The organism is Methylobacterium sp. J-078, from assembly GCF_022829285.1.
Taxonomy (GTDB): Bacteria; Pseudomonadota; Alphaproteobacteria; order Rhizobiales; family Beijerinckiaceae; genus Methylobacterium.
The window spans coordinates 1-92508 of record NZ_JAKSYI010000025.1; the positions used below are offsets into that span (position 1 = coordinate 1).

Below are 92508 nucleotides of genomic sequence, written 5' to 3' on the forward strand. Positions count from 1 at the left end.
ACGATGGCAACCGCCACGCCGTGCAGGTGGTCGGCTACGGCAAGGCCGGGATCATCACGGAAGCGAGCATCGACGGCGGCACGGGTCAGTACCGGGGGTACAGGCTTGATGCCATCGCGAACTCGGTGCTGAAGCCCTACGAACCCTCTCCCGTAGGGGGGAGAGGGATTGTTTGCGTCGCGGATTTTTCGAAGGGGAGCAAACCATGATCGGACGCCTGAATCACGTCGCCATCGCGGTCCGCGATCTCGACGCCGCCTGCGCCATCTACCGGGACACCCTCGGGGCCACGGTCACCGAGCCGCTGCCGCAGCCCGAGCATGGGGTCACGGTGGTCTTCGTGAACCTGCCCAACAGCAAGGTCGAACTGATGTCGCCGCTGGGCGAGGGCTCGCCGATCGAGAGCTTCGTCGAGCGCAACCCCAATGGCGGCGTCCACCACGTCTGCTACGAGGTCGACGACATCATCGTGGCCCGCGACAAGCTCAAGGCCCAGGGCGCCCGCGTCCTCGGCACCGGCGAGCCGAAGATCGGCGCCCACGGCAAGCCCGTGCTGTTCCTCCATCCGAAGGACTTTCTCGGCACCCTGGTCGAGCTGGAGCAGGTCTGAGCCGGATGGGTCCCGTCCTCCAGGCCCTGGCCGCCACCACCCTGCGCACCCTCGCGGTGATCGCCCTGGTGCTGGCCGCCGTCGTCGCGCTGGCCGTGAGCCTGTTCAAGCTCACGGTGTTCGGCGCCATGGCGCTCTATTTCGTGGTCTGGTGGACGCTGCTCTTCGTCATCCTGCCCCTGCGCAATCAGGTCGAGGACGACCCGGCGCGCATCGTGCCGGGACAGGACCCGGGCGCGCCGGCTGCCCCACGCCTGCGCGAGAAGGCCATCCTCACCACGCTCCTGTCGAGCGTGGTCTTCCTGCTGGCGATCCAGGTATTCGAACTGGCCGGACTCTGACGCAGACATCCCGGGGCGACGTCGACTTCTATGAACGCGCGTCCGTGAAAGGCTTGCTCGCTGATCGGACATAAAAAAAGCAAGGCCTAAGCCTTGCTTTATGAAGATGGTAACTGGCTCAGCCTCGATTGTCTCACGCATTGCTTACGGCGTGGCGGCTGAAATTCCTCCCGAGACTCGGACCGTGCGGCGCCGCTGCTTGGCGGCGCGTCCATCACGGAGGCGCTTATAGGAACAACAATTCTCATTGTCACCTCCCCTGTGAGATATTCCTGCGCTTTTCTACCGGAACGGCGGAAGGGGCTCGCGCGGGCCCCGGTGGGACGATGTCCAAAAGCCACGCCCGCTTCCCGTATCGTCCAGCCACGCTTGTCTTTTCCCGGTGCAATGTGTTGTGTGCCCCAGCGTGCCGCCGACCCGCTGGCGCGCTGTTTCCAGGGCCTCCCATGCGTCTCTCCCGCTACTTCCTGCCGACCTTGCGCGAGACGCCCAAGGAGGCCGAGATCGTCTCCCACCGCCTCATGCTGCGCGCGGGGCTCGTGCGTCAGGAAGCCGCCGGCATCTACGCGTGGCTGCCGCTGGGTCTGCGGGTCCTGAACAAGGTCTGCGCGGTCATTCGCGAGGAGCAGGACCGGGCGGGCGCCATCGAGATCCTGATGCCGACCATCCAGTCGGCCGAGCTCTGGCGGGAATCCGGCCGCTACGAGGCCTACGGCAAGGAGATGCTCCGCATCGCCGACCGCCACGACCGCGAGATGCTGTTCGGGCCCACCGCCGAGGAGGTCGTCACCGAGATTTTTCGCGGTAGCGTGCGGTCCTACAAGGACCTGCCCAAGAACCTCTATCAGATCTCCTGGAAGTTCCGCGACGAGGTCCGGCCGCGCTTCGGCACCATGCGCTCGCGCGAGTTCCTGATGAAGGACGCCTATTCCTTCGACATCGACCAGGCCGCCGCCCGCCACGCCTACAACCGGATGTTCGTGGCCTACCTGCGCACCTTCGCGGGCCTCGGCCTCAAGGCGATCCCCATGCGGGCCGATACGGGCCCGATCGGTGGCGATCTCAGCCACGAGTTCATCATCCTGGCCCAGACCGGCGAGAGCGAAGTCTACTGCGACAGCCAGTACCTCGACTTCGAGATTCCGCCCGTCACCACCGATTTCGAGGACGTCGCCGGGCTCCAGGGCACCGTCGACCGCTGGACGTCGCTCTACGCCGCCACCTCCGAGATGCACGAGCCGGCGGCCTTCGCCGAGGTGCAGGCCGACAAGCAGATGGCCGCGCGCGGCATCGAGGTCGGGCACATCTTCTACTTCGGCACCAAGTATTCCGAGCCGATGGGCGCCAAGGTCACCGGCCCCGACGGCGTCGAGCGCCCGGTCCACATGGGCTCCTACGGCATCGGCCCGAGCCGGCTGGTGGCGGCGATCATCGAGGCCTCCCACGACGAGGCCGGCATCGTCTGGCCCGACGCGGTGGCGCCCTTCGACGTCGCGCTGATCAACCTGAAGACCGGCGACGCCGCCACCGATGCCGCCTGCGCGGAGATCCAGACGACGCTCGAGGCCGCCGGCCTCAGCGTGCTCTACGACGACCGCGACGAGCGCCCGGGCGCCAAGTTCGCCACCGCCGACCTCATCGGCCTGCCCTGGCAGGTCATCGTCGGGCCGCGCGGCCTCGCCGAGGGCAAGGTCGAGCTCAAGCGCCGGGCCGGGGGTGAGCGCGAGACCATCGCGCCGATCGACCTCCTCTCCCGCCTGAAGCGGATCTGAGGCGCATCATGGCGGGGGCCCTGACGGACAGGCTGGCGGGACTCCGCGCCCGGTTCAGGCGTGGGAGCACGCCGCCCTTCGCCGGTTTCGAGTGGATCATCGCGGGGCGCTATCTGCGGGCGCGGCGGCGCGGCGGCGGCGTCTCCGTGGTGGCGTTCTTCTCGCTGCTGGGCATCACCCTCGGGGTGGCCACGCTGATCATCGTGCTCTCGGTGATGAACGGGTTTCGGACCGAGCTCCTGTCGAAGATCGTGGGCATCAACGGCCACGTCTTCGTCTCGCCGATCGACAAGCTCTTCACGGATTACGCCGACCTCTCCGAGCGCCTGTCCAAGGTCGCCGGGGTTCGCGCGGCGATTCCCCTGGTCGAGGGGCAGGCCTTCGCCTCCTCGCCCTTCGGCGGGGCGGGCAGCGGCGTGCTGGTCCGGGGCATCCGGGGCGAGGACCTGACGAAGATCGGCGCCATCGCGGACAACATCAAGGGCGGCACCCTGGAGGGCTTCGACGACGGGTCGGGCGTCGCCCTGGGCCGGCGGCTCGCCGAATCCCTCGGCGTCCAGGCCGGCGACCAGCTCAACCTGCTCACCCCGAAGGGCGCCTCGACCCCCTTCGGCACCGCGCCGCGCACCAAGGGCTACACCGTCAAGGCGATCTTCGAGATCGGCATGACCGAGTTCGACTCGACCTTCGTGTTCATGCCGCTCTCGGAGGCGCAGGCCTTCTTCAACCGGGACGCCGATGTCAGCCTGATCGAGATCTATCTGGACAACGCCGAGACCGTGGCGGCCATGCGGCCCGACCTCGAGATGGCCGCCGAGCGCCCGGTGCTCCTCACCGACTGGCGTCAGCGCAACCGGACCTTCTTCGGCGCCCTGGAGGTGGAGCGGAACGTGATGTTCCTCATCCTCAGCCTGATCGTCGTTGTGGCGACCCTGAACATCATCTCGGGGCTGATCCTGCTGGTGCGCGACAAGTCGAGCGACATCGCCATCCTGCGGACCATGGGGGCGACGCCCGGCACCATCATGCGGGTGTTCCTCATCAACGGCGCGCTGATCGGCGTCGTCGGCACCCTGAGCGGTCTGGCCCTGGGCGTCCTGATCACGATGAACATCAAGGGCATCCAGCGGGTGCTGTTCCCCTCCGCCTGGGATCCGACCGTGCGCTTCCTCGCCGAGATCCCGGCCGAGATGAACGCCAACGAGATCACCGTGGTGGTCGTCACCTCCATCGCCCTGTCGCTGATCGCGACGCTGTACCCCTCATGGCGCGCCGCCCGGCTCGATCCGGTGCAGGCCCTGCGCTACGGCTGACGCCATCGCCCCGGATCGCTCAGGGTCCGGAGCGGCGGGTCCGGAATCATGAGCCCGACACGAGGACACCCATGACCACGAATGCCGAGGCGCCCGGCGCGCAGCCGGTCCCGGCCCTGTTCTTCGCCAAGGTGGAGCGCCGCTACGCGCAAGGGGCCGGCGCCCTTGAGATCCTGCGCGGCGCCGACCTCGCGATCTGGCCCGGCGAGCTCGTCGCCCTGGTGGCCCCCTCGGGGGCGGGCAAGAGCACGCTCCTGCACCTCGCCGGCCTGCTGGAACGTCCGGATGGCGGAGAGGTCTATATCGGCGGCATGCCGACCGCCGCCCTGGCGGATGGCGAGCGCACCCGCCTGCGCCGCGAGGAGATGGGCTTCGTCTACCAGTTCCATCACCTGCTGCCCGAGTTCTCGGCCCTCGAGAACGTGGTCATGCCCCAGCTCATCCGGGGCCTCTCGAACCGCGAGGCCAGGCTGAGGGCGACGGAGCTCCTCAGCTTCCTCGGCCTGAAGGAGCGCCTCGTACACCGGCCGGCCGAACTGTCCGGCGGCGAGCAGCAGCGGGTCGCCATCGCCCGCGCCGTCGCCAACGGTCCGCGCCTGCTGCTCGCCGACGAGCCCACCGGCAACCTCGACCCGCACACCGCTGCCCACGTCTTCGGCATCCTGGTTTCGCTGGTGCGCGCCTCCGGCCTCGCGGCGCTGATCGCCACGCACAACATGGAGCTCGCCGCCCGCATGGACCGGCGCGTGACCATCCGCGACGGCCTGATCGAGCAATTGCCCTGATCCCGTAAGGCGGCCGCGTCAGCCGGTGAGCATCGCCTCGATGCGGTCGCAGGCGGAGGACACGCCGTCCTCCCCCGCCATGCGCTCGCGGACCTGGCGGCAGCGCCGGGCGACCTCCGGCGAGGCGAGCAGGCTGTCGAGCCGCCGCGCCGCGCGCGCCGGTGTGAAGCGGCGCCGGCTCAGGCTCGCGCCGAGCCCCAGGCGCCGGACCCGCTCCGCCTCGTCGAAGTGATCGAAGGCCACGGGCACGATGAGCTGGGGCGTGCCCGCCGCCAGGGCCTGCGCCACGGTGCCGATGCCGCCGTGATGGATCAGGGCGGCGCTGCGCGGCAGGAGCGCGCTCAAGGGCGCGTAGGGCACGTGGATCACGCCCGCGGGAAGGTCGGGCGGCACCTGCCCGTCCTGCGGCGAGAGCAGGATGCCGCGCCGGCCCATGTGCTCGCACAGGGCGACCGCGGTCGAGAAGAAGCGCTGCGCCTTCCGCATGGCCGAGCCGTAGGTGAAGACCAGGGGCGGTGATCCCTCGGCCAGGACGGATTCCAGCTCCGGGCTCAGGGTCTGCGCGTCGCCGAGCCGGTCCACGATCGGAAAGCCGGTCTGCACCGCCTGGGGCAGCCAATCCGGCTGGGGCGCCGCGAACCAGTCCGGGAACATCAGCAGCACCCGGGAGGGGCTGTTCCACCAATAGCGGAGCCGACGCACCGGACCGAGGTCGAGGCGTGCGCGCAGGGCGTTCAGGGGCGGCAGGGCGGCCGGGCCGATGAGGTAGCGGTCCGCTCCCCGCCCGAGCCAGTGGCGCACCCGGGAGGGCATCAGCCCGGCGAGCCCGAGGCCCGGCAGGAGCGGTGCGGCGTGCCGGCTCTCCACCAGGAGCGGCATGGCGTGGACGGTGATGAGGTTCAGGCCGAGTTTCTCCTGCGCGATCCGCGCACCGAGGCTGAGGCTGGAGGCCACCACGAGGCTCCCGCGCAGGCGTCGATGCTGTTGCGCCAGCCAATGGTAGGTCTGCTCGGTGAGGTCCGACAAGCCGCCGAACAGAGTGCCGACCCCACGGCGTGGGTGCCAGAGGTCCGGCTCCCGCATCGCCCGCTCGTAGGCGGCGCGCGTACCGAGCCCGTGGAACGGTACGCCGGCGCGGCGGGCCAGCCCTTCGAAGGGAGCGGGAGCGGCGAGGACGACGCCGTGCCCGCGGCGAATCAGTTCCACGCCGAGGGCGAGGATGGGTAGGACGTCTCCGTGTGAACCGACGGCCACGAGGTGGATCTGCATCTGGAGCGGTCCGTGCGGGTACTCCCCGGCTCGGATGTAATATACTTCTCTGAGGCGAATTTTCAATCAAAATGCAGTGAATGACTCACCTATTCGTGATATATAACAATTGATAAGAGAATAGTGCATCATTCAACCAGTTTGCGCGGGAGCGTCGGCCACCACGCGCCGCCCGCGTAAACCCTTAACCATGCGACGGAGGACGCTCGTTATAGGCTTTACATAGAACAAAACAGGAACAAAGATCGGCACGTCAACGGGAGGCGAGGCCGATGTTCAAGCGAATGATCCTGACGGGCGCGGTCGAGTTCATGGCCTTTGGATTGCTGGCGGTATCGATCGCCGCCTGGGCCATCGCCCTGTCGCCCTTGCGGTAGCGTTGCGCCAGGGGCACAGGATGCGGCCAGTCCACAGCCGAAGGCATCCGCGCTCCGGTTTCTCATGGATTGGAAACCACGACTCGGGCTGTTGAGGTCCCATGGCACGCATCCTCAAAGACCCCGGCTACGTCCACCTTCACGCCCATTCCTCCTATTCCCTGCTCGAGGGCGCCCTGAAGGTCGGCGATCTCGTGAAGGCCGCGGCGGCCGACCAGCAGCCGGCGCTGGCGCTCACCGACACCAACAACCTGTTCGGGGCCCTGGAATTCTCCGAGAAGGCCGCGGGCGCCGGCATCCAGCCCATCGCGGGCATCCAGCTCACCGTCGCCTTCGAGGCGCCCGACCCCATGGCCCGCGTGGCCCAGGCGCAGGCCGGCAACGCCAACATCGTGCTGCTGGCCCAGGACGAGGCCGGCTATGGCAATCTGCTGCGGCTGGCGAGCCGCGCCTATTTCGATGGCGCGCTCGGCGATTCGCCCCGCGTCGACGTCGCGGCCCTGGCCGAATCGAGCCGGGGCCTGATCGCGCTCACGGGCGGCTCCACCGGGCCCCTCGACTGTGCTCTGCGCATGGGTCGGGCCGAGTTGGCCGCAAAGCGCCTGGCGCAGCTCAAGGCCGCCTTCGGCGAGGACAGCCTCTACGTCGAGATCCTGCGCCACGGCCTGCCCGACGAGCGCATGGTGGAGCGGGAATTGCTCCGTCTTGCCGAGTCCAACGGTCTTTCGGTGGTGGCGGCCAACGAGCCGTTCTTCGCCAAGACGGGCGATTACGACGCCCACGACGCCCTGCTGGCCATCGCGGATGGACGCCTCGTCTCGGACGAACGCCGCCGCAAGCTGACCCCGCGCCACGGCTTCACCTCGCGGGCGGAGATGGCCAAGCTCTTCGCCGATCTGCCGGACGCGCTCCAGGCCACCGTCGAGATCGCCATGCGCTGCGCCTATCGCGTGCGCACCCGCAAGCCGATCCTGCCCAATTTCGGCGTCGTGGCCGCCCTCGACGCGGCCGCCCCCGAGATCGAGGCCGCTCCGCCCCTCGACGAGCCGGCGGAACTGCGACGGCAGGCGCAAGCCGGCCTCGAACTGCGTCTGACCCAGCACGGCACCGCGCCGGGGATGACCGAACAGGTCTACCGCGACCGGCTCGCCTTCGAGCTCGACGTCATCGTTGGCATGAAGTTTCCCGGCTACTTCCTCATCGTGTCGGACTTCATCAAGTGGGCCAAGGACCACGACATCCCGGTGGGGCCGGGGCGCGGCTCGGGCGCCGGCTCCCTGGTGGCGTGGTCGCTCCTCATCACCGATCTCGACCCGCTCCGCTTCGGGCTGCTGTTCGAGCGCTTCCTGAACCCCGAGCGCGTCTCGATGCCGGATTTCGACATCGATTTCTGCGTCGAGGGCCGCGAGCGCGTCATCCAATACGTGCAGCAGCGCTACGGCGAGCGGCAGGTGGCGCAGATCATCACCTTCGGTACGCTGCTCGCCCGCGGCGTGCTGCGCGACGTCGGCCGCGTCCTGGAGATGCCCTATGGGCAGGTCGACAAGCTGACCAAGCTCGTGCCCCAGAACCCGGCCAACCCCGTCACCCTGGTCCAGGCCATCGAGGGCGAGCCGAAGCTCCAGCAGGCCATCGAGGAGGAGCCCATCGTCGCCCGCCTCATGGAGATCTCGAAGAAGCTCGAGGGCCTGCACCGGCACGCCTCGACCCACGCCGCCGGCGTGGTCATCGGCGACCGGCCCCTGGAAGAACTGGTGCCCCTCTACCGCGACCCGAAGACGGGCATGCGGGTGACCCAGTTCAACATGAAGTGGGTCGAGAACGCGGGCCTCGTGAAGTTCGACTTCCTGGGCCTGAAGACCCTGACGCTCCTGCGCTGCTGCACGGACTTCCTGGCCAAGCGCGGCATCATCGTCGATCTCGCCTCGCTGCCCCTCGACAACGAGGCCACGTACTTGCCGATGAAGCGCGGCGAGACGGTCGGTGTGTTCCAGGTGGAATCGGCGGGCATGCGCAAGGCGCTGGTCGAGATGCAGGCCGACCGTTTCGAGGACATCATCGCCCTCGTGGCCCTCTACCGCCCGGGCCCGATGGCCAACATCCCGGTCTACTGCGAGCGCAAGCTCGGGCGCGACGCCGGCAACGAGGCGAGCTGGTACCCGCACGAGAAGCTGGAGCCGATCCTGCGCGAGACCTTCGGCATCATCGTCTACCAGGAACAGGTGATGGAGGTGGCCAAGGTCCTGGCCGGCTACTCGCTCGGCGAGGCCGACATGCTCCGCCGCGCCATGGGCAAGAAGATCAAGGCCGAGATGGACGCGCAGCGCGACCGCTTCGTGAAGGGTTGCATCGAGCGCGATCTCACCAAGGCCAAGGCCGACGAGATCTTCGACCTGCTCGCCAAGTTCGCCGATTACGGCTTCAACAAGTCACACGCCGCCGCCTACGCCCTGCTGACCTACCAGACCGCCTATCTCAAGGCGAACCATCCGGTGGAGTTCCTGGCCGCCGCGATGCAGCTCGACATCGACGTCACCGACAAGCTCGCCGAGTTCCGCCAGGACGCCCAGCGCCTCGGAATCGCCGTGGAGCCCCCCTCCATCAACACCTCCGGTGTTGGCTTCGAGGTGCGCGAGGGCCGCATCCACTACGCGCTGGCGGCGATCAAGGGCGTCGGGCGCGGCGCCGTCGAGGCCCTGATCGAGGCGCGGGGCGACCGGCCGTTCAAGGACCTCGCCTGCCTCGCGCGCCGGCTCAACCCGCGCATGCTCAACAAGCGCACCCTGGAGAACCTCGTGGCGGCCGGCGCCATGGACACGATCGAGCCGGATCGCGCCCGGGCCTGTGCGGCCATCGAGCCGATGATGAAGCTCGCGCAAGGGGCGGCGGAGGCGGCCAGTACCGGCATCGAGGACATGTTCGGGGGCATCACCGCCGCCGACGTGACCCTGCGGGTGCCGCCCCACGATCCCTGGCCCATGGCCGACAAGCTGAAGAAGGAATACGAGGCGATCGGCTTCTTCCTGTCGGGCCATCCGCTGGACGAGTACGGCGACCTCCTGGGCAAGCTCAGGGTCCAGACCTGGGCCGAGTTCTGCCGGGCGGTGCGCGCGGGCACCACCAGCGTGGGGCGGGTGGCCGCCTCCGTCCTCGACCGCTCCGAGCGCCGGACCAAGACCGGCAACAAGCTCGGCATCGTCATCCTGTCGGACCAGACCGGGCATTTCGAGGCGATCATCTTCTCGGAAGGCCTCGGCCAGTACCGCGAGATCCTGGAGCCGGGCCGCCCCCTGGTGCTCCAGCTCCAGGCCAACCTGGAGGGCGAGGACGTGCGCGCCCGCATCATGACCGCCGAGCCCCTCGACGTGGCGGTGGCCCGCCACCAGAAAGGGATGCGCGTCTACCTGAAGGACGAGCGCCCGATCCCGAGCGTCCAGCAGCGCCTTCAGGTTCGCGGCGAGGGCGAGGTCTCGCTGATCCTCCTCCTCGACGGCGACCGCGAGGTCGAGGTCAAGCTGCCGGGCAAGTACCAGGCCACCCCGCAGATCGCGGGCGCCATCCGGGCGGTCCCGGGGGTGGTGCAGGTGGACGTGAACTGAGGGCCGGTAGCCTCCCTGCGCGGCTCGCCCGGGTTGCTAAACCCGAGCGAGCCGCCGCGAACGTCAGGCCGCCCGGATCGCGGCGAGGAAGTCCTCAACCTCGGACCGCACGTTCACCGATTGGGTCGCGAGTTCGCCGGCCGCCGCGAGCACCTGCTGGGCGGCGGAGCCCGTCTCAGCGGAGGAGGCGAGGACGCGGGTGACGTTCACCGAGACCTCCTGAGTGCCGCGGGCGGCCTCGGCCGCATTGCGCGAGATCTCGCTCGTGGCCGCCGTCTGCTGCTCCACCGTGTCGGCGATGCTTCCGGTGATGGAATTGACCGACACGATGGTCTGCCCGATCTGCCGGATCGCCGCGACGGATTGGGCGGTGGCCTGCTGGATGGCGGTGATCTGACCGGCGATCTGATCGGTCGCCCGCGCGGTCTGGCCCGCGAGCTCCTTCACTTCGGCGGCGACCACCGCGAAGCCCCGACCCGCCTCGCCGGCCCGCGCCGCCTCGATGGTGGCGTTGAGCGCCAGGAGATTGGTCTGGCTGGCGATGCTGGAGATGAGCGTCACCGCCTCTCCGATCTTCTCGGCCGCGTGGGTCAGGCTCGCCATCGAGGCGTTCGTTGCCTCCGCCTCGCGGGCGGCGGCACCGGCGGCGCTGCTGGATTGCTGCACCTGACGCTCGATCTCGTGAAGCGAGGCCACCATCTCCTCGGCGGCCGCCGCCACGGTCTGCACGTTCGCGGAGGTCTCCTCGGCAGCGGCGCTCGACGCGATCGCCTGGCCGTTGGTGCTGTCGGCCACCTGGGTCATGGAACGGGCCGTGGCGTCGAGTTCGGTCGCCGCCGCGGTGACGATGCCGATGGCACCCGCAATGTTCTCTTCGAAGCCGCGCACGAGCTGATCAACGCGGTCGGCGCGGCGCTGCCGGGCGGATTGCTCCGAGACCTGCTGCGCCTCGAGTTCGATGCGCGCGATCGCGTTCTGCCGGAACACGTCGACGGCCCCCGCCATTCGGCCCATCTCGTCCACCGCGTCCTGCGAGGGAACCGTGATCTGGGTCTCGCCGGCGGCGAGCCGGCTCATCGCCCGGGTCATGCCGGAGATCGGGCCGATGATGCTGCGTGCGATCAGCACGGCGAGGGCGCCGCCCAGCGCGAGGGCCAGGGCGATCAGGGTCATCTGGATCACGCGGGCCCGGCTCACGCTCGCCTCGGTGGTGGCCGCGATCTCGGCCACGGCCGCCTCGATCTTGCTGCGCACCGCGAGCCCCGCCTGCTCGACCGACGCCATGTGCGGCTTGATGGTGTCGTCGTAGGCCACGCGCGTCGCCTCGATGGCGGCGACCGCACCGTTGAAGGCGCCGATGTAGGACGCGACGGTCTCCTGCAGCAGCCGGGTCGCCGAACCGAACTCGCCGCTCGCGTCGAGGTCCCGCAGGGCCTTGAGGGCGGCCTCGACCTTGACGCTCTGGGCCGCGAAGGTCGCGGGTCCCTGCGGGTCGCGGGTAGCCAGGAAGCGCCAGTTGGCGACCCGCATCAGGAGCACGGCGCTCTCGATGTTCGCAGCCTGGGCGACCTGCGCGGCGTTCCCCTTGTGGCGCACCTCCGACAGCAGCGTGGTGCTCGCACGCGTCAGCGCATCGCCGATCTTGAACAGCTTGTCCTTGCTCTCGGCCAGCATCTGGCCGGCCCGACCCAGGCGTTGGATGTCGTCCTGGATGGCCCGCGTCTGGTCGCGCATGCTGGCATAGGTCGCGCGCCGCTCGTCCGACAGGGCGATCTCGACCTGCCGCTGCAGCAGATCGGTCATGGCCTGGCGCGCCTGCTCCATCTGCCCGAGGCGGGCGGGGGCCTGCGTCGCCTGGAAATCCAGTGCCAGCCCTGACAGGCGTTCACCGAGGCCATTGACCGAGAAGACGTTACGCGCGCCTTCGTCCAGAACCGCGCGGCGCGTGTAATCGTCGACGACGGATGACAGCTGATACTGGGCGAAGAGCCCGAGGCCGCCGGTAATCAACATCAGACTACCGAAGCCTGCATAGAGGCGAGACCTGATGCCGAATTTCATCGACTGTGTTCCTATTTATTTGTATTCTGAGCGTCTACTCTCCCATAAAGGCACTAATTAAGGGTTATGTGACGGAACGGTCACGGACGATTGCCTCGGATGGTGCATCATGCGGCGACAGGCGGGCGCGCAGGCGCTCGGCGACCAGTGCCTGGACGCCCAGCAGGTGCGGGCAGTGGATGCCCTCCTGCAGACAGGCGGCCACCGTGCGCAGCAGGTACTCGGCACTGGGCCCCAGATGCCCGGCGCCGGTGGCGATCACGTCGGCGATCGCCGCCTCGGAGAGGGAGCCGGTGTAGCGGTCGCTCTCCGGGTTCACCAGGAAGGTGAGGGCCTGGACCGTGCCGGCCGCCGTCTCCACCGGCACCCAGCGCCCGAGATAGCCGTTGCCGCGCATCTCGCGGCGCCAGACCGGCATCAGGGTCTCGGCGGCCTCCGGCCCGGTGAGCCGGAAGGCGACGCCCTCGCACGAGCCGCCCGCATCCAGCGCCAGGACCAGGCCGGGCCGCTCGACGCTGCCGCGGAACCGCCGCTGCAGGAGGCAGAACCGCCGGTGATAGCCGTGGACCGTCCCGACGCGGCGCTCCGAATAGGCGAATTCCGGCCGCCAGATCAGTGAGCCGTAGCCGAACACCCAGAGCCCTTCGGCGGGCATCGGGCGGGCCGCCAGGGCGGCGGCGAGACCGGGACGAAGTTCGGCGTCGCTGAGCAGGGCCAGCGCCGTGGCGTCGTCGGCCACCGGGCTCGGATGCGCGCGGGCGATGAGGTCGAGGCTGAGGTCGAGAACGGGGGCCGGCATGGCTCCAACGAACCATCGCGAACGCCGTCGTGCAAGCGGCCGGCGCCCGTCGCGTTCCCGGGTCGAACGGCGCCGCCCCGCCGAGGGGCGTCCGGCCGTCTCCGGCGGCCTCAGTTCCTGGCGTTCGCCAGCGTCTCGAGTTCCGGCAGCGGATCGGTGCGGTGGCCCTCGCAGACTTCGGTGTCATCGTCCACGATCGCGAGGATGCCGGCCTTGTCCTGGATCACCACCTTGGGCCGCTCGGCCTTGCCGAAGGTGCGCCCCTTCATCCGGCTCGACACGCAGTAGAGCGTGCGCCCCTCGTCGGCGAACGGCTTCGAGACCCGGCTGTGCTCGAACCGCACCGGGATCAGCGAGACGGCGCCGAACGCGGTCTGCCGCAGGGCCAGGGCGGCGAGGCGCTCGTTCAGGGACGCGGTGGGGGAGGGGGCGGTAAGCCCCGCGCGGGGGCCGCAACCGGCGAGGCCGGAGGCGAGCATGACCGCAAGAAGCGCCGGGCGCAGGCCGCGCCCGCAGCGGAGAGAAAATGACACAGGCGGCCGACCTCGATTCGCAAGTCCGGCAAGCCTAGCCGTATTCCCGCCCTGCGCGAGTCTTTTCCCGGCTGCAATCGGCGCTGTCCCGCCACGTTTGCAACCTGCCGGCGGCGCCCTAAGACAGGCCGATGCAATGGACCGACGAAGGCTTGGTGCTCGGCCTGCGCCGGCAGGGCGAGACCAGCGTCATCCTCGAACTCATGACCCGGGACCATGGCCGGCATCTCGGCCTCGTGCATGGCGGCCGCTCGCGCCGGATGCAGCCGGTGCTCCAGGCGGGCAACCGGGTCCAGGCCACCTGGAGGGCCCGCCTCGACGAGAGTCTCGGCGCCTTCGCGGTCGAGCCCGTCGAATCCGCCGCCGCCCGGCTGATGGGCTCCGGCCTTGCCCTCTACGGCATGAGCCACCTCGCCGGGCTGCTGCGCCTGCTGCCCGAGCGCGATCCCCATCCCGAACTCTTCGCGGCGGCGGGCCTCCTCGTCACCCATCTGCACGATGCCGACATCGCCCCGCCCCTGATGGTGCGGTTCGAACTCGCGATCCTGGCCGAACTCGGCTTCGGGCTCGACCTCTCGGCCTGCGCGGCCACGGGGGGCAACGACGCGCTGATCTACGTCTCGCCCCGCAGCGGCCGGGCGGTGAGCGCCTCGGCCGGCGAGCCCTATCGCGACAAACTCCTGGCCCTACCCGAGTTTCTCCGCGCCCGCGAGCCCGGCGCGCTTCTGCCGATGACACCGGACGCCCGGGCCGTTACCGAGGGGTTTACCTTGACGGGGTATTTCCTCGACCAGCACATCTGGGGGCCGCGCGCGATTCCGGCCTCGGCCGAGCGCGCGCGCTTCGTTGCATTGGGCACGCGGACCGCCTAAATCTCGTTCGTGTTTTGTTCTGATTTGGGTCCCCTGCGGCCCGGGAGTTCGCCATGGGCCAGCCCTTCGAGCCGCCATCGAGTCCCGACGGCATCGAGAGCGTCGAGCTGAAGACCGCGCTGGAGGATCGCTACCTCGCCTACGCGCTCTCGACGATCATGCACCGGGCGCTGCCGGATGCCCGCGACGGGCTCAAGCCCGTGCACCGCCGCATCCTGTTCGCCATGCGGCTCCTGAAGCTCGACCCGACCTCGGCCTTCAAGAAATGCGCCCGCATCGTCGGCGACGTCATCGGCAAGTATCACCCCCACGGCGACACGGCGGCCTACGACGCCCTGGTGCGCATGGCGCAGGACTTCGCGCAGCGCTACCCGCTCGTCGACGGGCAGGGCAATTTCGGCAACATCGACGGCGATAACGCCGCCGCCCAGCGCTACACCGAGGCCCGGATGACGGAGGTGGCGCGCCTCCTCCTCGAAGGCCTCGACGACGATTCGGTGGATTTCCGCCCGAACTACGACGGGCAGGAGGAGGAGCCGGTGGTGCTCCCCGCCGCCTTCCCGAACCTGCTCGCCAACGGCAGCCAGGGCATCGCGGTCGGCATGGCGACCTCGATCCCGCCCCACAACGCGGCCGAGCTCTGCGACGCGGCCCTCTACCTCATCACCCATCCGGAGGCGACCTCGGCCCAGCTCCTCACCTTCGTGAAGGGGCCGGACTTTCCCACCGGCGGCATCCTCATCGACAGCGCCGAATCGATCACCGAGGCCTACCGCACCGGGCGCGGCGGCTTTCGGGTGCGCGCCCGCTGGGCGAAGGAGGATCTGGGGCGCGGCACCTGGACCATCGTAGTCACGGAGATCCCCTACGGGGTCCAGAAGGCCCGCCTGATCGAGAAGCTCGCCGAGCTGCTGCAGGAGCGCAAGCTCCCGCTGCTCGCCGACGTGCGCGACGAATCGGCGGAGGACGTGCGCATCGTGCTGGAGCCGCGCGCCCGCAACGTCGACCCCGTCATCCTGATGGAATCGCTGTTCCGGCTCACCGAGCTCGAATCGCGCATCTCGCTCAACATGAACGTGCTGGTGGGCGGGCTCGTGCCCCGCGTCATCGGCCTCGCCGAGGCTCTGCGCGAGTGGCTCGACCACCGCCGCGTCGTGCTCCAGCGCCGCTCGCGCCACCGTCTCGGCCAGATCGATCGGCGCCTGGAGATCCTGGGCGGCCTGCTCATCGTCTATCTCGACCTCGACGAGGTGATCCGCATCATCCGCGAGGAGGACGAGCCGAAGCCCGCCCTGATGAAGCGCTTCGAGCTCACCGAAGTGCAGGCCAACGCCATCCTCGACACCCGCCTGCGCTCCTTGCGCAAGCTCGAGGAGATGGAGATGAAGCGCGAGCTCGACGCGCTGACGTTGGAGAAGGACGGGATCGAAGGCCTGCTCGGCTCCGACAAGCTGCAATGGGCCGACATCACCAAACAGATCCGCGCGGTGAAGAAGACCTTCGGCCCCGAGACCAAGATCGGCGCCCGGCGCACCACCCTGGAGAACCCGCCCGACACCGCCGGCATCGATTTTGCCGCCGCCATGGTGGAGCGCGAGCCCATTACGGTGATCGTCTCCAACAAGGGCTGGATCCGCGCCCTCAAGGGCCACGTCGCCGACCTCTCCGGCGTCGCCTTCAAGGGGGACGATGGGTTGAAGCTCGCCTTCCCGAGCGAGACCACGGCCAAGCTCCTGGTGCTCGCCTCGAACGGCAAGGTGTTCACCCTGGAGGCCGCCAAGTTGCCCGGCGGGCGCGGCTTCGGCGACCCGATCCGCCTCATGGTGGATTTCGACGACGGCACCGAGATCGTCGCCGCCATCCCCTATCAGCCGGGCGCGAAGGTCCTGGTCGCGGCCACCGACGGGCGCGGCTTCCTGGCGCCGGCCGATGCGCTGGTCGCCAACACCCGCAAGGGCAAGGGCATCATGGGCCTCGACGCGCCGGCGACGGCCGCCGTGCTGGTGCCGGCGGCCGGCGACCACGTGGCCGTGTGCAGCGCCGACCGGCTGATGCTGGTGTTCCCTTTAAGCGAACTGCCCGAGATGGTGCGCGGCAAGGGCGTACGCCTGCAGCGCTGCCGCCAGACCACGCTCACCGACGCCCACGTCTTCACCCTCGCCGAGGGCCTGCCCTGGCGCGAGGCCGGCGGCGAGGCGCGCCTCGCCAACGCGAGCATCCTGGAGAAGTGGATGGGTCACCGGGCCGAGGCCGGCACGCTGATGACCCGCAGCTTCCCGAAATTCGAGCGGTTCGGGAAGTAGGAGGGGTCGGTGAGGCCGGACGCGATGCCTCCCGCTTGATCCGACCAGCCCGGGCGCCGATATTCGAAGCTTGTTCCGACGCGACGAGAGACGACGTCCATGGCCGATGCCGCGACACCGCTGACGCCCGATCTCGAGGAGCAACTCGGGCGTATTCGGCGCGCGCGTGAGGAAAGTGAAAAATTCGTTGCCGAGCAGAGGAAGCTCATGGCTGAAGCCATGAAGCTTGAGCGTGACCGGATGCTGGCGCCGTGGCAGATCGCGTTGTCAGGAATGGCGGCCGGGGCTGCGCTGTTCGGCGCGGGCGCGGCCTTCATCAAGATCCTCGGACCTTGAAAAGATTGCCCAGCCCAATGCGACGAGGGCCAGGACCATTCAGGCTCACGTGAGCGATGCCTGATGAACGCCTCCCCGGGCGGAGAGGCATCCCCATATCACGAAACGATCAGCGGCGGCGGAACTGGCCGCGCATGGGCGGGCGGGGACCCGAGGAACGCTCGTCCTTGTGCCGGAACACGAGGCGGCCCTTTTCCAGGTCGTAGGGCGACATCTCGACGGTGACGCGGTCGCCGGCCAGAGTCTTGATGCGGTTCTTCTTCATCTTGCCGGCCGTGTAGGCCACGATCTCGTGGCCCTGATCGAGCTGCACGCGGTAACGCGCGTCCGGCAGGATCTCGATCACGAGACCATCGAACTGCATCAACTCTTCTTTGGCCATCCACACTCTCCAGCCGGACGGCCTGAAAAGGGGCGACCCGGGACACAAAACGAAGCCGTTCGGCAAAACGCGGCGGGCGGCGGGTCCGATCCCATCGGATGCGCAACACCGGCGAGCGTTGCCCCGACATAATGTCCGCGCGGTCCGGAAGCAAGCATTTCCCGAGTCCGACCCTTCCCGATGGTGGCGCGCCCGCGGTCCCGCCGGGGATGGGCTCCCCCGGGTCTCACGGCGCGTCGGCGTCGTTCCCCGCGTAATCGATGCGTCCGTCCGGCGTCCGCCGCCAGACCTGCAGGCCGAAGGCGGGGCGGCGCGGATCGACCCTGAGGTCGCCCTTGCCGTCGAAGGCGACCTCGCCGAGGAGCGTCCGGACCGTTCCGCCCTGGCGCAGGTAGGCGGCGACCGCCCGGGCCTCGGGGGTCCGCGCACCCTCCACGCCCTGGCGCAGCACCTCGACCGCGGCATACGCCCTTGCCGCCACCGCATCGGCCTCGGGCGTCCGGGGGACCCGGGCGCCCTTCGGGTCCGGCAGCTTCCGGGGCTCCGGCGACAGGGTCATCACCGTGCCCTCCGCCGCCGGTCCGGCCGCCTGCGGGAAGGCCGGGTCGGCGAGCCCGTCGCTGCCCACCAGGGGGACGTTCAGCCCGGCCTCCCGCAGGCCGCGCAGGAGCAGGGCCGCCTCGGCCCCGAGGCCGCCGAAATAGACCGCCTCGACCCGCGCCCGCTTCAGCCGCGCGACGAGGGCGCCGGCGTCCCGCTCGCCGCGCGGCAGGGTCTCGAAGGCGACCTCGGGCTGGCCCTGGGCCTTCAGGAGGCGGGCGACTTCCTCGGCGAGGCCGCGTCCGAACGGGCTCTTGTCGTGAACGAGGCCGATGCGCTGCCCGGGATGGCGCCGGAGGAGGTAGGCGGCGGCCGCCGCGGCCTGCTCGCCGTCGTTCGGCACGGTGCGGAAGACGTTCCAGAGGCCCTTGGCCGTCAGCCCCGGAAAGCCGCTCCCCGGCAGGATCGCGACGATACCCGCATCGGCGTAGGCGGGCAGCGCCAGACCGGCGGCCCCGGCATTGAAGGGGCCGACGACGAGACCGACCCGCTCGGTCGCGAAGCGCTGGGCCACCGCGAGGCCCTGCTTGCCGTCGCCCGCATCGTCCGCCACCACGAGGACGAGGCGCTGCCCGTTGACGCCGCCCGCCCGGTTGAGATCCGCCACCGCCTGCTCCGCCCCGAGGCGCAGACCCTGTCCGAAGGCCGCGTCCGGGCCGGTGAGCGGCGCCGACAGCCCGATCCGCACCTGCGCCTCGGCGTGGCCGCAGGCGAGGCAGGCCGCGAGGGCGAGGATCGCGGCGCGTGAGGCGGACGGGAGGGCTGGCATCGGCGCGGTGGGTCCGGTTCTCGGGGCGAAGGCACTGGGAACGAGATCGGACCCAGGCTGATCCGGCGCCCAGGATAAGCCCGCTCCGTCGGTGCGGGAAGTCACGCCGCGTGCCCGCTCGCCGCACCGCCGCATTGCCACGGCGGCGCGGGAGCTTACCTCAGCGAGACGTGTTTTAAAGTTCGCGGGCTCGACCCGCGCGCGGCGGCGACGCATCGCCCGCTCCCGGAGTTCGCCAGCCCATGCTGTCCAACGAGACCGACATCCTGGCCGCCGCCGAGGCCTGGCGCCGCGAGGGGCGCGGGGTGGCGCTCGCCACCGTGATCGAGACCTGGGGCTCGGCGCCGCGTCCGGTGGGAAGCCACCTCGTCGTGGACGACGCGGGCAACTTCCTCGGCTCGGTCTCCGGCGGCTGCGTCGAGGGGGCGGTCATCACCGAGAGCCTCGATGCGATCGCCGACGGGTGCGCCCGGACGATCGCGTTCGGCGTCGCCGACGAGACGGCATGGCAGGTCGGCCTGTCCTGCGGCGGGCGCATCCGCGTCTTTGTCGAACCCGTGGCCTGAGGCGCCGGCATGCGACTCGACACCCTCGCCACCCTCAACGCGGAGCGCGCCGCGCGCCGGGCCGCGATCCTGGTGACCGACCTCGACGGCGGCGCCCAGCGCGTGGTGCGCGAGGCCGAGATCGCCGCCGATCCCCTCGCCGACCTCCTGGCGCGGCACCTCGCCTCGGGCCGGAGCGGCCTCGTGGAGGCCGGGGGGCGCACGCTGTTCCTCACCGTGCAGGCTCCGCCCGTGCGCCTCGTCGTGATCGGCGCCGTGCATATCAGCCAGGCCCTGTGCCCGATGGCGCGCGCCCTCGACCTCGCGGTCACCGTCATCGATCCGCGCACGGCCTTCGCGACGCCCGAGCGCTTTCCGGGGATCGACCTCGTGACGCACTGGCCCGACGATGCCTTCGCGGGACCGGTCGCGCCCCTCGACCGCTACTGCGCCGTGGCGGCCCTGACCCACGACCCCAAGATCGACGACCCCGCCCTCGCCGCCGCGCTCAGGGCGGAGTGCTTCTACGTGGGCGCCCTCGGCTCGCGCAAAACCCACGCGGCCCGCGTCGCCCGGCTGGTCGGGGCCGGGTTCAGTGAGGCCGCGATCGGCCGGATCGCGGCGCCGATCGGCCTCGATATCGGCGCCGTCAGCCCGGCCGAGATCGCGGTCTCGATCCTGGCCCAGGTCGTCGCCGCGCAGCGCGCCCCGCGCACCGGGGCACCTGCGTGAAGTTCGGGACGGTGCCGACCCGCGAGGCCGGCGGCCTCATCGCCGCCCATACGGTGCGGGCGCACGACGTCACCCTGCGCAAGGGCCTGGTCATCCCCGCCGAGGATGCGGCGCGCCTCGCGGCGGGGGGCCTGTCCGAACTCGTCGCCGTCACCCTCGAGCCCGGGGACGTGGGGGAGGATGCGGCGGCCGAGCGCCTCGCCGCGCACCTGGCCGGCCCGCACCTCACCCGCGAGCCGCCGTTCACCGGGCGCTGCAACCTGCACGCCGCCACGGCCGGGCTGCTGCGGATCGACCGCGCGGCCATCGACGCGGTCAACGGCATCGACGAGGCGATCACGGTGGCGACGCTGCCCGCCCACAAGCCGGTGGTGACCGGCGAGATGGTGGCCACGATCAAGATCATTCCGTACGCGGTCTCGGGCGAGGCCCTGGGTCGCGCCTGCCGCGCCGCGCCCGAGGGGGTCCTCGGCGTCGCGCCCTATCGTCTGCGCCGGATCGGGGTCGTCTCCACGCTCCTGCCCGGGCTCAAGCCGGCGACCATCGACAAGACCCTGGCCAATTTGCGCCGCCGCCTCGCCCCGACCGGGGCCGAACTCGTCACCGATGCCCGCGTTCCGCACCGCGCGGAAAGCCTGGCCGGGGCGATCGGCGCGGCGATCCGGGAAGACCGGGCCGAACTCGTCGTGGTGTTCGGCGCCTCGGCCATCGCCGACCGCCGCGACGTGATCCCCAGCGCCATCGAGGCGGCCGGCGGGCGTGTGGAGCATCTCGGCATGCCGGTGGACCCCGGCAATCTCCTCCTCGTGGGCGGGGTCGGCGACGTGCCGGTGATCGGCGCGCCCGGCTGCGCCCGCTCGCCCAAGGAGAACGGGTTCGACTGGGTGCTGCACCGGCTGCTCGCCGGCCTCGCGGTCACCCGGGCGGATATCGTCGCCCTCGGCGTCGGCGGCCTCCTGATGGAGATCGTCTCGCGGCCCCAGCCCCGCTCCGGCGGCGACCCGGCCCAGGATACCGAGGGCGAGGACGATGCCTGACCTCGGCCTCATCCTCCTCGCCGCCGGGCGCGGCACCCGCTTCGGGGCGGACCCCAAGCTCCTGCAGCCCCTCGCGGGGCGACCCCTCGTGCGCCATGCCGCCGAAGCCGCCATCGGCGCGGGCCTCGGCCCGGTCGTGGCGGTGCTGGGGGCCCATGCCGACCGGGTCGGGATGGCCCTCGACGGGCTCGACCTCGTGCGCGTGCCGAACCCGGCCCACGCGGAGGGTCTCTCGACCTCGCTCCGGGCGGGCCTCGCGGCCCTCCCGGCCGATCTCGCGGTGGTCCTCGTGCTCCTCGGCGACATGCCGCGCGTGACCACCCGCCACCTGACCGCCCTCGCGGAGGCGTTCCGCCGCGCGGACCCGGTCCCGTCCGCCGTGGTGCCGGTCCATGCCGGACAGCGCGGCAACCCGGTTCTGCTCAACCGCCAGCGCCTGGGTCCCGCCCTCGCGCGCCTCACCGGCGACCAGGGAGCGGGGCGCCTGCTCGCGGGCCGCGACGACGTGCTCGAACTCGCGATGGATGCGGGCGTGACCCTCGACGTCGATACCCCGGCGGCCCTGGCCGCCCTCGGGTGAGCGTTCAGCCCCGCGCCGCGCCGCCTTTGGCGCCGGATTTGGAATCGGACCGGCACCGGTCCGAGCAGTAGCGGACCTCGTCCCAGACCCGCTCCCACTTCTTGCGCCACGCGAAGGGCTTGCCGCACTGGGCGCAGATCTTGGTGGGCAGGTCGCCCTTCTTGCGCATCCGCGCCATGGTTTGTCGCCCGATCGCATTCGGAAACGAAGAGGGGGGCTACCGCCCCAGATGCCCGGCCTCCGTGGCGGGGACCGGGCTCCAGCGGTTGAGCTGGATGTAGCCATCGCGGGCCGCCACGACGATGTGGCGCCGGTAGCGGTGCACGACGCTGCCGGGCGTGTGCCGGTGCGCCTCGCGCCAGCCCTCGGCTTCCGCCACGTAGACCCGCGTCTCGCCCACCCGGGCCAGGGTCTCGATGGTGCCGAAGGCCCGCACCCGGCGCAGGATGGCCTCGACCTCGGCCCGGAAATCCAGGGTGCGGTCCGCATCCGTCACCCGCGGCCAGTAGGACCCCGCGCCCTGCGGCACGGGGGTCTTCCAGAGGGCCGGCAGATCGCGGGCGATGGGCCCGGCGGCGATGCGGCGCGCGGCCATCTGGCACTTCGCCAGCAGGGATTCGTGGGTCTCCCGCTCACTCAGCGGGAAGCGCTCCTGGGCCAGGATGTCGCCGGTGTCGAAGCCGTCCTCGGCCAGGACGTGGGCGGTGACGCCCCATTCGGGCTGCCCGTCGCTGATCGCCTTGAACAGGGGGTAGGGCCCGCGGCCCATGGGAAGCGGCGAGGGATGGAAGTTCAACCCGTAGGCCGCAGCATCGCGCCAGCCGCGCACGAGCCAGGGATAGCCGGCCACGACCAGCGCCCAGTCCCGCCCGTGCGCCTCCGCCAGGGCGGCGAGATCCTCCGGCTTCATCCGCGAGATCTGCATCGGCACGCGATGGCGGCGCGCGCTCGCCACCACGGCCTCGTTGTGGTCGTAGATCCCGTCGCAGGGCCGGGTGAACAGCTTGATCGGCGGCCAGCCCGCCCCGACCAGGGCCTCGAACACGCCGCCGAGGAAATCGATGCCGGCAAAGGCGAACTTCATGCGGCTCCCAACATTCCTGCGACGTCACGGATCGGCCGATCCCGCGCGCCGCCGGCTCCCCGCCAGCGGCTTACGCCATACCTAAGGGATCGGCAGCGGATTGGGAGCCGAAATGGCGCGGGACATCGCCGAGATCGAAACGGACGGGCACCGACTCGCCCGAAGCACCGGACCTCTCGGCCGCTCCCGGCGGGAGGCGTGAGTCCCATCCGCACGCTCCGCTTCCTCCTCGGCGACCAGCTCACCCGCCGCATCGTCACCCTCACGGACCTCGACCCGGACCACGACGTGGTGCTGCTGGTCGAGGTCCGGGCGGAGGCGACCTACGTGCGCCACCACAAGCAGAAGATCGCCTTCCTGTTCTCGGCCATGCGGCATTTCGCGGCCGAGCTGGAGGCCGAGGGCGTGCGGGTGGATTACGTCCGCCTCGACGATCCCGCCAACACCGGCAGCTTCACCGGGGAGCTCATGCGCGCCATCGCCCGCCACGAGCCCGACCGGGTCGTGGTCACGGAGCCTGGCGAGTGGCGGGTCTGGGAGATGATGCAGGCCTGGCGCGACGATGCCGGAGTGCCGGTGCAGATCCGCGACGACAACCGCTTCCTCTGTCCCCGCGCCGATTTCGCCGCCTGGGCCGGGGACCGTCGGAGCCTGCGCATGGAGACGTTCTATCGCGGCATGCGCCGGCGCACCGGGCTGCTCATGGACGGGGGAGAGCCGACCGGCGGCCGTTGGAACTTCGACGCCGAGAACCGCAAGGGCCTGCCGAAAGGGCACGCGCTCCCCGAGCGGGTCGGCTTCCCGCCGGACGCCATCACCCGGGACGTCATCGCCCTCGTGGAGGCCGAGTTCGCCGACCATTTCGGCGCGACCGAGGCCTTCGCCTGGCCGGTGACCCGCGCCGACGCGCTCGCGGCCTTCCGGCACTTCCTCGCGGTCGGCCTGCCGCTCTTCGGCGACTACCAGGACGCCATGCGGACGGGGGCCCCGTTCCTGTACCACGCGCTCATTTCTCCGGCGCTGAATGCCGGGCTCCTCACGCCCGAGGAGGTCTGCCGGGCGGCGGAGCGGGCCTACCGCGAGGGGGCCGCCCCCCTCCACTGCGTCGAGGGCTTCATCCGGCAGATCCTGGGCTGGCGCGAATACGTGCGCGGGCTCTACTGGGCGCGGATGCCGGACTACGCGGGCTCGAACGCCCTGGAGGCCACCCGCGATCTGCCGTGGTTCTACTGGTCGGGCGAGACCGAGATGAACTGCCTGGCGCAGAGCATCGCCGACACGCGCGCGCATGCCTACGCCCACCACATCCAGCGCCTGATGGTGACGGGCAACTTCGCGCTGCTCGCCGGCATCGCGCCGGCCCAGGTGGAGGAATGGTACCTCGTCGTCTACGCCGATGCCTACGAATGGGTGGAACTGCCCAACGTCCACGGGATGGTGCTCTGGGCCGATGGCGGCGTGATGGGCTCGAAGCCCTACGCGGCCTCCGGCGCCTACATCAACCGCATGTCGGATTACTGCCGGGGTTGCGCCTACGACGTGGCGAAGCGGACCGGTCCCACGGCCTGCCCGTTCAACGCGCTCTACTGGAACTTCCTGATCACGCATGCGGACCGGCTCTCCGGCAATCCCCGCCTCGCGATGCCCTACCGGAACCTCGCGCGCCTCGACCCGAGCGTGCGGGCCGAAATCCAGGCGCGGGCGGCCCGCTTCCTCGACGGGCTCGCGGCGCCGAGCCCGCCGGTGCAGGGCGCCCTCGATCTCGCGCCGCCGCCGCCACGTCGCGCGCCCGGCCGGCGCAAGGCCCCTGGGGCTACCAAGGTCCCCAGGGCTACCAAGGCGTCCAGGCCGTGAGGCCCACATAGGCGGCGGTGTCCCGCCGGGCGCTGGCCATCTGCAGGCCGGCGGCGAGCCGCAGGTTGAACCGGCCGAGGGCGAAATCCGTCGCGTGCAGTCCGACATTCCATTTCGCGTAGCCGGTCTCGTCGCGGTAATGCGCGAGTTCGGGCCCGAGATAGGCGCCCCAGAACCGGTACCCCCAGGAGAGCCGGCCCCAGGCGCTCATGCGGGTGCTGCCGAGGATGAGCGTGGCCGTGAGCAGCGTGTCGTCGCTCGGCCGGGCCCAGACCTCGCCGTGGAGGCGCAGGCCGAAGCGGGCAGGGAGTGCCTGGACGCAGCCGCAACCCGACAGGACGTCCATCGTGCCCTCGGGCCCCGCATAGGCCGCGACCACCCCCCATTCCGGGAACCACTGGTATCCGAACACCACGGCGCCGACGATGCTGTCCCGGGTCAGCGCGCCCTCCCGCCGGCGCCCGGCGCCGAGGTTCGCGAGGGCGACGAAGCCTTGCCCGTCGACCCGGTCGAGCGCCACCTTCGCGCCACCGCTGACGAAGACCGAGGGGCTCGCCTCCAGGCTGCCGAACAGGAGCAGCGAGGCCGGGGACGTCGCCTCCGCGCCCGCGACGGCCACCGAGGCGACGAGCCAGCCGAGGCATCCCACGAGGCGCACCCACCGGAGCGGGCCGCGAAGACATCCTCCTCTGGGTCGCACGGTCCGCCCGGTCTCACAGCGACGCGAGGGACAATCTTCAACGGTCTGCGCGCGCAATCAACGCTGGGTTGAAAGACCGAATGCTTTTTCGATCGATCTCTCAACAGCCTTGCTCAAATAGACAGGCGACCGAGACCGATGCGATATCTCAGAGAATTCACTTTCGAGAATTTAAACTTGAGGTTGTCACTCCCGCGCGCTGTGTCATCGCGCACGCGGTGGATCGGACAGGTCGTCGGAAGCCCCGATTCGCCGTGCGGTCAGGGGCGTTCGCTTGGCGTTGTGGCCCAACTCGGCTACAGCCCGCCTCAGGACAGTCGCCAACGGCCGAGCTTTCTTGTCACCTGCTGCCAGAACTTCCGAGGTTCTCACCGTGCTCGCCGAGCAGGAGGGAGACCGCCTGACCGTCGGGGACATCGTCGCCGTCCTGAAGGATCGCGCCTTCGCGCTCCTCATCGTGATCCTCGGCTTGCCGAACTGCCTGCCGATGCCGCCGCCGATTCCCCTGGTCTGCGGCCTGCTGCTGCTGCTGGTTGCGGTTCAGATCACGGCCGGCATGGCGTCGCCCTGGCTGCCGCGCGCGCTCCTGCGGCGCTCCGTGGCCCGCAAGGACGTGGAGCGCGCCGCCGGACGCGCCGTGCCGCTGCTGCGCCGCCTCGAGCACTGGTCGCGTCCCCGCATGAGCCTGTTCGAGACCGGCCTCGGCATGCGCGGCGTCGGGCTGCTGCTGCTCACCCTGTCGCTGGCCCTGATCGTGGCCGCGCCCATCGTCGGCCAGATCCCCCTGGGGCTGGCGATCTGCCTCCTCGGTCTCGGCCTGGTGGAGCGCGACGGGATCGTGGTCCTGGGCGGCGTCGCCATCGGCGCCCTCGGCGTCCTGCTGAACGCCGGCTTCGTCTACGCGATCGTCTCGGGCATCATGGGCCTGTTCAACCTCTGAACGACCCCGCCTTGAGTTTCCTCGCCGCAGCCCCCGCGGTCGACGCCCGCCGGCCTCAGGCTTCGAGGTGGCGCCCGCGGAACAGGCGATAGACCAGGCCGCCGCGACGCCCGACCAGCATCGAGGCGAGGTAGAGGCCGCCGGCCGCCAGCACGATGGCGGGCCCAGTCGGCACGTCGGCCTGGTACGAGACGCTGAGGCCGATCACGCTCGACAGCATCGCGATCAGGACGGAGACCGGGATCATCCCCGACAGGTCGGCGGCCCAGAACCGCGCCGCGATGGCCGGGAGCAGCATCAGCCCCACGGCCAGCAGGGTGCCGAGTGCCTGGAAGCCGCCCACGAGGTTCATCACCACGAGGCCCAGGAAGGCGTAGTGCACCGGACCGCCGGCCCGGCTGACCGTGCGCAGGAACAGCGGGTCGACGCATTCCATGACCAGCGGCCGGTAGATCGCCGCCAGGCCGAACAGCGTCACGGTCGCGATGCCGCCGAGGAGCCAGAGCGCCGGATCGTCGAGGGCCAGCACGCTGCCGAACAGGATGTGCAGCAGGTCGATCTGCGATCCGCGCAGGGAGACCAGCAGGACGCCGCCCGCCAGCGAGATCAGGTAGAAGGCGGCGAGACTCGCATCCTCCTTGATGGCGGTGGAGCGGGTGACGAGCCCGGCCATCAGCGCCACGCACAGGCCCGCCGCGAGGCCGCCCAGCGTCATCGCGGGCAGCGACAGTCCTGCGACCAGGAAGCCGACCGCCGCCCCCGGCAGGATGGCGTGGCTCATGGCATCGCTCATCAGGCTCATGCGCCGCAGCATCAGGAACACGCCGACGGGCGGCGCCGAGAGCGAGAGGGCGAGGCAGCCGACCAGGGCCCGGCGCATGAAGCCGAACTCGATGAAGGGGCCGAACAGGAGGTCGATCAAGCGGCGTGTCCGTGGCCGCGCGCCGGATCGGGCGCGGCGGGCTTCGGGGGGCTCGCCGCCTTGGCCGGCGAAGGCCCGTGATGCCCCTCCCCATGCGCGTGATGCTCATGGGTATGGGCATGGGCATGAGAATGGTCGTGGTCCGGGCCGGTCGCCGGTTCCGCGTGGCGGCCGCAGATCGCCGCGTCCTCGTCCCAGGCCTCCGACAGGCTCTGGGCGCGGGCGAGGTTCTCGGCCGTGAGCACAGCCCCGGTGGCGCCCCAGGCCACCGCCTCGCGGGCGAGGAGCAGGGTCTGGGGGAAGTGACCGCGCACCTGCGCCAGGTCGTGCAGGGCGGCCACGATGGTGCGGCCCTGATCGTGCCAGGACCGGATGAGCGCCAGCAGATCGGCGGTGGTGCGCCCGTCGACGCCCGTGAAGGGCTCGTCGAGGAGCAGGATGCGGGCGTCCTGCACGATGAGGCGGGCGAACAGGGCGCGCTGGAACTGGCCCCCCGAGAGCGTGCCGATCAGCCGGTCCTCGAAGCCGCCGAGACCGACCTTGGCCAGCGCGTCCATCAGCATCGGCCGATGGGGCCGGGCGCTGCGCCAGGGGCCGAGCCGGTGCCAGAGGCCCATGGCCACGAGGTCGAGGACCCGCAGCGGAAAGCTGCGGTCGATCTCGGCGGCCTGCGGCAGGTAGGCGATGCTTCCCTTCGGAGCCGGCCGCTCGATCCGTCCCTCCAGGCAGGGGATCTCGCCGACGATGCCCTTGAGCAGCGTGGACTTGCCGGCGCCGTTCGGGCCCACCAGCGCGAGGAGGGCGCCCTGCGGAATCGTGCCGTCGAGGTGATGCACCGCCGGGTGCCGGTCATAGGCGAGGGTCAACCCCCGGAGCGCGATCGCCCCGTCGCGGTCGCAGCTCATCGGGACGCCCACAGGACAGCCGTCCAGAGCAGGACGGCCAGCCCCGCGGCCGCGGCGAAGCGCAGGGAGGCACCGGCCTGGAACAGGGAGGGACGCGGCTGAGCGGGGATGCGCGGGGTACGGGTCACGGTTGGATCATTTGCCCGAACGGAAGCGCCGGCCTATGTTGGCGGTGATACACTGTAACACTCGGGCAGTTCAACGGGCCGGGTTCGCGGGGCAGACACGATGCACGACCATGCGGCGACGCATGACCATGGTTGCGGCGGCGCGCAGGCGGCCATCGCCCGGGCCGAACGCCTGTGCCGCGAGCGCGACCTGCAGTTCACCCGCCTGCGCCGGGACGTGCTGACGGCGGTGGCGAGCCAGACCCGGCCGATGGGCGCCTACGACATCGCCGAGGCCCTGAGCGAGCCGGGCCGGCGGGTGGCGGCGGTCTCCGTCTACCGGGCCCTCGACTTCCTGACCGAGCATGGCCTCGTCCACCGCATCGCCAGCCGGAACGCCTTCGTCTCCTGCGGGCATTCCCACACGGACGGGGCGGGGCTCGTCTTCCTGATCTGCCGCAACTGCGGGACCATCGACGAGACGACGGCGCCGGAGGTCGAGGACCAGCTCGGACGGACCCTCGCCAAGGCCGGGTTTCGGCCGATCAGCCGCATCCTCGAGGTGGAGGGCGAGTGCGGCGCCTGCCTCGGGCAGGCCGGCGCCGAAGGTTGAGGCGGCGTCCGCCGCAGCCTCAGAACGCGTTCTTGTAGGCGCGCGGCGAGAACACGGTCATGAACATGATCCGGATGTCGAACCAGATCGACCAGTTGTCGATGTAGTGCAGGTCGTGCTGGACGCGGCGCTCCATGTCGAGGTCCGTCAGGGTCTCGCCGCGCAGGCCGTTGACCTGGGCCCAGCCGGTGATGCCCGGCATCACGTTGTGGCGGCGCGCGTAGAGGGCGATGCGGTTCTCGAAGCTGCGGTCGTGCGCGAGGGCGTGCGGGCGGGGGCCGACCAGGGACATCTCGCCGAGCACGACGTTGAGGAGCTGCGGCAACTCGTCGATGTTCGAGCGGCGCAGCATGGCGCCGATGGGCGTGATGCGGCTGTCGTTGCGGGTGGCCTGCTTGAAGACGGTCTCCTGCGCCACCTTCATGCTGCGGAACTTGTAGACGCCGAAGGGCTGCTGGTTGAAGCCGTAGCGCTTCTGCCGGAAGAACACCGGGCCGGGGCTGTCGAGCTTGATCAGCACGGCGACCGCGAGGAAGAGCGGGGCGAGCAGGACCAGCGCGACGAGGGCGAGGGTCAGGTCGAGGGTGCGCTTGAGGAAGAGTTCGCCGGCCTGGAGCGGGCGGCGCCCGATGTTGATGCCCGAGAGGCGGCCGACGCGGGCGAGCTTCAGGTCGGGGAAGCGGTCCATCACCGAGCCGGGGCGCAGGTGCAGGGCGGCCGGCACGCGCAGGAACGCGTCGATGCAGCGCTCGATGTCGGCGGCCTCGGACCAGGGCACCAGGATGAAGACGTCGTCGGGACGCAGGAAGCGCACCACCGAGACCGCCAGGTCGAGATCCTCCGACATCTGGGCCCGGCGCGAGGCTTCGTCCCCCATCGGGTCGATCCGGCGCAGGTAGCTGGTGCCGATGACGCGCAGACCCAGGGCCTCCGCGTCGTTGTGGGCGTAGAAACGGGCGATGTCCTCCTCGTAGCCGACGAGGTGGATGCGGTTGATGGAGGCCGAGGCCGGGGTCACGGCCCGGCGCACCACGCCGAGCGCCACGGTCCGCACGATGAGCAGGGCCGGCAGGCCCGAGACGAAGAACCCGAGGGAGACGAGGCGCGAGTAGTCCTGCGTGGTCTTGGTGGCGAAGCCGATCACCAGGGCGATGGCCCAGGCACCGACCCACACCGTCGCGGCCCGCTTGAGGTGCGGCCGGTCGGAGAGCAGCGTCTCGATGCTGTAATCCTCGCGCACGAGGTTGGTGAGCAGGACGAACAGGCCGACCAGGGCCGAGAGCTCGAAGCTGCCGCTGGTGCTCACCGCCGGGATATTCCCCTGCATCGAGACGTAATAGGCGAGATCGACCAGGGCGGCGACGCCCAGGATGGCGGCGAGATCGGCCAGGGCCGTCGCCACCGGGATGCCCGCGCGGAAGGCCGCGCGGCTGCGGCGCGGCATGAGGGCCGTCCAGACGTCGCGGCGTGACCGGGCGACCGGAAGCTTTTCGAAGACGTCGGGGATGCGATCTTGAAACATCTGGAGCGCCATGTCCCGTCCTGATGCGGAAACTGTCCCAAGTTGAACCAAACGACGGTTCGAACCTGATTTCTGAGGCTGAACCCGCAAAGCCCGGGCCCCAGTACGCCACGCATCAGAGCGGCTTCGCCGAACGAAACCGCGCGCCACCTTCCGTTGGATCCGATGCGCCCCTGGTCGGGCGCCATCCGAGTCCAAACACATCCGAGGTAAGTTGTTGTCGCCGTAGCACGCCGTAAGACGGCCCGTAGCGAACTGCAACGGAACGTTAACTGAACGAAACGGCTGTCCGCAGCAGGATTATCGGCGCCGTGCCAGATCTCACGTCCGGGCAGCGAACAGTCGGTCGGGTTCGCCCGGACCGACGGCTCACAGTCGTAACCTTCGCGGTCGCATTCAGGGGGGCTGATCGCGCGCGGCGCCCGCGGCATCGAGAGTGGACGCTCAGGGCCGCGAGGCCAGGTGCCGCTCGGCGTGCCCGGGCACCCTGCCGACCCTCTCGGATGGAGCCGCATCGGGTCTCGTGGCGAATCAGGCGACCGCCGAATCAGGTCGCGCGACGGTCTGGATCGTCTCGAATCCCTCGAATTGCGGGTGTCCCAGGTACAGGGGCTTCGTGGACGGCACGCGGCCATGTGCCTTGCGGAACTGCTCGGAGCGGGTCCAGGCCTCGAAATCGGCCTTGGACGACCAGATCGTGTGCGAGGCGTAGAGGACGTGATCCTCGTGCTCGGGCCCCTTGAGGAGATGGAATTCGACGAAGCCCGGCATCTCGCCGAGATGACTGTCGCGGCCGAGCCAGACCTGCTCGAAGTCTTCGGTCGCGTCCTTGACGACTTTGAATCGATTCATCGCGATATACATGATCCACCTGGGGTTTTTCGATGTTCCGGGACGTCCCGGATCACGCCCTGAACCTGGGGCGTGCGGGGGCAAAAGGCCATGTGGCGGGACGCATCGGCCACGTTCCGCCCTTCGCGCCGGCGTTCCGCTCGACGCCGCGGACAGCATTCGTGACGCCGTGTGCCCGCTCGCCGATCAAAATTCCATGGATGCCCGGGCAGCGGCAGGCTTGCCATCCGTGCCGGCTTTGTGGTCAAGCTGTCACAACGCATGACCGATGCTGACGCGGAGTAAAACATCGGGTGGCATTTGATGCGGGACAAGGATAGCTTCTGTCGGAATGCTCTATCGACGATCAAAGGCCTCGATCTCCCAACGAATGCACTTAAAGAATCCTGACGACGTTCGTACGAAAGCGCTCAGAGCCGATCGCCCTGGAGGCGGATCCGAGCTGAAGCGAGGCCTTTCCACAAGGACTGAACCGAGAGATGATGCCCAAGCAGACCACCGACGTTGATCGCCTCGTCGGATTGAGGATCACCGCCCTGCGCAAGGCGCGCGGACTGAGTCAGACGGCGCTCGGCACCGCCGTGGGCGTCACGTTCCAGCAGGTGCAGAAGTACGAGAAGGGCCAGAACCGTGTCGGCGCCGGACGCCTGCGCGAGATCGCCCGCCTGCTCGAGGTCCCGGTCTCGGCCTTCTTCGAGGAGGACGACATGGGCGGAACGCAATCCGACGTGTTCGGCTTCCTCAGCGCGCAGGGCGCCATCGAGTTGCTCCGCGCCTACGCGCTGATCGAGGACGACCAGCTCCGCCGGGACGTCCTCGCCATCGTGCGGACGGCCGCCAAGATGGGGAAGCAGGCGCCCGAGCCGGCTCCCGCTCCGACGCCGGCTCCGACGCCGGCGCCGGCCAGCTAGGCTCCGCCCGGGCGGCGGCGCGTTTCACCGCGCCGCCCCGATCCCCGGATCCTCAGCCGATCAGGTGGAAGAAGCTGCCGCTCGTCCGGCCCCGTCGATGCCCCGCGAGGCCGAGGGGAACGCCCTCGGCATCGGTGACGCTGGCGAGACCCGTCTCGTCCGTCGGGGCGGCGCTGCGCTCGCTCGCATAGTGGAATTCGTGTCCGACGAGGCGTGCGCCCGTTCCCCCGAGGGGGCCCTCTGCCAGGAGCGTGGCGACGCGGTAGCCGAGGTGCAGGCGGCGGGCCTTGTAGGAGGTCGCCACCGGCAGCAGGCCAGCCATGGCGTGCGTGACTCCCGCCGCATCCTCCAGGCTCTCGCCCAGCACCATGTAGCCGCCGCACTCGCCGTGCACCGGCCTGTCCTGCGCGAACGCCCGTAGGCCGTCGAGGAAGCGCCGGGCCTGGGCGAGGTGCCCGGCATGGAGCTCGGGGTAGCCGCCGGGCAGCCAGCAGGCATCACAATCGGCCGGGGGGGGCGCGTCGGCCAGGGGCGAGAAGGGGACGAGCTCGGCGCCCGCTGCCCGCCAGCCAGCCTCCATGTGCGGGTACAGGAACGAGAAGGCCGCATCCGACGCGATGGCGATGCGCTGGCCCGGCGGCCGGGGCAGAAGCCCAGCGCCCGGAGCGGGGGCCGCGCCCGCCGCCGCCGCCAGGATCGCGTCGAGGTCGAGCCCCGCCTCCGCGAGGTCCGCGAGCCGGTTCAGGCGATCTTCGAGGTCGTTGGTCTCGCGGGCCTGGACGAGGCCGAGATGGCGCTCGGGCAGGACGAGGCTCGCATCCCGCATCAGCGCCCCGAGGACGGGCATGCCGATGCGGTTCAGGCCCGTCTCCACGAGGCGGCGGTGGCGGGCGCTCGCGACCTTGTTGAGGATCACCCCGGCGATGCGGATGCGCGGATCGTAGGCCCGGCACCCGAGGGCGAGGGCGGCGGCCGACTGCGCGGCGCCCGAGACGTCGAGGACGAGGATCACCGGCCAGCCGTAGCGCGCGGCGATGTCGGCATTGGCGCCCGTGCGGCCCTCCGGCGCCACGATGCCGTCGAACAGCCCCATCGAGCCCTCGGCCACCACGAGGTCGGCGCCCGCGGCCGCGAGGGCCGCTACCGCGTCGAGCATCGGCTCCGGCATGGCGAAGCTGTCGAGGTTGAAGCTCGGATGGCCGGTGGCGGCCTGGTGGAAGGCCGGGTCGATGTAGTCCGGCCCGCACTTGGCGCCGCGCACGGCCAGCCCCCGGCGGGCCAGCGCCCGCATCAGCGCCAGGGTCACGGTGGTCTTGCCCGAGCTGGAGCGCGGGGCGGCGACGAGGAGGCCGGGCACGCTCACCGTCCCACTCCGTCCGTGCGTTCGCCCAGCACGGTCTCGCTCGTCGGCCGGAAGCGCCGGTCGTAATCGGGGGAATACAGCGCGCTTTCCCGGAACTCGGCCGGATCGAGGGCGGGGCCGACCAGGATCAGCGCCGTGCGCTCCAATCCGGCCTCGGCCACCTGGCCGGCGATCGTCGCCAGGGTTCCGGTGAGCACCCGCTCGTCGGGCCAAGTGGCGCGGAACACCACCGCGGCCGGGCAATCCGCGCCGTAGAACGGGGTCAGCTCGGAGACCACCGCGTCGATGACGTGGATCGACAGATGCAGGGCGAGGGTGGCCCCGGTGCTGGCGAAGGCCGCCAGGGTCTCGCGCTCCGGCATGGCGCTGGCGCGCCCCGAGGTGCGGGTGAGGACCACGGACTGGGCGAGGCCCGGCACGGTGAGCTCCCGCCGCAGCAGCGCGGCGGCGGCGGCGAAGGAGGGCACGCCCGGGGTCACCGTGAAGGGGATGCCGGCCTGGGTGAGGCGGCGGGTCTGCTCGGCGAGCGCGCTCCAGATCGAGAGGTCGCCCGAATGCAGGCGCGCCACGTCCTGGCCCGCCGCGTGGGCGGCGGCGCATTCGGCGACGATCGCGTCGAGGTCGAGGGGGGCGGTGTCGACGATGCGAGCGCCGGGCGGACACCAGCCCAGGATCTCGGGCGCCACGAGGGACCCGGCATGCAGGCAGACGGGGCAGCGCGCGATGAGGTCGCGGCCGCGGACGGTGATGAGGTCGGCGGCACCCGGGCCGGCGCCGATGAAGTGAACGGTCATGGCTCTTGGGTGACGGATTGTGCACGAAGCGCAAGGGCGCAGGTGGCCCCGGCGCTGGCGATTCGCCGCAGCAGCAGCGTCGCACCGGGCCCGGCGGCGGCGAGGGCTGCGGCCTCCGCCACTGAGCCGACCCGGCGCGAGGCCTCGATCCGCTGCGACCGGGTGGGCACGTCGGCGTCCACGGCGATCAGGGCCTCGGGCGGAACCGCGTCCAGGGGACAGCCCAGGGCCTCGCCGACCGCGCGGATCGCCGGCTCTCCGGCCCGGTCGGCGGCGGTGGCGAGGCGCGCGAGGCGGGTGCGCGGCAGGCCGGCCGCGTCGCAGGCCCGGTCCACGAGCGCCACGATCTCATCGGCCGGGGTCGCATGGCGGAACCCGATCCCGGCGACGAGGTCGCGTTCGGCCGGCCTCATGCCTTGACCCAGGCCCATTGCGTCACCGGCATCGCCCCGCGCCAGCCGTGCAGGTGCCCGACCGGATCGGCATGGGTCACCGTCAGGCGCTTCAGGCTGCCGCCGCGCTGCGCGAAGGCCGCGAGCAGCACGGCCTCACCCTCCAGGGTCACCACGTTGGCGACGAGGCGTCCGCCCGGGGGCAGGGCGGCGACGGCCGCCTCGAGGACCCCCGACGCGGTGACGCCGCCGCCGATGAAGACGGTGTCGGGCGCCGGCAGGCCGGCGAGCGCTCCGGGGGCGGAGCCCTCCACCACGCGCAGGTCCGGTACGCCGAGGCGGCCCGCGTTGCGGGCGATGCGGGCGGCCCGGGCCGGGTTGCCCTCGACGGCGATGGCCCTGAGGCTCGGATGGCGCAGCATCCACTCGATGGAGATCGAGCCCGCCCCGGCGCCGATGTCCCACAGAATCTGGCCGGCGCGTGGGCGCAGGGCCGCCAGCGTCACGGCCCGGATGTCGGCCTTGGTGAGCTGGCCGTCATTCTCGAACCAGGCATCGTCGAGGCCCGGGCTGAGGGTCACCACCTGCGCCGTCGGCGGACCGACGACCTCGATGCCGAGGGTGTTGAGCGGGTCGATCCCCGTGAGAGCGAAGCCCTCCGCCGTCGCGCTGCGGCGGCGCTCGCGCGGACCCCCCATGGCCTCCAGGACGGTGAGGCGGGACGCGCCGAGTCCGCGCTCGACCAAGAGCGCGGCGACCGCCCCCGGCGTGGTCTCGTCCCAGGTCAGGACGAGGAGGCGGGTGCCGGGCTGGAGGTGCGGGATTAGTCGGGGCAGCGCCCGGCCGTGCAGGGTGAGGCAGGCGGTCTCCGCCAGGGGCCAGCCGAGGCGGGCACCGGCGAGGCTGAAGGCGGAGGGCTGGGGGAAGACCCGCATCTCCTCCGCGGGCACGAGGCGGGCGATCTCGGCGCCGATGCCGTAATGGAACGGGTCGCCGGTCGCGAGGATGCAGGTGGGTGTCCCGCGCCGGGCGAGGAGGCCCGGATAGGCGTCCGCGATCGGGCTCGGCCAGGCTCGCGTCTCGGCGGCGAGCGGCGCGGCCAGCGCCAGGTGCCGGCGCCCGCCATAGACGAGGCGCGCGCCGTCGAGGGCCGCGCTCGCGGCGGGACTCAGGCCCGCGCGGCCGTCCTCGCCGATGCCCACGATGGTGAGCCAGGGCATGGACACCGCGTTAGCGCTCATCGAGAAGGACACCATGCGAATTCTGATCCTGGGCGGCACCGGCGAGGCGAGCGCCCTGGTGCGCGGACTCCTGGCGCGGGGAGATCCCCATGGCGTCACCCTGTCGCTCGCCGGCCGCACCAGCCAGCCGAAGGCTCAGCCCGTACCGACCCGCATCGGCGGCTTCGGCGGCGCGGAGGGTCTGGCCGCGTGGCTCGCCCAGGACCGCACCGACCTCGTGGTCGACGCGACGCATCCCTTCGCGGCCCAGATGAGCGCCAACGCGGCCGAAGCCTGCGCCCGGACCGGAACGCGCCTCCTGGCGATCCGCCGCCCCGCCTGGGAGCCGGTCTCCGGCGATCGCTGGACGACGGTGCCCGACATGGCCGCCGCCGCCCTTGAGCTCGGCCCGGAGCCGCGCCGCGTGTTCCTCACCATCGGCCGGCAGGAGGTCGGCGCCTTCGCCGCCGCGCCGCAGCACGATTACGTGGTGCGCGCCATCGAGGGCATCGATCTGGCGGTGCCGCGGCTGACGTCCATCCGGGCGCGCGGCCCCTTCGACGCGGCCGCCGAGGCGGCGTTCCTGGCCGAGGGCGCGATCGAGGTCCTGGTCAGCAAGAATTCCGGCGGGGACGCGACCTACGGCAAGATCGCAGCGGCGCGAGCGCTGGGCTTGGCCGTGGTGATGGTCGCCCGCCCGGAGAAGCCGGACGTGCCGAGCGTGCCCGACGTCGCGGCGGCCCTCGCGGGGATCGCCGCCCTCTGATCGTCGATCCAGTCGATCGCGACGGCTGATGTGCCCGGAACGGACCCCCTCTCCCGTGCGGGAGAGGGCTGGGGTGAGGGTCGTGCCCCCTTCGAAGACGTCGCGCACCTCACCCTGTCCCTCTCCTTCCAGGAGAGGGGACCCGCGCGCGTCCGAGACCGAGTGGATCGGCCGGCGACGGGGTAAGGCCTGCGCCGACCCGCGCATCAGGCCGCCGGCACGCTGCGCGGCGTGTAGACGAAGGGCGTCGCGTCGCCGCGGGGGATCAGGCGGGTGGCCGAGGCGCCGATGATCACCATCGTGGCCATGTCGGCCGTCGCCGTACGGGCCGCATCGAGGGTGAGCACCCGGATCGCCTCGTCGGGCCGCGAGACCGCGCGGGCGAAGATCACCGGCGTGTCGCCGCGCCGGATTTCGGCGGCGAGATCCAGGGCCTTGCCGAGCTGCCAGGGCCGCGCCGAGGAGATCGGGTTGTAGAGGGACACCACGAAATCCGCCCGCAGCACCGCCTCCAGCCGGGCGGTGATGACCTCCCAGGGCTTGAGGTTGTCCGAGAGCGACATCGCGCAGAAATCGCCGCCGAGCGGCGCGCCGAGGCGGGCGGCGGCCGCCAGCATCGCGGTGATGCCGGGCTCCACGGTGATGGGCAGGTGCGCCCAGGCCGGGTCGCCGGCCTCCACGGCCTCGAACACGGCCGCCGCCATGGCGAACACGCCGGGATCGCCGCCCGAAACCACCGCGACGCGCCGGCCGCTCGCCGCGAGTTCGAGGGCGTGGCGCGCGCGGTCGACCTCGACGCGGTTGTCGCTGGCGTGGCGCACGAGCCCCGGCCGCTCGGGCACGCGGGCGACGTAGGGGATGTAGCCGATGAGGTCCTGCGCCCCGGCCAGGGCTTCCTGGGCGGCGGCCGTCAGCAGGCGCGGGTCGCCGGGCCCCAATCCGATGACCGTGACCGAACCGGTCCCCGCAGACGGGCCGCTCACGGCCGGCGTCCCTCGCCGGGCAGGAGCACCATCGAGAAGTAGGGCGCCACGTCGTCGGGCTTGTCCTTGAGGGCGATCACCCGCTCGCCCGCCATGGTGCCGCGCTCGACATAGACCGCGCGCTCCAGCACGCCGGCCTCGGCGAGTGCCGCCCGGACCTTCGGCAGGTGGCGACCCAGCTTCATCAGCACGGCGGCGTCCGTGGCGCGCAGGCGCTCCACCAGGGCGGCGTGCGGCAGGGTGGCGGGCAGCACGGTCAGCACGTCGTCGCCCCAGGTGATCGGGGTGCCGGCCCGGGTCCAGCAGCCGGACATGCCGGTGACGCCGGGGACCACCTCCACCGGGAAGCGGTCCTTGAGGCGGCGCCACAGGTGCATGAAGGAGCCGTAGAAGAACGGATCGCCCTCCGACAGGATCGCCACGTCCCGTCCCGCGCCGAGATGGTCGGCGAGGCGGGCGGACGCGTCGTCGTAGAAGGCCGCGAGCGCCGCGACGTAGTCCGGGTGCTCCGGGTGGAGTTCGGTGGTGTAGGGATAGACCAGCGGGTACTCGCGCCCCGGCTCGGCGGCGAGCACCGCGTCCGCGATGGTGCGGGCGTTGCCGCGCCGGCCCTTCTTGCAGAAATGCACCAGCACCGGGGCCCGCTCCAGCACCCGCATGGCGCGCACGGTGAGGTAGTCTGGCTCGCCCGGGCCCATGCCGACCCCGAACAGGGTGCCGGTGGTCGCCGCGCGCGGGACCTCGGTCCGCTCCGCTACCTCGGGGGGAAGCCGCTCGCCCGACTCCATCACTCGATCTCTTGCGCGAGCGCGTTGACGGCCGCGGCCGTCATGGCGCTGCCGCCGCGCCGGCCGTGGACCACGATGAAGGGCACCCGGCCGTCGCGGGCGAGCGCTTCCTTCGACTCGGCGGCCCCGACGAAGCCGACCGGGATGCCGATGATCGCGGCGGGGGGCGGCACGCCCTCGTCGAGGAGTTCGAGCAGGCGGAACAGCGCGGTCGGGGCGTTGCCCACCGCCACGATGCTGCCGGGCAGGTGCTCGCGCCAGAGTTCCATGGCGGCGGCCGAGCGGGTGGTGTTCATGGCGGCGGCGAGCTCCGGCACGCGCGGATCGCTCAGGGTGCAGATCACCCGGTTGTCGGCGGGCAGCCGGGCCCGGGTGACGCCGTCGGCGACCATGCGGACGTCGCACAGGATCGGCGCGCCGGCCTTCAGGGCCGCTTCGCCGGCCTGCGCGAAATCGGGCGAGGCCTCCACGTCGCGCGGCAGGTCGGTCATGCCGCAGGCGTGAATCATCCGCACCACGACCCGCTCGGCGGTGCCCTGGAAGCGCGCGAGATCGGCCTCGGCCCGGATCATCGCGAAGGAGCGGGCGTAGATCGCCCCTCCGTCACGCAGGTAGTCGAGGCGGGAACTCATGACGGTCGTGGTCCTGGGGGGTGGTCTGGGACGATCTGGGCGAGGGGCAGTGCCGAATCCGCCCTCCTTACGCGCTCCAGCGCGGCCTCGAAAGGGAGGCGCGTCGCCGGCAACGCATCCGGGCGCCCGGAGAGCACCACGTCGTACTGCCCGTCCCGCCCGACGAGGGTGAGGTCGGCGGCCCCCGGATGGGCGCAGCCCTTGGGACAGCCCGAGACATGGGCGCGCAGGCCCCGCGCCGCGAAGGGCCGGAACGCCTCGGCGAGGCGGGCCGCGTCGCTCAAGGTCGGCGTCGAGCCCGACGCGCAGGCCGGCGCGCCCGGGCAGGCGGCCACCGCCCCGCGCGGATCCTCGGCCCGCGTCAGGAAGCCGGCCACGGCCAGGGTTTTTCGTGCGATCTCGGCGGTTCCGGCGTTTCGGCACACGAGAAGGAAGCCACGCGTCGGCGAGAGCCGCAGATCGTTCGCACCGGCGGCATCCGCCGTGTCGGCGAGACGGTCGAGGGCATCGGCGGTGCAGCGGCCGAAGGGGGCATCGACCAGGAGGACGACGCGGGCGTTTCCATCCTTACGTGAGCCGCGACCGGACTCCCTCTCCTGAAAGGAGAGGGTTGGGGTGAGGTGTGTGACCTTTCCGGATAAAGCACACACCTCACCCTGTCCCTCTCCTTCCAGGAGAGGGGACCCGCGCTTGGGCCTGACGAGCGTTTGCAGAGCCCGCAAGCCTGGGCTCAGGGCGGACACTTCGGCCGGGGCCGGGATGCGTTGCAGGCCGAAGCGCGCCAGGGCCTCCGCCCGTGCCCGCGCCGGGACATCGCGCATCCGGCGGTGCCCGCTCATTGCCAGCAGACGCAGGGCTGCCTCCACGACGGCTTCCACGTCATCGGTCAGCCGCCACCAGGCCGCGTCGCCGGCGAGGTGCAGCGCCAATCCCTCGCGGGTGACGACGCCGTGGAGGTCGGCCTCCGCCGCGCCGAGGGTGAGGCCGTACGCGGCCGACTCGATGGCGACCAGGGTTTTCGGCGGCAGGCCGGGAATCGCCAGCCCGATCGCCTCGACGGCCCGGGCCAGGGCCGGGACCGCATCGGAGTCGAGCCCCGCCAGCGGCGTGGTCAGGGTCAGGCGCTGCGGTCCCCCGTCGTGGCGGACATCGCCGAGCCCGATGGCCGCCAGGGCCTCGGCGAGGCCGCAGCGGGTCGCTTCGGTGACACCGCGGATCTGCAGGTTGGCCCGCGCCGTCACGTCGACATGGCCGTTGCCGAAGCGGCGCGCCCCGTCCGCCACCGCCCGCGCCTGGGCCGGGGTGAGGCGCCCGAGGGGCGGGTGGACGCGGGCGAGCAGGCCGTCGCCGGTGGGCATCGGCCGGGCGAGGCTCGGGCACCAGCCGCGCCGGCTCGGCGCCTCCGGCGCGACGCGGCGGGGCGCGCTCATTCCGCCGCCTCGCGCAGCAGCTCATCGGCCGCCATGGCGTTGCGCCGGGTGGTCCAGAGGCCGCGCCGCCGCGCCTCGTCGAAGCGCTCCAGGATGGCGCGGGCCGCCTCCGGATTGGCCGCCCGCAGGGTCTCGAAGGTGTCGAGGTCGGCGATCATCGCCCCGTAGAGGCGGTCGAGGTCGGCGTCCGAGACCGCGTCCGTGGTGGCGGCGAGGACGAACACCGCGTCGACCCCTTGCGCCAGTTCCTGAGCGCCGCGATAGCCGTGCCGGAGCTGCGCCGCGATCCAGCGCGGATGGGCGAGGCGCCCCCGGATCAGGCGGGCGGCGTCCTCGCGGGCGGTGCGGGCCTTCGGGGTCTCGGGCGTGGCGACATCGAGGCTGTAGAGGGCGGGGCTTGCGCCCGTCAGCGCGGCGGCGGCCGAGAAGCCGCCCATCGCCTCCACGGCGGCGTCGCCGTCGAGGAGGTCGCGCTCGGCCACGTCGAAGGCGTGCACGTAGGCGTCGGCGCCCGCGACCCGCGCGGCGAAGCCCGCATCCGCGGCGTCCGCCGCGCCGCCATAGGCGTGGGAGGTGGCGTCGAGGTAGGCACGCCCGAGATCGTCGCGGCTGTCCCAGGCCCCGTCGAGGGCGAGGCCGCCGGCGCCGGCGCCGTAGCGTCCGGGCGCGGCACCGTAGACCCGCGCGGGCGCCTCGCCCCGGCGCCGGGCGGCGGCCAGCGGGTTCTCGGCGTCCTCCTCCTCGTCGCGGGCGGCCACCGCCATGGCGGCACGGGCGAGGAGCGACAGGGTCTCGGGGAAGGTATCCCGGAAGGCGCCGGAGACCCGCACCGTCACGTCGATGCGCGGCCGGTCGAGGAGGGCCAGCGGCAGCACCTCGAAGCCGGTGACGCGGGTGGAGGCATGGTCCCAGACCGGGCGCACGCCCATCAGCGCCAGGGCGTGGGCGATGTCCTCGCCGCCGGTGCGCAGGGTCGGCGAGGCCCAGAGGTCCATGACGATCCGGGCCGGGTACTCGCCCTCGTCCTGCAGGTAGCGCAGGACCACGGCATCGGCGGCCTTGGCGCCCAGGGTGGTGGCGGCCCGGGTCGGCAGGCTGCGCGGATCGAGGGTCGCGAGGTTGCGCCCCGTCGGCATCACGTCGGTGCGCCCACGCGACGGCGAGCCGGCGGGCCCCGGTGGCACGAAGCGTCCGTCGAGGGCGCGCAGCAGGCCGAGGCGCTCGCCCTCGGCGCAGGCCGCCACGGCGGCGGGCGCCTCCGGGGCGGCGCGGCCGAACACGTGCAGCCCGTCGCGGGCGGTGACCTCGCCGAGGTCGCAGAGATGCGCGTCGAGGGCCGCCAGCGCGTCCGGCATCGGGGTGTCGGCGTCGATTCCGGCGCCCGTGAGGAGCCCGGCCGACATCGCCTCGTCGAGGATGGTGCGCGCCAGGATCGCGGCGCGGCGCGGATCGAGCACGCTGGCGGCGGAGTACTCCTCCACGAGTTCGCGTAGGCGCGCGGCGTCGGGGTCGAGCCCCGTGACGCCGGTCTGCGGCGTCAGGTGGCCCAGCGCGACGCCGCCCAGGCGCCGCTTCAGGGGCGCGGCCTCGCCCGGATCGTCGACGATGAAGGGATAGACCACCGGGAGCGCCCCGACGGCGCGGGCCGGCCAGCAGTCCGGTGAGAGCGCGACGGCCTTGCCCGGCAGCCATTCGGTGGTGCCGTGGGTGCCGAGATGGACCAGGGCGTCGAACCGGGTGCGGAGCCCGAGATGGAAGGCGAGATAGGCGTGGGTCGGCACCGCGTCGGGGTCGTGATAGGCGGCCTTCCGGTCCGCCGACCGTCCGCGATCGGGCTGGAGGAACACGGCGAGGCGCCCGCCCTCCGGGGTCACGCGCGCGAAGCGGAACGCCCCGTCCCGGCAGGCCGGGTCGGTTTCGGGCGGTCCCCATTCGGCGTCGAGGGCCGCGCGGGCAGCCTCCGGCAGCGTGCCGAGCCAAACGCGATAGGCCTCGAGGGCGACGGAAAAATCCTTCGGGCCGCCCGTCAGCCCCCGCATCAGGGCATCGGCCTCGGGCAGCGCGGCGACGGCGTAGCCGGCTTGGGCGAGATCCGCCACGATCGCCCGCGCGCTCTCCGGGGTGTCGAGGCCCACCGCGAAGCCCGCGCGGCCGCCGCGGGCGGGATAGTCCGACAGCACCAGGGCGAGGCGGCGCTCGGCGGGGGGCAGGCGCGCGAGGCGGACCCAGGCGGCGGCACGGTCGGCGAGGGCCGCGATGCCCTCCGCGTACGGCACGGCGCGGCGCTCGGCGAAGCCCTCGGTCTCCGGACCCTCCTCCTTGAACGAGATCGGGAACCCGGAGAGCCGCCCGTCGAATTCCGGCAGGGCCACCTGCATGGCGAGGTCGGCCGCGCCCATGCCCCGGGCCGAGGCGGTCCAGGCGTCCCGCGCCGCCCCGATGCTGAAGGCCTGGAGCACCGGGCAATCGGCCGCGTCGAGGACGAAGCCGGCATCCTCCCGGGCCGAGAAGGCGGTGGCGGCGATCACGATGGCGGGCCGGTGCGCCGCGATGGCCGCCCGCAGGGGCTCGATCGCGACCGGGTCCTTCAGGCTCGACACCGCCACGGCCAGCACCGCGAGACCACGGGCCTGGAGCGCCGCGCTCAAGGACGCGATCGGCGCGGTGTCGCCCGAGAGCACGCTGGAGCGATAGACCACCAGCAGCGCCAGCGGCGCGTCTTCCGGAATCGTCTGAAACGGTCGCCCGGCAGCCAGAGCCTGTCCGTCCTCGACGGGGCCGCAGCCCGGACAGCAGACGAAGCCGCGCGGCAGGGGCAGAGGCGGCTCGACCACCCCCGCATATCCGATCTCGGCGGCGATGCGCCCGACGAGGCGGCGCAGGTTCGCCGCCCCCCCAGCCCGGAAATAGGCGTCGAAGTCCGGTGCCAGGTCCGGCCGGGTGGAGAAGCCGTCGAGGCGCGGGTCGGGCCGGTCGTCGCCCGGCAGCACCACCAGGGTGACGCCGCTGGCGCGGGCGGCCGACGCCGCGCGCTCGATGCCGTAGCGCCAGTAATCGAGCCCGCCGAGGCAGCGGATCACGACGATCCGCGCGTGCGCGATCACCGTGTCGACGTAGAGGTCGACCGACATCGGGTGGCGCAGCTTGGCGAGCTTGGCGAGCCGCAAGGTCGGGGCCTCGCCAGACCCCGTCGGAAAGACCGCCGCGTGGGCCTGCGCCATGCCGAACAGGTCGGAATCGGTGAAGGACAGGAAGGCGATGTCCCCCGGCGCCTGCCCGAGATCGACCGCGGCTTCGCCCTCGTCGAGGGAGACCGTATCGATGCGGATCAGGTGCATGGAGGGGGCTTATCCCGCCAGGGCGGCGGCGACGGCGCCCTGGTCGAATCCCTTCAGGCCGATCACCACGAGGCGGCCGTCGCGGGGCTCGGTGGTCTTCCAGGGCCGGTCGTAATGGTGGGTCACGCGGGCGCCGACGCCCTGGACCACGAGGCGCATCGGCTTGCCGGTCACCTCGGCGAACCCCTTGATGCGCAGAACGCCCTCCGTCTCCGCGGCGCGGGCGACGCGCAGGGCGAGGTCCTCGGCCGAGGCCGTGGCGCGCACGGGCAGTGCCACCGAGTCGAAATCGTCGTGGTCGTGGTCTTCGCCCTCGCCGTGGTGGGAGGGGCGGTTGTCGAGGTCGTCCTCGGCCGCCGCCTGGATTCCCAGGATCACGCGCGGGTCGAGGCGGCCGTGCTCGGCCTCCACCATCTTCACGGCGCGGGGCAGGTGTTCGGCGACCTCGGCGCGGACCTTGTCGCGGCCCGCCGCGTCGAGGAGGTCCACCTTGTTCATCACCACGAGGTCGGCGCAGAGAAGCTGGTCCTCGAACACCTCCTCCAGGGGATTGTCGTGGTCGACGCTGGCATCGTCCGCGCGCTGGGCGGCCAGGGCCGCCGGATCGTCGGCGAAGAAGCCGGCCGCCACGGCGGGCCCGTCGATGACCGCGACCACGCCGTCCACCGTCACCCGCGAGCGGATCGCCGGCCACTGGAAGGCCTGGACCAGGGGCTTGGGCAGGGCGAGGCCCGAGGTCTCGATCAGGATGTGCTCGGGCGGGTCGGCCCGGTCGAGGAGCTTGTTCAGGGCCGGCACGAAATCGTCGGCCACGGTGCAGCAGATGCAGCCGTTGGCGAGCTCGACGATGTCCTCGTCGCCGCAGCCCTCGATGCCGCAGGCGGCCAGGAACGAGCCGTCGAAGCCGATATCGCCGAACTCGTTGACGATGATCGCGAGGCGCCGGCCGTTCGCGTTCTCGACGAGGTGGCGCACCAGCGTGGTCTTGCCGGCTCCGAGGAAGCCGGTGACGATGGTGCAGGGGATCTTCGACACGAGGGTCATTCGGCGGCGTCCGTGATGCGGGGCGCCGCGAGCGGCGGAAAAGGCGGGATGCGGGCGACGACGCCCTTGCGGAATTCCTGCGGCCGCGCCTTCCACGGCACGATGCCGTCCGGCGTCCCGGCGTAGAGCGCGACGCCGTCCAGGATGGTGCCGGCGGACGCGACCGGGTCGAGGTCGCCGTAGACGTAGGTCCAGCGGCCTTCCGAGGCGACCGCCACGGTGCAGGGGCGCTTGCAGACCGAGAGGCATTCGACGCTCTCGACCGTGATGCCGGGGTGGCCGCCCGCGCTCACCGCCTCCTGGAGGGCGGCGAGCAGGCGGGCGCCGGCACGGGGCTCCGCCGTGTCGCCCGCCGCCCGGCAGGTGGCGCAAACGTAGAGCGTGACGGGGGCGAAGGTCTCGGTGTCAGGCATGGGTCGGCCGGTTCCGGCCGAACAGGCCCCAGGCCCAGCCATAGGCCAGCCCGATCACCGCCCAAAACACGAAGGCGATGCCGAGCGAGCGCGCCGCGAACTGCGCCGCGTAGGCCGCCGGCAGGTTTGAGGCGGCGTGGCTCGTCTCCGGCGCGCCCGCGAGATGGGGCGCGACGAGGAGCACGATGCCGCCCGCGATGCTGACCGGCGCGCGCCGGATCGCGATGAGGTAGAGCCCCATAGCGGTGGCCAGGGCCGTCATCACCCACCAGAACTGGCGGTCGGCCAGTGGCGCGGCTTCCATGCCGGGCAGTTCCGGCGCGAGCCCGAGGGCCGGGGCCAGCGCCACCGCGAGGAACCCCCCGATGGCGAAGCGCAGGCCGCTCTCGGGGCTCGGCTCGCGGTTGCAGGCGAGGAGCACCGCGCCGAGGAGCAGCGCGTAGCCGACGCCGCCCACCAGGGTGGCGAGCGCCGTGAAGGCCATGCGCGGCAGGCCGGGGCCGGGCTCCCACACGGGCGCGACCTCGCCGCCCGCCACCGACGGATCCCGAGGACCGTTATTCTGGGTGCCGTGATCGTGGCCGCCATGGACGCGCACGATCAGCGAGGCGGGAATCGGCAGGAGGGGCGCGGCGGAGGCCTGCGTCTCGTAGCGCTCGGCCGCGATGATGAGCGGCGAGGTGAGCGCGAACTGCAGGCCTGTCCCGACGACAGCCGCGAGGAAGCCGGCGACCAGGGCCGCCGACACGAGCCGGATGATCATGGGGGTGTCTGCCTTAAGCGGAGGCGCTCAGTGGCAGGGGAAGTTCTGGCTGTGGCGGAAGTCGTGCGCCGCGTTGTGCAGCGCCATCGCGGGGGCGAAGCCCGCCATGAACACGAGGCCGAGGCCGAGGAAGGCGGCCACGAGCACGGCGCCGAGGCGCTCGTTGGTGCGGGTGCCGGTCAGAACGAGGGTGTTGGTCGACATCGGTTCATCTCCTGGCCGCCCCGCCGGCGGCCGTCATCGAGCGGGAGGGACGACAAGTCCCCTCTGGACGGCAGGTCTCCTGGCTCGCGGGTCGCTGGTCCTGCCGCCTTCCCGGATCGCTCCAGTGGCCGATGGCAGTCCCGTCTCCGCTCACAGTTGCGGGGGCAGCCGCGGTTTCAGGGTCGCCCCCTCACCGCATTCCCTTTTCACCCCGTCGCCGGGGCACCGTCCGATCCATGCTTCTACGCGGTTGCCCCCGCGCTGACAACGCGGCCCGCAGGGCTTTCCCGCCTTTGACCGGAGACCCCGAATTCGGGCACAGCGTTCCGCATGCCGCACCCGACTCCCCGAATGACCCTCGTGCTCGGCGGCGCGCGCTCGGGCAAGAGCGCCCATGCCGAGGCGCTGATCGAAGCCTGCCCCGCCCCGTGGCTCTACCTCGCCACCGCGGAGATCTGGGACGACGAGATGCGGGAGCGCATCGCGCTCCACCGCGCCCGCCGCCCTGCGGGCTGGATCACGCAGGACGTGCCCCTCGCCTTGGCCGAGGCGGTCGCCGCCGCGCCGGGGCCGGTGCTGGTCGATTGCCTGACCCTGTGGCTCACCAACCTCATCCTGTCGGAGGCCGACGTGGAGGCCGCCACCGCCGCGCTGCTCGCGGCCTGCGCGGCGGCACCTGGCCCGGTGGTCCTGGTCGGCAACGAAGTCGGGCTCGGCATCGTACCCGAGAATGCGCTGGCCCGACGCTTCCGCGATGCCGCCGGCCGGCTGCACCAGCGCCTCGCGAGCCAAGCCGACCACGTGGTGTTCCTGGTGGCGGGTCTGCCGATGATCGTGAAACCCCAACCCCAGACCTCTTTGCCGGGAGCCACCCCATGACGGATGCCGAGACCGAGGCCGCGCGCCACCGCGAAAAGATGGAGAAGCGCAAGGCCGTCCAGGACGCCGAGGTCGCGGAGAAGACGATCGAGAAGGGGCTCCTCATCGTCAATACCGGCCCGGGCAAGGGCAAGACCACGGCGGCCCTCGGGCTGATGCTGCGGGCGCTCGGCCACGGCTGGCGCGTCGGCGTGGTGCAGTTCATCAAGGGCGCCTGGGACACGGGCGAGAAGCACGCCCTCCAGGCCTTCGGCGACCGGATCGACTGGCACACGCTCGGCGAGGGCTTCACCTGGGAGACCCAGGACAAGGCCCGCGACATCGCGGCGGCCGAGCACGCCTGGGCCAAGGCCCTCGACCTCATGGCCGACCCGACGATCCGCCTCGTCGTGCTGGACGAACTCAACATCGCGCTGCGCTACGCGTATCTGGACCTCGACACCGTCGTGGCGGCCTTCCGGGCGCGCCGACCGGACCTGCACGTCGTCGTCACCGGCCGCAACGCCAAGCCGGCCCTGATCGAGGCCGCCGACCTCGTCACCGAGATGGCATCCGTGAAGCACCACTTCGCCGCCGGGGTGAAGGCGCAGGTGGGGATCGAGTTCTGATGCGGGCGGCCCTCGTCGCGCTCGCCCTGTCCACCGCGATGGGAACGCACGGCGTCCGAGCCGATCCAGCCCCCGCCTGGCCCGCCACCTATCTCGGCCGCGTCGAGGCCCTGGCGTTGGTGGAGGGCCTGAACGCCCGGCTGCTCGCCAGCCGCTCCGCCACCGCGACCCTCGAAGGCTGGTGCGCCGAGCACGGCATGGCCGCCTCGCCCCGGCTCGCGGCGAACCTGCAGCGCGGCGCGGACAAGCCGGCCTCGGAGGAGACCCGCCGGCGCCTGAATGCCGGCCCCGACACGGTCCTCCGTTACCGACAGGTCCGGCTCGCCTGCGGCGACCACCTCCTGTCGGAGGCGGACAACTGGTACGTGCCCGAACGCCTGACCCCGGAGATGAACCGTCTGCTCGAGACCACCGACACGCCGTTCGGCCGGGCGGTCCAGGCCCTCGGCACGACGCGGCAGACCCTCGGTGCGGAACGCCTGTGGCAGCCGCTGCCACAAGGCTGGGAGCAGGCGCCACCCCCGCAGGAGGCTTGCGGCGCCCTCGCGATCCCCGACCATCTGTTCCGGCACCGGGCCGTGCTGTTCACGGCCGAGCGGGTGCCGTTCTCGGAGGTGGTCGAGACCTATGGCAGCGCCATCCTGGCCTTTCATCGCGCCGCGCGGCCCGTCGATCCGGCCTGCGGCGCGGCTCCGTCTAGGCAACCGCAGCCATGACCCGCGCCATCATGATCCAGGGCACCGGCTCGGATGTCGGCAAGTCGCTGATCGTCGCCGGCCTGTGCCGGGTCTTCGCGCGGCGGGGGCTCGCCGTGCGGCCGTTCAAGCCGCAGAACATGTCGAACAACGCCGCCGTCACCGCCGATGGCGGCGAGATTGGGCGGGCGCAGGCCCTCCAGGCGCGGGCGGCCGGGGTGGCGCCCTCCGTGCACATGAACCCGGTGCTGCTGAAGCCCCAGAGCGAGACCGGGAGCCAGGTCGTGGTCCAGGGCCGCATGGTCGGCACCGCGAAGGCGCGGGACTACCAGGCCTGGAAGCCGCGCCTCCTCGCCTCCGTGCTGGAGAGCTTTTCGTACCTGAAGGATCAGGCCGACCTCGTGGTGGTGGAAGGCGCCGGCTCGGCCTCCGAGGTCAACCTGCGGGCCGGCGACATCGCCAATATGGGGTTCGCCCGCGCGACCGGCACGCCGGTGATCCTGCTCGGTGACATCGACCGGGGCGGCGTCATCGCCAGCCTCGTCGGCACGAAGGCGGTGATCGATCCGGCCGATGCGGCGATGATCCGGGGCTTCCTCGTCAACCGCTTCCGCGGCGACCCGAGCCTGTTCGCCGACGGCATGGCGACGATCGCGCGGGCGACCGGCTGGCCGAGCTTCGGCCTGATCCCGCACTTTCCCGACGCGGCGCGCCTGCCGGCGGAGGACGCCCTCGGGCTCGCCGGCTCGGGCGCCGGCGCGACCCGGCGCAAGGTCGTGGCCGTGCCGGTGCTGCCGCGCATCGCCAATTTCGACGACCTCGACCCGCTGCGCGCCGAGCCCGACGTGGCGGTGGTACTGGTGCGCCCGGGTGAGCCGATCCCGGTGGCCGACCTCGTGCTGCTGCCGGGCTCGAAGACCACCATCGACGATCTCGAAGCCTTCCGCGCCGAGGGCTGGGACATCGACCTGCGCGCCCATGTCCGGCGCGGCGGACGGGTGCTCGGCCTGTGCGGCGGCTACCAGATGCTCGGCCGGCGCATCGACGACCCGCACGGCATCGAGGGCGCGCGACGCTCCGTGCCGGGCCTCGGGCTCCTCGACATCGAGACCGTGATGACGCCGCTCAAGCACCTGGCCGCCGTCACCGGCACCAGCTTGGCCGACGGCGTGCCGTTCTCGGGCTACGAGATGCATGTGGGCGACACCACCGGGCCGGATACGGCGCGCCCGGCGATCCGGCTCGCGGACGGGCGCTTCGACGGCGCGGTCTCGGCCGACGGGCTGGTCACCGGCACCTACGTGCACGGCCTGTTCGCCGACGACCGGCAGCGCGGGGCATGGCTCGCCCGCCTCGGGGCGGCGCCGAGCGGGCTGGCCTACGAGGCCGGCATCGAGGCGGTGCTGGACCGGCTGGCCGATCATCTCGAAGCGCATGTCGCCTGCGACGCGCTGCTCGCCCTGGCGTTGTAGCGGGCGAACGGATTAGGCTCGCCTCCGGAACGCCCGCACCGAACGGGCGCCATGAGGAAGCACCCGATGAGCCCAGCCCCTCCCCAGGTGGATGCGCGCGTCGCCGAGGCGACGATCCGTACCGTGACGCTGCGGCTGATGCCGCTCCTCGGTCTGATGTACCTGATCGCCTATATCGACCGGCAGAACATCTCCTACGCCAAGCTGCAGATGGTGGGCGATCTCGGGCTCAGCGAGAGCGTCTACGGGCTCGGCGCCTCGCTGTTCTTCCTCGGCTACTTCCTGTTCGAGGTGCCGAGCAACGTGATCCTGGAGCGCGTCGGGGCGCGGCGCTGGTTCGCCCGGATCATGCTCACCTGGGGCATCATCACGATTCTCCTCGGCTTCACGCAGAACACCACGATGTTCTACGCCTTGCGCTTCCTCCTCGGGGTGGCGGAGGCGGGGTTCTTCCCCGGTGTCCTGTTCGCCCTGACCCTGTGGTTCCCGCAATCGCACCGGGCGCGGATGATCGGCTGGTTCATGATCGCGAGCGCGCTCGCCAACGCGGTCGGCGCGGCCATCGGCGGCGCGCTCCTCGACCTCGACGGCACCCTCGGCCTCAAGGGCTGGCAATGGGTGTTCGTGGCCACCGGCCTGCCCGCCCTGGCGCTGGCCGTCATCGTCCTGCGCATTCTGCCGGATGGCCCCGAACAGGCGCCCTGGCTCAAGCCGGAGGGGCGGGACTGGCTGAGCCGCACGCTGGCCGCCGAGCGCGAATCGGGGGGCAAGGTCGAGCACGGCAACCCCTTCGCGGCCCTCCTCGACCGGCGGGTCTGGATGCTCGCCTCCGTCTACATCGCCTTCCCGCTGGCGGCCTACGGCCTGAGTTACTGGCTGCCCACGGTGGTGCGCAGCTTCGAGGTCTCGAACACCGTCAACGGCTTCATCAACATCATCCCGTGGCTGATCACGGCGCTGGCCCTGTGGTGGGTGCCTCGCCGCGCCGCGCGGACGGGCGATCAGGTCTGGCACGTGGTGGTGCCGGGCCTCGTGGCGGCGCTGGCGCTGGTGCTCAGCGTCCTGCTGCCGGGCTCGGTGCTGAAGTTCGCCTGCCTCTGCGTGGCCGCCGCCGGCGTGTTCTCCGCTCAGCCGGTGTTCTGGTCCCTGCCGGCGACCTTCCTCAAGGGCGCGAGTGCCGCCGCCGGCATCGCGGCGATCAACTCCGTTGGCAATCTCGGCGGCTTCATCGCGCAGAATGCCGTGCCGTTCATCCGCGACCAGACCGGCAGCAATCTCGCGCCGATGTACTTCCTGGCGGCCTGCCTCGGCCTCGGCGCGAGCCTGATGTTCTGGGTGCTCTCGGCCCTGCGCCGCGACGCCGCGCGCCGAATCGCGGCGGATGCGGGCGCCGGCCTCCGGGTGGCGTGAGCAGGGGAGGCTACGGGAGCGGCACCGCGTAGGCGTGCGGCGCCCCGTTCAGCAGGCTGTCGAACAGGACGAGGACGGGGCCCGGCCCGAGGGGAACCACGGCCTCGGCCTTGCCGTCGATGCGCTTGCCCGCCTCGTTCTCGCCCCGCACGGGGGCGATGGTCGCGACCGAGGTCAGGGTTCCGGTGGGCAGTTCGGCGAGGAACAGCCGGTAGGGCACGGGCAGGCCGTTGCGGGACGCGCCCGTGAGCACCAGCATCCGTCCGTCGGGCAGGATCGTCAGGTCGCGGATGCCCGCATCCGGTCCGGCCGCCAGGGGAATCGTGGTGACGTCGGCCGTCAGGGTGGCGTTCCCCTGCGCGAACAGCGCCTCGACGGGCACGGAGACCAGGAAGGCCCTGCCGTCGCGACTCGGTGCCCGCAGGCCCGCGTAGAGCCGGCCGCCCACCACGGCGAGGCCCTCGACGTTCAGCCCGTTCGGCTGCGGCGTGCCCTCCGGCGGCGGCGCGTTCCAGTCGAATTCCAGGTCGCGCAGCACGAAGTCGCGCACGGGCTCGGCGGCCATCAGGGCGTCGAACAGGCGGTAGGTGCTCACCGTTTCCGCGGCGGCGGTGCCGTCGGCGTTCGGGCGCAGCCGCGTGAGGATCATCGACGACAGCTTGTACTTGCGCTTGCCCCGGGTGCAGCCGTGCGACCCGGTGACGTAAAAGAAGGGCTCGGCATAGGCGACGGCCTCGCCGTCGAGCTGGTTGAACTTGCCCGGGCCGCCGCTGCAATGGGACTGCGCTGGCGGCGTGCCGCGAATGTCGGGCGCCGGCGCCGTGCCGAGGTCGTAGGCGGTGGCGCCCGGCGTCAGCGTGGTCGCGCCGAGGCGGGCGAACTGCGCGCCCCGGTTCTCGTCGTTGACCACGACGCAGAGGCGGGTGCCGTCCGCCTCGGCCGGCCGGCAGGCCATGCCGCTGAGGTCGTAGGCCCTGTCGCCCGTCGTCTGACCGTCGAAGTCGCGGATCACCGTGTAGGGAATCGGCGGGGCCTCCGCAGCCCGGCCGGGCGCCGAGAGCGCGAGGCCGAGGGCGGCCATTGCCAGCACGGTGCATCGTCCCGAGCGCGTCGGCATCGACCGGATCATGGGAGTGCAACCTTGAGGAGAACGAGGATCAGGAGGGCGAGACCGAACAGGAATCCGCACGCCGTGCGGTAGAGCGCAAGTGCCCGCTCCACGTCGGCCGGCGTCGCCTCGGCGCGCCCGTCGCCCATCCAGCCGTCCTCCACCTGGGTAGCGCCGTAGGTGCGCGGGCCGGCGAGGCGCAGCCCCAGCGCGCCGGCCATGGCGGCCTCCGGCCAGCCGGCATTGGGCGAGCGGTGGCGGCCCGCGTCCCGCCGCACCGCGCGCCAGGCGTCGCCGGGGGAGGCGCCGGGATGGATGGCGGCCGCCGCGACGAGGAGCAGGGCGGTCAGCCGTGAGGCCGGAAGGTTGACGAGGTCGTCGAGGCGGGCGGCGGCCCAGCCATAGGCCTCGTGGCGCGGGGTGCGGTGGCCGATCATGCTGTCGGCGGTGTTGATCGCCTTGTAGAGTGCGCCGCCGGGCAGGCCGCCGACACCGATCCAGAAGGCCGGCGCCACGATGCCGTCGGAGAAGTTCTCGGCGAGGCTCTCGATGGCGGCCCGGCAGATGCCGGCCTCGTCGAGGCTCTCGGGATCGCGCCCGACGATCATCGACACCGCGAGGCGCCCGCCCGCGAGCCCGTCGCGCCGGAGATCGGCCGCCACCCTGGCGACGTGGGTGTGGAGGCTGCGCTGCGCCGGCAGGCTCGCCGCCAGCAGGGCAAGGACGATGAGCGCGGGCAGGAAGCCGGCGGCCCCGGCGAGCGCGGTCAGGGCGAGGGCGAGGCCGCCGACGAGGCCGAGGAGCACGAGGAGACCGGCCACGCCCGCGAGCCGGCGGCGGGCCCGCCCGCCCCGGTTCCAGTGCCGGTCGAGGGCTCCGATCAAGGCGCCGATCCAGGTGACAGGATGCCCGAGCGCCCTGTAGAGCCGGTCCGGATAGCCGGCCGCCGCCTCGATGGCGAGGGCGAGCACCAGGACGATGAGCGTATCGGGCGGATGGGTGAGGGCGGTCCAGGACATGCGATCTCGGTGAGGGCGCGCGGCCCGGGGGCGGGAGCAGGGGACAGGATCGCCCATGGCGGCGACCTCGATGCCGCCCGGCGCCTCTTCCCGCAAGCGCCCGATCCCTGGATCGATCTCTCCACGGGGATCAATCCGGTGCCCTATCCGTGTCCGGCCCTGGAGGCCAGCGCCTTCCACCGCCTGCCCTCGGCCGCCGACCTCGGCGCCCTGCGGGCGGTGGCCGCGCGCGCCTATGGCGTGGCCGATCCGGAGCGGATCGTCGCCGCGCCCGGTACCCAGATCCTGATCGAGACCCTGCCGCGCCTGGTGGCGCGCGCCCGCGTCGCCGTGGTGGGGCCGACCTATGCAGAGCACGCCGCAGCCTGGGCCCGGGCCAGTCACGCCGTCGCGACCGTGCCGGGGCTTGAGGCCGCGCGCGCCGCCGACGTGGTCGTCGTCGTCAACCCCAACAATCCGGACGGACGGACCTGGGAGGCGGGAACGCTGCGGGCGCTCGCCGGCGACCTCGCGGACCGCGGCGGTCTCCTCGTCGTCGACGAGGCCTTCGCCGACCTGGAGCCGGTCGAGACCCTGGGGCCCTCCCTCGGCCCGGGCCTCCTGGTCCTGCGCTCCTTCGGCAAGACCTACGGGCTCGCCGGCATCCGGCTCGGCTTCGCCCTCTGCGAGCCGGCCCTCGCCGTCGCCCTCGCCGAGGCGCTCGGGCCCTGGGCGGTGTCGGGCCCGGCGCTGGCCATCGGGCGCGCCGCCCTGTCCGACGCGGCCTGGCGCCGGGAGGCCGCCGTCGCCCGGGCGGCGGATGCCGCGCGCCTCGACCGCATGATCCTGCGGGCCGGCGGCACGCCGATCGGCGGGACCTGCCTGTTCCGCACCGCCGACTTCCCCGACGCGGCCGGCCTCTTCGACCGCCTCGGCGCGGCCGGAATCTATGTCCGCCGCTTTTCCGAGGCGCCCGCACGCCTGCGCTTCGGCCTGCCGCCGGACAAGGCGGCCTGGTGCCGGCTTTCGCGCATCCTGCGGTGAGGGGCGTCAGCCGCCCTTCGGCTCCAGTACGTTCACGAGGAAGCCCGCGCTGGCCAGCAGGATGCCGACTGCGCACACGCCGGACCAGCCGGCTAGGAGGAAGGCCTGCGAGCCCGCGAAGGCCCCGAGCGCCCCGAACACGAACATCACCGTGAACAGCACGGTGTTGATCCGCCCGCGCGCGCTCGGCACCAGGGCGTAGACCCGGGTCTGGTTGGCGATCAGCGCGGCGTTGAGGCCGATGTCGATCAGGAGGACACCGAGGCCCACCGCGACCAGGGACCACGTGCCGCCCGCCCACAGCACCGCGAAGGCCGCCACCACGAACAGCGCGCCGATCACCACCATCGGGCGGGCGCCGTGCCGGTCGGTGAAGCGCCCCGAGAGGGGCGCCACCAGGGCGCCCGCGACGCCGATCACGCCGAACAGGCCGGCGCCGGCGGCGCTGAGGTCGAAGGGGGGCGCTTCCACCAGGAGGGCGAGGGTGGTCCAGAAAGCGTTGAAGCTGGCGAACAGCAGGCCCTGCGACAGGCTGGAGCGGCGCAAGACGGGTTGCGAGCGCACGAGGTGAAGAATCGACACCATCAGGGCGCGGTAGCGCAAGGGTCGAGTCTGGACCGGGCGGGGGAGGGTGGCTGCGGCGATGCCCGCCATCAGCACCGCCACGCCGGCGGCGGCGAAGAAGACCGCGCGCCAGCCGAAATGCGCGCCCACGAGACCGCTGGCCGTGCGCGCCAGCAGGATGCCGGTGAGGAGCCCGGTCATGACCTGGCCCACCACCCGGCCGCGGCTCGCATCCGGTGCGAGCTCGGCCGCGAAGGGCACCGCCTGTTGCGCCGCCGAGGCCAGGAACCCAATGACGAGGCTCGCCAGCGCGAGGGCCGCGAGGTTCGGGCTGAGGGCGGCCGCGAGGAGCGTCACAGCGAGGCCCAGGGTCTGCCCCATGATCAGCGTGCGCCGCGAGAGACTGTCGCCGAGGGGCACGAGGCCGAGGATGCCGAGGCCGTAGCCGACCAGGGACGCGGTGGGCACCCAGAGCGCCGCGCGCTGGCCGAACTCCGCCACCAAGAGCGCGAGCAGGGGCTGGTTGTAGTAGATGTTGGCGACCGCGCCGCCCGCGATCAGGGTCAGCCCGAATCGCGCCCGGGTGGTGAAGCCGTGCGCACCGGCTTCGGTGCCGTTTCCGGTCCCACTCATGCGCGGTCGACCGGCGGGCCGGTTCGCACCGGATTCCCGGGCATCGGACAGGATTCAGCGTTCATGGGGGGCGAACTCGCACGTCGTCGGTGCCGGCACCGGGAGACGATGGGAAGATGGAACGGCGTCCGCCGCCCGGTTAAGCCCGCGCGCCGGCTTCGGCAACCCGCGCGGACCATGCCGCCTGCGCCGTGGCGGGTGCGATCTGGCGCGGGCGGCGCGTCTCATCTGCGCCTCGTCTGTCGTGGAGCTCGGCTTTGTCTTCGGCCCGTCCGAACGGCCATGTCGTCGCGGAGCACTTCGCGCTGGATTCCAAGCTCCCCATATACCGTTTGTTATCGGCGACTGATGCGGGTCCGGCTCTCGATGCCCGGTGCACTTGGCGTTCGTCGCAACTTGCGTTCTGATCGGTGTTCGAGTCGGTGAGCCGTCGCATTCGTGGAGCCGGGATGGCTGCCTCGGCGACATCGCCATCGACCAGGGAGTTTCAGATGGCGACGTACCGCGTCAACTTTGCCAAGCAGATCCTCGGGGTCCCCTTCACCGTCGGTTCGGTGGAGATCACCCGGGCGCGCGACCCCATGCGGGCGCTCCGCGCGGCGGAACTGCGCTTTGCCCGCCAGCACGGCGTCGAGGATTGGCGGGAGCGGGCCGACCGGGCCGAGATCGCCCCGGCCCTTGGTACCTGAAGCGTTCATCCGGCGCTTGCCGGCGGGACTTTACGGCCACGGTCTCTGGTCCTGGGGCCGGAGCCGTCCTAAAGTAACCGCTGGGCCGGGCACCCGTCGCACGCGGGGCATCGGCTCGCCCGTTACGGGCGTGAGCGAAGGGTCAGGCGGCGTGACATGGCGGCGATCTCTTTCTTCGGCGATCTGCTCCAGACGATCAGCGACCGGGGCCGGGATCTCATCGGCATCGGGCGGGGCGACCTCGCGGCCCGCGCCAATGCCCCGGAACTCGTCAAGCTCTGCGAGGACCTGATCTCGCGGAAGGGCGAGGCCTCCGGCGTCGCCCTGGCGCGGCTGATCCTGGAGCGCTACGCCACCCTGTCGGCCCGCGAGCGCGTGGCCTTCCTGCGCCTGGTCGCCACCGAGTTCACGGCTGATCATACCGCCGTGGACGAGGCGATCGCCGCCTATCGCGCCGATCCCACCCGGGCCGCCCTCGGCGCCCTCCACGATGCGGCCGAGCCCCGCAGCCAGGAACTTATCCGCCGCCTGAATCTGGCCCGGGACGGCACCCGCGCCCTGGTGCGGATGCGCGAGGACCTGTTCGGCCTGCGCCGCGAACTCCGGCGCGAGGAGGCCGACCCCGATCTCGTCGATGCCGCCGACAGCCTCGACAGCGATTTCGAGCACCTGTTCGCCTCGTGGTTCAACCGGGGGTTCCTGGTGCTGCGCCACATTGACTGGACGACGCCCGCCCACATCCTGGAAAAAATCATCCGCTACGAAGCGGTCCACGCGATCACCGGCTGGGACGATCTGCGCCGGCGCATCGAGCCGCCCGACCGGCGCTGCTTCGCCTTCTTCCATCCCGCCCTGGTGGACGAGCCGCTGATCTTCGTCGAGGTGGCGCTCACCGCAGGAATCAGTCCCGCCATCGCGCCGATCCTGGCGCACGAGCGCGATCTCCTGCCCCTGAAGGCCGCCACCACGGCGATCTTCTACTCGATCTCGAATTGCCAGAAGGGTCTGGCCGGGGTCACGTTCGGCAACTTCCTGATCAAGCAGGTGGTGGAAGACCTCGCCCGGGAGATCCCGAGCCTCAAGACCTTCGTCACCCTCTCGCCGGTGCCCGGCTTCTCCGCCTGGCTCGACCGCGAGCGCCGCTCCGACGCGCCGCAGGGCCTGACCCGCGAGGACGTCGAGGCCTTGCGCCTCATCGACGAGCCGGACTGGCAGAACGACAAGACGAAGTCCGAAGCCGTTCGCAAGGCGATGATCCCGGCGGCGGCGGCTTATTTCCTGCGCGCCAAGAACGAGCGTGGGCGCCCCCTCGACCCGGTGGCCCGCTTTCATCTCGGCAATGGCGCCCGGCTGGAGCGCCTGAACTTCCTCGGCGACGTCTCGGACAAGGGGCTAAGCCAGTCGCGCGGGCTGATGGTCAACTACCTCTACGATCTCTCGGCCATCGAGAAGAACCACGAGACCTATGCCAATCTCGGCACCGTGGCGGCCTCCAGCGCGGTGAGCCGCGAACTTCGCACCAACCTGCCGCCGATGCGGGCGGTGGCTCTCGCCGAGGCCTGACCCCGGCGGCCGCCATCACCCCACCGCGACGCTCGCGGCCGCGACGCCTGCGGCTCCGAACGTCGCGATATCGGCGTTTGCGATTTCGACGTTTGAAAGCGTATCGATCCCGACCATGTCCAATCACCTCTTCGACCTCGTCCGCGCCAGCCTCCCGGCGGACCCCGCCGCCAAGGTCTTCCTCGAGACGGGCGAGGGCGCGCGCTACTCCTATGCCGACCTCATCGTGCGCTCGGGCGCCTACGCGGCCTGCCTGACGGCGGCGGGGGTGAAACCGGGGGACCGGGTGGCGGTGCAGGCCGAGAAGAGCCCGGAATTCCTGTTCCTGTATCTCGGCGCCGTGCGAGCCGGGGCGGTGTTCCTGCCGCTCAACACCGCCTATACGCCCACCGAGATCGCCTATTTCCTCGGCGATGCCGAGCCGGCCATGTTCGTCTGCGATCCGGCGCGGCACGAGGCCCTCGCGCCGGTGGCGCGGGATGCGGGCGTGCCGGTGGTGTATACCCTGGACGCGAAGGGGCACGGCACCCTGGCGGAGGCCGCCGATGCCGAGACCGAAGCCTTCAGCGACGTGGCCCGCGGCCCGGACGATCTGGCCGCCATCCTCTACACCTCGGGCACCACCGGGCGCTCGAAGGGCGCCATGCTGAGCCACGAGAATCTGGCCTCGAACGCCCGCACCCTTGCGGAGGCTTGGCGCTTCACCGCGGAGGACGTGCTGCTCCACGCCCTGCCGGTGTTCCACACCCATGGCCTGTTCGTGGCCACCAATACCGTCCTGGCGGCCGGCGCCAGCATGCTGTTCCTCGGACGCTTCGACCCGGCCGCGGTGCTGACCCTGCTGCCGCGCGCCACGGCGATGATGGGGGTTCCGACCTTCTACACCCGTCTCCTGAAGGAGGCCGGGCTGACGCCGGAGGTCACCGCCGGCATCCGGCTGTTCGTCTCGGGGTCGGCGCCCCTGCTGGCCGAGACGCATCGCGACTGGGAGGCCCGCACCGGCCACGCCATCCTCGAGCGCTACGGCATGACCGAGACCAACATGAACACCTCGAACCCCTATGCGGGGGCGCGCGTGGCCGGCACGGTCGGACCGGCGCTGCCGGGTGTCACCGTGCGGGTGGTCGACCCGGAGACCGGCGTGGCGCTCGCCACCGACGCCGTCGGCATGATCGAGGTGAAGGGCCCCAACGTCTTCCAGGGTTACTGGCGCATGCCGGAGAAGACGGCGGCCGAGTTCAAGGCGGACGGGTTCTTCGTCACCGGCGACCTCGGCAAGATCGATCCGGACGGCTACGTGCACATCGTCGGACGCGGCAAGGACCTCATCATCACGGGCGGCTACAACGTCTATCCGAAGGAGATCGAGAACGAGATCGACGCCCTGCCGGGCGTCGTCGAATCGGCGGTGATCGGACTGCCCCACGCGGATTTCGGCGAGGGTGTCACGGCGGTGGTCGTCGGCCGCGCGGACGTGCCGGACGAGGCCACCATCCTGCGCACCCTCGAGGGGCGTCTGGCCCGCTACAAGTGTCCCAAGCGCGTGCTCTTCGTCGACGAGTTGCCGCGCAACACCATGGGCAAGGTGCAGAAGAACCTCCTGCGCGAGTCCCATGCAGGGCTCTACCGGCCGGCCGACCCGGTGCGGTGACGTGATCGATCGGCGCGCCCTGCTTCGCACGGCCGGCGCCGGTTTGGCCTTTGGCTCCATCGGACTAGCGGAGCCGCTTGGAGCCATCGCGGCCGAGTCTCGCCTCCCGCTCTGGCCCGGCACGCCGCCGGGCGGCGGCGGTCCCGCCGGCCCCGAGGCCGTGAGCGACAAGGGGGCGGCGAGCAACATCGCCGTGCCGGGGCTGGAAGTTTTCACCCCCGACGTTCCGAACGGCGCCGCGATGCTGGTCGCGGGCGGCGGCGGATACCGGCGCATCCAGATGGAGAGCGAGGCGCGCCCGGCGGCGCGCTGGCTCGCCGCGCGCGGCATCACGGCGTTCGTGCTGGCCTATCGCCTGCCGGGGGAGGGCTGGGGTGAGGGGCGCCGCGCACCGCTCCAGGACGCGCAGCGCGCCCTGAGGCTGATCCGCGCGCGGGCGCAATTGCACCGGATCGATCCCGCGCGGGTCGGTGTCCTCGGTTTCTCGGCGGGGGGGCACCTGCTCGGCCTCGCCGCGACCCGTTCCGCCTTCGCATCCTATCGCGCTGTCGATGCCGCCGACGGGCTTTCGGCGCGGCCCGACGATGCGGCTCTGATCTATCCTGTGATCACCCTGGAACCACCCTACGATCACACCATGACCCGGCGCATGCTGGTCGGCGCCCGCCCAGATCCGGACGTGTCCGCCGCCTGGTCGGTCGAGACCCACGTGCGGGGTGGCTGTCCGCCGACCTTCCTCGTGCAGGCCGAGGACGATCCGATCTCCGACCCCGCCAACGCGCGCCTGATGGCGCAGGCCTGCCGCCAGGCAGGCGTGCCGGTCGAGATCCATGCGCTCGCCTCCGGTGGCCACGGCTTCGGCATGGGCCGCCCCGGTACGCCGAGTGCGGCGTGGCCGGACTGGTACGCGGCTTGGCTGCGGGGCAGGGGAATGATGTCAGCGGGTTAGATCGGCCCGAAAGCGGAACGACCGGCGGGGAAGCGTACGGACGCCGATGGCGTGTCGAAGGTGCGGAACGGCCAAGCCTGGATCACGTTGAGGCATCGCGCCGCATCGGCGCGCGGTCCGGTCCATCGATGTCTTCTTCCCCACGCCCGCCTTCTGCGCCCACCGACGATGCCGCCCACTCGGTTCTCTGGACGCTCCTCCTCGGAACCGCCCTGATCGCCCTCGCGGCGGCGCCGAAGCGCGGCTCCCGGCCCGTGTCCGCCGCGTCGGACGGCGAGGCAGCGGCCGGCGCGGGCGGTGCCCGCTCGCATACGGGGGCGGCGGCCGAGTACCTTGCCGCGACGCAGGTGGAGCGGGGACGGGCCGCGCACTCGCCCACCGAGATCACGGCGGCGGGCTGGAAGGACATCCTCTACCGGGTCTACCTCGAGTTCAATCAGGACCGCGTGCTCTCGGTGGCGGCGGGCGTGACCTTCTACTCGCTGCTCTCCCTGTTTCCCGCCATCGCCGCCCTCGTCTCCTGCTACGGCCTCGTGGCCGACGTGAATTCCATCAACGAGCATCTCGCCAGCATGCGGGGCGTGCTGCCCTCCGGCGCCATCGAGATCATCGGCGACCAGGTCAAGCGCATCGCCGCCAAGGGCAACGGCACCCTCGGCCTGACCTTCTTCACCAGCCTGCTGCTCTCCCTGTGGAGCGCCAATGCCGCCATGAAGGCGATGTTCGATGCCCTGAACGTGGTCTACGAGGAGGAGGAGAAGCGCTCCTTCATCATGCTGAACCTGCGCTCGCTCACTTTCACCATCGGGGCGCTCCTGTTCACCATCCTGGCGCTCACCGGCATCGTGGTGCTGCCGGTGGTGTTCAAGTTCGTGGGCCTCAGCGACACCGCCTGGCTCGTCGCCCTGCTGCGCTGGCCTGCCCTCCTCTTCGTCCTGCTCGGGGGGCTGTCGCTGCTCTACCGCTACGGTCCGAGCCGCGAGCGTCCGCGCTGGCGCTGGGTCGGCGTCGGTGGGGCGGTGGCCGGCCTGCTCTGGCTCGCAGCCTCGATTCTGTTCTCCTGGTACGTCTCCAGCTTCGGGAACTACAACGAGACCTACGGCTCGCTCGGCGCGGCCATCGGCTTCATGACCTGGATCTGGATCTCCACCACGATCGTTCTGCTCGGCGGCGAGATCAACGCCGAGATGGAGCATCAGACCGCCCGGGACACCACGACCGGGCCGGAGATGCCCATGGGCGCGCGCCGCGCCCGCATGGCCGACACCCTCGGGGCGACGGCCTGAGGGGCGGGCTCCCCTTTCGGCGGGGGATGCCTATCTGGAAGAGACGTTTCCGACCCTCTTCCTCACGCACCCTTGCGAGCAGAGCCCATGAACACAGCCCCCACCGACGCGATCGAGGCCCGGACCGAGGCCGAGTGGCGCGCCATTCTGACGCCCGAGCAGTACCGGGTTCTGCGCGAGCACGGCACCGAACGGGCCGGCACGAGCTGCCTGAACGCCGAGAAGCGGCCGGGGACCTTCCACTGCGCCGGTTGCGACGCCCCGCTCTTCGCCACCGGCACCAAGTTCGAATCCGGCACTGGATGGCCGAGCTTCTTCGACCCGATCGACGGAGCCGTGGAGACGACGGTCGACCGCAGCCACTGGATGACCCGCACGGAAGTCCACTGTGCCCGGTGCAAGGGCCATCTCGGACATGTCTTCGACGACGGTCCGGCGCCGACTGGTTTGCGCTATTGCATGAACGGCATCTCGCTGCGCTTCGAGCCGCAGGGCTGACCGCCTGGAACTGCCGCCGGGACCCATGGAACCCTGCGGACAACGGCGACGGGTGGGGACGGGCGAGGTGGTCCGGCCGCGAAGGTCTTGATTTCGCCGTCGTTTTGCTTAGTCCGGAGCAGAGAAATATTGTGCGGTCTGTCCCGCAACCCTGGGGATGACCCCAAGACACATCCTATGTCATGGTTTCGCGGCGCGGCCTGCCTCGTCCGGACCCTGATTCCTTCTTGACCCGGACGGCCCGCCGCGCTTCAGGGAAGCTGGCGGGCCCGACGCCAGCGTCCGCCCGGACCTCCGCCCCTGGGCCGGCCGCTTCCGCGGAGTTTGCCGATGAGCCTCGTACGCCGCTTTCTCGTGGCCCCCGCCCTGGTCCGCCTCATCCGGAAGGAGCGTGGAGCCGCCCGGATCAGCGAAGGCTATTTCGCCCCCCAGGCCGGGCGCGTCTCCTACGTGCGGGTGGATGGCCAGACCTGCCACCTCGTCCTCGTCACGTCCGCTCCGGACGGCACTGCGAGCGAGGAGCGCACCGACGTGCCGCGCGCCCATGGCGACGCGCTCATGGACGTCTGCTCGGGCAAGGCCGCGTACGACCGCACCGGCATCGCCCTCGGCGGTGGCCGGGAAGCGCAGATCGACCGCTACAGCGTGCCCGGTGAGCTCGATCTCGTCAGCATTTCCTTCGACGGGCCTGACGAGGCCGGCAGCTTCGCGGTGCCCGCCTGGTTCGGCCCCGAGGTCTCCGGGGATGCCGCCTACGACCGCCACGCCATCGCCCTGCAGGGGCCGCCGCAGCCCGGCGAGATCGCCCTCAGCAACGCCGCCCTCGACGCGGTCCTCGATCTCGTGGAGCCGCGCTTCGGCTTCGGCCGCTTCGGCGGATCGGCGCGGACCGGCGATGGCGACGGCATGATGAAGGCCCTGCGCCGCGTCGCCGGCGGCGCCGCCGTCGCGGCCCCGGTGGCGGCTGCTGGGGCGATATCGGTCGCCGAGGAGCCCGCCTCCGTCGAGACGGCCCATATCGAGCCTGAGCATGTCGAGCCTGAGCACGTCGAGCCCACCCACATGGAGGCGCCGCACGAGGCGCCGGCCCATGTCGAGGCCGCGCCGGAGCCGCAGCCCGAGGCCCATCATGAGCCCGCGCCGGCGCCTGAGCCGGCGCACGAATCCCCGCAGACCATCGACTCGCGGATCGACGACGTCATCGAGAGCCTGTCCCAGGCGCTGGGCAATCCCCAGCCCCACGGCACGACGCGGGGCGAGGACGACATCGCCGCCGAGTTCGAGCGCTGGACCGTTCGTCCCCGCCGCACCCAGCAGACCTGAGTCCACGGGCCCGACCGGCGCAGCGGCGTCGGCTCGGCGCGTGTCCGATACCTGCGCATCATACGGTGCGCGGGAGCGCCCGAACCGCATGCGGGCGTAGGCGGAGGCGGTGCCATCAAATGCGCAGCCAGTCCGGAAGAACTGGGCGCCAGGCATGGATGCGCCGTGATCGTGGCCCGAACCCCATTTCGGTGCACCGCCGGCGGCCGTACGGCCGCGCTCGAATCCCGACCCCGAAGGCCAGGGCGCCGCTCCACCGGTTTCGGTGCCAACCGCGTGGTACGCCTTACAGTTTGTCACTGGGAGCCGGCCGCCCCGATTGAGCGCCTCGAATAAACTGGCTAGCGTCGGGATTAACAATCGGCGGGTTGCGCTGAGAGCGGCGGGAGGAATCATGGCCCAGGCCATCACACAAGGTACGGTCGAGGCTGGCGCCGGCCGGACCACCAAGGAGCCCTGGTACAAGGTGCTCTACATCCAGGTTCTGATCGCCATCGCCCTCGGCATCCTGCTGGGCTACCTGAATCCCGAATGGGGCAAGTCGGTCAAATGGCTGGGCGATGCCTTCATCGCGCTGATCAAGATGATGATCGCGCCGATCATCTTCTGTACCATCGTGCACGGCATCGCCTCCATCGGTGACCTGAAGAAGGTCGGTCGCGTCGGTCTCAAGGCGCTGGTCTACTTCGAGGTCGTCTCCACCATCGCGCTCCTCATCGGCGTCCTGGTCGGCGAGGTCGTCAAGCCGGGCGCGGGCTTCAACGCCGACGTGACCAAGCTCGATGGCAAGTCGGTCGAGAAATACGCCAAGATGGCCGCCGACGATTCGGTGACCGGCCACATCATGGCGCTGATCCCGAAGAGCTTCTTCGACGCCTTCGCCACCGGCGACCTGCTGCAGGTGCTGCTGATTTCGATCCTCACCGGCGTCGTCGTCACCGGCATGGGCCAGCGCGGCGAGGCCATCACCCACGCCATCGACACGGCTGGGCAGATCTTCTTCCGCATCATCGGCCTCGTGGTGAAGCTCGCGCCCATCGGTGCCTTCGGCGCCATGGCCTTCACGATCGGCCAGTACGGCATCGGCAAGGTCGTCGACCTCGCCTGGCTCGTCGGCACCTTCTACGTCACCGCCTTCCTGTTCGTGGTCCTGGTGCTGGGCGGCATCGCCCGGGTGGCCGGCTTCTCGATCTTCAAGTTCCTCGCCTACATCAAGGACGAACTCCTCATCGTGCTCGGCACCTCGTCCTCCGAGACGGTGCTGCCGCACATGATGACGAAGATGCGCCGCCTCGGCGCCTCGGACTCGGTGGTCGGCCTCGTGATCCCGACGGGCTACTCGTTCAACCTCGACGGCACCAACATCTACATGACCCTGGCCTCGCTGTTTCTGGCGCAGGCCGTGGGAGCGGACCTGTCCTTCGGCCAGTACGCCACGATCATCCTGGTCGCGATGCTGACCTCGAAGGGCGCCTCCGGTGTCACCGGCGCCGGCTTCATCACGCTGGCGGCGACGCTCAGCGCCATCCCCAACAACCCCGTGCCGGTGGCGGCCATGACCCTGATCCTCGGCGTCGACAAGTTCATGTCGGAGTGCCGGGCCATCACCAACCTCATCGGCAACGGTGTGGCCACCGTGGTGGTCAGCCGCTGGGAGGGCGAACTCGATCAGGAGAAACTGAACCAGGTGATGGCGCACCCGATCTCGATCGGCACCGACATCTCCGACCACGCGCCGAACATGGACCCGGCGACCGCACCCGCCGCCGCCGCGGCGCCGATTCCGGCCCCGGCCCGCTGACGGAACCCGGACCTGTCCGAACCCCTGCGCATCGGCATCGATCTCGGCGGCACCAAGATCGCCGGGATCGCCCTGGACCCTGACGGAACGACCCGTGCGGAGCACCGGGTCGCCACCCCGCGGGACGATTACGCGGCGACGCTCGCGGCCATCGTGGATCTGGTGCGGGAACTGGAGGCGCGGGCCGGCGTCGCCGGCACGGTCGGCATCGGCATGCCCGGTGCGATCTCGCCCCGCAGCGGCCTCGTCAAGAACGCCAACTCGGTCTGGCTGAACGGCCGGCCCTTCGCCCAGGATCTCGCGCGCGCCCTGGCCCGTCCGGTGCGCCTGGAGAACGACGCCAACTGCCTCGCGGTCTCCGAGGCCGTCGACGGGGCCGGGGCGGGGCTACCCATCGTCTGGGCGATCATCCTGGGCACCGGCGTCGGTTCCGGAATCGCCCTTCAGGGGCGTGCCCTCTCGGGGCGCGACCGGATCGCGGGGGAATGGGGCCACAACCCGCTGCCGTCCCCGCGCGATGACGAGCGCCCCGGCCCCGCCTGCTATTGCGGCCGGCACGGCTGCCTCGAAACTTGGCTCTCCGGCCCGGCCTTGGCCGCCGACCACGCCCGCCGCACCGGCGCGATGACCACCGGAGAGGCTGTGATCGCGGCCCTGCGCGCAGGAAAGGCTGACGCCAGGGCCACCTTCGAGGGCTACCTCGATCGCCTCGGGCGCGGCATCGCGCACGTGGTCAACCTGATCGACCCCGACGTCATCGTCATCGGCGGCGGCCTTTCGCGGGTCCCTGAGATCTTTTCGGATCTCCCCGGGCGCGTGGCGCCGCACGTCTTCTCGGATGCGTTCGACACGCCGATGCGGCCGAGCCGGCACGGCGACGCCTCCGGCGTCCGCGGGGCGGCCTGGCTCTGGAACGGGGCCTGAAACGCCGCCACCGTCGATGACGACGCTGACGCCGGAAACGCTTGTCAGGGTCGGAATTTTCACATAAAGATATCTTTATGTCTAACGCGGGACCTTCATCAGCCACTGCCCTGCCGTTTCCGGACGCCCTCGCCATCCTGCGGGCGGCCGCGGAGGAGACGCGCCTGCGCATCCTCGCGCTGCTCGCCGCCGGGGAACTCTCGGTCTCCGATCTCACCGATATCCTCGGTCAGTCGCAGCCGCGCATCTCGCGCCATCTCAAGCTGCTCGTCGAGGCGGGGCTGGTGGAGCGGCACCGCGAGGGCGCCTGGGCCTTCTTCCGCCTCGTGGAGGATCGCGCTGCCCTGGTCGCGCCGCTGGTCGCCGGTCTCGACAGCGGCCGGGCGCCGCTCTCGGAGGATTTCGCCCGCCTGGAGGCCGTCCGCGCCCAGCGGGCCGAGGCCGCGCAGGCCTTCTTCGCGCGTCTGGCGCCGAAATGGGACCGTCTGCGCTCCCTGCACGTGCCGGAGGCCACCGTCGAGGCGGCGGTCCTCGACGTGCTCGGCGACCGGCCCATCCAGAACCTCGTCGATCTCGGCACCGGCACCGGGCGCATGCTCGGGCTCCTGGCCGGGCGCGCCGTCCGGGCGGTGGGGCTCGATTCCAACCACGCCATGCTCTCGGTGGCGCGGGCGAACCTGGAACGCATGGGTCTGGCCCGGGTCGACCTGCGCCAGGGCGACATCCACGCGCCGCCGTTCGGACGGGCTGGGTTCGACCTCGTCGTGGTGCATCAGGTGCTGCATTACCTCGACGATCCGGCCCGCGCGTTGCGCGAGGCCGCCCGCCTCGTCGCCCCCGGCGGGCGCCTGCTCGTGGTGGATTTCGCGCCCCACGATCTCGAGTTCCTGCGCGAGACGCAGGCCCATCGCCGCCTCGGCTTCGCCCCCGAGCAGGTGACGGGCTGGCTCGACGATGCGGGCCTGCCCACCGTCACCACCCGGGACCTCGCGCCCACCGACGAGGTCGAAGACCAGTTGACCGTGACGCTCTGGCTCGCCACCGCTGCGGCCGAGATGGCGGCGGCCCCGCCCCACCTGACCCTCGAGCGGGCCGTTGCCTGAGGGCGACCCGCTCCACTGACCGTCTGAACCGACCGACATAGAGGACGACCCCGATGCCATCCGCCTCCCAACACCGCGCCAGCCGCGACAGCTACCGTCCGATCCGGGTCTCCATCGAGTTCTTCCCCCCGAAGACCGAGGAGATGGAGAAGATCCTCTGGTCCTCGATCGAGCGCCTCGCACCCCTCCAGCCGAAATTCGTCTCGGTGACCTACGGTGCCGGCGGCTCCACCCGCGAGCGCACCCACAACACAGTCGCCCGGATGGTGAAGGAGACGAGCCTTCAGCCGGCCGCGCACCTCACCTGCGTCGACGCCACCCGCGAGGAGATCGACGCCGTCGTGCAATCCTACTGGGATGCCGGCGTGCGCCACATCGTGGCCCTGCGCGGCGATCCCCAGGACGGCATCGGCACCGCGTACCGGCCGCATCCGGGCGGCTACGCCCAGACGGCGGACCTGGTCGCCGGCATCAAGCGGATCGGCGACTTCAAGGTCTCGGTCTCGGCCTATCCGGAGAAGCACCCGGAGGCCTCGTCCCTCGACGCCGACATCGACGCCCTGAAGGCCAAGGTCGATGCGGGCGCCGACCAGGCGATCACGCAGTTCTTCTTCGAGAACGACATCTACCTGCGCTACGTCGACAAGGTGCGTGCCGCCGGCATCGACATCCCGATCATCCCCGGCATCCTGCCCGTGCAGAACTTCAAGCAGGCGGCGAACTTCGCCCGCCGCACCGGCGCCTCGGTGCCGTACTGGCTGGCCGCCCGGTTCGAGGGCCTCGACAACGACGTCGACACCCGGCGTCTCGTGGCGGCCTCGGTGGCGGCCGAGCAGGTGCTCGACCTCGTCGACCACGGAATCAACGACTTCCACTTCTACTCGATGAACCGCTCCGACCTCGTCTACGCCATCTGCCACGTGCTCGGCCTGCGCGCCCAGGCCCCGAAGGTCGCCGCCAAGGCCGCCTGAGCGATTCCCGCACATGTACCGCCCCTCCCCATCGGGGGAGGGGTTTCCTGCGACGGAACCTGAGAGACCCCATGACCGACCTGCGCCCCGTCGACGGACGAGAGATCGAAGCGGCCCTGCGCCAGCGCGCGGGCGAGAAAATCCTCGTCCTCGACGGGGCGATGGGCACCGTGATCCAGCGCCTCGGCTACGGCGAGGCGGATTTTCGGGGCTCTCGCTTCACGGATCACGGGCATGACCAGAAGGGCAACAACGACCTCCTGATTCTGACCCAGCCCGATGCGATCCGGCAGATCCACCTCGACTACTTCCTGGCCGGGGCCGACGTCTGCGAGACCAACACCTTCTCGGGCACCACCATCGCCCAGGCCGATTACGGCATGGAATCGATCATCCACGAGCTCAATTCGGAGGGCGCGCGCCTCGCCCGCGAGGCAGCCGCCCTGGCTGAGAAGCAGGACGGCCGCCGCCGCTTCGTGGCCGGCGCCATCGGCCCGACGAACCGCACCCTGTCGATCTCGCCGGACGTCAACAATCCCGGCTACCGGGCCGTGACCTTCGATGGGGTCAAGCAGGCCTACGAGCAGCAGGTGCGCGGCCTGATGGATGGTGGCGCCGAACTCATCCTGATCGAGACCATCTTCGACACACTCAACGCCAAAGCCGCCGTGGCGGCCGCCTGGGCGGTGTTCGAGGAGCGGGGCATGACCCTGCCGATCATGATCTCGGGCACGATCACCGATCTTTCCGGCCGCACCCTGTCCGGCCAGACCCCGGAGGCGTTCTGGAACGCGCTCCGTCATTCCAGCCCGCTCACCATCGGCCTGAACTGCGCGCTCGGCGCCAAGGAAATGCGCGGGCATATCTCGGAATTGTCGCGGATCGCCGACACCCTGGTCTGCGCCTACCCGAATGCGGGTCTCCCCAACGAGTTCGGCCTCTACGACGAGAGCCCCGAGGCCATGGGCAAGCTGGTGGGCGAGTTCGCCACCGCCGGCCTCGTCAACATGGTCGGCGGCTGCTGCGGCACCACGCCGGACCACATCCGCGCCATCGCGGAGGCCGTCGCGGGCGTGAAACCCCGTGCCATCCCCGAGGTCCCCCGCCTGATGCGCCTGTCGGGCCTGGAGCCCTTCACGCTGACGAAGGAAATCCCCTTCGTGAACGTGGGCGAGCGCACCAACGTCACCGGCTCGGCCAAGTTCAGGAAGCTCGTCACGGCGGGCGACTACGCGGCGGCGCTGGATGTGGCCCGCGATCAGGTCGCGGCGGGTGCTAGCATCATCGACGTGAACATGGACGAGGGCCTGCTCGATTCCGAGAAGGCGATGGTGGAGTTCCTCAACCTCGTGGCCGCCGAGCCCGACATCGCCCGCGTGCCGGTGATGATCGATTCCTCGAAGTTCCACGTCATCGAGGCCGGCCTGAAGTGCGTCCAGGGCAAGGCGATCGTGAACTCGATCTCCATGAAGGAGGGCGTCGAGAAGTTCATCCAGGATGCCAAGGTCTGCCGCTCCTACGGCGCTGCGGTCGTGGTGATGGCCTTCGACGAGCAGGGCCAAGCCGACAGCTACGAGCGCAAGGTCGAAATCTGCACCAAGGCCTACAAGGTTCTCACGGAAGAGATCGGCTTCCCGCCGGAAGACATCATCTTCGACCCCAACGTGTTTGCCGTCGCAACCGGCATCGAGGAGCATAACGGCTACGGCGTCGCCTTCATCGAGGCCACCAAGACCATCCGCGAAACGCTGCCCCACGCCCATATCTCGGGCGGCATCTCGAACCTCAGCTTCGCCTTCCGGGGCAACGAGCCCGTGCGCGAGGCCATGCACGCGGTGTTTCTGTACCACGCCATCCAGGTCGGGATGGACATGGGCATCGTGAATGCCGGCCAGCTCGCGATCTACGACGAGCTGCCGCCGGAGTTGCGCGAGCTCTGCGAGGACGTCGTCCTCAACCGCCGCGACGATTCCACCGATCGCCTGCTGGAGGCCGCCGCGCGCTTCAAGAGCGGCGCCTCCACCCAGGCGAAGACCGCCGACCTGACCTGGCGCGAGGCACCGGTCGCCAAGCGCATCGAGCACGCGCTCGTCAACGGCATCACCGAGTACATCCTCGCCGACACCGAGGAGGCGCGTCTCGGCGTCGAGCGCCCGCTCCACGTCATCGAGGGGCCGCTCATGGCCGGCATGAACGTGGTCGGCGACCTGTTCGGTTCGGGCAAGATGTTCCTGCCGCAGGTGGTCAAGTCCGCCCGCGTGATGAAGCAGGCGGTGGCCTATCTCGAACCCTTCATGGAGGCGGAGAAGCTCGCCAATGGCGGCGACGGCAAGCGCCAGGCCGCCGGCAAGATCCTGATGGCGACCGTGAAGGGCGACGTCCACGACATCGGCAAGAACATCGTCGGCGTCGTGCTTGCCTGCAACAACTACGAGATCATCGATCTCGGCGTGATGGTGCCGGCGGCCAAGATCCTCGATGTCGCCAAGCGCGAGAACGTCGACATCGTCGGGCTGTCCGGCCTCATCACCCCGTCGCTCGACGAGATGGTGCATGTCGCCGCCGAGATGGAGCGCGAGGGATTCTCGGTGCCGCTCCTCATCGGTGGCGCCACCACGAGCCGCGTCCACACGGCCGTGAAGATCCACCCCTCCTACAACCGGGGCCAGACCGTCTACGTCACGGACGCGAGCCGGGCCGTCGGCGTGGTGTCGAGCCTGCTCTCGAAGGAGACGCGGGACTCGACCATCGAGACCATCCGGGCCGAGTACAGAAAAGTCTCCGACGCCCATGCGCGTTCGGAACTCGACAAGCAACGCTTGCCGCTGGCCAAAGCCCGCGCCAATCCGTTCAAGATCGACTGGTCGGGCTACCAGCCAAGCAAGCCGAGCTTCACCGGCGTGCGGGTCTATTCGTCCTACGAGGTCGCCGACCTCGTGCCCTACATCGACTGGACGCCGTTCCTGCAGACCTACGAGTTCAAGGGCCGCTACCCGGCGATCTTCGAGGATCCCAACCAGGGTCCGGCTGCCAAGGCGCTGTTCGACGACGCGCAGGAGATGCTCAAGCAGATCGTCGACGAGCGCTGGTTCAACCCGAAGGCGATCATCGGCTTCTGGCCTGCCAACAGCGTCGGCGACGACATCGCGCTGTTCACCGGCGAGAGCCGATCCGAGAAACTCGCGACCTTCTTCGGCCTGCGCCAGCAGCTGACGAAGCGCGACGGGCGCGCCAACACCTGCCTGTCCGATTTCGTGGCCCCGGCCGAGACCGGCATCGCCGACTATGTCGGTGGCTTCGTCGTCACGGCGGGCCTGGAGGAGGTGCGCATCGCCGAACGCTTCGAGCGGGCCAACGACGATTACCGCTCGATCCTGGTCAAGGCGCTCGCCGACCGCATCGCCGAGGCGCTCGCCGAGCGCATGCACGAGCGGGTCCGCCGCGAGTTCTGGGGTTACGCCGCCGACGAGACCTTCGCACCGGAGGATCTGGTGCGCGAGGAATATGCCGGCATCCGTCCCGCCCCCGGTTATCCGTCGCAGCCCGACCACACCGAGAAGGTCACGCTGTTCGACCTCCTCAAGGCGGAGTCGCGCATCGGCGTGAAGCTGACCGAGTCCTACGCCATGTGGCCGGGCTCCTCGGTCTCGGGTCTCTACATCGCCCACCCGGAGGCGCATTACTTCGGCGTCGCCAAGGTGGAGCGCGACCAGGTCGAGGATTACGCGATCCGCAAGGGCATGGACCTGCGAGACGTCGAGCGCTGGCTCGGCCCGATCCTGAACTACGACCCCGCCCGCTACCTCGCGGCCGCCGCCGAGTAGGGCTGTCCTTGCCGCCCTCCCCGTGGCCGGGGAGGGCGCGGGTGTCGAATGCCGCGGGAGTGTGGCCGGGTGAGGCTTGACCGTTGGGAGGTCTGCGCTTCAATGCCGATCCGGCTCCAACGGCCCGAGAGCAGCGAAGGGCGCCCCGCACGTGTATCGGCTCACCGTCTCCCTCGGCGCGACGATCGCGCTCGGGCTCGTCGCCTCGGGCTGCACGGGCTTCGCCTACATCTCGAAGACCTATGTGAGCGTCACTCCGCAGGTCGTGACCATCGGCTGCAAGGACCCCTACGAGGTCTACGACCAGCGCCGGGTCCGCAAGATGCTGGTCGTGTCCAACGTCCTCCGGGAGACCACGGGGTGCGGCATCGACGATGCGTTCGCCGGGGGCGATCCGGCCCTGACCCGGGTCAAGCGCTTCCGGGACGCGGCCCGGACCTACCTCGACGAGACGGTGCGGGAGGATTGCCGGATCACCGGCGAGACCGTGTTCACCGATCTGCAGACCGAATTCACCTACACCTGCGCCGGCCCCATCGAGCCGCGCGGCACCAAGGTCCCGCGTCTGCCCGGCCGCAGCAACCGGGTCGGTCTCTGAGGTCCAGTCGTACTCTGAGGCTCAGTCGTTCTTGGATGCGCGCGGAAACGTGCGCTCCATCGCGTCGCCCGAGGCCGCGAGCAGGGCGCGGGCGAGGGTGCGTGCCTCCTCCCGGTCCAGCGCCAGGATCGCGGTGACGGGCTTGCCGGCCAGATCGGGTAGGCCGATCTCGACCCGGACCCCATCCGGCGCCGCCGTCACGGCCAAGCTCCAGTCCCGTTCCGTACTCATCGCGTGCCGCGCCTTTCGAGCGCCGTCGACGCGTCCCGTCGCCGGCGGTTCTGCATGACCGATCCCGTCGCATGAGGCCAGGGGGAATGGCGCGTGCGCACCGCCGCGATTGACGGGCCTGGGGCCCTTGGTGTTTGTGCGCCCCGATCCGTCCCGCCCGGCCGGGCGCGGCGACGATGCCCTGGAGAGAGACCCCATGTCCGAGATCTGGTTCCGTACCGGCGAGGCGACCGTGCTCGCGGCTGAGGGACAGTACACAGACGCGATGCCGGAGGTTCTGATCGGCTCCACCCGAGGCCCGGCGGGCCACGCCTTCGCGGGCATGATGGGGCAGGTCCAGGGCCATACCCGGATGTTCGTGGTGCGTGACCTCAATCAGCTTGTGCGCCCGGCCACGATCATGACGACGAAGGTCACGATTCATACGGCCGAGTATGCCGAACTGCTCGGCGGTGTGGTCCAGGCCGCCACGGGAGACGCCATCATCGATTGCGTGATCGAGGGCATCCTGCCCAAGGACGGGCTCGACGACCTCTGCATGATCATCATGATCTGGCTGGACGAGCGCTGCGGGTCCGACCCGAACGTCGACCGCAAGGATCTTTACCGTACGAACTACGAGGCGACGAAGCTCGCCATCGCCCGCGCCATGAAGGGCGAGCCGACCATCGACGAGCTCATCGCCAACCGCAAGACGGTGAAGCACTACGCCCTGGAAGACGTGATCGAGTACTGATTTTTTCGCGACGAAGCGCGGCGCGCGATGCGCCGCGCCCTTTCAGGTCCGGACATGCTCCCAAACCTTGGAGATGACGACCGAGCCCTCGCCCACCGACGACGCGACGCGCTTGACGGAGCCGGCGCGCACGTCGCCGACCGCGAAGATGCCGGGATGCGAGGTGCCGTAGGGCGAGGTCGCGCCGGCGGCCGCCCCGGTCAGCACGAAGCCGTGGGGGTCGAGGTCGACCAACCCCGAGAGCCAGCGTGTGTTGGGGGCGGCGCCCACCATCACGAACATCGCGCAGGTTGGGATCGTGCGGGAGGTGCCGTCGCTGCGGATCGTCACGGCCTCGAGGCGATCCGTGCCGTGCAGGGCGGCGACCTCGGCGCCGTACGCGATGGTGATCGCGGGGTCCGCCTCCAGGCGGCTGGAGAGGTAGCTGGACATCGAGGTGGCGAGCGACGGCCCCCGCACCAGCAGGTGGACATGCCCGGCCGAGCGGCTGAGGAACATCGCCGCCTGGCCCGCCGAGTTGCCGCCGCCGATGACGACGACCTCGGCGTTCTTGCAGTAGCGGGCCTCGATCTCGGTGGCCGCGTAGTAGACGCCCGCGCCCTCGAAGGATTCGAGGCGATCGATCGGCAGACGCCGATACTGGACGCCGGTGGCCACCACGACGGCGTGCCCGTGCACCCGCTGGTCGTTGTCGAAGGTCGCGCAGAAGGTGGCGTCGGCGAGGCGTTCCAGCTTGGCGACCCGGCGCGGCATCGCGAACCGCGTGCCGAACTTCAGCGCCTGGACCTCGCCCCGCCAGACGAGATCGGCCCCGGAGATGCCGGTGGGGAAGCCCATGTAGTTCTCGATCCGGCTCGAGGTGCCGGCCTGCCCACCGATGGCGACGTCCTCGATCACCAGGGCGCGCAGGCCTTCGGCGCCGGCATAGACGCCGGCGGCCACCCCGGCCGGGCCGCCGCCGACGATGAGCACGTCGAAGGCCTCGTCGTCGACGAGGGCGTGGTTCAGGCCGAGCAGCTGCGCCACCTTGTCGGGGGTCGGGTCCGTCACCACGATCTCGCGGCCGAAGATCACTGCCGGCCGGTCGGTAGGAATCGCGCAGCTGGTCGCGACGGCGCCGGCCTCCGGGCTGCCGAGCGCGTAGGACCGGTAGGGCAGCCGGTTGCGGCTCGCGAACTCCGCGATGCGGCGGACGGCCCGGTCGTCGTCCTCGCCGATGAGCACCAGGGTGCCGTCCTGCGAGTCGAGCTGGCGCCGCCGCCGCGCGGCCAGGACCGTGATGACGATGTCCGACATCTCGGGGATCTCGGACATCAGCCGCAGCATCGCCGGCCGCGGCACCTCGACCACGCGGGTGTCCCGCACTGCCCGCATGGGCATCGAGAAGTTGCCGCCGTTCAGGAACGCGATCTCGCCCATGAACTGCGTCGGTCCCAGGGTGGAGGGCAGGTGGCGCTCGTCCGTGAACGGGTTGACCACCTCGACCTCGCCGTCCTCGACGTAGACGAAGCGGTCGGCCGGTTCGCCGGCGCGGGCGAGGAACGTCCCGGCCGGGTAGAGGCGCTCGGTTCCGGCGGCCCGGAGGGCGGCGACATGCGAGGTTGCCAGGGGGACGCGCTGCATCTCGCGCAGGTCACGGCCGATCGTTTCCATGGGGCGCTTCCGTCGGATCGGGGGCGATGCGGCGCAGCATCGATCACGCATCCGTGACAGGCAAGGCGTGTCAGTCAAGACGCGCACCCGCGAAAACCACCGTGCGGGCGTGGCCGGATCACTCCTGCGGGATTCGTCCCACCGAGCACAGGGTGCGGATCGAACCGCTGCTGTCGGTGTAGCAGCTCGCCGACCAGCCGTTCTGCTGGATGAAGGACTTGCGCCGCTCCTTCAGGGCGGTGGCGTGGGCCGTGGCGATGGCGGCCTGGACCGCGCCCGCGCTCTCGCCCACCACGATCTGGGCCGCGATGGCGAGGTCCGCGAAGTAGGCCGCCGAAGGGGTCGGCTCGGAGGAAGCCGCCTGCACGATGGGATCGGCCCGGCAGGTCAGGTCGATATGGAGGCCGCCGGGCACGCGGATGTCGACGCTCGGTCCCGTGCGCCGGCCGACCTTGGCGCCCATCGCGGCGGCGATGCGGGCGGCGAGGCCGTCGCATTCGTCGGCCCGGGCCGTGCCGGCACCGAGGATCAGGAGGATTGCGAGGCTGCTCCACACACGCATGACCGGTCTCGTCCTTGACTGTTGGTGAGTGCCGTCCTCAGGCCGCGAAGGCGAGGCGCACCACGGTGCCGCCCTCGTTCGCGTAGGTGAGCTGGCCCCCGAGCTGGCCGGCGAGCCCCTGCGCGATGCGGAAGCCCAGGCTGCGCGCGGTGTCCGGGTCGAAATCCGCCGGGATGCCGCGTCCGTCATCCGCGATGGTGAGCCGCAGGCGCTCCGCGTCGAGCCGTTCGAGCTGGATCGTGATGGTGCCCCGTCGCCCGTCCGGGAAGGCGTGCTTGACGGCGTTGGTCACCACCTCGACCACGAGGAGCGACAGGGTGGTGAGCTGGGTGAGGTCGAACCGCACCGGCGGCGTGTCGACGAGGCAGACGATGTTCTGCGCACCCGTGGCGTCGAGGAGGTCGGCGCAGAGTTCCTTGAGGTACTGCCCCATCGGGCGCTCGATGCTGCTCGGGTCGTAGAGGCGGCGGTGGATGCGCGAGATGGTCTCGAGCCGCACCCGTGCCTCGTCGAGGGCGGCGAGCGCGGCCTTCGGGTCGTTGCCGACCTTGCGCTTCTGCAGGGTGAGCAGGGCGGCCACGAACTGCATGTTGTTGGCGACCCGGTGCTGCAGTTCCTGGAACATCGTGCGCTGCTGCTCGTAGAGGCCGGCCGAGACCCCCCGCTCGGCGCGCAGCCGCTCGCCCGCCCGGTGCATGACGTGGATCAGCGCGATGTCGACGGCGACGATGAAGACGTAGAAGCACAGGGCCAGCGCGGTCGGACCGTCGATGAGGAAGGCGCTGGCCGGCGGGATGAAGAAGTACCAGGCGGCAAGCCCACTCAAGGTCGCGCAGGTGATGCCGGGCCGCAGGCCGAAGAAGAAGGTCGTGAGGATCACGGCCGGGAAGAAGGTCAGGTAGGGAAAGCCCGGCGGCAGCACGTCGTCGAGGAGGAAGCGCAGGCCGAGGGCGAGGCCGGAGGCGGCCACGGCGGCGCCCTCGCCGAGCCAGGCACGCGCGCGCAGACGCTCGGTCGCGTGGATGATCTGCCAGCCACTCCACCAGGGGGCATGTGTCGATGATTGGGCCAGGGGCGTCGGTCTCGTCGAATTTGGAACAGATCTAGTCTCGTCGCATTCGGGTGACCAGCAGGTCCGGCCCGCGGTCGCGATTCGGCCTCAATGGAAATCGCGGCTGCGGTAAATCCGCCGATCCTCCGGAGCGCCGAAATCGGTGGTCTCGGGCGGCAGCCGCAAACCCCCGGCGCGCAGATCGCGCAGGGCCGACGAGAGATCGCGGAACCGCTCCGCCAGCAAGTGCACGACGGACCCGGAGCGCTGCACCCGGCCCCGCACCGCGAGGAAGCGGGCGCCCATGGCGGTCGCGCGGTTGGCCTCGAACACGTCGCGCCAGACGATGACGTTGGCGATGCCGGTCTCGTCCTCGAGGGTCAGGAACACGGTGCCGCGCGCCGTGCCCGGGCGCTGCCGGGTGAGGACGAGGCCCGCCACGGTGACGCGGGCGTTGTTCGCGACCCGCGCGCCATCGTGATGGTCGCGGGCCGGGATCGCGCCGATCCGGGCGAGCCGCGTCCGGAAGAACGCGACGGGATGCCCCTTCAGGGAGAGGCCGGTGGCGGCGTAATCCTCCGCCACGTGCTCGCAAGCCGCCATGGCGGGCAGGGCCACCGCGGGCTCGTGGCGGAAGAGCCCGTCATCGGCGTGGAAGGCGAAGAGCGGCATCGGCGTGTCGAGGAGGTGGGCCCGCCGGTCGCCGTCGGCGCGCCCGGCGGCCTTGGCGTCCTTGGCAGTCTTGGCGTCCCTGGCGGCCTTGACGGCGCTGGTGCCCTCCAGGGTCCGTACCGCCCAGAGGGCGGCCCGCCGGTCGAGGTCGAGGGAGCGGAACGCATCCGCCTCGGCGAGCCGCTCCAGGGCGTTGCGGGGGAGCGCCAGGGCCGCCTGCAAACCCTCGATGCTGGCGTAGCCGTTGCCCCGCAAGCGCACGAGGCGGTGCATGGCCGCCTGCGGCACCCCGCTCACCTGGCGCAGGCCGAGGCGCACGGCCAGGCGCCGCTCGACCCCGGGCGGCGGCGGCTCGGAGGCCGGCTCCAGGGTGCAGTCCCAGTCGCTGGCATTGACGTCGACCCCGCGCACCTCGACGCCGTGGGCACGGGCATCGCGCACGAGCTGCGCCGGCTGGTAGAACCCCATGGGCTGCGCGTTCAGGATGGCGGCCAGGAAGACGTCGGGGTGCCGGCACTTCATCCAGGCCGAGGCGTAGACCAGGAGCGCGAAGCTCGCCGCGTGGCTCTCCGGAAAGCCGTAGGTGGAGAAGCCCTCGATCTGCTTGAAGCAGCGCTCGGTGAAGTCGCGCGGGTAGCCGCGCGCCACCATGCCCTCGACGAACTTGGTGCGGAAGTTCACGATCTGGCCGTTGTGCCGGAAGGTCGCCATGGCCCGGCGCAGGCCATCGGCCTCGGACGGCTGGAACCCGGCGGCCGTGATGGCGATCTGCATCGCGTGCTCCTGGAACAGGGGGACGCCGTAGGTCCGCTTGAGCACGCTCTCGAGTTCGTTCGCCGGCCCGTGATCGGGGTGGGGCGAGGGGTATTCCACGGGTTCGAGGTTCTGGCGGCGGCGCAAGTACGGGTGGACCATGTCGCCCTGGATCGGCCCCGGCCGGACGATCGCCACCTGCACCACGAGGTCGTAGAATTCCTTCGGCTTCAGGCGCGGGAGCATCGACATCTGCGCCCGGCTCTCGACCTGGAACACGCCCACCGAATCGGCGCGGCTCAGCATCTCGTAGACGGCGGGGTCCTTCGCCGGCAGGTCGGCGAGCGTCGGGTAGTCGTGTCCGTAATCGCGTCTCAGGAGATCCGCGCCCCGGCGCAGGCAACTCAGCATGCCGAGCGCCAGCACGTCGACCTTCATGAGGCCGAGCACGTCGATGTCGTCCTTGTCCCACTCGATGAAGGTGCGGTCCGCCATGGCGGCGTTGCCCACCGGCACGGTCTCGTCGAGGCGCCCGCGCGTCAGCACGAAGCCGCCCACATGCTGCGAGAGATGGCGCGGGAAGCCGATCAGCGCGTGGGCGAGTTCCAGGGCCTGCCGGATCGACGGGTTGTCCGGGTCGAGGCCGGCCTGCCGGATATGCGCGTCGGGCAGGTCCTTGCCCCAGGAGCCCCAGACCGTGTCGGCCATCACGCCGGTGATGTCGGGGGGCAGGCCCAGGACCTTGCCGACCTCCCGGATGGCGCTGCGCGGGCGGTAGTGGATCACCGTGGCGCAGATCGCGGCCCGGTCGCGGCCGTAGCGCTCGTAGAGGTGCTGGATCACCTCCTCGCGGCGCTCGTGCTCGAAATCCACGTCGATGTCGGGGGGCTCGGCCCGGTTCTCCGAGATGAAGCGGGCGAAGAGCAGCCGGATCTCGGTGGGGTCGACGGCCGTGATGCCGAGGCAGTAGCAGACCACGGAATTGGCGGCCGAGCCGCGCCCCTGGCACAGGATGCCGCGCTTGCGCGCAAATTCCACGATGTCGAACAGGGTGAGGAAGTAGCGCGCATAGTCCATCTTCGCAATGAGGCGCAGCTCCTCCTGGATTGTGTTCATGATTTGTTCTGGAATGCCGTCCGGATAGCGCCAGCCTGCGCGCTCCGCGACCCGGTAGGTCAGGTAGTCCTGCGCGGTGAAGTTCGGCGGCACCGGCTCGTCGGGGTACTCGTACTTGAGTTCGTCCAGGGAGAAGTCGCAAACCTGCGCGATCTCGATCGTGCGGGCAACGGCCTCGGGATGGTCGTCGAACAGGCGCGCCATCTCGTCCGCCGGCCGCAGGTGGCGCTCGGCATTGGCCTCCAGGCGGTAGCCTGCCGCATTCAGGGTGCAGCCCTCGCGGATGCAGGACACGATGTCCTGCAGGGGCCGCCGGTCGGGGTGGTGGTAGAGCGCGTCCGACACCGCCACCAGGGGCGCGCCGAGGCGGAGCCCCAGTTCGGCGAGGCGCCCGAGGCGCCGGCGCTCGTCGCCGCGCCGGCGATGGCTCCCCGCCAGGGTGACTCGGCCGGGGGCCTCGGCGGCGAGCTCGCGGAGATGACGCAAGAAGGGGGCATCGTCCCCGAGGTGCTCCGGCGGGACCGCGATCAGCATCTGGCCTTCGCTGGCGGCCAGGAGTTCCAAGAAGTCGAACCGACACTGGCCCTTCTCGGAACGGCGGTTGCCAAGCGTCAGGAGCCGGCAGAGCCGGCCGTAGGCGGCCCGGTCCATCGGGTAGGCCACGGCCTCGAAGCCCTCCTGCGTGACGAGGCGCACGCCCGGCAGGAAGCGGATGCCGGGCTCGCCCGCCGCCGCCCGCCGCTTCACCTCGGCATGGCCCCGCACCACCCCCGCCAGGGTGTTGCGGTCGGCGATGCCGATGGCGTGCAATCCGAGTTCGGCCGCCTGCCCCACCATCTCGCCGGGATGCGAGGCTCCGCGCAGGAAGGAGAAATTCGTGGTGACGGCGAGCTCGGCATAGGCGGGCGGCCCGGACATCGACGTCATTACCTTTCCGGCTCCGTTGCACCCGACTCGCGACTGAGAACGAATCGTGATCATTTCGGATCCCGGGGTGCCGGTTTCGTGTCGAGGAGTCAAAGTCTCGAGGGCGGCTGGCCAAGCTGTTCGCCGTGCGTTAGCCCGGTCTTCCCCAGACAGGATGTCCCATGCTCACCTGCGCGATCCTCGACGATTACCAGGGTGTCGGCCCCACCATGGCCGACTGGTCTGGGCTGTCGGACCGGATCACCCTGCGCGACCTGCGCACCACCTTCGCGACGCAGGACGCACTGGTCGACGCGATCGGGGATTGCGAGATCGTGGTGATGATGCGCGAGCGCACGCCGTTCCCGGCCGAACTCTTCGCGCGCCTGCCGAAGCTGCGGCTCCTCCTCACCAGCGGCATGCGCAACCTGTCGATCGATCTCGCCGCCGCGAAGGCGCATGGCGTCACGGTCTGCGGCACCTCCAGCCATTCCGAGCCGCCGGTGGAACTGACCTGGGCGCTGATCCTGGGGCTCGCCCGCCACCTCGTGCCCGAGGTGCAGGCCCTGCGCACGGGCGGCCCCTGGCAGTCGAGCGTTGGCAGCGATCTCGCCGGCCGCCGCCTCGGGGTGCTGGGCCTCGGCAAGACCGGGGCCCGCGTCGCCCGGATCGGCCAGGCCTTCGGCATGGAGGTCAGCGCCTGGAGCCGGAACCTCACGGCCGAGCGGGCCGCGGCCGAGGGCGTCACCCTGGCACCCTCCCTGGAGGCGCTGCTGGAGGCGAGCGACGTCGTCTCGATCCACCTCGTCCTCGGCGCGGGTACGCGCGGCCTCCTCGACGCCGCGGCGCTGCGCCGGATGCGGCCCGACGCGTTCCTGATCAACACCTCCCGCGCCGCGATCGTGGACGAGGCCGCGCTGCTCGCAGCCCTCACCGAGAACCGGATCGCCGGCGCCGGCCTCGACGTCTACGAGACCGAGCCCCTGCCGGCGGATTCCCCCTGGCGCACCCTGCCGAACGTGCTGGCGACGCCGCATCTCGGCTACGTCACGCAGCGGAACTACCGCACCTACTTCCCCGAGATCGTGGAGGACATTTCGGCCTTCCTCGACGGGGCACCGACCCGGGTGCTGGGGTGAAACGTCCGGGACCGAGTGCCGAGCGAGGAGACCCTTGTCGCGATCTCCAAAGGGATGTATCTACTTTGTAGATACGCAGCAGGCCTCAATGGGATTGCCCCAAAAAGCCAATTGTCCGGCTGCCGATATGAACGGTACGCATCCCCGCATCCGGAGCAGAGGGGGCGTCACGGGGAGGGGTCCAAACATGATCGTTCAGTTCGCGAAATGGGGTAACAGTGTTGCCCTGAGAATCCCATCTGCGACCCTGCGTGAAGCCGGCATCAAGGAAGGCTCGAGCGCCGATCTGTCTTATGAGAATGGCAGGATCGTTTTGACGCCGGTGATGCGACCGCGTCGCCATGACCTTGCCGAACTGCTCTCGCGCGTCACGGATGAAAACGTGCAGGCTCAAGCCTTCGATGGACCCGAAGTCGGATCCGAAGTCTGGTAACATGTCCGCATCAGGCGATTACATTCCCGATGCGGGCGACATCGTGAAGGTGAATTTCAGTCCGACGAAGGGGACGGAGCAGGCGGAGTATCGCCGGGCGATCATCATCACGTCGCGCGACTACAATGCGAAGGTCGGCCGATGCTTCGCGTGCCCGACCAGTAGCCAGGATCACGGATATCCCTTCGATGTGGCCTTGCCGAAGGGCTTCGCGGTGACGGGGGTGATCCTCTGCGACCAGGGCAAGCCCTTGGACTACCGAGCCCGGCGCCTCGTGCTGGTGGCGCGCGCGCCGGCCGAGATCCTCGATGAGGTGCGGGTCATGATGGGGACGTTCCTCGAAATCCCCTAGCGGCATGGTTCGCGTCCGAGCCCACTCGGACTGATCAGGCACGCGCCTCGACGAAGGCCCGCATCAGCAGGTTCGCGATCGCGAGCGGCGGCGGGGCTGTCAGGCCCTCGGGATGGCGGCCCTCCAGCATCGCCGCGACGGCGTCCCGTGAGAACCAGCGCGCATCGGCGAGTTCCTCCGGGTCGAGGGTGATGGCTTCGTCGAGGCTCTCGGCGACGCAGCCGATCATCAGCGAGGACGGGAACGGCCAGGGCTGCGAGGCGTGGTAGTGCACCGCGCCGATGGTCAGGCCGACCTCCTCGAAGGTCTCGCGCCGCACCGCGTCCTCGATCGTCTCGCCTGGCTCCAGGAAGCCGGCGAGGCAGGAATACATGCCTTCATGGAAGCGCGGCGAGCGCCCGAGCAGGCAGGCATCGCCCCGGGTGATGAGCATGATCACCACGGGGTCGGTGCGGGGGAAATGATGCGTCCCGCAGGCGGCGCATTCACGGCGGTAGCCGCCGGCCGCCAGCGCGGTCGGCGTTCCGCAATTGGCGCAGAAGCCCTGCCGCGCGTGCCAGCCGAGCAGGGACTTCGCCGTGGCGAGGAGGCCGAGTTCGTGCGGCGCGAACCGGCCCTCGCCGGCCAGACTCCGCAGATCGTTGGTCCGGAAGTCCGGGTCGGCCTCCAGGGCCTCGGAGACCTCGGCCGGCACGGCGGCGGCGAAGACCGGGTCGCCGTCGAGGCGCCCGAGATAGAGCGTCAGGCCGCGCTCCCCCGTGCGGGCGGCCATGTCCGGCGTCAGGAGCGCGGTATCGCCCGAGAGCACGACGCGGTCGCCCGCAAGGACGACCATGTGCGCGCCGGGCGCGTCGAGACCGGGGATCGCGGAGGCGCTCTCGGCCGAGTGGCGCACGAGGCGGCTGTGGACGTAGCCGAGCTGGCCCGAGGGGTCGGTCATCAGTTCAGGCAGCCGCGAACAGGGCGCCGATGCGCTCGATCATCTGGGCGCGGGCGTGGTGCGGGTAGGGGGTCGCGGTGCCGACGCTCCAGACCGGCTTCGGCCAGGCGGGATCTGAGAGAAAGCGCCCGATCACGTGGACGTGGAGTTGGGGCACGACGTTGCCGAGCGCCGCGACGTTGACCTTGTCGGGCTTGGCGAGCGCCAGCATCACGCCCGTCGCGATCCGCATCTCGTCCATCAGGCCCCGCGCATCCTCCGGCGACAGGTCGGTGATCTCGCTGGCGCCGGCCCGGCGCGGCACGAGGATCAGCCAGGGGAAGCGGGCATCGTCCATGAGAAGGACGCTGCAGAGGGCGAGGTCGCCCACGTGCACGGTGTCGGCAGACAATCGCGGGTCGAGGGTGAAGTCGGTGCTCATCGCGACGCGATGTAGAGCGGAAACCTGGCCGATGCGAGGGGCGGCCGAACACATGTGCACTTTACGCTTGTGAGTTCGGCTGCCGTTTTGGTTTAAACGTCTGAGGAACGCCTTTTCCCGGTGAAAATTGCTGCTAACATTATCAAAGACGCAACAGCTAAACTGAAGCCAGGAATATAGAGATTGTTTTTTTCTTCCTGTATTATTTCGCCTTTTAAAAGAGCTTTTCCATGGCCGCCGCCAGGACAATTCCAAGCCACTCGATCTTTCCCAAAATAATCTACTTTTGCTTTTGCCAAATAGCCGTCATTTTGATAAACATAAGGAGTTTGGGCCTTGGCGTTGCTTGAATCTTCAGGGTAAGCATTAGCGTTTAAGATTCGATATCCTGGAGGAGACCTATATTCCACGAATGCCGTAGCGCCTCGTTCGCACCCAAAGTTGACGGAACCGCCAGATACACTGAATTCTTTCGGTTTCGTTTCATCAAAACCGAGAAAATCTGCCCACCTCTTCGGGCCATATCCCATAAAAACACTCATAGTGAGAATCAAGAACGTGCAAAAAAATATCAAAGTTGAGTAAATAAGAACTTGCCTAGGAGTATCTAGTTTTGATCCACGTTCTGAAGTTCCGGCAAACATAGTTACTAATATTGTTGCTAAAAATGCTAGGCACCATATAATTATAGCCGTTTTGGTTTCACCTAAATATTTCACAATCAGGCCGGCCGCCGCTGCTATAGCTACCGCGCCCCAAACATACCTGATCCCAGGGAATTGTTTTGTTGCCTCGCGGAGTATTGTAACTAAAGGCTCAAGCATGGATCTACGCCTGTTAGTATATAAATTAATGGCGCAGAGATTCTCGCTTGCCTTACTAAAAATGTCAACTTTTAGTTGCACAAATAAATTTGAATTTAATTTTATTATATTGAAATTTAAATATCTTTCTGCTCCAGGATAATCAGATCCCGCTGAACCAGTTGTAGCCCTGGTCCTCCCAGTAGCCGCCCGGATAGTCGTTGGTCACGAAGATCGCCGCGATGTGCTTGGGGCTCTTGAAGCCGAGCTTCGTCGGCACCCGCACCCGCAAGGGGTAGCCGTACTCGGGCGCGAGGGGCTGGCCGGCGAAATCGAGGGCCAGGACCGTCTGCGGATGCAGGGCGCTCGGCATGTCGAGGCTGCCGTAATAGCGGTCGGCGCATTTGAACCCGACATATTTCGCGGTGAGGTCGGCGCCGGTCCGCTCCAGGAAGGTCCGCAGGGGCACGCCGCTCCACTGCCCGATCTGGCTCCAGCCCTCGATGCAGATGTGGCGGGTGATCTGGCTCTCCTGCGGCAGGGCGCGCAGCTTCTCCAGCGTCCAGGGCGCCTTGTCGGCGACGAGGCCGGAGACTTCGAGCTTCCAGGTCGCCGCGTCGATCTCCGGGATGTTGTCGGGCGGGTAATAGGCGTTGAAGCGGAACGGCGTATCGATCATCGAGGCCGGGTAGGTCGGGGCCAGGGTCGCGGGATCGAACAGCCATTGCTGGACCCGGTCGTTGGCCCGCGACATCGCCCAGAGCACCCGGTCGGCCAGGGAGCCGTTGCTGCCGGTGGAGAGGTCGCAGCCGGAGAGCAGGGTCAGTGCCCCCAGCGAGAGGCCGCCGCGCAGCACCATCCGGCGCTCCAGGCGCGCGAGGTCGGGGGCGAGGTCGCGGCGCAGGGTCTTGAGGCGGGCGGCGTCGTCGGGATCGCGGGGCATCAGCGGACGGTCTCCTCGGTGACGCGGGCGCGGCCGGTGATCATCGCCAGCAGCGTCCTCGGCACGACGATCACGAGGGCGAGGTGCAGGAGGATGAAGCCGGCAAGGCCCGCCATGGCGAAGAAGTGGATCCGGCGCGCCCACTCGTAGCCGCCGAACAGGTTCGCGAGGCCCTGCCACTGCACGGGCTTCCACAGGGCGCAGCCCGAGGCGACGAGCATGAGGCCGAGCGCGATGGCGATGAGGTAGGCGAGGCGCTGCACGGCGTTGTAGCGGCCGACCCGGTGGCTGAGCCGCAGCGCCAGGGCCGCGCGGGCGTCGCGCCAGACCGCGCCCGGGCTCAGGGGCAGGAAACTTGTCGCGAAGTGGCGGGCCAGGAGCCCGTAGGCGACGTAGGCGAGGCCGTTGAGGGCAAACAGCCACATGGCGGCGAAGTGCCAGGCCAGCGCGCCGCCGAGCCAGCCGCCCAGCGTCGCCCATTTCGGGAAGGCGAAGGGAAAGAGCGGCGAGGCGTTGTAGATCGCCCAGCCGCTGAACAGCATGCAGAACACCGCGACCGCGTTGATCCAGTGGGTGACCCGCACCACGAGGGGGTGGATCACCACGAGGCGCGACGGGGTTTCGGGAACGATCGTCAACAGGACCTCGGTCTCTTGGGAACCTCGGAATCTCGGGCCGCCCCCGCCGGCGAATACCGGCGGGGCGGGACGGGATCACATCGACGGGACGGTGCCGTTGCGACCGACGATGAGGACGGCGGCGTTGAGCTTTCCGTCCGGACCCGCCTTCGTGAAGGCCACGACCTTCTCGCCCGCCACCACGATGCTCTTCTCGCCCGGGTCGACCAGGGTCACGGGCACGTCCTCGGGGACCACCACCTTCTTCTCGCCGCCCTGGTACTTGACCAGCATGGTGCGCCCCTCGGTGCCGGACAGGCTGCCGATGGCGCCGTTCGTCATGGTCGAGTTGGAGCCGAGGTCCCACGGGTAGTGGCCGTCCGCGGTGCCGCGCAGGGAGGAGGCGAACACCGTGACCTGCAGGGCTTTCTGGGTGCCGTCCGGCTGCGGGATCGCGGCCGTGCCGATGTAGCTCTCCGACTTGATGTCCGAGAGCTTGCCGCTGCTGGCGGCCAGGATCTTGGTGTCGTCGCCGAAGGTCACGGTCTTGGTCTCGCCCATGCGGGGCTTGATCGTCACGGTCGAGCCGTCGACGGACTCGATCGTGCCCCGGTAGCGCACCACGTCGTCGGCGCGGGCGGGTGCGGCGGCGAGGGCGAGACCGAGGGTCAGTCCGGTCAGCAGGGTCTTCATCATGGCGTTCCTCCGTGTTTGTTGGGGTGTGAAATCGGGTCGTGAGGTAGCGTGGTCCGCCCGGACGTCCGCGAGCCTTTCGGCCGCGGCGACGCCCGGGTTACATCGGCGCGTCCGGGCTGCCTCGGCACGGCCGGGTCACATCGGCGGAACGGTGCCGTTCTCGCCGACGACCATGCGCTCGGCCACGGCGACGCCGCCGGCATCGGCCCGGGTGAAGGCCACGACGCGGGCCCCCGGCTTGATCTTGCCGACATCCCCCGGCGCGAGGGCCACGACCGGTACGCCTTCCGGGACCGTGATGGTCTTCTCGCCGCCCTTGTAGGTCACCCGGATCGTGCGGTCGCCCGTGCCCGAGAGGGCACCCACCGCGCCGTTGGTCATGGTGTTCTCCTTCTCGAGATCCCACGGGTAGTGGCCGTCCCCGGTGCCGCGCATGCTCGGCGCGAAGACCGCGACCTCGAGGGCCTTGAGAGTGCCGTCCGGCTGCGGGGTCGCGGCGGTGCCGATGTAGCTGTCGGGCTGGATGTCGCTGATCTTGGCCGCGTTGGCGGTGGCGACCCGCACCGTCTCGCCGAGCTTGATCTGCACGCTGGCCCCGAGGCGCGGCTTGATGGTGATGCTCGCTCCGTCCACCGCCTCGATCGTGCCCCGGATGCGCACCACGGGGGAATCCGCCCGGGCCGGCAGGCCGAGGGCGATACCGGACAGGGCGAGTCCGGAGAGGACGAGGGTCAGCGACTTCATGCGAATGGTCCCGGCAGCCGGTCCATGCCGGCTCCGGGACGCTGAGCCCGATCGGAGGTGTGCGCAAGTCAATTGCGCGCGACCCGGATGTTTCGGGTCGCGGTTTTCGGCCGCGCTCGATCCCGCCGCGATCCGCCCTAATGGGCCATCAGCATCGGGATTTCCGCATGGGCCAGGAGGTGGCTCGTCGGCCCCCCGAAGATCATCTGGCGCAGGCGGCTCTGCGTGTAGGCACCCTTGATCAGCAGATCGCAGCCGAACGCCTCCGCCTCGGCCAGGAAGACCTCGCCCGGCGTGCGGCGTCCGGCGGAATGGGCGCGGAAATCCGCCACGATCCCCTCGCAGGCCAACGACCGGGCCAGATCCTCCGCACTCGGGCCCGGCACGGTGCCGCCCTCGACGCTGATCACGCGGATGCGCTGGGCTTGGCGCAGGAACGGCATGGCGAAGGCCACCGCGCGGGCGGTTTCCGTCGAGCCGTTCCAGGCGATCAGGATCGCGTCGCCCAGGGTGGCGGGGGCGACCGGGGGGGCCAGCAGGATCGGGCGGCCGCTCTCGAACAGGGCCGTCTCGAAGGTGGTCATGCGGGGCGAGCCGTCGTCGGTTCCGGGGCGCCCGACCACGGTGGCGGTGAACAGGCGTGCGTACTGCCCGAGGAAGGCGTCCCCGGCCGGCACGTCGGGGCGCCAGCGGTAGCGGGGCCCCGCACTCCCCACCGTCTCGGGCGTGCAGGGCCCGTCGGTCGCCAGGGGCACGCCGGCCTGGTCCATGAAGGACACGAAGCGGTGGCCGGCCGTCTCGGCCTCCGCCTTGTCGGCTTCCTCGTCCCGCAGCCAGGTCATGCCGCCGACCATGTCGACGGGCACGTACTCGGCGAGCGCCGGGCGCAGGGACACGCCCTCGATGAGGCTCCCGAACCGACGCGCGGCCAGGATGGCGGTCTCGAAGACGGACGGGAGCGCGTCGTGGGACGCGACGGGAACGAGCAGGGTCTTCATGGAAGGGCCTTTCTCGCGGCGGCACGATCAAGGCCCGAGGCTAATGGGAAACGGCCGCTGCGGAAACCGGCCTGCATGCGGGCCCCCAGGCCTTTTCCGGCAAGCCTTCTCGAGGGTGGCCAACAGCATGTCCAGGCATTGGTCCGGGGCGGCCAGCCTACAGGATGTGCAAAGCTTGGCCTTAATCAGGGAAAGATTTTCGTTCGACGTCCGAAAATGGGATCGCGCGGGCATGGAACTCAATCGTCCTCGCGTCGTTGGCCCCGCAACCGTGACGGGACATTGTGCGGCCGGGTTGTTTTAGCCTGGCGCGCCGCCCGTCACGTCCACCAATACGAATTCGAGGTTCCCATGATCAAGAAGACCTTTGCCGTGACCGCCGTGATGGCCGCCCTCGCTACCCCCGCTTTCGCGCAGGGCATGCCGGGTGATTTCCGCATGGAGGCCATGCAGGCCAACGCCTTCGAGATTCAGTCGAGCCAGATCGCGCTTAACAAGAGCCGGAATCCGCAGGTGCTGCGCTTCGCCCGCGAGGCGATCCGCGACCATCGCGCCGCCAACGTCGCCCTGGCGGGCGGTGAGCGCAACTACGCGGCCGTGCGCAATAACGAGGGCGTCGGCGGCCTGATCACCGCTCCTCTCGCGGTGGCCGGTGGTGCCGTTGGCGCGGCCACGGGTGCGGCGGCCGGTGTCGTCGGCGGGACACTCAGCGGTGGCCCGGTGGCCGGCGTCGAGGGCCTCGGAAGCGGCGCGGCGCGCGGCGCCGAGACCGGCAGCCGTGCCTTCAACGGCGATGTCGATGCCACGGCCGGCACCACGATCATCCAGCCGAACCCGCAGCAGCAGGCGATGCTCGCCGAGCTCTCGCAGACCCCGGCCGGTCCGCGCTTCGACAGCCTCTACGGCCGCATGCAGGTCCAGTCGCACGAGATGACCATCGGCATGTTCCGCTCCTACGCCGCGTCCGGCCCGAACCCGGCCCTGCGCGCCCATGCCGAGCAGGCCCTGCCGGTGCTGCAGTCCCACTACCAGATGGCGCAGCGCCTGCCCGGCGCCCGCTGATCCGAACGGAGCGACACGCCGGGCTCGTCGCCCGGCGTGGTTCGAGATAAAAAGGGACGTCGCGCCTTCTGGGCGCGACGTCCTTTCGCGTTTTCCGGCCTATTCGACCGCGCGTCCGATCATGGCGGCGGGGCTCAGGCTGCGGCCCGCCCCATCGACGGCGGGCTTGAATTCGCCGGTCTCGGGGTCGCGCAGAAGCAACTCGCCGCGCGCGATGCCGAAATGGGCGCCGTGCAGGGCGAGCCGACCGCTCTCCACCCGCGTGCGCACGAACGGGAAGGTCATCAGGTTCTTGAGACTCTGCGCGACCATCGAGTATTCGAGCCGGGTCAGGTAATCCGGCGCCTCCGGGTCACCCGCCAGGGCGGCGGCGGGCTCGACCAGCGAGACCCAGCTCCCGATGAAGTTGCCCTTCGAGAGGGGCTTGGCGGGATTGGCGTAGGCCTTGATGCCGCCGCAGGTGGCGTGCCCCAGCACGACGATGTGCTTGACCTCCAGACCCTCGACGGCGAACTCGATGGCCGCCGAAGTGCCGTGATAGTCACCGCCTGTCTCGTGGGGTGGGACGATGTTGGCGACGTTGCGGATCACGAAGAGTTCACCCGGACCGGTGTCGAAGATCACCTCGGGCGAGACCCGGCTGTCGCAGCAGCTGATCATCAGCACTTCGGGGCTCTGACCTTCGGCCAGCTTGGCATAGCGCTTGGCCTCGTCGGTGAGGCGTCCGTCGATGAATGAGCGGTAGCCGGCCTTCAGCGTCTCTGGAAACATGGAATGGTCCTCACTCATGGGGGTCGTGACTCACGGGTGTCTTGGACAGGCGTCTCAAGGCGACGCGCGTCTCGGGTGACGGGCGATCAGGGTGGCTTGCCATCGCACGGCAAGCCGGATGGCTAGGGTTGCTCCCGCCAGTTTAGGACGACGGGCGTGGTGGGTATCGTCCCGGCTATGATGTCGCGGGCGACCGCTGCCAGTCCCTTCGGCTCGATCCGCTCGGACGTGGCCTCGAGTTCGGCCAGCGTCCACCAGCGGGTTCCGAGCACCGGGTTGTCCTCGGTCTCGGCGAGCCGGCTCGTGTCCACGGTCGCATCGGGCAGGTGGACGACGAAGTAGCGCTCGCGGGCATCGCGCGAGGTTTTGAAGTGGTGGAAGGGGCCGTCGCACGCGGCGACCTGCGGCCCGATCTCGATCCCGGTGACCCCGATCTCCTCGGAGAGTTCGCGCCGGCAGGCCTCGACATGGTCCTCGCCCGGCTCCAGCCCGCCGCCGGGCATGAACCAGAAGGTACGGTCATCCGGCCGCGCCGGATTGATCGGCCGCACCGCTTCGTAGGCGATGAGCAGCAGGCGCCGGTCCGGGTCGAACACCAGGGCTCGGGCAATGTCGCGAACGGGTAGATCCTGCGTCATCTCGTACCCCAACTCAGCACTTCGCTTTAACAGGGAAATCGTCTGGGGCCAGGGGCGGGCCGGCGGCCCGGGCCGGCATCCAGATCACGATCGGTAGACCCGCCGCGTCGCGCCCCGGCGGATCGGGCAGGGGGATCGCGCAGCCCGCCAGGATATCGCGGGCGACGACGAGGCCGGCCAGGGCGTCGAGATGGTCGTCGGCCCCGATTCCCGCCGGCCGGGCCGCGATCAGCCCCGCCGGCAGGCCGGCGGCGGCGAGGAGGGCGCGGCGCTTGGCGAGGCCGTCCTGGCGCGCGGGGCCCTTCTTGCCCGCCGCCAGGGCCTGCCCGCCGTTGAGACGGTGGAACGCGATCTCTGGATGGACCTCGTGCAGGCGCGCCATGAGTTCGGGCCGCGCGCGCAGGAGCGCATCGACCTCGCGGACGTAGCCCAGGATGTTCCAGCATTGGATCGAGGGGGCGAAGGGGGGCGTGCTGTGTGCCCGCGACAGGGTCTTGGCCTCCGCGTAGGTCTGGGCATGGACCGCCGCGCGGGCCGGCACCGGGAACACGCTGGCCCGGCCCCGGCCGAGATGCGCCCGCGCCGCGCGGTCCGCCGCGCGCCCGCCCCCCGTCACGTGGCTGTCGAGCCCGATGGGGATGTCGATCCCGACACTGAGCGGTGCCTCCGGCGCGTCCAGCAGGTCGGCGACGCGGGCGAAGCGCGCGGCCCGGTAGCGGCCCGGGTCGTCGAGGTCGAGGAGCACACCCGCCCAGGCGCCGCGGCAGCCGTCGAGGCCGCCGATCCAGCGCGTCATCGGCTCACCCCCGCGCTCAGCCGCTCACGCTGCGGCGCGAACCGGATCGGACCTGGCCCGTTGTCGCTGCTCGGGGCCGCCGATGCCGGTGGCCGGTGAAACGGGAATGCGTTCATGGACATCGCCGTCGACAAGGTCACCGAGATCATCCTGCGCGTGCGCGCCGTCGATGTGAAGGAAGGGGCGACTGATCCCGATTCCGGCTCGAACCCCACCGACGACGGCGCCACCGACGTGCTGATCTCCGGCACCGACGACGCCACCGAGGAGGAGCTGCGCGCGATGATCGGCGCCCTCAACGACGACGAGCGCGCCGACCTCCTGGCGCTCCTCTATATCGGGCGCGGCGACATGGAGCCGGAGGAATGGACGGACGCGGTCCGCTTCGCCCGCGAGCGCGAGGCGGCGGGCGAGGGCGCCGCCCACGAGATCCTGGGGATTCCGAACGCGGGCGACCTTCTCGAGGAAGGCATGTCCAACCTCGGCATCACACCGGACCTTCCGCAGGCCTGAGCCCCGCACCCGGGATCGGTTCCGCGCGGCGGAACCGATCTCCAGGACCGCCCTGGGCACGATGGGGAATTCGGTCGCTAGTGCACTGACGCGGTCAGAGGATTCACGAGGCGGGCGATGCATGCGAGTCTGGGCAATGGCTCAGACCGTCTGCGTGCTCCTCGACGCCGCCACCCAGTCAGCGCTTGCCGCGATCGCCGGCGATCGATCCCGCCC

90 protein-coding genes and 1 riboswitch are annotated in these 92508 nt (G+C 70.7%); of the genes, 44 read left to right on the forward strand and 46 right to left on the reverse strand.

The genetic code is table 11. The features are described from left to right. The 6 genes from MKK58_RS01530 to MKK58_RS01555 all read left to right on the forward strand — a co-directional run. The coding region (locus tag MKK58_RS01530) for a hypothetical protein (RefSeq protein ID WP_243910435.1) at positions 1-209 on the forward strand (209 nt) is incomplete at its 5' end. Then, on the forward strand, positions 206-610 hold the full coding sequence (gene mce, locus MKK58_RS01535) for a methylmalonyl-CoA epimerase (RefSeq protein ID WP_238280738.1): 405 nt from the start codon (positions 206-208) through the stop codon (positions 608-610). The genes MKK58_RS01530 and mce, both read left to right, overlap by 4 nt. Positions 611-615: 5 nt before the next feature. After that, positions 616-951, forward strand: a complete 336-nt coding sequence (locus MKK58_RS01540; RefSeq protein WP_243910436.1) for a DUF1467 family protein — start codon at positions 616-618, stop codon at positions 949-951. 446 nt (positions 952-1397) lie between these two features. Further along, on the forward strand, positions 1398-2723 hold the full coding sequence (gene proS, locus MKK58_RS01545; RefSeq protein WP_243910437.1) for a proline--tRNA ligase: 1326 nt from the start codon (positions 1398-1400) through the stop codon (positions 2721-2723). A gap of 8 nt (positions 2724-2731) precedes the next feature. Further along, complete coding sequence (locus MKK58_RS01550) at positions 2732-4036, forward strand: lipoprotein-releasing ABC transporter permease subunit (RefSeq protein ID WP_243910438.1); 1305 nt, start codon at positions 2732-2734, stop codon at positions 4034-4036. Positions 4037-4107: 71 nt separating this feature from the next. Next, complete coding sequence (locus tag MKK58_RS01555; RefSeq protein ID WP_243910439.1) at positions 4108-4821, forward strand: ABC transporter ATP-binding protein; 714 nt, start codon at positions 4108-4110, stop codon at positions 4819-4821. Positions 4822-4839: 18 nt separating this feature from the next. Here MKK58_RS01555 and MKK58_RS01560 read toward each other — a convergent pair whose 3' ends face one another. Beyond that, the gene (locus tag MKK58_RS01560; protein ID WP_243910440.1) at positions 4840-6090 is read right to left on the reverse strand and encodes a glycosyltransferase; all 1251 of its coding nucleotides are present in this window, start codon (positions 6088-6090) and stop codon (positions 4840-4842) included. A gap of 478 nt (positions 6091-6568) precedes the next feature. Here MKK58_RS01560 and dnaE point away from each other — a divergent pair, with 478 nt between their 5' ends. Continuing rightward, complete coding sequence (gene dnaE / locus MKK58_RS01565) at positions 6569-10066, forward strand: DNA polymerase III subunit alpha (protein WP_243910441.1); 3498 nt, start codon at positions 6569-6571, stop codon at positions 10064-10066. Positions 10067-10129: 63 nt separating this feature from the next. Here the strand turns inward: dnaE and MKK58_RS01570 are convergent, their stop codons facing one another. The 3 genes from MKK58_RS01570 to MKK58_RS01580 all read right to left on the reverse strand — a co-directional run bounded on the left by MKK58_RS01570 (position 10130) and on the right by MKK58_RS01580 (position 13459). After that, entirely contained in the window at positions 10130-12127 is a 1998-nt protein-coding gene (locus MKK58_RS01570) for a methyl-accepting chemotaxis protein (RefSeq protein ID WP_243910442.1), read from the reverse strand. A 64-nt stretch (positions 12128-12191) separates the two neighbouring features. Then, on the reverse strand, positions 12192-12926 hold the full coding sequence (locus MKK58_RS01575; RefSeq protein ID WP_243910443.1) for a gamma-glutamylcyclotransferase: 735 nt from the start codon (positions 12924-12926) through the stop codon (positions 12192-12194). 110 nt (positions 12927-13036) lie between these two features. Next, positions 13037-13459, reverse strand: coding sequence for a hypothetical protein (locus MKK58_RS01580; protein WP_409565162.1), 423 nt, complete (start codon positions 13457-13459; stop codon positions 13037-13039). 131 nt (positions 13460-13590) lie between these two features. Here MKK58_RS01580 and recO point away from each other — a divergent pair, with 131 nt between their 5' ends. The 3 genes from recO to MKK58_RS01595 all read left to right on the forward strand — a co-directional run bounded on the left by recO (position 13591) and on the right by MKK58_RS01595 (position 16970). After that, complete coding sequence (gene recO / locus MKK58_RS01585) at positions 13591-14331, forward strand: DNA repair protein RecO (RefSeq protein ID WP_243910444.1); 741 nt, start codon at positions 13591-13593, stop codon at positions 14329-14331. A 53-nt stretch (positions 14332-14384) separates the two neighbouring features. After that, positions 14385-16634 (forward strand): DNA topoisomerase IV subunit A, encoded by a 2250-nt coding sequence (gene parC / locus MKK58_RS01590; protein WP_243910445.1) that lies wholly within the window; start codon positions 14385-14387, stop codon positions 16632-16634. Positions 16635-16733: 99 nt separating this feature from the next. Further along, positions 16734-16970, forward strand: coding sequence for a hypothetical protein (locus MKK58_RS01595; protein ID WP_243910446.1), 237 nt, complete (start codon positions 16734-16736; stop codon positions 16968-16970). 109 nt (positions 16971-17079) lie between these two features. Here the strand turns inward: MKK58_RS01595 and infA are convergent, their stop codons facing one another. Continuing rightward, the gene (infA, locus tag MKK58_RS01600; protein ID WP_056178999.1) at positions 17080-17352 is read right to left on the reverse strand and encodes a translation initiation factor IF-1; all 273 of its coding nucleotides are present in this window, start codon (positions 17350-17352) and stop codon (positions 17080-17082) included. Between the two features lie 226 nt (positions 17353-17578). Next, on the reverse strand, positions 17579-18721 hold the full coding sequence (locus MKK58_RS01605) for a branched-chain amino acid ABC transporter substrate-binding protein (protein ID WP_243910447.1): 1143 nt from the start codon (positions 18719-18721) through the stop codon (positions 17579-17581). Between the two features lie 242 nt (positions 18722-18963). Here MKK58_RS01605 and MKK58_RS01610 point away from each other — a divergent pair, with 242 nt between their 5' ends. From MKK58_RS01610 to MKK58_RS01625, 4 genes are read left to right on the forward strand one after another with little or no spacing between them, the layout of a single operon-like run. After that, positions 18964-19287, forward strand: coding sequence for an XdhC family protein (locus MKK58_RS01610; RefSeq protein ID WP_243910448.1), 324 nt, complete (start codon positions 18964-18966; stop codon positions 19285-19287). A gap of 9 nt (positions 19288-19296) precedes the next feature. Next, the gene (locus MKK58_RS01615) at positions 19297-19998 is read left to right on the forward strand and encodes an XdhC family protein (protein ID WP_243910449.1); all 702 of its coding nucleotides are present in this window, start codon (positions 19297-19299) and stop codon (positions 19996-19998) included. Next, positions 19995-21035 (forward strand): molybdopterin-binding protein, encoded by a 1041-nt coding sequence (locus MKK58_RS01620; RefSeq protein ID WP_243910450.1) that lies wholly within the window; start codon positions 19995-19997, stop codon positions 21033-21035. The genes MKK58_RS01615 and MKK58_RS01620 overlap by 4 nt, the downstream gene beginning before the upstream one ends. Next, a complete protein-coding gene (locus MKK58_RS01625; RefSeq protein ID WP_243910451.1) occupies positions 21028-21615 on the forward strand; it encodes an NTP transferase domain-containing protein in 588 nt (195 codons plus the stop codon). Before MKK58_RS01620 ends, MKK58_RS01625 begins: the two co-directional genes overlap by 8 nt. A gap of 4 nt (positions 21616-21619) precedes the next feature. Here the strand turns inward: MKK58_RS01625 and MKK58_RS01630 are convergent, their stop codons facing one another. Continuing rightward, entirely contained in the window at positions 21620-21793 is a 174-nt protein-coding gene (locus MKK58_RS01630; RefSeq protein WP_243910452.1) for a DUF2256 domain-containing protein, read from the reverse strand. Positions 21794-21832: 39 nt separating this feature from the next. Continuing rightward, complete coding sequence (locus MKK58_RS01635; protein WP_243910453.1) at positions 21833-22699, reverse strand: methionyl-tRNA formyltransferase; 867 nt, start codon at positions 22697-22699, stop codon at positions 21833-21835. Between the two features lie 198 nt (positions 22700-22897). On the opposite strand from MKK58_RS01635, the gene MKK58_RS01640 reads away from it, so the two are divergent. After that, positions 22898-24553 (forward strand): cryptochrome/photolyase family protein, encoded by a 1656-nt coding sequence (locus MKK58_RS01640; RefSeq protein ID WP_313899261.1) that lies wholly within the window; start codon positions 22898-22900, stop codon positions 24551-24553. Here MKK58_RS01640 and bcsS read toward each other — a convergent pair. Next, on the reverse strand, positions 24531-25211 hold the full coding sequence (gene bcsS / locus MKK58_RS01645) for a cellulose biosynthesis protein BcsS (RefSeq protein ID WP_243910454.1): 681 nt from the start codon (positions 25209-25211) through the stop codon (positions 24531-24533). The genes MKK58_RS01640 and bcsS overlap by 23 nt on opposite strands. Before the next feature lie 379 nt (positions 25212-25590). Here bcsS and MKK58_RS01650 point away from each other — a divergent pair, with 379 nt between their 5' ends. After that, entirely contained in the window at positions 25591-26193 is a 603-nt protein-coding gene (locus MKK58_RS01650) for an exopolysaccharide biosynthesis protein (protein ID WP_279578178.1), read from the forward strand. 55 nt (positions 26194-26248) lie between these two features. Here MKK58_RS01650 and MKK58_RS01655 read toward each other — a convergent pair whose 3' ends face one another. The 3 genes from MKK58_RS01655 to MKK58_RS26770 are packed head-to-tail and all read right to left on the reverse strand — an operon-like array spanning position 26249 to position 28148. After that, positions 26249-27073, reverse strand: a complete 825-nt coding sequence (locus MKK58_RS01655) for a metal ABC transporter permease (RefSeq protein WP_243910513.1) — start codon at positions 27071-27073, stop codon at positions 26249-26251. 38 nt (positions 27074-27111) lie between these two features. Then, the gene (locus tag MKK58_RS01660; RefSeq protein ID WP_243910456.1) at positions 27112-28020 is read right to left on the reverse strand and encodes a metal ABC transporter ATP-binding protein; all 909 of its coding nucleotides are present in this window, start codon (positions 28018-28020) and stop codon (positions 27112-27114) included. After that, positions 28017-28148: a hypothetical protein gene (locus MKK58_RS26770; RefSeq protein WP_279578179.1), complete on the reverse strand. Its 132-nt coding sequence runs from the start codon at positions 28146-28148 to the stop codon at positions 28017-28019. The genes MKK58_RS01660 and MKK58_RS26770 overlap by 4 nt, the downstream gene beginning before the upstream one ends. Before the next feature lie 100 nt (positions 28149-28248). Here MKK58_RS26770 and MKK58_RS01665 point away from each other — a divergent pair, with 100 nt between their 5' ends. Continuing rightward, positions 28249-28740 (forward strand): Fur family transcriptional regulator, encoded by a 492-nt coding sequence (locus MKK58_RS01665; RefSeq protein WP_243910457.1) that lies wholly within the window; start codon positions 28249-28251, stop codon positions 28738-28740. A 19-nt stretch (positions 28741-28759) separates the two neighbouring features. Here the strand turns inward: MKK58_RS01665 and MKK58_RS01670 are convergent, their stop codons facing one another. Together MKK58_RS01670 and MKK58_RS01675 are read right to left on the reverse strand one after the other, a co-directional pair. Then, on the reverse strand, positions 28760-30262 hold the full coding sequence (locus tag MKK58_RS01670; protein WP_243910514.1) for an exopolysaccharide biosynthesis polyprenyl glycosylphosphotransferase: 1503 nt from the start codon (positions 30260-30262) through the stop codon (positions 28760-28762). Positions 30263-30793: 531 nt separating this feature from the next. Beyond that, positions 30794-31126, reverse strand: a complete 333-nt coding sequence (locus MKK58_RS01675) for an antibiotic biosynthesis monooxygenase family protein (RefSeq protein ID WP_238281838.1) — start codon at positions 31124-31126, stop codon at positions 30794-30796. Between the two features lie 467 nt (positions 31127-31593). Between MKK58_RS01675 and MKK58_RS01680 the strand changes: the two genes are divergently transcribed. After that, a complete protein-coding gene (locus tag MKK58_RS01680; protein ID WP_243910458.1) occupies positions 31594-32025 on the forward strand; it encodes a helix-turn-helix domain-containing protein in 432 nt (143 codons plus the stop codon). 52 nt (positions 32026-32077) lie between these two features. Here MKK58_RS01680 and MKK58_RS01685 read toward each other — a convergent pair whose 3' ends face one another. From MKK58_RS01685 to cbiE, 4 genes are read right to left on the reverse strand one after another with little or no spacing between them, the layout of a single operon-like run. Further along, positions 32078-33388: a cobyrinate a,c-diamide synthase gene (locus tag MKK58_RS01685; protein ID WP_243910459.1), complete on the reverse strand. Its 1311-nt coding sequence runs from the start codon at positions 33386-33388 to the stop codon at positions 32078-32080. Beyond that, positions 33385-34182, reverse strand: a complete 798-nt coding sequence (gene cobM / locus MKK58_RS01690) for a precorrin-4 C(11)-methyltransferase (RefSeq protein WP_243910460.1) — start codon at positions 34180-34182, stop codon at positions 33385-33387. The genes MKK58_RS01685 and cobM overlap by 4 nt, the downstream gene beginning before the upstream one ends. Continuing rightward, positions 34179-34613 carry a cobalamin biosynthesis protein gene (locus tag MKK58_RS01695; protein ID WP_243910461.1) on the reverse strand — a complete coding sequence of 145 codons (435 nt, stop codon included), beginning with the start codon at positions 34611-34613 and terminating at the stop codon, positions 34179-34181. The genes cobM and MKK58_RS01695 overlap by 4 nt, the downstream gene beginning before the upstream one ends. After that, positions 34592-35815 (reverse strand): precorrin-6y C5,15-methyltransferase (decarboxylating) subunit CbiE, encoded by a 1224-nt coding sequence (cbiE, locus tag MKK58_RS01700; protein ID WP_243910515.1) that lies wholly within the window; start codon positions 35813-35815, stop codon positions 34592-34594. The genes MKK58_RS01695 and cbiE overlap by 22 nt, the downstream gene beginning before the upstream one ends. A 13-nt stretch (positions 35816-35828) precedes the next feature. Here cbiE and MKK58_RS01705 point away from each other — a divergent pair, with 13 nt between their 5' ends. Continuing rightward, complete coding sequence (locus MKK58_RS01705; protein WP_243910462.1) at positions 35829-36560, forward strand: cobalt-precorrin-6A reductase; 732 nt, start codon at positions 35829-35831, stop codon at positions 36558-36560. Between the two features lie 206 nt (positions 36561-36766). On the opposite strand, the gene cobJ is transcribed toward MKK58_RS01705, so the two are convergent. From cobJ to MKK58_RS01750, 9 genes are read right to left on the reverse strand one after another with little or no spacing between them, the layout of a single operon-like run. Beyond that, positions 36767-37543: a precorrin-3B C(17)-methyltransferase gene (gene cobJ / locus MKK58_RS01710; protein WP_243910463.1), complete on the reverse strand. Its 777-nt coding sequence runs from the start codon at positions 37541-37543 to the stop codon at positions 36767-36769. Beyond that, the gene (locus MKK58_RS01715) at positions 37540-38331 is read right to left on the reverse strand and encodes a precorrin-2 C(20)-methyltransferase (protein ID WP_243910464.1); all 792 of its coding nucleotides are present in this window, start codon (positions 38329-38331) and stop codon (positions 37540-37542) included. Before MKK58_RS01715 ends, cobJ begins: the two co-directional genes overlap by 4 nt. Continuing rightward, positions 38331-38963, reverse strand: a complete 633-nt coding sequence (locus tag MKK58_RS01720; RefSeq protein WP_243910465.1) for a precorrin-8X methylmutase — start codon at positions 38961-38963, stop codon at positions 38331-38333. Before MKK58_RS01720 ends, MKK58_RS01715 begins: the two co-directional genes overlap by 1 nt. Continuing rightward, positions 38960-40393: a hypothetical protein gene (locus MKK58_RS01725; protein ID WP_243910466.1), complete on the reverse strand. Its 1434-nt coding sequence runs from the start codon at positions 40391-40393 to the stop codon at positions 38960-38962. Before MKK58_RS01725 ends, MKK58_RS01720 begins: the two co-directional genes overlap by 4 nt. Further along, positions 40390-43731 (reverse strand): cobaltochelatase subunit CobN, encoded by a 3342-nt coding sequence (cobN, locus tag MKK58_RS01730; RefSeq protein WP_243910467.1) that lies wholly within the window; start codon positions 43729-43731, stop codon positions 40390-40392. Before cobN ends, MKK58_RS01725 begins: the two co-directional genes overlap by 4 nt. Before the next feature lie 9 nt (positions 43732-43740). Then, positions 43741-44775 carry a cobalamin biosynthesis protein CobW gene (cobW, locus tag MKK58_RS01735; RefSeq protein WP_243910468.1) on the reverse strand — a complete coding sequence of 345 codons (1035 nt, stop codon included), beginning with the start codon at positions 44773-44775 and terminating at the stop codon, positions 43741-43743. Continuing rightward, entirely contained in the window at positions 44772-45188 is a 417-nt protein-coding gene (locus MKK58_RS01740) for a DUF1636 family protein (protein WP_243910469.1), read from the reverse strand. The genes cobW and MKK58_RS01740 overlap by 4 nt, the downstream gene beginning before the upstream one ends. After that, positions 45181-45951, reverse strand: coding sequence for a CbtA family protein (locus tag MKK58_RS01745; RefSeq protein WP_243910470.1), 771 nt, complete (start codon positions 45949-45951; stop codon positions 45181-45183). The genes MKK58_RS01740 and MKK58_RS01745 overlap by 8 nt, the downstream gene beginning before the upstream one ends. 27 nt (positions 45952-45978) lie before the next feature. After that, complete coding sequence (locus tag MKK58_RS01750) at positions 45979-46155, reverse strand: CbtB-domain containing protein (protein WP_055947494.1); 177 nt, start codon at positions 46153-46155, stop codon at positions 45979-45981. Positions 46156-46206: 51 nt separating this feature from the next. Next, positions 46207-46400, reverse strand: a riboswitch (cobalamin riboswitch). 106 nt (positions 46401-46506) lie between these two features. Between MKK58_RS01750 and cobU the strand changes: the two genes are divergently transcribed. The 5 genes from cobU (at position 46507) to MKK58_RS01775 (ending at position 51219) form a co-directional block, all read left to right on the forward strand. After that, a complete protein-coding gene (cobU, locus tag MKK58_RS01755) occupies positions 46507-47034 on the forward strand; it encodes a bifunctional adenosylcobinamide kinase/adenosylcobinamide-phosphate guanylyltransferase (protein ID WP_243910471.1) in 528 nt (175 codons plus the stop codon). Further along, complete coding sequence (cobO, locus tag MKK58_RS01760) at positions 47031-47642, forward strand: cob(I)yrinic acid a,c-diamide adenosyltransferase (protein ID WP_243910472.1); 612 nt, start codon at positions 47031-47033, stop codon at positions 47640-47642. The genes cobU and cobO overlap by 4 nt, the downstream gene beginning before the upstream one ends. Continuing rightward, the gene (locus MKK58_RS01765; RefSeq protein WP_243910473.1) at positions 47642-48358 is read left to right on the forward strand and encodes a hypothetical protein; all 717 of its coding nucleotides are present in this window, start codon (positions 47642-47644) and stop codon (positions 48356-48358) included. Before cobO ends, MKK58_RS01765 begins: the two co-directional genes overlap by 1 nt. Then, a complete protein-coding gene (locus tag MKK58_RS01770) occupies positions 48355-49809 on the forward strand; it encodes a cobyric acid synthase (RefSeq protein WP_243910474.1) in 1455 nt (484 codons plus the stop codon). Before MKK58_RS01765 ends, MKK58_RS01770 begins: the two co-directional genes overlap by 4 nt. A gap of 66 nt (positions 49810-49875) precedes the next feature. Then, positions 49876-51219: an MFS transporter gene (locus MKK58_RS01775; RefSeq protein ID WP_243910475.1), complete on the forward strand. Its 1344-nt coding sequence runs from the start codon at positions 49876-49878 to the stop codon at positions 51217-51219. Positions 51220-51229: 10 nt separating this feature from the next. Here the strand turns inward: MKK58_RS01775 and MKK58_RS01780 are convergent, their stop codons facing one another. Together MKK58_RS01780 and cbiB are read right to left on the reverse strand one after the other, a co-directional pair. After that, on the reverse strand, positions 51230-52336 hold the full coding sequence (locus tag MKK58_RS01780; RefSeq protein WP_243910476.1) for a DUF3616 domain-containing protein: 1107 nt from the start codon (positions 52334-52336) through the stop codon (positions 51230-51232). An 8-nt stretch (positions 52337-52344) separates the two neighbouring features. Beyond that, positions 52345-53346, reverse strand: a complete 1002-nt coding sequence (cbiB, locus tag MKK58_RS01785; RefSeq protein WP_243910477.1) for an adenosylcobinamide-phosphate synthase CbiB — start codon at positions 53344-53346, stop codon at positions 52345-52347. Here cbiB and cobD point away from each other — a divergent pair. Further along, positions 53323-54369 (forward strand): threonine-phosphate decarboxylase CobD, encoded by a 1047-nt coding sequence (cobD, locus tag MKK58_RS01790; RefSeq protein ID WP_409565163.1) that lies wholly within the window; start codon positions 53323-53325, stop codon positions 54367-54369. The genes cbiB and cobD overlap by 24 nt on opposite strands. Positions 54370-54375: 6 nt before the next feature. Here cobD and MKK58_RS01795 read toward each other — a convergent pair whose 3' ends face one another. Next, complete coding sequence (locus tag MKK58_RS01795; protein WP_243910479.1) at positions 54376-55566, reverse strand: MFS transporter; 1191 nt, start codon at positions 55564-55566, stop codon at positions 54376-54378. Between the two features lie 491 nt (positions 55567-56057). Here MKK58_RS01795 and MKK58_RS01800 point away from each other — a divergent pair, with 491 nt between their 5' ends. The 13 genes from MKK58_RS01800 (at position 56058) to MKK58_RS01860 (ending at position 72746) form a co-directional block, all read left to right on the forward strand. Further along, positions 56058-56255 (forward strand): hypothetical protein, encoded by a 198-nt coding sequence (locus MKK58_RS01800; protein WP_243910480.1) that lies wholly within the window; start codon positions 56058-56060, stop codon positions 56253-56255. A gap of 156 nt (positions 56256-56411) precedes the next feature. Then, positions 56412-57818, forward strand: coding sequence for a malonyl-CoA decarboxylase (locus tag MKK58_RS01805; protein WP_243910481.1), 1407 nt, complete (start codon positions 56412-56414; stop codon positions 57816-57818). 115 nt (positions 57819-57933) lie between these two features. Then, positions 57934-59469 (forward strand): malonate--CoA ligase, encoded by a 1536-nt coding sequence (locus tag MKK58_RS01810; RefSeq protein ID WP_243910482.1) that lies wholly within the window; start codon positions 57934-57936, stop codon positions 59467-59469. A 1-nt stretch (position 59470) separates the two neighbouring features. Beyond that, positions 59471-60418: an alpha/beta hydrolase gene (locus MKK58_RS01815; RefSeq protein ID WP_243910483.1), complete on the forward strand. Its 948-nt coding sequence runs from the start codon at positions 59471-59473 to the stop codon at positions 60416-60418. Positions 60419-60546: 128 nt separating this feature from the next. Beyond that, positions 60547-61704, forward strand: coding sequence for a YihY/virulence factor BrkB family protein (locus MKK58_RS01820; RefSeq protein ID WP_243910484.1), 1158 nt, complete (start codon positions 60547-60549; stop codon positions 61702-61704). An 87-nt stretch (positions 61705-61791) separates the two neighbouring features. Beyond that, a complete protein-coding gene (gene msrB, locus MKK58_RS01825) occupies positions 61792-62202 on the forward strand; it encodes a peptide-methionine (R)-S-oxide reductase MsrB (protein WP_243910485.1) in 411 nt (136 codons plus the stop codon). A gap of 330 nt (positions 62203-62532) precedes the next feature. Then, positions 62533-63525, forward strand: coding sequence for a hypothetical protein (locus tag MKK58_RS01830; RefSeq protein ID WP_243910486.1), 993 nt, complete (start codon positions 62533-62535; stop codon positions 63523-63525). Positions 63526-63919: 394 nt separating this feature from the next. After that, positions 63920-65326 carry a dicarboxylate/amino acid:cation symporter gene (locus MKK58_RS01835; RefSeq protein WP_243910487.1) on the forward strand — a complete coding sequence of 469 codons (1407 nt, stop codon included), beginning with the start codon at positions 63920-63922 and terminating at the stop codon, positions 65324-65326. 24 nt (positions 65327-65350) lie between these two features. Next, positions 65351-66250, forward strand: a complete 900-nt coding sequence (locus MKK58_RS01840) for an ROK family protein (protein WP_243910516.1) — start codon at positions 65351-65353, stop codon at positions 66248-66250. A gap of 77 nt (positions 66251-66327) precedes the next feature. Next, positions 66328-67353, forward strand: coding sequence for an ArsR/SmtB family transcription factor (locus tag MKK58_RS01845; RefSeq protein WP_243910488.1), 1026 nt, complete (start codon positions 66328-66330; stop codon positions 67351-67353). Between the two features lie 53 nt (positions 67354-67406). After that, the gene (gene metF / locus MKK58_RS01850) at positions 67407-68324 is read left to right on the forward strand and encodes a methylenetetrahydrofolate reductase [NAD(P)H] (RefSeq protein ID WP_243910489.1); all 918 of its coding nucleotides are present in this window, start codon (positions 67407-67409) and stop codon (positions 68322-68324) included. Positions 68325-68395: 71 nt separating this feature from the next. Further along, a complete protein-coding gene (metH, locus tag MKK58_RS01855) occupies positions 68396-72148 on the forward strand; it encodes a methionine synthase (RefSeq protein ID WP_243910490.1) in 3753 nt (1250 codons plus the stop codon). A gap of 151 nt (positions 72149-72299) precedes the next feature. After that, positions 72300-72746 carry a hypothetical protein gene (locus MKK58_RS01860; protein ID WP_243910491.1) on the forward strand — a complete coding sequence of 149 codons (447 nt, stop codon included), beginning with the start codon at positions 72300-72302 and terminating at the stop codon, positions 72744-72746. A 21-nt stretch (positions 72747-72767) separates the two neighbouring features. Here the strand turns inward: MKK58_RS01860 and MKK58_RS01865 are convergent, their stop codons facing one another. Beyond that, positions 72768-72977 carry a hypothetical protein gene (locus MKK58_RS01865; protein WP_243910492.1) on the reverse strand — a complete coding sequence of 70 codons (210 nt, stop codon included), beginning with the start codon at positions 72975-72977 and terminating at the stop codon, positions 72768-72770. A gap of 196 nt (positions 72978-73173) precedes the next feature. Here MKK58_RS01865 and fae point away from each other — a divergent pair, with 196 nt between their 5' ends. Next, positions 73174-73713, forward strand: coding sequence for a formaldehyde-activating enzyme (gene fae / locus MKK58_RS01870; RefSeq protein WP_238279238.1), 540 nt, complete (start codon positions 73174-73176; stop codon positions 73711-73713). Positions 73714-73755: 42 nt separating this feature from the next. Here the strand turns inward: fae and MKK58_RS01875 are convergent, their stop codons facing one another. The 4 genes from MKK58_RS01875 to MKK58_RS01890 all read right to left on the reverse strand — a co-directional run bounded on the left by MKK58_RS01875 (position 73756) and on the right by MKK58_RS01890 (position 80438). Continuing rightward, complete coding sequence (locus MKK58_RS01875) at positions 73756-75366, reverse strand: FAD-dependent oxidoreductase (RefSeq protein ID WP_243910493.1); 1611 nt, start codon at positions 75364-75366, stop codon at positions 73756-73758. A 118-nt stretch (positions 75367-75484) separates the two neighbouring features. Continuing rightward, on the reverse strand, positions 75485-75922 hold the full coding sequence (locus MKK58_RS01880) for a hypothetical protein (protein WP_409565165.1): 438 nt from the start codon (positions 75920-75922) through the stop codon (positions 75485-75487). A 43-nt stretch (positions 75923-75965) separates the two neighbouring features. Beyond that, entirely contained in the window at positions 75966-76955 is a 990-nt protein-coding gene (locus MKK58_RS01885) for a sensor histidine kinase (RefSeq protein ID WP_243910517.1), read from the reverse strand. 132 nt (positions 76956-77087) lie between these two features. After that, a complete protein-coding gene (locus tag MKK58_RS01890; protein ID WP_243910518.1) occupies positions 77088-80438 on the reverse strand; it encodes an error-prone DNA polymerase in 3351 nt (1116 codons plus the stop codon). 170 nt (positions 80439-80608) lie between these two features. On the opposite strand from MKK58_RS01890, the gene MKK58_RS01895 reads away from it, so the two are divergent. The 3 genes from MKK58_RS01895 to MKK58_RS01905 all read left to right on the forward strand — a co-directional run bounded on the left by MKK58_RS01895 (position 80609) and on the right by MKK58_RS01905 (position 82350). Continuing rightward, a complete protein-coding gene (locus MKK58_RS01895; RefSeq protein ID WP_243910495.1) occupies positions 80609-81565 on the forward strand; it encodes a D-2-hydroxyacid dehydrogenase family protein in 957 nt (318 codons plus the stop codon). A gap of 187 nt (positions 81566-81752) precedes the next feature. After that, positions 81753-81998, forward strand: coding sequence for an AbrB/MazE/SpoVT family DNA-binding domain-containing protein (locus tag MKK58_RS01900; RefSeq protein WP_243910496.1), 246 nt, complete (start codon positions 81753-81755; stop codon positions 81996-81998). A gap of 1 nt (position 81999) precedes the next feature. Beyond that, the gene (locus MKK58_RS01905) at positions 82000-82350 is read left to right on the forward strand and encodes a type II toxin-antitoxin system PemK/MazF family toxin (RefSeq protein ID WP_243910497.1); all 351 of its coding nucleotides are present in this window, start codon (positions 82000-82002) and stop codon (positions 82348-82350) included. A 34-nt stretch (positions 82351-82384) separates the two neighbouring features. On the opposite strand, the gene nudC is transcribed toward MKK58_RS01905, so the two are convergent. The 8 genes from nudC to MKK58_RS01945 form a co-directional block, all read right to left on the reverse strand. Then, complete coding sequence (gene nudC / locus MKK58_RS01910; protein ID WP_243910498.1) at positions 82385-83290, reverse strand: NAD(+) diphosphatase; 906 nt, start codon at positions 83288-83290, stop codon at positions 82385-82387. 4 nt (positions 83291-83294) lie between these two features. Next, positions 83295-83711 carry an HIT domain-containing protein gene (locus MKK58_RS01915; protein ID WP_243910499.1) on the reverse strand — a complete coding sequence of 139 codons (417 nt, stop codon included), beginning with the start codon at positions 83709-83711 and terminating at the stop codon, positions 83295-83297. A 92-nt stretch (positions 83712-83803) separates the two neighbouring features. After that, positions 83804-84535 carry a hypothetical protein gene (locus MKK58_RS01920; protein ID WP_243910500.1) on the reverse strand — a complete coding sequence of 244 codons (732 nt, stop codon included), beginning with the start codon at positions 84533-84535 and terminating at the stop codon, positions 83804-83806. 142 nt (positions 84536-84677) lie between these two features. Beyond that, complete coding sequence (locus tag MKK58_RS01925; protein WP_243910501.1) at positions 84678-85457, reverse strand: molybdopterin-dependent oxidoreductase; 780 nt, start codon at positions 85455-85457, stop codon at positions 84678-84680. After that, on the reverse strand, positions 85457-86095 hold the full coding sequence (locus tag MKK58_RS01930; protein ID WP_243910502.1) for a cytochrome b/b6 domain-containing protein: 639 nt from the start codon (positions 86093-86095) through the stop codon (positions 85457-85459). Before MKK58_RS01930 ends, MKK58_RS01925 begins: the two co-directional genes overlap by 1 nt. A 75-nt stretch (positions 86096-86170) precedes the next feature. Beyond that, positions 86171-86770, reverse strand: a complete 600-nt coding sequence (locus MKK58_RS01935; protein WP_243910503.1) for a hypothetical protein — start codon at positions 86768-86770, stop codon at positions 86171-86173. Positions 86771-86905: 135 nt separating this feature from the next. Continuing rightward, positions 86906-87514, reverse strand: a complete 609-nt coding sequence (locus MKK58_RS01940; protein WP_243910504.1) for a hypothetical protein — start codon at positions 87512-87514, stop codon at positions 86906-86908. A gap of 137 nt (positions 87515-87651) precedes the next feature. Then, a complete protein-coding gene (locus MKK58_RS01945) occupies positions 87652-88512 on the reverse strand; it encodes a universal stress protein (RefSeq protein ID WP_243910505.1) in 861 nt (286 codons plus the stop codon). Between the two features lie 351 nt (positions 88513-88863). Between MKK58_RS01945 and MKK58_RS01950 the strand changes: the two genes are divergently transcribed. Beyond that, positions 88864-89574, forward strand: coding sequence for a DUF4142 domain-containing protein (locus MKK58_RS01950; protein ID WP_243910506.1), 711 nt, complete (start codon positions 88864-88866; stop codon positions 89572-89574). Positions 89575-89673: 99 nt separating this feature from the next. On the opposite strand, the gene MKK58_RS01955 is transcribed toward MKK58_RS01950, so the two are convergent. From MKK58_RS01955 to MKK58_RS01965, 3 genes are all read right to left on the reverse strand, one after another. Further along, entirely contained in the window at positions 89674-90345 is a 672-nt protein-coding gene (locus MKK58_RS01955; protein WP_243910507.1) for a carbonic anhydrase, read from the reverse strand. 122 nt (positions 90346-90467) lie between these two features. Further along, positions 90468-90983, reverse strand: a complete 516-nt coding sequence (locus tag MKK58_RS01960; protein ID WP_243910508.1) for an NUDIX hydrolase — start codon at positions 90981-90983, stop codon at positions 90468-90470. A gap of 13 nt (positions 90984-90996) precedes the next feature. Continuing rightward, positions 90997-91779: a DUF429 domain-containing protein gene (locus MKK58_RS01965; protein WP_243910509.1), complete on the reverse strand. Its 783-nt coding sequence runs from the start codon at positions 91777-91779 to the stop codon at positions 90997-90999. 114 nt (positions 91780-91893) lie between these two features. Between MKK58_RS01965 and MKK58_RS01970 the strand changes: the two genes are divergently transcribed. Next, complete coding sequence (locus MKK58_RS01970; RefSeq protein ID WP_243910510.1) at positions 91894-92292, forward strand: DUF3775 domain-containing protein; 399 nt, start codon at positions 91894-91896, stop codon at positions 92290-92292. The last annotated feature ends 216 nt before the right edge of the window (positions 92293-92508 follow it).

Coding starts and splice junctions, on each gene's coding strand:
- MKK58_RS01820 (WP_243910484.1), top strand. CDS start 60,547: ATGTCTTCTTCCCCACGCCCGCCTTCTGCGCCCACCGACGATGCCGCC.
- MKK58_RS01675 (WP_238281838.1), bottom strand. CDS start 31,126: ATGTATATCGCGATGAATCGATTCAAAGTCGTCAAGGACGCGACCGAA.
- parC (WP_243910445.1), top strand. CDS start 14,385: ATGGGCCAGCCCTTCGAGCCGCCATCGAGTCCCGACGGCATCGAGAGC.
- MKK58_RS01680 (WP_243910458.1), top strand. CDS start 31,594: ATGATGCCCAAGCAGACCACCGACGTTGATCGCCTCGTCGGATTGAGG.
- MKK58_RS01775 (WP_243910475.1), top strand. CDS start 49,876: ATGAGCCCAGCCCCTCCCCAGGTGGATGCGCGCGTCGCCGAGGCGACG.
- MKK58_RS01595 (WP_243910446.1), top strand. CDS start 16,734: ATGGCCGATGCCGCGACACCGCTGACGCCCGATCTCGAGGAGCAACTC.
- MKK58_RS01895 (WP_243910495.1), top strand. CDS start 80,609: ATGCTCACCTGCGCGATCCTCGACGATTACCAGGGTGTCGGCCCCACC.
- cobU (WP_243910471.1), top strand. CDS start 46,507: ATGACCCTCGTGCTCGGCGGCGCGCGCTCGGGCAAGAGCGCCCATGCC.
- MKK58_RS01750 (WP_055947494.1), bottom strand. CDS start 46,155: ATGTCGACCAACACCCTCGTTCTGACCGGCACCCGCACCAACGAGCGC.
- nudC (WP_243910498.1), bottom strand. CDS start 83,290: ATGACCGACCCCTCGGGCCAGCTCGGCTACGTCCACAGCCGCCTCGTG.
- MKK58_RS01745 (WP_243910470.1), bottom strand. CDS start 45,951: ATGATCATCCGGCTCGTGTCGGCGGCCCTGGTCGCCGGCTTCCTCGCG.
- cobW (WP_243910468.1), bottom strand. CDS start 44,775: ATGACCCTCGTGTCGAAGATCCCCTGCACCATCGTCACCGGCTTCCTC.
- mce (WP_238280738.1), top strand. CDS start 206: ATGATCGGACGCCTGAATCACGTCGCCATCGCGGTCCGCGATCTCGAC.
- MKK58_RS01615 (WP_243910449.1), top strand. CDS start 19,297: ATGCGACTCGACACCCTCGCCACCCTCAACGCGGAGCGCGCCGCGCGC.
- MKK58_RS01695 (WP_243910461.1), bottom strand. CDS start 34,613: ATGGGCCTGGGTCAAGGCATGAGGCCGGCCGAACGCGACCTCGTCGCC.
- MKK58_RS01635 (WP_243910453.1), bottom strand. CDS start 22,699: ATGAAGTTCGCCTTTGCCGGCATCGATTTCCTCGGCGGCGTGTTCGAG.
- MKK58_RS01950 (WP_243910506.1), top strand. CDS start 88,864: ATGATCAAGAAGACCTTTGCCGTGACCGCCGTGATGGCCGCCCTCGCT.
- MKK58_RS01665 (WP_243910457.1), top strand. CDS start 28,249: ATGCACGACCATGCGGCGACGCATGACCATGGTTGCGGCGGCGCGCAG.
- MKK58_RS01890 (WP_243910518.1), bottom strand. CDS start 80,438: ATGTCCGGGCCGCCCGCCTATGCCGAGCTCGCCGTCACCACGAATTTC.
- MKK58_RS01905 (WP_243910497.1), top strand. CDS start 82,000: ATGTCCGCATCAGGCGATTACATTCCCGATGCGGGCGACATCGTGAAG.
- MKK58_RS01630 (WP_243910452.1), bottom strand. CDS start 21,793: ATGGCGCGGATGCGCAAGAAGGGCGACCTGCCCACCAAGATCTGCGCC.
- MKK58_RS01865 (WP_243910492.1), bottom strand. CDS start 72,977: ATGAGTACGGAACGGGACTGGAGCTTGGCCGTGACGGCGGCGCCGGAT.
- MKK58_RS01830 (WP_243910486.1), top strand. CDS start 62,533: ATGAGCCTCGTACGCCGCTTTCTCGTGGCCCCCGCCCTGGTCCGCCTC.
- cobM (WP_243910460.1), bottom strand. CDS start 34,182: ATGACCGTTCACTTCATCGGCGCCGGCCCGGGTGCCGCCGACCTCATC.
- MKK58_RS01740 (WP_243910469.1), bottom strand. CDS start 45,188: ATGCCTGACACCGAGACCTTCGCCCCCGTCACGCTCTACGTTTGCGCC.
- MKK58_RS01770 (WP_243910474.1), top strand. CDS start 48,355: ATGACCCGCGCCATCATGATCCAGGGCACCGGCTCGGATGTCGGCAAG.
- MKK58_RS01670 (WP_243910514.1), bottom strand. CDS start 30,262: ATGTTTCAAGATCGCATCCCCGACGTCTTCGAAAAGCTTCCGGTCGCC.
- MKK58_RS01915 (WP_243910499.1), bottom strand. CDS start 83,711: ATGAGCACCGACTTCACCCTCGACCCGCGATTGTCTGCCGACACCGTG.
- MKK58_RS01610 (WP_243910448.1), top strand. CDS start 18,964: ATGCTGTCCAACGAGACCGACATCCTGGCCGCCGCCGAGGCCTGGCGC.
- MKK58_RS01875 (WP_243910493.1), bottom strand. CDS start 75,366: ATGGAAACGATCGGCCGTGACCTGCGCGAGATGCAGCGCGTCCCCCTG.
- msrB (WP_243910485.1), top strand. CDS start 61,792: ATGAACACAGCCCCCACCGACGCGATCGAGGCCCGGACCGAGGCCGAG.
- MKK58_RS01705 (WP_243910462.1), top strand. CDS start 35,829: ATGCGAATTCTGATCCTGGGCGGCACCGGCGAGGCGAGCGCCCTGGTG.
- MKK58_RS01925 (WP_243910501.1), bottom strand. CDS start 85,457: ATGCCCCGCGATCCCGACGACGCCGCCCGCCTCAAGACCCTGCGCCGC.
- cbiB (WP_243910477.1), bottom strand. CDS start 53,346: ATGTCCTGGACCGCCCTCACCCATCCGCCCGATACGCTCATCGTCCTG.
- MKK58_RS01960 (WP_243910508.1), bottom strand. CDS start 90,983: ATGACGCAGGATCTACCCGTTCGCGACATTGCCCGAGCCCTGGTGTTC.
- cobN (WP_243910467.1), bottom strand. CDS start 43,731: ATGCACCTGATCCGCATCGATACGGTCTCCCTCGACGAGGGCGAAGCC.
- MKK58_RS01655 (WP_243910513.1), bottom strand. CDS start 27,073: ATGCGCCGGGCCCTGGTCGGCTGCCTCGCCCTCTCGCTCTCGGCGCCG.
- infA (WP_056178999.1), bottom strand. CDS start 17,352: ATGGCCAAAGAAGAGTTGATGCAGTTCGATGGTCTCGTGATCGAGATC.
- MKK58_RS01810 (WP_243910482.1), top strand. CDS start 57,934: ATGTCCAATCACCTCTTCGACCTCGTCCGCGCCAGCCTCCCGGCGGAC.
- MKK58_RS01625 (WP_243910451.1), top strand. CDS start 21,028: ATGCCTGACCTCGGCCTCATCCTCCTCGCCGCCGGGCGCGGCACCCGC.
- MKK58_RS01550 (WP_243910438.1), top strand. CDS start 2,732: ATGGCGGGGGCCCTGACGGACAGGCTGGCGGGACTCCGCGCCCGGTTC.
- MKK58_RS01800 (WP_243910480.1), top strand. CDS start 56,058: ATGGCGACGTACCGCGTCAACTTTGCCAAGCAGATCCTCGGGGTCCCC.
- proS (WP_243910437.1), top strand. CDS start 1,398: ATGCGTCTCTCCCGCTACTTCCTGCCGACCTTGCGCGAGACGCCCAAG.
- MKK58_RS01955 (WP_243910507.1), bottom strand. CDS start 90,345: ATGTTTCCAGAGACGCTGAAGGCCGGCTACCGCTCATTCATCGACGGA.
- metF (WP_243910489.1), top strand. CDS start 67,407: ATGCCATCCGCCTCCCAACACCGCGCCAGCCGCGACAGCTACCGTCCG.
- cobD (WP_409565163.1), top strand. CDS start 53,323: ATGGGTGAGGGCGGTCCAGGACATGCGATCTCGGTGAGGGCGCGCGGC.
- MKK58_RS01845 (WP_243910488.1), top strand. CDS start 66,328: ATGTCTAACGCGGGACCTTCATCAGCCACTGCCCTGCCGTTTCCGGAC.
- MKK58_RS01940 (WP_243910504.1), bottom strand. CDS start 87,514: ATGAAGTCGCTGACCCTCGTCCTCTCCGGACTCGCCCTGTCCGGTATC.
- MKK58_RS01570 (WP_243910442.1), bottom strand. CDS start 12,127: ATGAAATTCGGCATCAGGTCTCGCCTCTATGCAGGCTTCGGTAGTCTG.
- recO (WP_243910444.1), top strand. CDS start 13,591: ATGCAATGGACCGACGAAGGCTTGGTGCTCGGCCTGCGCCGGCAGGGC.
- MKK58_RS01795 (WP_243910479.1), bottom strand. CDS start 55,566: ATGAGTGGGACCGGAAACGGCACCGAAGCCGGTGCGCACGGCTTCACC.
- metH (WP_243910490.1), top strand. CDS start 68,396: ATGACCGACCTGCGCCCCGTCGACGGACGAGAGATCGAAGCGGCCCTG.
- fae (WP_238279238.1), top strand. CDS start 73,174: ATGTCCGAGATCTGGTTCCGTACCGGCGAGGCGACCGTGCTCGCGGCT.
- cbiE (WP_243910515.1), bottom strand. CDS start 35,815: ATGAGCGCTAACGCGGTGTCCATGCCCTGGCTCACCATCGTGGGCATC.
- MKK58_RS01605 (WP_243910447.1), bottom strand. CDS start 18,721: ATGCCAGCCCTCCCGTCCGCCTCACGCGCCGCGATCCTCGCCCTCGCG.
- MKK58_RS01935 (WP_243910503.1), bottom strand. CDS start 86,770: ATGATGAAGACCCTGCTGACCGGACTGACCCTCGGTCTCGCCCTCGCC.
- MKK58_RS01555 (WP_243910439.1), top strand. CDS start 4,108: ATGACCACGAATGCCGAGGCGCCCGGCGCGCAGCCGGTCCCGGCCCTG.
- dnaE (WP_243910441.1), top strand. CDS start 6,569: ATGGCACGCATCCTCAAAGACCCCGGCTACGTCCACCTTCACGCCCAT.
- MKK58_RS01920 (WP_243910500.1), bottom strand. CDS start 84,535: ATGCTTGAGCCTTTAGTTACAATACTCCGCGAGGCAACAAAACAATTC.
- MKK58_RS01965 (WP_243910509.1), bottom strand. CDS start 91,779: ATGACGCGCTGGATCGGCGGCCTCGACGGCTGCCGCGGCGCCTGGGCG.
- MKK58_RS01575 (WP_243910443.1), bottom strand. CDS start 12,926: ATGCCGGCCCCCGTTCTCGACCTCAGCCTCGACCTCATCGCCCGCGCG.
- MKK58_RS01970 (WP_243910510.1), top strand. CDS start 91,894: ATGGACATCGCCGTCGACAAGGTCACCGAGATCATCCTGCGCGTGCGC.
- MKK58_RS01765 (WP_243910473.1), top strand. CDS start 47,642: ATGCGGGCGGCCCTCGTCGCGCTCGCCCTGTCCACCGCGATGGGAACG.
- MKK58_RS01780 (WP_243910476.1), bottom strand. CDS start 52,336: ATGCCGACGCGCTCGGGACGATGCACCGTGCTGGCAATGGCCGCCCTC.
- MKK58_RS01835 (WP_243910487.1), top strand. CDS start 63,920: ATGGCCCAGGCCATCACACAAGGTACGGTCGAGGCTGGCGCCGGCCGG.
- MKK58_RS01660 (WP_243910456.1), bottom strand. CDS start 28,020: ATGAGCTGCGACCGCGACGGGGCGATCGCGCTCCGGGGGTTGACCCTC.
- MKK58_RS01900 (WP_243910496.1), top strand. CDS start 81,753: ATGATCGTTCAGTTCGCGAAATGGGGTAACAGTGTTGCCCTGAGAATC.
- MKK58_RS01540 (WP_243910436.1), top strand. CDS start 616: ATGGGTCCCGTCCTCCAGGCCCTGGCCGCCACCACCCTGCGCACCCTC.
- MKK58_RS01945 (WP_243910505.1), bottom strand. CDS start 88,512: ATGAAGACCCTGCTCGTTCCCGTCGCGTCCCACGACGCGCTCCCGTCC.
- MKK58_RS01715 (WP_243910464.1), bottom strand. CDS start 38,331: ATGGAGTCGGGCGAGCGGCTTCCCCCCGAGGTAGCGGAGCGGACCGAG.
- MKK58_RS01720 (WP_243910465.1), bottom strand. CDS start 38,963: ATGAGTTCCCGCCTCGACTACCTGCGTGACGGAGGGGCGATCTACGCC.
- MKK58_RS01560 (WP_243910440.1), bottom strand. CDS start 6,090: ATGCAGATCCACCTCGTGGCCGTCGGTTCACACGGAGACGTCCTACCC.
- MKK58_RS01725 (WP_243910466.1), bottom strand. CDS start 40,393: ATGAGCGCGCCCCGCCGCGTCGCGCCGGAGGCGCCGAGCCGGCGCGGC.
- cobO (WP_243910472.1), top strand. CDS start 47,031: ATGACGGATGCCGAGACCGAGGCCGCGCGCCACCGCGAAAAGATGGAG.
- MKK58_RS01805 (WP_243910481.1), top strand. CDS start 56,412: ATGGCGGCGATCTCTTTCTTCGGCGATCTGCTCCAGACGATCAGCGAC.